This is a genomic window from Myxococcus sp. AB036A (assembly GCF_006547355.1).
GTDB lineage: Bacteria > Myxococcota > Myxococcia > Myxococcales > Myxococcaceae > Myxococcus > Myxococcus virescens.
Genome location: NZ_VHLC01000027.1, coordinates 1 through 89,036, shown reverse-complemented (window position 1 = coordinate 89,036; position 89,036 = coordinate 1). Strand labels below are relative to the sequence as shown.

83 protein-coding genes and 1 pseudogene are annotated in these 89,036 nt (G+C 69.5%); 43 read left to right on the top strand and 41 right to left on the bottom strand.

The window, feature by feature from the left end; all coding sequences use genetic code 11:
* Positions 1-239 (bottom strand): hypothetical protein (locus FL344_RS38520; RefSeq protein WP_194863103.1); only part of this gene is annotated, 239 nt, incomplete at its 3' end.
* A 26-nt stretch (positions 240-265) separates the two neighbouring features.
* On the opposite strand from FL344_RS38520, the gene FL344_RS14090 reads away from it, so the two are divergent.
* The 6 genes from FL344_RS14090 (at position 266) to larC (ending at position 6,240) form a co-directional block, all read left to right on the top strand.
* Positions 266-688 carry a chemotaxis protein CheW gene (locus FL344_RS14090; RefSeq protein WP_011556619.1) on the top strand — a complete coding sequence of 141 codons (423 nt, stop codon included), beginning with the start codon at positions 266-268 and terminating at the stop codon, positions 686-688.
* Positions 689-758: 70 nt separating this feature from the next.
* Positions 759-1,127 carry a response regulator gene (locus FL344_RS14085; protein WP_011556618.1) on the top strand — a complete coding sequence of 123 codons (369 nt, stop codon included), beginning with the start codon at positions 759-761 and terminating at the stop codon, positions 1,125-1,127.
* A gap of 53 nt (positions 1,128-1,180) precedes the next feature.
* The gene (locus FL344_RS14080) at positions 1,181-3,685 is read left to right on the top strand and encodes a chemotaxis protein CheA (protein WP_141618890.1); all 2,505 of its coding nucleotides are present in this window, start codon (positions 1,181-1,183) and stop codon (positions 3,683-3,685) included.
* The gene (locus FL344_RS14075) at positions 3,682-4,284 is read left to right on the top strand and encodes a chemotaxis protein CheC (protein WP_141618889.1); all 603 of its coding nucleotides are present in this window, start codon (positions 3,682-3,684) and stop codon (positions 4,282-4,284) included. The genes FL344_RS14080 and FL344_RS14075 overlap by 4 nt, the downstream gene beginning before the upstream one ends.
* 25 nt (positions 4,285-4,309) lie before the next feature.
* Positions 4,310-5,062 (top strand): nickel pincer cofactor biosynthesis protein LarB, encoded by a 753-nt coding sequence (gene larB / locus FL344_RS14070; protein ID WP_090488050.1) that lies wholly within the window; start codon positions 4,310-4,312, stop codon positions 5,060-5,062.
* Between the two features lie 5 nt (positions 5,063-5,067).
* Complete coding sequence (larC, locus tag FL344_RS14065) at positions 5,068-6,240, top strand: nickel pincer cofactor biosynthesis protein LarC (RefSeq protein WP_194863102.1); 1,173 nt, start codon at positions 5,068-5,070, stop codon at positions 6,238-6,240.
* Between the two features lie 88 nt (positions 6,241-6,328).
* Here the strand turns inward: larC and FL344_RS14060 are convergent, their stop codons facing one another.
* The 10 genes from FL344_RS14060 to FL344_RS14015 all read right to left on the bottom strand — a co-directional run bounded on the left by FL344_RS14060 (position 6,329) and on the right by FL344_RS14015 (position 20,253).
* Positions 6,329-7,717 carry an ATP-binding protein gene (locus FL344_RS14060; protein WP_141618887.1) on the bottom strand — a complete coding sequence of 463 codons (1,389 nt, stop codon included), beginning with the start codon at positions 7,715-7,717 and terminating at the stop codon, positions 6,329-6,331.
* 58 nt (positions 7,718-7,775) lie between these two features.
* The gene (locus FL344_RS14055; RefSeq protein ID WP_228565037.1) at positions 7,776-9,518 is read right to left on the bottom strand and encodes a DUF6311 domain-containing protein; all 1,743 of its coding nucleotides are present in this window, start codon (positions 9,516-9,518) and stop codon (positions 7,776-7,778) included.
* A 72-nt stretch (positions 9,519-9,590) separates the two neighbouring features.
* The gene (locus FL344_RS14050; protein WP_141618885.1) at positions 9,591-11,489 is read right to left on the bottom strand and encodes a hypothetical protein; all 1,899 of its coding nucleotides are present in this window, start codon (positions 11,487-11,489) and stop codon (positions 9,591-9,593) included.
* Between the two features lie 21 nt (positions 11,490-11,510).
* Positions 11,511-13,136: a hypothetical protein gene (locus FL344_RS14045; RefSeq protein WP_141618884.1), complete on the bottom strand. Its 1,626-nt coding sequence runs from the start codon at positions 13,134-13,136 to the stop codon at positions 11,511-11,513.
* 46 nt (positions 13,137-13,182) lie between these two features.
* Positions 13,183-15,045, bottom strand: a complete 1,863-nt coding sequence (locus FL344_RS14040) for a hypothetical protein (RefSeq protein WP_228565036.1) — start codon at positions 15,043-15,045, stop codon at positions 13,183-13,185.
* A gap of 11 nt (positions 15,046-15,056) precedes the next feature.
* Entirely contained in the window at positions 15,057-16,790 is a 1,734-nt protein-coding gene (locus FL344_RS14035; protein WP_141618882.1) for a caspase family protein, read from the bottom strand.
* Complete coding sequence (locus FL344_RS14030; RefSeq protein WP_194863101.1) at positions 16,787-17,545, bottom strand: hypothetical protein; 759 nt, start codon at positions 17,543-17,545, stop codon at positions 16,787-16,789. The genes FL344_RS14035 and FL344_RS14030 overlap by 4 nt, the downstream gene beginning before the upstream one ends.
* On the bottom strand, positions 17,542-18,234 hold the full coding sequence (locus FL344_RS14025; protein ID WP_026113866.1) for an RNA polymerase sigma factor: 693 nt from the start codon (positions 18,232-18,234) through the stop codon (positions 17,542-17,544). The genes FL344_RS14030 and FL344_RS14025 overlap by 4 nt, the downstream gene beginning before the upstream one ends.
* Before the next feature lie 842 nt (positions 18,235-19,076).
* A complete protein-coding gene (locus tag FL344_RS14020) occupies positions 19,077-19,736 on the bottom strand; it encodes a hypothetical protein (RefSeq protein ID WP_141618880.1) in 660 nt (219 codons plus the stop codon).
* 70 nt (positions 19,737-19,806) lie between these two features.
* Positions 19,807-20,253: a hypothetical protein gene (locus FL344_RS14015; RefSeq protein ID WP_141618879.1), complete on the bottom strand. Its 447-nt coding sequence runs from the start codon at positions 20,251-20,253 to the stop codon at positions 19,807-19,809.
* 257 nt (positions 20,254-20,510) lie between these two features.
* On the opposite strand from FL344_RS14015, the gene FL344_RS14010 reads away from it, so the two are divergent.
* Complete coding sequence (locus FL344_RS14010) at positions 20,511-21,236, top strand: helix-turn-helix transcriptional regulator (RefSeq protein ID WP_228565035.1); 726 nt, start codon at positions 20,511-20,513, stop codon at positions 21,234-21,236.
* A gap of 52 nt (positions 21,237-21,288) precedes the next feature.
* Here the strand turns inward: FL344_RS14010 and FL344_RS14005 are convergent, their stop codons facing one another.
* Positions 21,289-23,310, bottom strand: a complete 2,022-nt coding sequence (locus tag FL344_RS14005) for a lamin tail domain-containing protein (protein WP_228565034.1) — start codon at positions 23,308-23,310, stop codon at positions 21,289-21,291.
* Positions 23,311-23,526: 216 nt separating this feature from the next.
* Here FL344_RS14005 and FL344_RS14000 point away from each other — a divergent pair, with 216 nt between their 5' ends.
* From FL344_RS14000 to FL344_RS13980, 5 genes are all read left to right on the top strand, one after another.
* On the top strand, positions 23,527-24,024 hold the full coding sequence (locus tag FL344_RS14000) for a transcriptional regulator (protein WP_228565033.1): 498 nt from the start codon (positions 23,527-23,529) through the stop codon (positions 24,022-24,024).
* 92 nt (positions 24,025-24,116) lie between these two features.
* Positions 24,117-24,998 (top strand): nucleotide exchange factor GrpE, encoded by an 882-nt coding sequence (gene grpE, locus FL344_RS13995; protein ID WP_141618875.1) that lies wholly within the window; start codon positions 24,117-24,119, stop codon positions 24,996-24,998.
* Between the two features lie 5 nt (positions 24,999-25,003).
* Positions 25,004-26,827, top strand: coding sequence for a molecular chaperone DnaK (dnaK, locus tag FL344_RS13990; protein ID WP_141592208.1), 1,824 nt, complete (start codon positions 25,004-25,006; stop codon positions 26,825-26,827).
* A gap of 71 nt (positions 26,828-26,898) precedes the next feature.
* On the top strand, positions 26,899-27,195 hold the full coding sequence (locus tag FL344_RS13985; protein WP_090488079.1) for a hypothetical protein: 297 nt from the start codon (positions 26,899-26,901) through the stop codon (positions 27,193-27,195).
* A gap of 119 nt (positions 27,196-27,314) precedes the next feature.
* Positions 27,315-28,748 carry a serine/threonine-protein kinase gene (locus FL344_RS13980; RefSeq protein ID WP_228565032.1) on the top strand — a complete coding sequence of 478 codons (1,434 nt, stop codon included), beginning with the start codon at positions 27,315-27,317 and terminating at the stop codon, positions 28,746-28,748.
* Between the two features lie 58 nt (positions 28,749-28,806).
* Here the strand turns inward: FL344_RS13980 and FL344_RS13975 are convergent, their stop codons facing one another.
* On the bottom strand, positions 28,807-29,682 hold the full coding sequence (locus tag FL344_RS13975) for a YsnF/AvaK domain-containing protein (RefSeq protein WP_194863100.1): 876 nt from the start codon (positions 29,680-29,682) through the stop codon (positions 28,807-28,809).
* Between the two features lie 338 nt (positions 29,683-30,020).
* On the opposite strand from FL344_RS13975, the gene FL344_RS13970 reads away from it, so the two are divergent.
* The 9 genes from FL344_RS13970 to FL344_RS13930 all read left to right on the top strand — a co-directional run bounded on the left by FL344_RS13970 (position 30,021) and on the right by FL344_RS13930 (position 37,874).
* Entirely contained in the window at positions 30,021-30,407 is a 387-nt protein-coding gene (locus FL344_RS13970; RefSeq protein WP_228558206.1) for a hypothetical protein, read from the top strand.
* A 34-nt stretch (positions 30,408-30,441) separates the two neighbouring features.
* The gene (locus FL344_RS13965) at positions 30,442-31,161 is read left to right on the top strand and encodes a YsnF/AvaK domain-containing protein (RefSeq protein ID WP_228558205.1); all 720 of its coding nucleotides are present in this window, start codon (positions 30,442-30,444) and stop codon (positions 31,159-31,161) included.
* Between the two features lie 123 nt (positions 31,162-31,284).
* Positions 31,285-32,490: an ABC transporter substrate-binding protein gene (locus FL344_RS13960; RefSeq protein ID WP_141592204.1), complete on the top strand. Its 1,206-nt coding sequence runs from the start codon at positions 31,285-31,287 to the stop codon at positions 32,488-32,490.
* Positions 32,490-33,410, top strand: coding sequence for a branched-chain amino acid ABC transporter permease (locus FL344_RS13955; protein WP_011556589.1), 921 nt, complete (start codon positions 32,490-32,492; stop codon positions 33,408-33,410). Before FL344_RS13960 ends, FL344_RS13955 begins: the two co-directional genes overlap by 1 nt.
* Positions 33,410-34,474: a branched-chain amino acid ABC transporter permease gene (locus FL344_RS13950; RefSeq protein WP_090488091.1), complete on the top strand. Its 1,065-nt coding sequence runs from the start codon at positions 33,410-33,412 to the stop codon at positions 34,472-34,474. Before FL344_RS13955 ends, FL344_RS13950 begins: the two co-directional genes overlap by 1 nt.
* Positions 34,471-35,355, top strand: coding sequence for an ABC transporter ATP-binding protein (locus tag FL344_RS13945; RefSeq protein ID WP_011556587.1), 885 nt, complete (start codon positions 34,471-34,473; stop codon positions 35,353-35,355). The genes FL344_RS13950 and FL344_RS13945 overlap by 4 nt, the downstream gene beginning before the upstream one ends.
* Positions 35,352-36,107: an ABC transporter ATP-binding protein gene (locus tag FL344_RS13940; protein WP_090488093.1), complete on the top strand. Its 756-nt coding sequence runs from the start codon at positions 35,352-35,354 to the stop codon at positions 36,105-36,107. Before FL344_RS13945 ends, FL344_RS13940 begins: the two co-directional genes overlap by 4 nt.
* Positions 36,108-36,258: 151 nt before the next feature.
* Positions 36,259-37,005, top strand: a complete 747-nt coding sequence (locus FL344_RS13935; RefSeq protein ID WP_228558204.1) for a hypothetical protein — start codon at positions 36,259-36,261, stop codon at positions 37,003-37,005.
* A 101-nt stretch (positions 37,006-37,106) separates the two neighbouring features.
* Positions 37,107-37,874, top strand: coding sequence for a methyltransferase domain-containing protein (locus FL344_RS13930; protein WP_141618873.1), 768 nt, complete (start codon positions 37,107-37,109; stop codon positions 37,872-37,874).
* A 6-nt stretch (positions 37,875-37,880) separates the two neighbouring features.
* On the opposite strand, the gene FL344_RS13925 is transcribed toward FL344_RS13930, so the two are convergent.
* The 4 genes from FL344_RS13925 to proS form a co-directional block, all read right to left on the bottom strand.
* The gene (locus tag FL344_RS13925; RefSeq protein WP_141618872.1) at positions 37,881-39,941 is read right to left on the bottom strand and encodes a putative metal-binding motif-containing protein; all 2,061 of its coding nucleotides are present in this window, start codon (positions 39,939-39,941) and stop codon (positions 37,881-37,883) included.
* 53 nt (positions 39,942-39,994) lie between these two features.
* Positions 39,995-40,612 (bottom strand): YiiX family permuted papain-like enzyme, encoded by a 618-nt coding sequence (locus FL344_RS13920; protein ID WP_141618871.1) that lies wholly within the window; start codon positions 40,610-40,612, stop codon positions 39,995-39,997.
* A 79-nt stretch (positions 40,613-40,691) separates the two neighbouring features.
* Complete coding sequence (gene thpR, locus FL344_RS13915) at positions 40,692-41,249, bottom strand: RNA 2',3'-cyclic phosphodiesterase (RefSeq protein WP_141618870.1); 558 nt, start codon at positions 41,247-41,249, stop codon at positions 40,692-40,694.
* A gap of 180 nt (positions 41,250-41,429) precedes the next feature.
* Entirely contained in the window at positions 41,430-42,881 is a 1,452-nt protein-coding gene (proS, locus tag FL344_RS13910) for a proline--tRNA ligase (protein ID WP_228565031.1), read from the bottom strand.
* A gap of 159 nt (positions 42,882-43,040) precedes the next feature.
* On the opposite strand from proS, the gene FL344_RS13905 reads away from it, so the two are divergent.
* The 3 genes from FL344_RS13905 to FL344_RS13895 all read left to right on the top strand — a co-directional run bounded on the left by FL344_RS13905 (position 43,041) and on the right by FL344_RS13895 (position 45,123).
* On the top strand, positions 43,041-43,715 hold the full coding sequence (locus tag FL344_RS13905) for a DUF4336 domain-containing protein (RefSeq protein WP_090488104.1): 675 nt from the start codon (positions 43,041-43,043) through the stop codon (positions 43,713-43,715).
* On the top strand, positions 43,696-44,433 hold the full coding sequence (locus FL344_RS39745; protein ID WP_141592196.1) for a TetR/AcrR family transcriptional regulator: 738 nt from the start codon (positions 43,696-43,698) through the stop codon (positions 44,431-44,433). Before FL344_RS13905 ends, FL344_RS39745 begins: the two co-directional genes overlap by 20 nt.
* 72 nt (positions 44,434-44,505) lie before the next feature.
* Positions 44,506-45,123 (top strand): MXAN_6652 family MXYO-CTERM-anchored protein, encoded by a 618-nt coding sequence (locus FL344_RS13895; protein ID WP_141618868.1) that lies wholly within the window; start codon positions 44,506-44,508, stop codon positions 45,121-45,123.
* Between the two features lie 38 nt (positions 45,124-45,161).
* Here FL344_RS13895 and FL344_RS13890 read toward each other — a convergent pair whose 3' ends face one another.
* Positions 45,162-45,443 (bottom strand): hypothetical protein, encoded by a 282-nt coding sequence (locus tag FL344_RS13890; protein ID WP_228558201.1) that lies wholly within the window; start codon positions 45,441-45,443, stop codon positions 45,162-45,164.
* Positions 45,444-45,656: 213 nt separating this feature from the next.
* Here FL344_RS13890 and FL344_RS13885 point away from each other — a divergent pair, with 213 nt between their 5' ends.
* On the top strand, positions 45,657-46,511 hold the full coding sequence (locus FL344_RS13885; protein ID WP_141618866.1) for an endonuclease/exonuclease/phosphatase family protein: 855 nt from the start codon (positions 45,657-45,659) through the stop codon (positions 46,509-46,511).
* Between the two features lie 24 nt (positions 46,512-46,535).
* On the opposite strand, the gene FL344_RS13880 is transcribed toward FL344_RS13885, so the two are convergent.
* Both FL344_RS13880 and FL344_RS13875 read right to left on the bottom strand, forming a co-directional pair.
* Positions 46,536-47,087 carry a hypothetical protein gene (locus FL344_RS13880; protein WP_141618865.1) on the bottom strand — a complete coding sequence of 184 codons (552 nt, stop codon included), beginning with the start codon at positions 47,085-47,087 and terminating at the stop codon, positions 46,536-46,538.
* Positions 47,088-47,203: 116 nt separating this feature from the next.
* Positions 47,204-47,590: a hypothetical protein gene (locus tag FL344_RS13875; protein ID WP_163884335.1), complete on the bottom strand. Its 387-nt coding sequence runs from the start codon at positions 47,588-47,590 to the stop codon at positions 47,204-47,206.
* A gap of 292 nt (positions 47,591-47,882) precedes the next feature.
* Between FL344_RS13875 and FL344_RS13870 the strand changes: the two genes are divergently transcribed.
* Complete coding sequence (locus tag FL344_RS13870) at positions 47,883-48,524, top strand: YdcF family protein (protein WP_194863104.1); 642 nt, start codon at positions 47,883-47,885, stop codon at positions 48,522-48,524.
* Here the strand turns inward: FL344_RS13870 and FL344_RS13865 are convergent.
* Together FL344_RS13865 and FL344_RS13860 are read right to left on the bottom strand one after the other, a co-directional pair.
* Positions 48,505-50,043 carry a trypsin-like peptidase domain-containing protein gene (locus FL344_RS13865; RefSeq protein ID WP_228565029.1) on the bottom strand — a complete coding sequence of 513 codons (1,539 nt, stop codon included), beginning with the start codon at positions 50,041-50,043 and terminating at the stop codon, positions 48,505-48,507. The genes FL344_RS13870 and FL344_RS13865 overlap by 20 nt on opposite strands.
* Positions 50,044-50,159: 116 nt before the next feature.
* Positions 50,160-50,669 carry a MarR family winged helix-turn-helix transcriptional regulator gene (locus FL344_RS13860; RefSeq protein WP_141618863.1) on the bottom strand — a complete coding sequence of 170 codons (510 nt, stop codon included), beginning with the start codon at positions 50,667-50,669 and terminating at the stop codon, positions 50,160-50,162.
* A gap of 96 nt (positions 50,670-50,765) precedes the next feature.
* On the opposite strand from FL344_RS13860, the gene modA reads away from it, so the two are divergent.
* From modA to modC, 3 genes are read left to right on the top strand one after another with little or no spacing between them, the layout of a single operon-like run.
* Entirely contained in the window at positions 50,766-51,524 is a 759-nt protein-coding gene (modA, locus tag FL344_RS13855; protein WP_141618862.1) for a molybdate ABC transporter substrate-binding protein, read from the top strand.
* 20 nt (positions 51,525-51,544) lie between these two features.
* Positions 51,545-52,198, top strand: a complete 654-nt coding sequence (modB, locus tag FL344_RS13850) for a molybdate ABC transporter permease subunit (RefSeq protein WP_228565028.1) — start codon at positions 51,545-51,547, stop codon at positions 52,196-52,198.
* A complete protein-coding gene (gene modC, locus FL344_RS13845) occupies positions 52,195-53,265 on the top strand; it encodes a molybdenum ABC transporter ATP-binding protein (RefSeq protein WP_141618860.1) in 1,071 nt (356 codons plus the stop codon). The genes modB and modC overlap by 4 nt, the downstream gene beginning before the upstream one ends.
* A 574-nt stretch (positions 53,266-53,839) precedes the next feature.
* Here the strand turns inward: modC and FL344_RS39740 are convergent.
* A complete protein-coding gene (locus FL344_RS39740) occupies positions 53,840-53,962 on the bottom strand; it encodes a siderophore-interacting protein (protein WP_141618859.1) in 123 nt (40 codons plus the stop codon).
* Positions 53,963-54,377: 415 nt separating this feature from the next.
* Here FL344_RS39740 and FL344_RS13840 point away from each other — a divergent pair, with 415 nt between their 5' ends.
* The 8 genes from FL344_RS13840 (at position 54,378) to FL344_RS13805 (ending at position 63,274) form a co-directional block, all read left to right on the top strand.
* Complete coding sequence (locus FL344_RS13840; protein WP_228565027.1) at positions 54,378-55,322, top strand: HmuY family protein; 945 nt, start codon at positions 54,378-54,380, stop codon at positions 55,320-55,322.
* Complete coding sequence (locus FL344_RS13835) at positions 55,319-56,881, top strand: MXAN_6640 family putative metalloprotease (RefSeq protein WP_228565026.1); 1,563 nt, start codon at positions 55,319-55,321, stop codon at positions 56,879-56,881. Before FL344_RS13840 ends, FL344_RS13835 begins: the two co-directional genes overlap by 4 nt.
* 239 nt (positions 56,882-57,120) lie before the next feature.
* Complete coding sequence (locus FL344_RS13830) at positions 57,121-58,203, top strand: type III polyketide synthase (RefSeq protein WP_141618856.1); 1,083 nt, start codon at positions 57,121-57,123, stop codon at positions 58,201-58,203.
* On the top strand, positions 58,197-58,772 hold the full coding sequence (locus tag FL344_RS13825; RefSeq protein WP_141618855.1) for an isoprenylcysteine carboxyl methyltransferase family protein: 576 nt from the start codon (positions 58,197-58,199) through the stop codon (positions 58,770-58,772). Before FL344_RS13830 ends, FL344_RS13825 begins: the two co-directional genes overlap by 7 nt.
* Positions 58,765-59,046, top strand: a complete 282-nt coding sequence (locus FL344_RS13820) for an acyl carrier protein (protein WP_020478192.1) — start codon at positions 58,765-58,767, stop codon at positions 59,044-59,046. The genes FL344_RS13825 and FL344_RS13820 overlap by 8 nt, the downstream gene beginning before the upstream one ends.
* Positions 59,043-60,821: a fatty acyl-AMP ligase gene (locus tag FL344_RS13815; protein ID WP_141618854.1), complete on the top strand. Its 1,779-nt coding sequence runs from the start codon at positions 59,043-59,045 to the stop codon at positions 60,819-60,821. Before FL344_RS13820 ends, FL344_RS13815 begins: the two co-directional genes overlap by 4 nt.
* A gap of 81 nt (positions 60,822-60,902) precedes the next feature.
* Entirely contained in the window at positions 60,903-62,000 is a 1,098-nt protein-coding gene (locus FL344_RS13810; protein WP_141618853.1) for an NAD(P)/FAD-dependent oxidoreductase, read from the top strand.
* Between the two features lie 233 nt (positions 62,001-62,233).
* Complete coding sequence (locus FL344_RS13805) at positions 62,234-63,274, top strand: MBL fold metallo-hydrolase (protein ID WP_228565025.1); 1,041 nt, start codon at positions 62,234-62,236, stop codon at positions 63,272-63,274.
* A 1-nt stretch (position 63,275) separates the two neighbouring features.
* On the opposite strand, the gene FL344_RS13800 is transcribed toward FL344_RS13805, so the two are convergent.
* The 6 genes from FL344_RS13800 to FL344_RS13775 all read right to left on the bottom strand — a co-directional run bounded on the left by FL344_RS13800 (position 63,276) and on the right by FL344_RS13775 (position 69,881).
* Positions 63,276-64,631 (bottom strand): DoxX family membrane protein, encoded by a 1,356-nt coding sequence (locus FL344_RS13800; protein ID WP_141618851.1) that lies wholly within the window; start codon positions 64,629-64,631, stop codon positions 63,276-63,278.
* 118 nt (positions 64,632-64,749) lie between these two features.
* Positions 64,750-65,487, bottom strand: a complete 738-nt coding sequence (locus FL344_RS13795; protein WP_011556557.1) for an SDR family oxidoreductase — start codon at positions 65,485-65,487, stop codon at positions 64,750-64,752.
* A gap of 24 nt (positions 65,488-65,511) precedes the next feature.
* Positions 65,512-66,906 carry an FAD-binding oxidoreductase gene (locus FL344_RS13790; RefSeq protein WP_141618850.1) on the bottom strand — a complete coding sequence of 465 codons (1,395 nt, stop codon included), beginning with the start codon at positions 66,904-66,906 and terminating at the stop codon, positions 65,512-65,514.
* Positions 66,907-66,919: 13 nt separating this feature from the next.
* Positions 66,920-68,365 carry a UbiA family prenyltransferase gene (locus tag FL344_RS13785; protein WP_228565024.1) on the bottom strand — a complete coding sequence of 482 codons (1,446 nt, stop codon included), beginning with the start codon at positions 68,363-68,365 and terminating at the stop codon, positions 66,920-66,922.
* Between the two features lie 111 nt (positions 68,366-68,476).
* Positions 68,477-69,520 carry a class I SAM-dependent methyltransferase gene (locus FL344_RS13780; protein WP_141592175.1) on the bottom strand — a complete coding sequence of 348 codons (1,044 nt, stop codon included), beginning with the start codon at positions 69,518-69,520 and terminating at the stop codon, positions 68,477-68,479.
* A 10-nt stretch (positions 69,521-69,530) separates the two neighbouring features.
* Positions 69,531-69,881, bottom strand: coding sequence for an MXAN_6627.5 family MYXO-CTERM protein (locus FL344_RS13775; RefSeq protein ID WP_194858505.1), 351 nt, complete (start codon positions 69,879-69,881; stop codon positions 69,531-69,533).
* A gap of 114 nt (positions 69,882-69,995) precedes the next feature.
* Here FL344_RS13775 and FL344_RS13770 point away from each other — a divergent pair, with 114 nt between their 5' ends.
* Positions 69,996-71,315, top strand: coding sequence for a response regulator (locus FL344_RS13770; RefSeq protein ID WP_186817769.1), 1,320 nt, complete (start codon positions 69,996-69,998; stop codon positions 71,313-71,315).
* A 51-nt stretch (positions 71,316-71,366) separates the two neighbouring features.
* Here the strand turns inward: FL344_RS13770 and FL344_RS13765 are convergent, their stop codons facing one another.
* Positions 71,367-72,014 (bottom strand): hypothetical protein, encoded by a 648-nt coding sequence (locus FL344_RS13765; RefSeq protein ID WP_026113860.1) that lies wholly within the window; start codon positions 72,012-72,014, stop codon positions 71,367-71,369.
* 67 nt (positions 72,015-72,081) lie between these two features.
* Between FL344_RS13765 and FL344_RS13760 the strand changes: the two genes are divergently transcribed.
* The 3 genes from FL344_RS13760 to FL344_RS13750 all read left to right on the top strand — a co-directional run bounded on the left by FL344_RS13760 (position 72,082) and on the right by FL344_RS13750 (position 74,328).
* Positions 72,082-72,582, top strand: coding sequence for a hypothetical protein (locus FL344_RS13760; RefSeq protein WP_141618892.1), 501 nt, complete (start codon positions 72,082-72,084; stop codon positions 72,580-72,582).
* Positions 72,583-72,643: 61 nt separating this feature from the next.
* The gene (gene bcp / locus FL344_RS13755) at positions 72,644-73,516 is read left to right on the top strand and encodes a thioredoxin-dependent thiol peroxidase (protein WP_228565023.1); all 873 of its coding nucleotides are present in this window, start codon (positions 72,644-72,646) and stop codon (positions 73,514-73,516) included.
* A gap of 320 nt (positions 73,517-73,836) precedes the next feature.
* The gene (locus FL344_RS13750) at positions 73,837-74,328 is read left to right on the top strand and encodes a hypothetical protein (protein ID WP_141592172.1); all 492 of its coding nucleotides are present in this window, start codon (positions 73,837-73,839) and stop codon (positions 74,326-74,328) included.
* A gap of 91 nt (positions 74,329-74,419) precedes the next feature.
* Here the strand turns inward: FL344_RS13750 and nagZ are convergent, their stop codons facing one another.
* The 4 genes from nagZ to FL344_RS13730 all read right to left on the bottom strand — a co-directional run bounded on the left by nagZ (position 74,420) and on the right by FL344_RS13730 (position 78,587).
* A complete protein-coding gene (gene nagZ, locus FL344_RS13745; RefSeq protein ID WP_141618847.1) occupies positions 74,420-75,529 on the bottom strand; it encodes a beta-N-acetylhexosaminidase in 1,110 nt (369 codons plus the stop codon).
* A 100-nt stretch (positions 75,530-75,629) separates the two neighbouring features.
* Entirely contained in the window at positions 75,630-75,995 is a 366-nt protein-coding gene (locus FL344_RS13740; protein WP_141592170.1) for a two-component system response regulator, read from the bottom strand.
* A 2-nt stretch (positions 75,996-75,997) separates the two neighbouring features.
* A complete protein-coding gene (locus tag FL344_RS13735) occupies positions 75,998-77,497 on the bottom strand; it encodes an ATPase domain-containing protein (protein ID WP_141618846.1) in 1,500 nt (499 codons plus the stop codon).
* 160 nt (positions 77,498-77,657) lie between these two features.
* Positions 77,658-78,587: a DUF6209 family protein gene (locus FL344_RS13730; RefSeq protein WP_141618845.1), complete on the bottom strand. Its 930-nt coding sequence runs from the start codon at positions 78,585-78,587 to the stop codon at positions 77,658-77,660.
* A gap of 365 nt (positions 78,588-78,952) precedes the next feature.
* On the opposite strand from FL344_RS13730, the gene dbpA reads away from it, so the two are divergent.
* Complete coding sequence (gene dbpA / locus FL344_RS13725; RefSeq protein ID WP_141592167.1) at positions 78,953-80,338, top strand: ATP-dependent RNA helicase DbpA; 1,386 nt, start codon at positions 78,953-78,955, stop codon at positions 80,336-80,338.
* Between the two features lie 9 nt (positions 80,339-80,347).
* On the opposite strand, the gene FL344_RS13720 is transcribed toward dbpA, so the two are convergent.
* From FL344_RS13720 to FL344_RS13705, 4 genes are all read right to left on the bottom strand, one after another.
* Positions 80,348-81,433 carry a YcjF family protein gene (locus FL344_RS13720; protein WP_141592166.1) on the bottom strand — a complete coding sequence of 362 codons (1,086 nt, stop codon included), beginning with the start codon at positions 81,431-81,433 and terminating at the stop codon, positions 80,348-80,350.
* 211 nt (positions 81,434-81,644) lie between these two features.
* A complete protein-coding gene (locus tag FL344_RS13715; RefSeq protein WP_141618844.1) occupies positions 81,645-82,625 on the bottom strand; it encodes a sporulation-delaying protein SdpB family protein in 981 nt (326 codons plus the stop codon).
* Positions 82,619-83,197: an SdpA family antimicrobial peptide system protein gene (locus tag FL344_RS13710; RefSeq protein ID WP_228565022.1), complete on the bottom strand. Its 579-nt coding sequence runs from the start codon at positions 83,195-83,197 to the stop codon at positions 82,619-82,621. Before FL344_RS13710 ends, FL344_RS13715 begins: the two co-directional genes overlap by 7 nt.
* A 71-nt stretch (positions 83,198-83,268) precedes the next feature.
* Positions 83,269-83,895, bottom strand: a complete 627-nt coding sequence (locus tag FL344_RS13705) for a sporulation delaying protein family toxin (RefSeq protein ID WP_141618843.1) — start codon at positions 83,893-83,895, stop codon at positions 83,269-83,271.
* 333 nt (positions 83,896-84,228) lie between these two features.
* On the opposite strand from FL344_RS13705, the pseudogene FL344_RS13700 reads away from it, so the two are divergent.
* Positions 84,229-84,432 (top strand): annotated as a pseudogene (locus tag FL344_RS13700) (alcohol dehydrogenase catalytic domain-containing protein); the annotation flags it as partial.
* Between the two features lie 241 nt (positions 84,433-84,673).
* Here FL344_RS13700 and FL344_RS13695 read toward each other — a convergent pair.
* The 3 genes from FL344_RS13695 to FL344_RS13685 are packed head-to-tail and all read right to left on the bottom strand — an operon-like array spanning position 84,674 to position 88,690.
* On the bottom strand, positions 84,674-86,773 hold the full coding sequence (locus FL344_RS13695; RefSeq protein WP_141618842.1) for a BatA domain-containing protein: 2,100 nt from the start codon (positions 86,771-86,773) through the stop codon (positions 84,674-84,676).
* Entirely contained in the window at positions 86,770-87,648 is an 879-nt protein-coding gene (locus tag FL344_RS13690; protein ID WP_011556537.1) for a DUF58 domain-containing protein, read from the bottom strand. Before FL344_RS13690 ends, FL344_RS13695 begins: the two co-directional genes overlap by 4 nt.
* Before the next feature lie 13 nt (positions 87,649-87,661).
* The gene (locus tag FL344_RS13685; protein WP_141592162.1) at positions 87,662-88,690 is read right to left on the bottom strand and encodes a MoxR family ATPase; all 1,029 of its coding nucleotides are present in this window, start codon (positions 88,688-88,690) and stop codon (positions 87,662-87,664) included.
* Between the last annotated feature and the right edge of the window lie 346 nt (positions 88,691-89,036).

Genomic DNA, 89,036 nt, shown 5'->3' with positions numbered 1-89,036 from the left:
GGCCAGTGGCGCACGCGGCACACGGGTGTAGCGGCGGGGCGGGCCGTGGCACGGACGTCAGCGGCCGGAAAGAAGCCCGCACCGGGCAAGGCGGCGGCGGGCGGGAAGAAATCCGTGGCGAAGCCGGCCCCGGCGCGCGAAGGTCCCACCAGGCGGGCCGGCGCGAAGCAGACGTCCACGGCGAAGCGGGGCGCGGCGGGTTCGTCCCGGTCGAAGCGGTAGCGAATCGGGCCGGTCATTCCAGAGTGGATAGAACGTTACTCCTGTGCGGCACGTCATCTTCCGGGTGGAGAAGGAGCGTTACGGGTTGCCGCTCTCGGCGGTGCGGGAGGTCGTCGTGCCTCCCGAGCGCTTCACCCGTGTGCCGCGTGCGCCACTGGCCATTACAGGCGTAATGAATCTGCGCGGCAGGGTCGTGACAGTGGTAGAGCTGCGGCAGCTTCTGAGTCTTCCCGAGGGTCCTACCCCGCCCGGACGGGTGGTTCTACTGGACCGCGGGCGCAGAGACCTGGGACTGTTGGTAACAGACGTAGATGGCATCGAAGCGGTGGAGCGGGTGAGCACGGCGCCAGGAAAGATGACGCCTGCCATCCGGGGCGTCGCCAGGCTGGGTGGCCTGGGAGTGACTGTCCTGGACCCAGAAGGGTTGGACGCCGCGGTGGTTGCCTTGTTCACCCATTCCAAGTGAGTAGCCCCCTGGAAAGCGCGGATGCTAGTGTCCGCGCTCCTCTAGGTGATTCGGAGGCGGAGTTCTTCACATGGCTAAGCGGGTCCTGGTCGTCGACGATGCCATCTTCATGCGCAACATGATCAAGGACATCTTTGCGTCTGGGGGGTTCGAGGTCGTCGGTGAGGCGGCCAACGGCCTGGAGGCCGTGGAGAAGTACAAGGAGCTCAAGCCCGACCTCACGACGATGGACATCGTCATGCCCTTCAAGAGCGGCATCGAGGCCACGCGAGAGATCATCAAGGCGGACAGCAGCGCGGTGGTCATCATGTGCTCCGCGCTCGGGCAGGAGAGCCTGGTGATGGAGGCCATCGAGGCGGGCGCCTCGGACTTCATCGTCAAGCCGTTCCGGGCCGAGGACGTGCTGGCCGTGGTGAAGAAGGTCCTGGGCGAGACGTGAGCGGCTGCGCCCTGGCGCGGGCTGTCCACCCTTCCTGACACGAGGCCGGGTCCATGACGATGGACATGTCCCGCTACCTCGGGCTCTTCATCTCCGAGGCGACCGACCACCTGGAGGCGCTCGGGCGTGACCTCGTGGAGCTCGAGCGCGAGGGCTCGTCCAGCGCGGTGGATTCGATGTTCCGCCATGCCCACTCGGTCAAGGGCATGGCGTCGTCCATGGGCTTCGAGCCCATCGCCATCGTGGCGCACCGCGTAGAGGACCTCGTGGACGCCGTCCGTCAGGACCGCGGCCGCCTGGACCGCGACCTGGTGGACCTGCTGCTCACCGCCGCCGACACCATGCTCGCGCAGGTGCGCGCGGTGGCGGAGGGCAAGCAGCCGGATGATTCCGCGGCGCTCCTGACGCAGCTCAGCCAGCGCGTCACCACCATGACGGGCCAGGCCCCGGCCGCCACGCGCGTCGCGAAGGTGACGGCGCTGAAGCCGGAGGGCGGCGGCTCGGATGGCACGGGCTCGGATGGCCCCGGCGGAGGCTCGGGGTCTGGCTCGGATGGCTCGGGCACGGGTGGCGGAGCGGGCGGCTCAGGCGGAGCTGGCGGCTCAGGCACCGGTGGCGGCACGAGCGGCGCAGCAGGAAGTGGGTCGAGCGCTGCGGGCGGAGCTGGCGGCTCGGGCCCTACAGGCGCCGGTGCCAGCCCTGCCTCAACGCACGGTGGCGGAACTGCTGGCAGCGGCACCCGGAGCAGCGTCGACGGAGGCGCGGGCGCCGCGGGTGGCAGTGCCAGCCCAGGCGTGGCCAGCGGCACCGGTGTTGACGGTGCGGGGCCCGGCTTGGCCAGTCCCAATCTGATGAACGGCGGGCCCGGTCCCTCCGCCACCTCCAGCGCGCCGAATGGAGCGCACGGCACCAGCGCCCCATCATCCCCGGACGGAGCCACCGGAGGCGTGGTGGTGCCGCTGTCCACGCGCCGGGCCTCGGACGCGCCCGGCGCCGACGCCGGAACCGCGACCCCAACGCCCGACCTGGCCAACTCCCTGAAGGCCGCGGCCAGCGCGCCGCTCCCGGAAACGCTGGCCCAGCGCTGGGCGGTGCGGCTTCGCATCGCGCCCACCTGTCAGGTGCCCGGCGTGCGCGCCTTCCTCGTCCACAAGCGCCTCACCAACCTGGGCACGCTGGTGGAACTCCGGCCCGCGCTGGAGGAGCTGAAAGCCGGCCGCATCCCAGACGGCAACATTCAACTGGAGCTGGAGACCCCGGCGGGCGAAGCGGGCATCCACGCGGCGCTGAAGAACGTGGCCGAGGTGGAGGTCATCTCGGTGAAGCCCGCGGTGGCCGCGCCCGTGGTGCAGCCCACCCTGGTGCCTGTCCCCGACGGCGCCCGAGCGCCCTCGGACACGGCGTCGCGCACGGTGCGCGTGCGCACGGAGCTCCTCGACTACTTCCTCGACACCGTGGGTGAGCTGATGCTTGCCACGGCCCGCCTGCGTGAGGTGGGCAAGGTGCTGCCGGAGAACACACGCCCCGCGCTGGAAGAGGGCGTCTACCGGCTGCACACGTTGGTGAAGGACCTGCACGACAAGGTGATGACGGCGCGCATGACGCCGCTGTCCCTCATCACCGACCGGCTGCCTCGGGCAGCGCGAGACATCGCCCGTCGCAAGGAGCGCGAGGTCGACCTGGTCATCACCGGCGCGGAAATCGAGCTCGACCGGGCCATCCTCGAGGAGCTGTCGGACCCGCTGCTCCACCTGCTGCGCAACTGCATCGACCACGGCCTGGAGGCGCCCGAGGATCGCGCCGTCGCGAAGAAGGGCCCACGGGGCCGGGTGCTGGTGGCGGTGAAGCGCGCCAGGGACCGCGTCATCATCGAGCTGGAGGACGACGGCCGCGGCATGGACCCCGCGAAGCTGAAGAACGCCGCGGTGTCGCGAGGCCTGCTCTCGGCGGAGGCCGCGGCGCGCCTGACGGACCGCGAGGCCTTCATGCTGTCGTGCCTTCCGGGCGTCTCCACCGCCAAGGACATCACCGACATCTCCGGCCGCGGTGTGGGCATGGACGCGGTGAAGCGCGTGGTGGAGAACGTCGGAGGCACGCTCGAAATCGACAGCGAGCGAGGCCGGGGCACCCGCTTCACCCTGCGACTTCCACTGACGGTCGCGGTGGTGCACCTGCTGCTGGTGGAGGTGGGCGAGGAGGTCTTCGGCCTGCCCATCGCCAAGGTGGTGGGTGCGACGGAGGCGGACGGCGAGTCACTCAGCCGCAGCCGCGAGACGGCCCTGCTGCCCCATGGTAATTCGCTGCTGCCGGTCCATTCGTTGGATGCGCTGGTGGGCGTACCTGCCCCCCGGAGACTGGGAGCCCGGCCTTTCGTGGTGATGGACGGGGATTCCGGCCGGGTGGCCCTGGCGGTGGACCGCTTGTTGGGACAGGAGGAAGTGGTGCTCAAGCCGCTGTCGCGGCCCCTGGACTTGCTGCCCGGCCTGTCCGGCGTCACCATTCTGGGAAGTGGGCGTCCGGTGTTCATCCTGGACGTGCCGAGGTTACTGTCCGCGTGAGCCAGCCCCTGCACAGCGACGCGCAACTCGACGCACTGCGCGAGGTGGCCAACATTGGTTGTGGCCACGCGGCCAATGCGCTCTCCCGGTTGATGGGGGGACGCAAGGTGGACCTCTCCATTCCCCGCGTACTGCTGACAGGTCCCTCCGACGCCGCCGAGCTTCTGGGCGGAGCCGCGCCGGTGGTGTCGGGGTGGCTCGGCATCCAGGGCGGGCTGCGGGGTGCCCTGTTGCTGGTGCTGCCCCAGCAGGACGGAGCCGCGCTGGAGGCGCTGCTCCTGGAGGGACAGCCCGTGACTCATCAGGCCGAACGGGACAGCGTGATGGCGGAGACGGCGAACATCGTCGCCAGCGCCTGCCTGTCCGCCATGGGCCGGCTGACGGGCTGGAAGCTGGTGCCCACGGTGCCCACGGTGCGGCGAGGCCGCGCGCGGGACGTGGTGTCCGACGCGGTGGGGCAGGTGGAGGGCGACGCCAGCAGCGTGGTGGTGCTGGAGGCCCGCTTCCTCGCGACCGCGGCGCCTCCGGTGGGGGGACAGCTGCTGCTGGTGCTGGCGCGGGACAGCATCCGCGACCTGCTGGCGCGGCTGGGCGTGTAGCCCGTTTCGAGCTAGACGGGCGCCCATGGATGAGAAGGCGCTGAAACAGCTCCTGGGCAGTGTGAAGTCCGGCCGCGTCTCCGTGGACGACGCGGTGGGCAAGTTGAAGGACCTGCCCTTCGCGGAGCTGGGGTACGCGACGCTCGACACGCACCGCAACCTGCGCTTCGGCTTCCCGGAGGTGGTGCTGGGTGAGCCCAAGACGGTGGAGCAACTGCTGGGCATCGTCGGGGCGTTGGTGGAGCGCAAGCAGACGGTGCTGGTGACGCGGCTCCAGCCGGACAAGGCGGAGGCGCTGGTGGCGCGCTTCCCCAAGGGCGAGTACCACCCGGTGGCGCGCATCTTCCATCTCAAGCAGGGCAAGGTGCGCGCGGGCCGCGTGGCCGTGGTGACGGCGGGCACCAGCGACATCCCCGTGGCGGAAGAGGCGGCCACGACGGCCGAGGCCATGGGCGCGGAGGTGCGGCGCGTCTACGACGTGGGCGTGGCCGGCATCCACCGGCTGTTGCGGCGCCGCGAGGAAATCCAGGAGTGCCATGCCGCCGTGGTGGTGGCGGGCATGGAGGGCGCGTTGGCCAGCGCGCTGGGCGGACTGGTGGGGATTCCCGTGGTCGCGGTGCCCACGTCGGTGGGCTACGGCGCCAACTTCAAGGGTGTGTCCGCGCTGCTGGCCATGGTGAACTCGTGCGCCTCCAACGTGGCCACGGTGAACATCGACAACGGTTTTGGCGGTGGCTTCTACGCCGCCCTCATCTCCCGGACGAAGGGACGCAGGTGAGCACCATGCGACGCATCCTCTACCTGGAGCCGGTGGGTGGCATCGCCGGGGACATGTTCCTGGCGGCGGGCCTGGACCTGGGCATTTCCCCGGCGGAGCTGGAGCGCGCGCTGTCGGGCCTGCGCGTCCCGGGCTGGAAGCTGGCGGTGAGCCGCGCGGTGCGCCACGCCATCAGCGGCACGCACCTGGACGTCGTGCTGGATGCGCGCGAGGCCCATCCGCACCGCGCCTACGCGGACATCCGGCGCCTCATCGAGGAGGCGGACACGCTGCCCCCGCGCGCGAAGGAGCGGGCGCTGGCGGTGTTCCGCGCCATCGGCGAGGCGGAGGCGAAGGTCCACGGCGTGTCCATCGACGACATCCACTTCCATGAAGTGGGCGCGGTGGACTCCATCGTCGACATCTGTGGCGCGGCGGTGGTGCTGGAGCTGCTGGGCAACCCGGAGGTCCATGCGGCGCCGCCGCCGCTGGGCAGCGGCACCATCCGCGTGGCCCATGGCGCCATGCCCATTCCCGTGCCCGCGACGCTGGAGTTGCTGCGGGACGTGCCCGTGCGCTTCGAGGGCGTGGGGGAGCTGACGACGCCCACGGGCGCGGCGCTGCTCAAGGTGCTGGCGCACATCGGCCATCCGCCGGACTTCATCGTGGAGAAGGTGGGCTACGGCGTCGGAACGAAGGACTTCAAGGACCGGCCCAACGTGCTGCGCGCGTCGCTGGGCCGGCTGGAGCAGGCCCGCAACGAAGGGCTCTGGGTGGTGGAGGCCAACCTGGACGACGCCACGCCGCAGTTGCTGGGGCACCTGCTGGAGCGGTTGCTCGCGGTGGGCGCGATGGACGCGTGGGTGACGCCGGTGGTGATGAAGAAGAGCCGGCCGGGGCACCTGCTGAGCGCGCTGGTGGAGGGCGGCACGCGCGAAGCCATCGTGGACGTGGTGCTGCGCGAGTCCACCACGCTGGGCGTGCGCTACCACCGCGTGGAGCGTCAGGCGCTGGAGCGCGACTGGGTGGAGGTAGAGACGCCGTGGGGCAAGGTCCGCGTGAAGCGCGGGCTGCGCCAGGGTGTGGTGCTCAATGCCCACCCGGAGTTCGAGGACTGCCGCCAGGTGGCGGAGGCCGCGGGCGTCCCCGTGAAGCAGGTGATGGCCGCGGCGGTGGCGGCGCTCGGCCCCAAGGACTGAGCGCGGTGGGCTCCCTCTCCGAGGGCTTCGCGGACAGCTTCGTCAGGGGGCGATGAAGCCCCGGGCGCGGGCGCGTTGACCGCGGTGGTTACGCCGGCAAGCGCACCTGGATGCGGGTGCCGCTCTGCTCGGCGCGCACGCACAGGTCGCCGCCATGGCGCTCGACGATGCGCCGGCAGACGTCCAGGCCCATGCCCGCCGCATGGGGCTTCGTGCTGAAGAAGGGCTCGAAGATGCGCGGCAGCAAGTCCTTGGGAATGCCCGGCCCGTCGTCGGAGACCTCGACGACCACGTGCGCGGCATCCTTCCAGGTGCGCAGTCGCACGCGGCCTCCGCGCTCGCCCAGCGCCTCCAGCGCATTGAGCACCAACTGCGTCCACAGTTCGTCGAGCGCGACGCCTTCCGCCTTCACCCGGGGCAGGCGCGGGTCGTACTCACGCTCCACCGTGAGGTGCTCTCCGCGCAGCCGGTGGCCCAGCACCGCCAGCGCGTTCTCCAGTCCTTCGTGGATGTCCACGTCCTCACGCGGCACCGGGTCCATGAAGGCATAGGCCTTCACGCCTTCGACCAGTGCGGACACGCGCGCCGTTCCTCGCGTCACCTCCGCCATGAGCACGTCACAGCTCACCGCCACCACCAGCCACGCGAGCACGTCGCCCAGCAGCGCCCCGCCCACGCGCGTCGCCACCGACTCCAGCCACGCGACGTCCAGTCCGGAGGCCACCAGCGCGGGCGCCGCATCCCACGCATCCGCCACGCCGCGCGCCTCCAACCAGGAGCCCAGCGCTTCCTCGCGCTCGGCGCGGGCCAGGGGCTCCAGCGGCGGAGAGGTCCGCCCGCGCTCCGCCGCTTCCCGAGGCAGCGCCAGCAGGACGCTGCGCTGGGGCAGGGACAGGCCGTGGTCGCCCAGGGCCATGGCGCGCGCGGACACCGTGGCCATCAGCTCGCCCAGCCGCGCCGCGCTCCGCCGGGCCGCCGCGGCGGGGCTGCCCAGCTCGGCGCCCAGTTCGGCCGCCATGCGGCCCACGGGCAGCACTTCCGACTGAGGACGGACGTCTTGCGCCTGCTGCTGGGAGCGCTGCGAGGCCAGCTCCATCAGTCCCCGGCTGAGTCCGGGCGCCAGCCGCAGCAGCTCCCAGAAGGTGGCCGGCTCCATCCGGAACAGGCGCACGTCCGTCACCGCGTCACCGCTGTGGGGGTAGGGCGCGTTCAGGAAGAGGATGAGCTCGCCGAAGAGGTCGCCGGCCTCCAGCGTGAACGTGGGCACGCTCTCCGTGCCGGTGCGGCGGCTCCACTGCGTGTGGCCCTCCATGATGACGGACAGGCCATCCGCGGCGGCGCCTTGCTCGGCGATACGTGTGCCAGCGGGGAAGTGGAGTTGACGGCCATGGTCCGCCATCCAGCGGAGCTGTTCTCCGGTGAGCCGGGCGAACAGCGGAACCTGGCGCAACGCCGCGACGATGTCGTCACTTCCCATACGCCGGGATGCTGCCTGTCCCCGCCAGGGAGTCCATCGGATTCGGCGGGGCCCCGCGCTATCGCAAGGGTTGCCGCGTCAACGCCTGAGCGAAGGCGTCGTTCCGCTGCCCGGCCACGCACACCGGCAGCCCCTCCAGCATCCCGCAGCGCGCGCCCGCCCGGAGGAAGGCGCCCACCTGCTGACGCACCACGACGTACACCGTGTCCCCGTCCACGCCGCCAGGGCGCATGGTGGCGTTGCACTCCTCGGCGATCGACGGTGGGGTCCGAGTGACGTAGCCGCTGTTGAAGGTGAGGCCCAGCCGGTAGGCCATGTACCCCGTCGCGTTGACCAGCGGCTCGTTGTAGGGGCACACCCACTGCACCTGCGGCGGGAAGAGGGCCAGGTGCTGGTAGTGGCCCTTCAGCTCCGCCCACTCCGGGGCCTGGAGCCGACGGAAACCTTCCGGGCGACGGCGCAGCTCGCTCTTGTCCTGGCGCACATCGTAGGCCTGCACGGCGACCACCAGCGCGAGCACCGCCGTCCCCACCCAGGCGCGCTCTCGCCACTGCCGCAGCCACAGGAGGAGGGCGCCGCCCATCACCGCGTAGCACAGCGGCCAGATGAAGCGCCCGGACGCGCGGAACGCGGACGTCAGCCGCGAGAAGGGCTCGTACAGCCCGCCCAGGTCCACCACCACCTGGCCCGTCCACGTCACCCGGGACGACAGCGCGTAGACGGCCAGCAGCAGCACCGCCACCGCGAAGGGCAGTCCCCGCCGCCAGGGCAGGTCGCGCAGGGTGCGAAAGCGAAGCGCCGCACCCACGACGGAGAGCACCACGAGCAGCAGCGCCCCCGCGCCCACATAGCCGAAGCCTTCGCCCTGCCGCCGCGCCACGGGCAGCGAGGGCAGCAGTCGCGACCAGTCCGTGGGATTGAACAGCGTGGTCAGGTCGGCGGAGAACTGGCCGAAGCCTTCCGCGCCCAGGTTGCTGCCGACGAAGTAGCCGAAGAGGGCGAAGATGAGCACGTCCAGCACGACGATGCCCACCGAGGCCAGCAGCGCGCGTCCCCAACTGATGACGCGGCCCAGGGCCAGGCGCACGGTCAGCGCCATGGCCAGCGGCGCGAGCATGGCCACCAGGTACGGATGCGTGCCCGCGCCCACGGCGTTCAACGCGGCGGCCCACAGGAGGCTCCGCTTCGCCGCGTGGGCGTCCGGTGTGTCGCGCAGGTGCAGCCACATCATGGCCACCAGCAGCCAGTGCGAGCACAGCGTCAGGTGCCCCAGTCGCGCCGCCATGGGCGGAGCCAGGGCCAGCAGCAGACCGCCCAGCAACTGGTGCGTGGGGCGGGACGAAACGACGGACACCAGCTTCGCGCCGAACCAGCCCATGAGCGCGAAACCCAGCGCCAGCCAGAGGCCGTGGTACTGGAAGTCAGCGGGCAGCAGCGCGTTGAAGGGCTTGAACAGCACCGCCAGCAGGGGATTGCCGTCCGTGAGCGCCACGGAGGTGCCATGCGGGAAGAGCTGATTGGGCGAGCTCGTGAGCGGCAGGCCCCACGGGGCGTTGCGGTAGAACAGCCAGCCGAAACCGGAGGCCGCCCAGTCCTCGCGTATCATCCAGTCGATGCGCGTGGGCGGAATCGCCCGGCCACCGCCGAGCCAGAGGAACCACGCCAGTCCACCCAGCGCGGCGCCCCAGGGCGCCCACCGGCTCGCGGGTGAAGGAGAAGGCGCAAGGGTGGGGGCGGGCGGAGTCGGGGCGAGCGCCGGTGAAGCGGATTCCCTCGACGCCGGTGGACTCGGGATCGTCATGGCGGCCTTGGTGGAGGCCGGCACTGTAGGACCGCGCTTCCCGCACGGGCAAGCACCGTTCCGGGCCGCGCGCTACCGGCCAGCCTGGAGGTGGCAAGGCGTGACGCTGTCGTTGTTCCCGATGAAGCGCTCCTCCGGCGGCCCGGTGTAGACGCCGTCCGCGAGCATCGTGGCCCAGCACGAGGGGAGCCGGGCGTTGTCCGTGACGATGAACGCGTCGCGCACGTGCGCGAGTGCCTCCAGGTTCAGCGCCGTCATCGCCGGATTCCCCCGCACCTCCAGGGTGCCCAGGGTGTGGAGCGAGCCCAGGGTGCTCAGGTGCTCCAGCGCGTCATTGCCCTTGACGTACAGGCCGCGCATCCACGTCACTTGCTCAAAGCCAGACAGGTCCGTCAGCAGCGGGTTGAGGTTGACGAACAACGCGCCACCCATGCTCTGGAGCTTTGGCAGGTCCGCCGCGCGCAGCAGCCGTGGGTTCTCCGCCAGGGTGACGTCCCCATGCACCCGGAGCAGCGACGGCATCGGGCCCACCTGCTCCAGCGCTGCGTTGCCCGCCACGGCGAGCGCGCCTGTTTCGGAGAGGGCATCGAAGCGGAGGTCCAGGAGCCGGGCGTTGTTCATCACGATGATGCGGTCCTTCACCACCGTCAGGTGTTCCAGTCCGGTGAGGTGCGTGAGGGCCTTGTTGCTGGAGATGTCGAGCATGCCGCCGACCCTCGTCAGAGGTCCCAGCCCCTCCAGGGATTGAAGCATCGGGTTGCCCGAAATAGTGACGCTCCCTCCCACCTCCGTCAGACGGGACACCGGCAGCTTCTCCAACGCGGCGTTCGCGTGAACGGTGAGCGTGCCCGCCAGCACCTGGACGTGGGGGAACGCGTTGGGGCTCCACTGCACGCCGGTGTTCCACAGGGTGAGGTCGAAGTGGGGCGCCACGGCGGCCACGCCGCTCAGGGACGACAGGGCGGGGAGCGAGTAGAGCGTCAGGCTTTCGACGCGAACGGCTGGAAGCGCCTCCGGTGTCTGCGGTCCGACGCGCACCTCGTTGAGCGGGTTGCTGCCGCGGATGCTCAACGATCCCCCCACGTAGCGAAGCCCAGACAGCTCCACTCGCGTCAGCGCCGGGTTGTCGTGGATGAACAGCGGACCTTCCACCGATACGAGGCCGGGCAGCACCACCGTCGTGACATCCGTGTGCTCGATGGAGAGCTCACCGCGAATGATGGAGAGGGACTTCAACGCTTCCAGGTCGGCCGCGTTCTCCACCACGTACATCCCGTCATGGGTCCCCGACAACTGGCACACGAAGGCGGCCGCGAGAACCTCGGTGTCGTCGAGCACCTTGTCCAGGTTGGTGTCCACGCCTGCCTCCACCCGGGTGCCTCCAGTGGTGCAGTTCGGGCCCGCGGGCTCTGGCCGCTGGCGCAGCAGCGTCGCCGCGGGGTCCGCGCAGAAGCGGGCAGCCGCCCGGAGCTCGCTGTCATCGAGCACGCCGTTCCCATTGAGGTCCGCGCCTGCCTCCAGGAGCGCGTTGTCGTACCGGCAGACGAAGGGCTGGGGCAGCAGCGGGCGCACGCGGGCGAGGACAGGCGCCGGCTCCATGCAGCCGTGGACCTCGCGCGTCACCTCGTCATCCGAAAGGAGGCCGTTGCCATCCAGGTCCGCCCCCGCCAGGGTGAGCTGCCCGCCCAGCGCACAGGGCTCACCGGGAGGGAGCTGCCGCGTGCGCACCAGCACGCCTGGTGAGAGCGTGGCGCAGATGTACTCGATACCTGTCACCTCGTCGTCGTCGAGCACGCCGTCATCATCCCAGTCCAGCCCCGAGCGCACGGCCTTCCCACCGTGCTCGCAGTTCGGGCCGGAGGGCTCGTCGGTTACCCGGGTGCGCGCCTCGTGCTGCTCGACGAGCCGGCGCAGGTCGATGCCGTCACACCCGGCGGCCAGGACCAGCGCCAACATCCACGTCCATCGCATCGCCAGGCACCTTTCGGAGTGTCACTCGCCGCAGGTGGCGGTGTCGTCATTGCCGCTGATGAGGAGTTGCCCGGCGTCGCCCGTGTACACGGCGGACGCGAGCGCCGTCGCGAGGCATGAGGCGAGTTCGAGATTGTTCGTGACGTCGAAGGCCTGGCTGACCTGGTGCAGGTTGCTCAGGTCGAGCCGGGCGAGGCTCGTGTTGTCCGACACGCGAAGCGAAGCGAGTGTACTCAGGCCGCTCAGGCCCTCCAGGGTCGTCAAGGCGGGGTTTCCCATCACGCGCAGCTCGGACAGGTGACGGACCGGCGCGAGGCTGGAGAGCGCCTGCAGGGCCTCGTTTTCGCTGATGACGAGCGCGCCGCCGATGCTCCGCGGGGAGAGTCCTTCCAGGGAGCGCAGCGCCGGGTTCCCCGAGATGCGGACGTTGCCGCCGACATGGAAGAGGTTCGAGAAGGGAAGCGCTTGCAACGCGTTGTTGTCGGCGACGGTGAGCGAGCCCATGAGGTTGTCGACGTTGACGAGCACGGAATCCTCTTTGGGGTGGAACGCCAGGACATCATTGCCCACCACCAGCAGGCTCTCCCGAGGCGACACGCTCACGAGCCCGCTCAGGCTGCGCAGCCGGTCGTTGTTGCTCACGAGGACGCCCTGGCCCACGAACAGCCGTTGATGGTTGGCGCCGCCCGCTTGGAGCCTGTCCAGCGCGGAGTTGGCTGTCACATCGAGGTCGTCGCCCACGAAGCGCAGGACGGGCAGGTCCACCCAGGTCAGGAGTTGGTTGTTCCAGAGGCGCAGGGTGCGGTCCACCACCGCGAGCCCCGGCAGGCTCAGCTCGGTGATGGACGCGTCGTTGATCAGGAGCGACCCCTGGATGCGGGAGATGCGCTGGAGCGCGGCGAGGTCCGCGGGGGTCCGCACGGTGTAGTCGCCGTGGAGCGTGTGCAGGGCCTCGCAGACGAAGGCGGTCTTGTGGACCTCGGGCCCCAGGAGCGCGCCATCGTCATTCGAATCCACGCCCAGCCGGATGCCCGTGCCACCCTGGGGGCAGGTCGCTCCGGCGAACTCGGGCACGTAGACGACCATGAGCCGGGTCGGCTCCACGCAGACACTCTCCATGGCGCGGACCTCGTCTTCATCGAGGAGGCCATTGCCGTTCGCGTCAGGGCCGGCCTCCACCCAGGTGCGGCCCCAGCTACAGAGCCACGGCGGGACCGTCGCCGACGGCGGCTGATGCTGGCTTCGGTGAATCACAGGCGGGGAGACTGGCTCGGTGCAGCCGTACACTTCCCGGGTGACTTCGCCGTCTTCCAGGACATCGTTGCCATTCACGTCCTGGCCAGCGCGCGACACGTGGCCGCCGTGAGGGCACTGCTCACCGGGCGGCACGTCTTGCATGTGCACCAGCACTCCGGGCGTGGGCGTGGTGCAGACGTACTCGGTGCTCGTGACTTCGGCGTCGTCGAGCACCCCGTTGTCGTCCAGGTCCAGGCCCGCGAGAAAGACCCTGCCGCCGAGCGGGCAGCGGTCTCCGGCCGGCTCGGCGTCCACCCGCGTGCGTGCCTCGTGCTGAGTGACGAGCTTCCGCACGTCGATGCCGTCACAGCCCGCCGCCAGCAGTACCACCGCCATCCAGGTCCATCGCATGGGTGCTTCTCTCTTCCTCGTGACGGGAGTCGCCGCTGGGAGGCCTTCAATCGCAGGGGGTTGAGCTGTCGTTGCCGCGAATCTCCGGCGCGCCGCCCATGTTGACCCGTGCGGCGAGCGACACGGCCAGGCAGGTGGGGAGCCGGGGGTTCTCCGTGACGGTGAAGATGCTGGTGACGCTCTCCAGGGCATTCAGGTCCAGGCGCAGCAGGTTCTCATTGGAGAGCACAAACAGCTCCTCCACCGATTGGAGGAGGACGAGGTCCGACAGGTCGGTGAGGCTCGCGTTGTTCTCCAAGGTCAGCACCTTCAGCGAGAGCAGCCGGTCGAAGCCCATCAGCCGGGAGAGCTGTGGGTTGTTGCCGATGAACAGGAAGCCGCTGTTCTGCACCTTCTGGAGCCCCCACAGGTCCTTCAACACGGCGTTGGAATTGAACCGCATGCCGGAGGTGACGCGCTCCAGCTTGGGGAACGCCCCCGCGGCTTCCAGCGCGGGGTTGCGATCGAACTCGAGCGTCCCCACCTGGGTGAGTTCATTCATGCCTTCCACCGAGCGCAGATTGGTGTTGTCCCGCACGTGGAGGCCTCCGCCAATGGACGTCAGCGCTGGCATGCCCCACAACCCGGAGAGGACCTCGTTGTTTTCGATGACCAGGTCTCCCACGACCGTATGCAGCACTGTTCCGCTCAGGGTGCTCAGGGCGGAGTTCTCGATGATGTTCAGGGAGCCGCCCAGCCATTCGAGGTGCCGGAAGGGAAGGGTGGAGAGCTTCGCGTTGCCTTCCAGGGTGATGCTGCCGAGGAGCGCGGAGACGTATGTGAAGTAACCTCCTTCGAGGGCATCGTTGTCTCTCAGGACGATGTTGCTGCCAGGAAGGACCGCGCTCACGCCCACGAGCGTGGGAAGCAACGGATTGGACACCAGGCTGAAATCTCCCCAGACCCAGAGCGGAGCGCGGCTGCCGCTGCCCAGGGTCAGCGTGGTCAACGTGGGGTTTCTGGCGACGGTGAGCGGGCCGGCCACGAGGCGCAGCGAGGGCATCTCCAGACGCTCGAGCGGCGTGTCGACGATTTCGAGCGCGCCTTCGACCATCATCAAGTCCGGAAGGTGAACCTCCGTGGCGGACTCGGCGTCGAAGTAGAGGCTGCCGCGCACGCGGGAGATGCCCTCCAGCGCCACGAGGTCCACCGCGTTGCGCACGCGGTAATTGCCGTCCAGCGTGTGGAGGGGCTGGCACACGAACATGGATGACATCACCTCTTCGTCTTCGAACAGGCCGTCCGCGTCCGCGTCGGTGCCCACGTCCACCTGGGTGCTGGGCGTGGGACACGCGGTGCCCGCCGGTGCCGTTGCCTGACGCAGCCAGACCTCGGAGGGGAGCACGCAGAGGTTGGACGTCGCCCGGACCTCGGAGTCGTCCAGCACGCCGTTGCCATCCTGGTCCTGTCCCGCCTCCACCACGGCGCCGTTCTCCCCGCAGGGGAAGAGGAGCGGCTCCCGTGGCCGTACGCGGGTGACCACGGCCTCCGAGCTGGCGCAGCCGTAGACCTCGCGAGTGACCTCGCTGTCCTCCAACTCGTCATTGCCATTCGAGTCCTGGCCCGCGCGGTACACCCTGCCGCCCTCGGTGCAGTTCTCACCGGGGGGCTCTTCCTGCACGCGCATCAGCACGCCGGGGATGGAGGTGACACACGCGTATTGGGTGACGGTCACTTCGCCGTCGTCGAGCACGCCGTTGTCGTTCAGGTCCAGGCCCGTGCGGACGAAATGGCCACCGTGGACGCAGTTGGCGCCCGCGGGCTCGGGTTCCAGCCGGGTGAGCGGCGGGTGCTGCCGGACGAGCCGCTCCAACTCGATGCCGTCACACCCCGTGACGAGCACGAGCATCACCATCCACATGCGTTTCATGAGCAATTCTCTCAGCGTCGCAGCGCCAGCTCGAAGCCGAACGCGCGGTCCCAGTAATTGCGCTGGTCCAGGGTGACGCGGTCATAAGTGAGCGTGGCCGCCAGACGCAGCCGCACCCCCGCCAGCGCTCCCGTCACCCCCGCGGCGGTGTACATGGAGAGCACGGTGGGGTCGCCCATGCGCACCTGTCCGCGAGTGATTCCCAGAAAGCCCCAGCCCGCTCCCGCCTCCAGGAACAGCGGCACGCGCAGGCGGGCCGGTGCCTGTGCGCCCAGGAGGCCCAGGAGCGCACCCCGGTGGGTGCGGATGTCGTCGGTGGCCAGGGGCGTCAGGCCATAGGAGGCGCGCGCGCCGTAGTAGAGCGACGGCAGGGGCGCCTCGCGCCGCCACGTCACCGTGGGGCCGGTGGCCAGCGTGCTCAATCCGAGCGGTGCCTGCTGCCCCGTCCAACCCAGGTCCCAACCCCCCATTGTGTCGGGCCGCTGCGCCATGAACCGCGGGAAGGTGCCGCCCGCGCTCGGAGGAAACGCCTGGGATACGCCCACGGGCGCGAGCCCGGTGACCGCCACGTAGCGCTCGTAGAAATCCTTGTCGAGCGGCACCGCGAACAAGCCCTTGCGCAGGGCCTCCTCGGCGGGGCCTCGCTCCTGGAGCTCCCGGTCGCCCATGTCGATGATGCCGTTGGTGGACAGCTTGGCCAGGGTGATGCGGGCTTCCTGCGTGGGCGTGCGAATCCAATACACGTCGCGTTCGGGCAGGCGCAGCAGCACGTACTGGTCCTTGGATCGGCGCACGTCGGCCAGCCGCCGTCCGTCTGAATCCTCGACGGAGATGCGCGAGTGCTCGAGCCCTGCGGGCAGCGGAAGGCTGGGACCCTTCGGAGCGGGGCCCACCAGCGGACGCCGGGGCTCGCGGGTGGGGGCGAAGGCGTGGAGCGACAGGCGCGCGGGGAGGCCCTTCACGCCCTGGAGCGACGCGGTGACGAAGGCGCCCAGCTCGCTGTACTCCACCTTGCCGTCGCCGTTGATGTCCGCCGCGCCCATGAGGCCGGAGCGGGCCACGTGGCTGAAGACGCCCGCGCGGATGCGAGACCACTCGTGCGTCTCGCCGTCGTCGCTCTCCGCGAACACGGCGCCCACGGTGGGCCGGGTGGCGAGCTGCTCACGGGCCAGCATGCCGCGCAGCTCCGCGAGCACCGCCGCGTCTGTCTGACCGCCGCGGCTGCCCACGACGCCAGACGCGCGGCACGCGTCCACGATGAGGTGGACGTAGTTGGCGCCGAGCGGGTCCACCACGTCCGCGTAAAGGCTTGCTTTATCCAGACGTCCACCCGCGAGGGTGAAGTACGCGCGTCCGGCCTCGTCTGTATTCCCGTGGCCCACGTAGACGAGCAGCACGTCTGTCTGGCGTCCCAATTCGTGGTCCACCAGGTTGGCCGCGCGGAGGCGGGCGACCTCTCGCTTCACCTCGTCTGGCGTTGGGGGCCGGGCGCCCGCGAGCACCGGCCGGGCCGTGGCGCGTGTCGCCTCGTCCGGGTCCACCAGAAGCGTGGTCTCCACGCCCAGGCGTTGAAGCGTCTCCGCCCACAGCACGCCGTCATCATCCGCGAAACGCAACGACGGGAGCGACGGGTCGTCGCTCCCGTTATGGGCAATGACCAGGGCGCGGCGAACCACGGCTTCGGCCGAGGCACCACGGGCTAGCAGCAGTGCCGCGGCGCCGAGGAGCACTCCCAGCTTTTTCATGGAGCTTCCTCTACCCTCACTGACTGCTTGAGCACCACCGTGCCCTCTGTCTGTTCACCGCGCAGGGTCGACAGGGACTCGGCCGGGCTGCCTGCGAAGACAGCGACGACTTCGACGGTGCCCGCCGTCTCTGGCATGGGCACGGTCAGCTCGAGGGGGGCTTCCTTGCCCAGGCCTCCGGACAGGGGGAAGGGACCGGCCGTCACCTCCGCTTTCTTGGCGCCGCGGACCTGGACCGCGACGTGGGTGAAAGGCGCATGGCCACCGGCGGCGAAGGCCAGCATGGCACCGGCGCGGCAGGCATCTCCGGCGTGCAGCTCGCGCAGGGCCTGGCCCGGGGTGGCGCAGAAGACTCGCAGGGCGACGCCGGGCGGCGCGGTGCCTTCGCCGCGGGCGACGAACTCGCCGGGCGTCGTCGTGGCGGTGGGGATGAGCACCACCGCGAGGAAGACAGCGGCCAGCGCGCCGCCGAGCAGGGCCAGGGAGGGCCACCGGGACGGAGCCTGTTCCGGCGCGGCCGCGGCGAGGGCGGCCTCCAGGCCTCCGTCTGACAATGCTTGGAGCTCCACGGAGGAGGGGGTGTGGATGTCATTGCCCTCCAGGGCGCGGTGGGCCTGGGCCCAGCGCTCGTAGCGGGTACCGCAGCGCTGGCAGGCGTGGGCGTGGCGCAGCAGGCGAGCGGACTGGTGGGAGGACAGGTCTCCCAGCGACCACCGGGTCAGGCTGGCGTCGATATGTCTCTCGTACCACCTCATGAGGGCATGCTCCCTATTGCGCACAAGGCGAGCGAGGCCAGGAGGACTCCCAGCTCCATCCGCCCGGGCTCGGCCGATGCGTCCAGCCAGCCCGAGTCCTTCAAATGCTCGGTGAACTGCGTCCGCATCCGCCGCTCGCGCACCCGGACTTCGCCTCGGGTGAGCTGGAGCTGCTGGGCGGCGGATTCCTGCGAAAGTCCTTCCACGAAACGCAGCTGCGCCAGGGCGCGGCCTTCGTCCGTGAGTGTGTCGAGGAAGGCGCGGACCAGGTCGCGCACTTCGGTGCTGAGGGCCTCTTCTTCCGGCGTCCGGCCCTCGGTGGGCAGGTGGGGCAGCTCGGGCGCATCGTCCATGGGGACGGCCTCGCGGGACACGCGCCCCGACGCGCGCATCAGGTCGATGGCCGTCGAGCGCGCCACCGTGAGGAGGAAGCCCAGGTAGGGGCGAACCCCGTCATAGGCCTGCCGCATGTTGGGCCGGAAGGCCCGGACGAACGTCTCTTGATGGGCGGCGTCCAAATCCAGCGCGGACAACGCGGCGCTCCGCGTCCCCCCATCCGTGCCCACCGCGAACTTTCGCGAGAGGTAGCGGAGCACCTCCGGCGAATAGGCTCGGTACACCTGCGTGAGGACGGACGTCTCCCCTCGGCGGAAAGCCTCCAAGACGGACCGGTCGTTTCCAGGCAGCACGGTAACTCCGTCCCTCGTCGCGAGCCGGCTCGAGCCCAATGCCCGGCCGTCCGTCATCCCTTCAAAATGGGATACGGAACGGGGTCGCAAAATGGGTCGCGCCTATAACGCATGGGGCGCATTTTCATTGTGTCCGGTCGGGCGATTCCTGGCCGGGGAGGGGGAGAGGGCGGGCTGGGTGCATCACAACCCAGGATACTTGGTGACGGATGTCGCTACCGCTAGAGGCCGGAAGCACGGCATCGTTGTACCTGAAGTTCGGCGGCATCGTGGGCAACTAAAGTCAAAGGGTAGAGATGGAGATAGCGCGCCCGCGTAAGCTGCTAACCGATAATGGCCCCAAAGAACTTAAGCTTCACAGGAACCTGCTGTGCGTTCGGAGAAGCTGAGTAGTGTCGCGCGAGGCCGCGCTAGGTTCGGCGACTAATGGGCCTGGGGATTGCTGCGGTAGGCGCGCCTCTCATCGAGCTTAGGCAAGGATAGCGGCTCTGGAGGGGAAGCTGTATTGGGCGACGTTGTGAGCGTGTTTGAATTCAAGGTGTGCGACATTGGCTCGGGCTGGAGTTGTTGATATTTGTTTGACGTAAATGGGTTTTTGCATTTGGTGAGCATCATCCGCTTCGGTGGACAGGCCGCGCTCCTAACCCGAAGTTCATGCGGCAACTGGTGAGTCTGCCGGGCGCTGTGCCGCCGCTGGAAGTGGGGCTACCTGCGGTCCACGCCGGCGGTTGCGCTTCAATCTCAAGGGGCGACGGTAGACGCGCTCATGGACGCGATAGTCACGCGCAGCGCCCCCCTGGTGAGCCAGGATGTCTCTCGCGCGTCTTCCGTGCCCACTCCGCTCAGGGGGCCAGTTCCGCGCCTGCCCGTGCGAGGAATGCGACGGCCGCGACTCCGCCTGCCTGTTCCGGGCCCCCCTTGATTGCAGCCATGAACGGGCCGTCCCATCCGGCTGCGTCATCAATTAACCCCGCGCGAATGAAGTGCTGGAAGGACGTCTGGCTTGGATGGGACATCTCAAGCCGACACATGGAGCTGCGGCACTCCAGGGAAACGACGTGAGCCCCCTGGGGCAGATGGGTGCGGAGCCGCTCCACTCGCTGTGAGGCCTCGCGGCTCCAGGCGGGGTCAACCCCCTCGCTGAAGAAGCGCGCATCCAGCCGGGTGACCACCTCGTCCGCGGTCATTTCCGGCTCGGACGCCTCCATGGAGGGCTCCACGCTGGACGGGCTTGGGGGCTCGGGTATCTGTTCCTGCGCGGCTGGGCTGTTCACTGGGACTCTCACGGCCTGGGCCGCCTGGGCCTCACGCGCCACCCGAGCGGAATGAGCGACCGCCGTCTCAAGTTCACGGACCTGCGCCTTCAGCGCGCGCAATTCAGCGGCGCTCGGCCCGCCAGCCTCATGGCGATTCAGGTGCCCGTCATCCGCGAGCCAGAAGACACTGTAGGCCAGCCCTCCTCCGAGGAGAGCGGCGCCAATCATCACCGCATGTCTGGTCATGCCTCATCAACCGGAGTGCCCGCGCTTTCGCGGGCACTCCGCTCCGTCATGAATCGAGGTGTGTGACGCGTTACGGCGTGTGGTCCACCGCGACGAGCATCCCGCCCGGATCCACCTGACAGTTGAGGTACATGTACCCCCCGCTGGGCATGTAGCCATCCGTCAAGGTGATGATCTGCCGCGAGCCAAAGCCCGGAAGCCACTTGCGCGTGCCTCCCCAGGCAAGCGTGCCTTCCCGATTCACTCCCGCCACCGCGCACCCCACGTTGTTCGAGGAAGTGGCTCCGTAGGCGGTGACGAGCACCGTCTTGCTGCCTGCGCCATCAATCGTCAGGGCAAACTCGTAGCGCCTTTGCGTCGTACAATTGTTGTACATGGCGCTGCCGCTCATTCGGAAACACTCTCCATCTTCCCAGCTCACGGGCCTGCCACCGCTCGCGGGGAAGGAGCGGGCCATCACCGCGATGGGGAGGATGACGATAAGCGCTAGGGCACCCTGCTTGAGTTGTCTTTTCATGGGCATTTCTCCTGGAGTAAGGACTCCAGCGCGAATCTTTCGACTCGGCATGCTTGGCGCGCAACGCACTAAAGTTAGGGAGTTCCCCCATGCAGTGTGACGCAGGAGGTTCGGTGGTCGGCAGCTACCTTCGAAGTGCTCAAGTCCGCGCACTGCTTCGTCTCGTCAACGAAGCACATGAGCTGCCACCGGGGCCGTCAGCACGTCCCCGGCATCTCCTCGCCGGCCTGTGCAGAATCCTGGGAGCGGAGACGGGGGTGTTCGTCCTGGAACATGACTTCAGACCTGACAGGCACCGTGCGTTCACGCTCATCGCGATGGAAGGCTGGGATGGCTGCGCGTTGTCCGCGCTCAAGGGGCTTCAGGAGTCGGGCAGTGCCTCTAACCCAGCCATCCGCTCGCTGATGGAGCGCCCCCCGACGCCAGGTCATGTCGTCACCGCGAGGCGCGAAGAACTCGTCGAAGATCGTGATTGGTATGGCGCTCCCTATGTCGAGCATTACCTGCGCCCGATGGGCCTCGATGTCGCGGTGTACTCGTGCCTGTGGTCCCATTCACCGGGCGTGGTCCAGGGGATTGGCATCCACCGTGGACTGAGTGGGCGCGTCTTCGATGACGCAGACCGTGAGCTGATGCACGTATTCCACGTGGAATGCAGGGGAATGCTCAGCCCTCAGACTCCCATGGAGGATGCGGCCTTGGATCCCAGGCTCGCGCCGCGCGAACGGCAGACACTGGACTTGCTCCTATGGGGGCTCGGAGACAAGCAGATCGCGGCCCAGCTTGGAATCAGCCGCTTCACCGTGAATCAGTACACGAAGGCCATCTACCGGCGTTTCGGCGTTCAGTCGCGAACCGCGCTCATCGCGCGGCTGCTCGGCGGAGACGCACGGGGCCAGGGCACGACGACACGACTTCCAGAGCAGGTCGGCGAGGCGAAACAAAGACGCCGGGCGCCGACGCCCCGGGCGCGTGGTACCTGAACTTACAGGGGCGTAGAAACGCTGCGCCACGGCGTTCTCCGGGCAGTTTTCGTTAGAACGCCGTGCCGTTCACCCGCCGCCCAGGCGAAGCCTCAACACCGGGCGACAGCTGCGTATGCGGCACCCAAGTTCCCGTGGAGCTCCCGTCCGGGCTCCGGTTGTAGGAGATGCCCACCTCTGTGTCCTGATAACCCGCGCTGTCCTGCACACTGTTGTCCGGCCGCACCAGGAACACGGTGTCGCCGCTGCTGCCCGTGTTGACGCCCCGGTTGAAGTACAGCCCGCCTCCCGAGGCCGCCGTGGCGTTCGTCACGCCCGCGGGCACCGCCGTCGGACCCGAGTACACGACGTACGACTTGCCCGGCTGAATCATCGTCCCCGCCGGGAATACGTGCCGCGTGTCGTCTTCGCCCGCGTAGGAGCTGGCGTCGTGAATCTTCCAGCCGCCCAGGTCCACCGCCGTGGTGCCCGTGTTCACCAGCTCGACGAACTGCTGGTCATAATCCGGCGTCGTGGTGCCCGGCTTGTTGTGCGACTGCGGCAGGTACTCGTTGATGAACACCTTGTACTGCGTCCCGCCCGTCCCCGTTCCCCCGCCGCCTGCATTCCCGAAGTTGAAGCGGCTGATGATGGGGTAGTGGTCGGACGTGTTGTTCCGGTAGCCCGTGATGTTCGGCCGCAGCACCTGGGTCGAGTTGGGGACGTAGCTGGTCCACATCTCGTTGGTGACGAGCTGATGGTCGATGAACGTGCTGCGGCTCGCCGTGCTGCCAATGCCCGCCTCGGACAGGGCCTGGGTGGTGAACCGGTAGTTGGCCGAGTCGCTCACGAAGTTGCGGTACGGCGATTCATATTTCAGTCCGGTGCTGGGATTGGTCGCCATGGACACATCCACGTCGTCATTCCAGTCACCCACCACCATGGCCCGCTGGGTGGGCAGGCGAAGGTCCAGGTAGTCCTTGATCCACCCGGAGGCCGACAGGCGCCGCGCGTAGTCGTCGGCACCGGCGAGCGCCTTCATGTGGATGACCAACGCCGTCACGTCCACGCTGGCACCACCGCGCTGGATGCGCAGGTCCACGCGCAGCGGAGGTCGCCCGCCGAAGTCGTAGTCGTGGTTCAGCAGCACCACGTCCGCCCGCAGCACCTGCACCACGTCCGACTTGAACAGCACGCCCACCTTCTGCTCGTTGGCCGAGTAGTAGCTCGTTCCCGACGACACCCGCGAGCTGTCATCCGCCAGGAAGCCGTCGTAGCCCGGCAGCCGCGCCTTCAGCTCGTTGAACTGCGCCGTGCTGACAATCTCCGCCAGCCCCCAGAAGTCCACGCCCGCGTCGGCGATGACGGCCTGGGCATTGGCCAACTGCAACGGCTCGTCGTTGGGCCCATAGAGCGGGTCCCCGAACCACTCGATGTTCCAGTTCCCCACCGACAGCGGGAAGCTCCCATCCGGCCCGCCCCCGTCCGGCGTCTGCCCGGGACCCACCACTTCCAGCCCCAACTGGACCTCGGCCTCGGCGCCGTGGGCGTCATGGACCCGCAGGGTGATGGGATAGGTCCCCTGTCCCTGGGCCTGCCCCGTCAGCAATCCCTCGGGGCTCAGCGCGATGCCCGTGGGCAGCGAGCCCCCCACCAACTCCCACTGAAGGGGAGGGCGCCCGCCGGTGGCGACCAGGACGTGCTCGTAGCTGTCCCCCTCCGTGGCGGCGGGGAGCCCGTCGCTGGTGACCTCGGGGCGTGGATAGATTTTCAGCGCGTACGTGCGCACGTTCTCCAAGCCGTCCGCGTCCCGCACCGTCACGGTGATGGAGAAGTCACCGGCCTCGCTGCCCGGGCCCAGAAGCCGCCCCTCTCCCGTATAGAAGGAGAAGCCTGCCGGCGGCGGTGACACCGTGTAGCGCAGGGGCGGCTCGCCCCCGGACGCGGTGAACATGGCTTCGTAGGCAAGGCCCACCGTCGTCGGCGACAGCTCGACCGCGGGCAGACGGGGCGCTCCGGAGGTTCCACGTCCATCGGAGCAGGCGCACAGCAGGGTGAGGACGGCGAGCATCCCCGCCATTCGGAAAAACGGCATGTCGGCGGGCTCCAGCGCGGGCCTCGAGGAGTGGGGCACGCGACGCGCCCACTCTAGCCTCGACGGACGCCCGCATGCACGAGGCGCGTGGCACGAAAGGCAATGGCCGCCGACATCGTTCGTGTTTCAAGCGAGCGCTGGAAGGTTTTGCGCTCCGGGCAGCCGTGGAGTGGAATGGTTTTCGGGGGGATGACTGCCCCATGGAGGAGACAGCACATGGCCAGCAAGTGGGACAAGCAACTGATGGACTTCCTCAAGCGCACCGGTGACGAGCTCAAGCGCACCACCGATGACCTGCGCGGCGAGGCTGAGCGCCTCCTCAAGGAAGTGAAGGACCCTCAGAACCAGGCCAAGGTGAAGGAAGGCCTGGAGCAACTGCGCACCTGGGCTGCCAGCACCAGCAAGGTGGCGGCGGAGAAGATTGAAGTCGCTGTGCGTCAGGTCGAAGGCGCCGTCGAGCGCGCCTTCACGAACGAGGAGGGCGGCGAGCGGACCCCTCCCTCGCGCCCCGCCAAGGCGCCAGTCGAGCCCGCGGCGGAGGCCAAGGCCCCCAAGGCCAGCGCCTCCCGCCCCGCCGTGAAGAAGGCCGGGGGAAAGTCCATTGGCCGCAAGAAGCCCGCCGCCAAGGGCGCCGCCACGAAGACGGCGAAGAAGGCGGTTTCGGGTTCCAAGAAGACGATTGGACGGCCCAAGAAGCCCACCGCCGGAGCGTGAAGTTCCGCTGGGTGTGAAGCCCGCCTGCCTGGGGGCAGGCCGGTTTCCTTTGTCCTTCTCGCCATTTGGAAGGTCCCGCGGCGCGTGAGATAGTGCGCGCCGTGGCCGGCTCGAACGACAAGAGCAGAATCCAGACAGACATCGGGCAGGACGTCATTGACGCGGCGGTTCGCAGCGTCGAGCGTCACATGGACGAAGAGGACGAGGTGACCGTCATCGAGGTGGAGGCTTCAGGCCCGTCCACCGCGGTGAAGGCCGAAGCGTCCGCGTCCCCCGCCGACACCGCTTCTCCGCCGTCTGACGCCGAGGCGCCCCCGTCCGAGGACGTGGCGGCGCTCCGCCAGGAGGTGGAGTCCCTCAAGGCCCAGCTCGAGTTCAGCCAGGCCAAGGGGCGCGAGACGATGGAGCGCCTGCGCGAGGCCCACGAGCGTGCGAAGGAGGCGCAGGAGCGCACCGTGCGTCACGCCGCGGACCTGGAGAACTACCGCAAGCGCGCGCAGAAGGAGAAGGAGGAGGTCCAGCGCTTCGGCTCGGAGAAGCTGCTCAAGGACCTGCTCCCGGTGATGGACAACCTGGACCGCGCGATTGACGCCGCGGCCAAGTCGCCGGACCTGGACAGCTTCGAGAAGGGCGTGGCCATGACGCGCAAGTCCTTCGAGGACGCGCTGGGCCGCCACGGGGTGAAGGGCTTCAGCGCCAAGGGGCAGGTGTTCGACCCGCGCGTGCACGAGGCCATCCAGCAGGTGGAGACGGCGGACGTCCCCGCCGGCCACGTCGCCTACGAAGTCGTGCGCGGCTTCTACCTCAATGAACGGCTGGTGCGTCCGGCCATGGTCGTCGTCGCGCGTGCACCCGCCGAGCCTGTGGCCGCCGCGGAGCCGCCGGCCGTCGCCGAGCCCGCCACCGCCACGACCGACACCGAGGCGCCCGCCGCGCCCGCGCAGTCCGAGAACTCTTCCGGGGGGAGTCAGTAACCAACATGGGCAAGGTGATTGGAATCGACCTTGGGACGACCAACTCGTGCGTCGCCGTCATGGAGGGCGGCGAGCCGGTGGTCATCCCCAACAGCGAAGGCAGCCGAACCACGCCTTCCATGGTGGGCTTCACTGACTCCGGCGAGCGCCTGGTGGGGCAGATTGCCAAGCGGCAGGCCATCACCAACCCGGAGAACACCGTCTTCGCGGCGAAGCGCCTCATCGGCCGCAAGTTCGATTCGCCCGAAGGCAAGAAGGCCATTGGCGTGTCGCCCTTCAAGGTGGCCTCCAGCCCCAACGGCGACGCGTGGGTGGAGATTCGCGGCAAGGGCTACAGCCCGCCGGAGGTCTCCGCCATCGTCCTGATGAAGATGAAGCAGACGGCGGAGGACTATCTCGGTGAGCAGGTCTCCGAGGCGGTCATCACCGTCCCCGCCTACTTCAACGACAGCCAGCGTCAGGCCACGAAGGACGCCGGCCGCATCGCCGGGCTCAATGTCCTGCGCATCATCAACGAGCCCACCGCCGCGGCCCTGGCCTACGGCCTGGACAAGGTGCAGGAGGGTGGCACCGAGCGCATCGCCGTCTACGACCTGGGCGGCGGCACCTTCGATATCTCCATCCTGGAGCTGAACGCCGGCGTGTTCGAAGTGAAGAGCACCAACGGCGACACGTTCCTGGGCGGCGAGGACTTCGACCAGCGCCTCATCGACTACCTGGCCAAGCGCTTCGCGGAAGCCAACAACGGGCTGGACCTGCGCAAGGACCGCATGGCGCTGCAGCGCCTGAAGGAAGCCGCCGAGCGCGCCAAGCACGAGCTGTCCAGCGCGCCGGAGACGGAGGTGAACCTGCCGTTCATCACCGCGGATGCCTCCGGCCCCAAGCACCTCACGGAGACCGTGGACCGCGCCACCTTCGAGGCGCTGGTGACGGACCTCATCGACCGCACCATCGAGCCGTGCCGGATTGCCCTGAAGGACGCGGGCATTCCCGCGCAGCAGATCAACCAGGTGCTGCTGGTGGGTGGCATGACGCGCATGCCGCGCGTGCAGCAGAAGGTGAAGGAGTTCTTCGGCAGGGAGCCTCACAAGGGCATCAACCCGGACGAGGTCGTCGCCGTGGGCGCGGCCATCCAGGGCGGCGTGCTCAAGGGCGAGGTGAAGGACGTCCTCCTGCTGGACGTGACGCCGCTGTCGCTCGGTGTCGAGACGGCCGGCGGTGTCTTCACGAAAATCATCGACAAGAACACCACCATCCCCTGCAAGAAGAGCCAGGTGTTCTCCACCGCCGTGGACAACCAGCCGCTGGTGAGCGTGCACGTGCTCCAGGGCGAGCGTGAGATGGCGGCGGACAACAAGACGCTGGCGCGCTTCGAACTGGTGGGCATCCCCCCGGCGCCGCGCGGCGTGCCGCAAATCGAGGTGTCGTTCGACATCGACGCCAACGGCATCGTCCATGTCAGCGCCAAGGACCTGGGCACCGGCAAGGTCCAGCAGGTGCGCGTGGTGAGCAACTCCGGCCTGTCCGAGGCGGAAATCCAGGCGATGATTTCCGACGCCCAGTCGCACGCCTCCGACGACAAGAAGAAGAAGGAGCTGGCGGAGCTGCGCAACAACGCCGACGGCCTCATCTACACGACGGAGAAGAGCCTGGAGGAGTACGCGAGCCTCCTGTCGGAGAAGGACCGCGAGGAAATCAAGGCGGACCTGGAGCGCCTCAAGGAGGTGCTCAACACCTCCGACGTGGCGGTGCTCAAGGAATCCTTCCAGCGCCTGGAAGGCAGCGCCTACCGCATCGCGGACGCCATCTACACGGGCCAGGCGAGCTGAACGCTCGCAATCGCCTCCGCGCTCCAGCGTAGACTGCCTGCCGCGCAGTCAGTCCCCCCTGGAGCGCATCAATGGACGTCACCGAAGGCATCGTCATGTTCCTCATCACCGCCATGGTGGTGGGGGTGCCCCTCTTCGGGCTCACGCTTCGCTTCTCCCTCAAGCCCTTGGTGGAGGCCTTCATCCGTTTGAAGGAATCCCAGCACGGCGGCATGGAGGTGCGGCTGCTCCGCGAGCGCGTGGCGCACCTGGAGCGCGTGCTGGAGGTGCACGGGCTGATGGATGACCATCTGCCCCGGTCGCTCCGCTCCGGCACGCCCGAGCACCTTCCGGCCGTGGCGCCGTTGAAGGACCGGGAGCGCGTGTAGCCGTCCCGGCGGTTCCGGGTTTCCCGAAAAGGGCGTCCCGGGTGTTGAATGGGCCCGTGGATTTTCCCTCTTTAGAGGAAGAGGTCGTTTTTCTCCGGGGTCTGGTCTCCGTGCATCGGATGGCCGACGTCATCCTGGAGGACTGCCTGGAGCGGGGCCTGGACCTGAACTCCGGGCTCGACGTGTTTCTCACGCAGTGTGCCCGGCTGGTGCATGCGCGCGCGGGCTTCGTGTCCCTGCGAGGGACGCGAGGCCCGGTGCTGACGCGGGTGCTGGGCGAGCCCGGGGTGGACGTCCTGGCGGCGGCGCACTGGCAAGGTGTCCGCAAGCTGGATGACGGCCGGACGCTCTTCTGCACGCGGCTGGCCCTGGGCAGCCTGGAGCTGGGGGGCCTGGGGCTGGTGGTGGAGGGCGCCTTCGAAGGCGGCGGCGGGCTGGTGATGAAGCTGGTGGAGGCCATTGGCGAGCAGCTCGACAGCGCCGTGCTGGGCTTCCTCGCGCTGACGGACGGCAAGGGCGCGCTGGAGCGGTTGGACGCGCTCGCCGGGGAGCCGCCTACGGCCTCGCGGGGCCACATCGGCCGCTATGAGGTGGTGACGCCCCTGGGCACCGGGGGCATGGCGCAGGTGCTCGTGGCGCGGACCCGAGGCCCGGAGGGCCTGGGCCGGCTGGTGGCCCTCAAGCGCATCCTCCCGCACCTGTCCTCGGACCCTTCCATCGTCCAGCAGTTCCTGGACGAGGCTCGCATTGGCCTGCGGCTCTCCCACCCCAACCTGGTGCACTTCTACGACTTCGGCGAGGCGGAGGGCGCGTACTACATCGCCATGGAGTTGGTGCGCGGCGTGGACCTGGAGCGGCTCCTCCGCGCGGCCAAGGGCCCGCTGGAGACGGCGCACGCGGTGGCCGTGGTGTGCCAGGGCCTGGCGGGGCTGCATGCGGCGCACGTGCTGCAGGGCGAGGACGGCGCGCCGCTCGAGCTGGTGCACCGGGATTTGTCCCCGCACAACCTCATGGTGGGGTTCGACGGGCGGGTGAAGGTGCTGGACTTCGGCGTGGCCAAGGCCCGCGCCCAGCGCACGGTGACGCTGCCGGGCATCGTGAAGGGCAAGCCGCTGTACATGTCCCCCGAGCAGGCGCGCGGCATGAGGCTGGATGCGCGCAGCGACCTGTTCGCCATGGGGCTCGTCCTCTACCAGTCGCTCATCGGCGCGCGGGCCTTCGAGAAGCCCGACGAGCTGGCTACCATGCACGCCATCTGCGAAGAGGCCCTTCCGCCGCGGCCTTCGCACATCTCCCGGGCGCTCTGGGACGTGCTGGAGACGGCGCTGGCCAAGCGCCCCGAGGCGCGCTTCGGCAGCGCGCGGGAGATGGCGGACCGGCTGGCGGATGCCTGCCGTCCGGCGAATGACTCGGAGCTGGTGCGGCTCATGGGGAAGCATTTCCCCGACCGGCATCGCGAGTTCATGCGGTTGGACCGCCCTGTCTCCGCGGGAGGTCGGTCCCAGGAGGAAACGCCCATCATGCGACCGCGGCTCCGGAAGTCCTCACCCTGACGAAGCGGGGAGGAGCCCCGGCCCCTCCCGGGAGGAGCGAGGGGCCGGGAAGGCGCGCTCAGTACCCGCGCTTGAGCGGGTCGTCGGAGGGCGCGTTCAGCGTACGAGCCCGCTCGTCGCTGCCCTCGGTGCGGATGTCCACCTCTTCCCGGCGTACGTGCTCGGAGATGTGGCGCTCCTCATCCACCTCGTCCTTGTGGATGACGACCTCCTCGTCGACGACGGCGCGCTTCTGGACTTCGACTTCCTCGGCGCGCAGCGGGACGACGACGGTTTCCTCCTGGAACGAGGCATTCATCGCCGGGCGTTCCGGGCTCACGTCCCGGCGCTCCACGCGGACGCGCTCGCGGCGCACCGGCACGTCCATCTCCCGGTCCTCCTCCACCACGTCCTTGTGGACGCGGACCTCACCGGCCTGGACGTCCCGCTTGAGCACGTCCACCTCCTCCTTGTGCAGGGGGATGGTGATGTCCTCCTCGCGGCCGTGGATGTCCCGCGCACCCACCGGGGTGTCCGTGGCTTTCAGTCCTGCGGTGTCCGTGCCCAGACGTGTGTCGTAGCCCGTGTCGTAGGCGCCCTTGCGGCCCACCGTGTCCGTGGTGGCGTCCATGCCCGTGCTGGCGCGGGCCGCGGCCTGGTCGGCGCCCAGTCCCACCGCGCCCGGACCCACGCCCGCACCGCCACCCGTGCCGGCGACGGCGCCCGTGCGGTCCTCCCCCGTCAGCCGGCTCAGCATCTCCTTGCCGTGGCTGAGGATGATTTCCGAGCCGTCGATGCGACTGATTTCCGAGTACCGGACCAGGTAGTCCTTCGGGAAGAAGAGGCCCTTCTCGATGTGGAATTCGCCGTCGCCGACGGCGAAGACCTTGCCGAGCTTCTCACCGTCGATGCTGCGGACGACCATCCCTTCGTTGACGTCGCTGCGTTGGTACATGGCTGGCTCCTCGTGACCGGGGCGGGTGGACCTGCTGGTCACACCCTGGACCCCGGCGCTGGTGGATGCCCCGCGTGCGAGCGCGAGGCCCTGGGGTTTCCACCCCGGTCATCATGGAAGGTGTGAGCGTTCGGTCTCGGTGTCAGGGGCCGAGGACGCAGTGCCAGTTGGCTTGGCACCGTGCCTGCCCGCCCGAACGCCCGCCTGTCCTTTCGCCTGCCCTGGCGACACCGCGCCGGCGGCCGTGTGCCGGGGCTTCTCAGGGCGCGGCGACCCACCCCATCTTCAAGCGAGGTGCGTCCGGACCGCGTGCCGTGAGCACCCAACGGGAGACCGTCATGAGAAGCAGGCAGGGAACCTCGGAGCCGTGGCGCTGGAGTGACTCGTGGGTGGGCGGCGCGGCCGCGGGTGTGGGGGCGCACCTGGTGGTGCGTGGCATCCACCGGCTGCTCCGTCCGGACCTGCGAGGCCCCATGGTGGGCGTGGCCTGCGCCTCCGGGATGCTGGGCGCCCTGGTGGCGGGCCGGCTCGCGCGCCATCGGCTCCGGCCGCTTCCAGTCCTGGCCCTGGTGCCCACCCCGCCGCCCGCTGTCCGCGAGCCCGCGGCGCTGGAGACGGATACGGACCCGGAGCGCCCCAGCACCCCCCTGGAGCGGGTGCTCCGGCGCGGGCCGAATGGCCGGGAGCATCCCTGGAGCGAGCCCGGGTTGCCCACGCTGGCGTGAGCCACGAACCACACCACACGAGAGGAGTCCTCCGATGCGCACGGACGTACGGGAAGGGATGCGGGTCTTCACGGCGGATGGGAGCCGGTTGGGCACGGTGGTGGGATGTGGCGGGGAGACCTTCGCCATTGAAGGAGGGCTGCTGCGGCTGAAGTCCTTCACCGCGCGCTACGGCGATGTGGTGGACGTGCGCGGAGAGGACGTGCACCTGGGGCTGACGCGGGACGAGGTGTCACCGGAGCACGACAGCCCGGCGCAGGTGCGGTCAGGTCACCCCGAGTCCGTGCTCTCCGCCGAGTTCGCGACGCCCAGCGAACTCGTGGTTCCCCTGGCCCGCGAGGAGGCCCATCCTCACGTGGTGGTGCGCGAGGCGGGACAGGTGCGCATCCACAAGGTGGTGCGGACGGAGGTGCGGCACTTCTCCGTGCCCGTGCGCCGCGAGGAGCTGGTGGTGGAGCGGGTGTCCGAACAGACCGTGGACGCCGAGGGCCCGCCGGCGCCAGAGGCCGTGGCCTCCGCCCGGCCGGTGCTGGAGGGGCTGGTGCCCTTCGAGGCGGGCACCTTCGTCATCCCCCTGCGCGAGGAGCGGGTGGAGGTCACCCGGTCCGTGCATGTCTGGCAGGAGGTTGCGGTTTCCCGGTACACCGACGAGGTGCTCCGGCAGGTTCACGCCACCGTTCGGAAAGAGACGGCGGAGGTGGAGGAGCGGGGCGAGGTGCTCCACGACGGCCCGTTGGACGGGCTGCACTCCTGACTGACGCGCCGCACAGGGGGTGTGTGACGGGGGCTCGGGACGGCTGCACGCTTGACCCATGGAGAGGTGTCCCCTAGAAAACCAGGGCTTTGCCGTGTCAGTTTCCGAGAAGGGAAGCCCTGCATGCGACGACTTGCCCCGATGCTCCTCGCCGCGCTCGCCGTCATGGTGGCCGCTTGCGAGAAGAAGACGCAGCCAGCTCCTTCGGGTGAAGGAGGTACTCAGGCCGCGCAGGGGCAGGGGGCGGCGCCCGGGGGCGCTCCGGTGGACGCGAACACCATCCTGCTGGGGCAGGTGGGCTCGCTCACCGGTGGCCAGGCCACCTTCGGCATCTCCACGCGCAACGGCATCGAGCTGGCCCTCAAGGAGGCCAATGCCGCGGGCGGGGTGAAGGGCAAGAAGCTGTCCATCCGCGTCTACGACAATCAGAGCAAGCCCGAGGAGGCCGCCCAGGCCGCCACGCGCCTGATTACGCAGGACAAGGTCGTGCTCATCCTCGGTGACGTGGCGTCGTCCAACTCGCTGGCCATGGCGGAGAAGGCGCAGGCGGCGGGCGTGCCGATGATTACGCCGTCCTCCACCAACCCCACCGTCACCGACAAGGGTGACTACATCTTCCGCGTCTGCTTCATCGACCCGTTCCAGGGCTTCGTGATGGCGAAGTTCGCGCGGGAGAACCTGAAGCTGAACACGGTGGCGGTGCTCCAGGACAACAAGAGCGCGTACTCCATTGGCCTGGCGGACGTCTTCAGGCGCAAGTTCACGGAGATGGGCGGCAAGGTGACGGCCGTGGAGAGCTACAGCCAGGGCGACACGGATTACCGCGCCCAGCTCACCGCCATCCGCAAGTCGCAGCCGGAAGGCATCTACGTGCCGGGCTACTACAGCGAGGTGGGCATCATCGCCCGCCAGGCGCGCGAGGTGGGCCTCAAGGTTCCGCTGATGGGCGGCGACGGCTGGGACTCCGAGAAGCTCTTCGAGCTGGGCGGCAGCGCCATCGAGGGCAGCTACTTCTCCAACCACTACTCGCCGGACAACCCGGATCCGCGCGTGCAGAAGTTCATCGCGGACTACAAGGCCGCGTACGGCGCGGTGCCGGACGCGCTGGCCGCGCTGGGCTACGATTCGGCCCGCGTGGCGGTGGACGCCCTGGAGCGCGCCAAGGACCTGAGCGGCCCGTCCGTGCGTGACGCCATTGCCCAGACGAAGAACTTCCCGGGCGTGGCGGGCACCGTGACACTGGATGCTCAGCGCAACGCCGTGAAGTCCGCCGTCGTCCTCAAGGTCGAGGATGGCAAGACGCAGTACGTCACGACCATCAATCCCTAATGGCGCAGCTCCTCCAGCACCTCATCAACGGCCTGGCCGCCGGCACCATCTACGCGCTCGTCGCGCTGGGCTACACGATGGTGTACGGCGTCCTGAAGCTCATCAACTTCGCCCACGGCGACGTCATGATGGTCGGCGTCTACATGGGCTACGCCACCGCGTTCGCGCTCGGGCGCGACATGCGCAGCTCCCTGCTGGGCGTGGCCGTCGTGTTCGCGGTGGCCATGCTGGGCTGCGCGCTGCTCGGGTTCCTCATCGAGCGCTTCGCGTACCGCCCCCTGCGGGAGAAGCCGCGCCTCACCGCGCTCATCACCGCCATCGGCATCTCCTTCGCGCTGTCCTACGGCTTCCAACTGGACCTCGGCTTCCTGCCGGGCGCGGCGCCGCGGGCCTTCCCGGAGGTCATCGAGCCGGTGGAGTGGCTCGTCATCGGTGACCGGGACGTGGTGGTGTGGAACTGGCAGGTCATCAGCTTCGGCATCGCCGTGGCGCTGATGGTGGGCCTGCAGTACCTGGTGTTCCGCACGCGCTTCGGCCGGGCCATGCGCGCGGTGTCCTGGGACCACCGCGTGGCGGCGCTGATGGGCATCCCCACCGACCGCGTCATCGCGCTGACGTTCATGCTGAGCAGCGCGCTGGCGGCGGGCGCCGGCCTGCTCTACGCCATCAAGGACACGTCGGTGAGCCCGCTGATGGGCCTGTACGTGGGCCTCAAGGCCTTCGTGGCGGCGGTGATTGGTGGCATCGGCCACGTGCCGGGCGCCGTGGTGGGCGGCCTGGTGCTGGGGCTGGTGGAGGAGTTCGTGGTGGGCTACGCGGCCAGCACCTGGCGTGATGCGGTGGCCTTCGGCTTCCTCATCCTGGTGCTGCTGGTGAAGCCGGGCGGCCTCTTCGGCCGCGTCGCCGCGGAGAAGGTCTGATGGAGACTCCGGCGATTCCCGCCCCCGAGGCCCGCTCCGCCGTCCCCGCGTCGCTGCGCGGCCTGCTGCCCGTGTTGCTGGCGCTGCCGGTGCTGGCGCTGTTCCAGTGGCTGATGAGCGACGCGCCCTTCGCCTCCTACCTGCTGTCGGTGGTGGGGGTGAACATCATCCTCGCAGTCAGCCTCAACATCGTGAACGGGATGACGGGGCAGTTCTCCATCGGCCATGCGGGCTTCATGGCGGTGGGGGCCTACATCTCCGGCGTCCTGTCGCTGAACCTCAAGGACGTGGCGCTCTCCTTCCTGCCGGTGGCGGTCAGCGACCAGGTGTTCTTCGTCGCGTCGCTGCTGGTGGGCGGCCTGGCGGCGGCGCTGTGCGGCTTCCTGGTGGGCCTGCCCTCGCTGCGGCTGCGCGGGGACTACCTGGCCATCGTCACGCTGGGCTTCGGCGAAATCATCCGCGTGGTGGTGCAGAACACGGACGCGTTCGGCCGGGCGCTGGGCCTGTCCGGCATCCCCCAGACGTCGTCGCCGGCCATGGTGTACTTCTTCGTGTTCCTCACGGTGCTGGTGGCCCGGCGCATCACCGGCTCCAGCCACGGCCGCAGCCTGTGGGCCATCCGCGAGGACGAGGTGGCCGCCGAGGCCATGGGCGTGGACACCACGGGCTACAAGGTCCGCGCCTTCGTCATCTCGTCGTTCTTCGCGGGCATCGCCGGCGCGCTGTTCGCGCACTTCGTTCCCATCATCAACCCCGGCTCCTTCACCTTCGTGAAGTCGATGGAAATCGTCGTCATGGTGGTGCTGGGCGGCCTGGGCTCCACGACGGGCGCCATCGTCGCGGCCACGTTCCTCACGCTGCTGCCCGAAGGCATGCGCTCGCTGTTCACCCTGCTGGGGGCCGAAGGCAGCCTGGCGCAGAAGGTGGACCAGATTCGCATGCCCGTGTACGGCCTGCTGCTGGTGGCGCTGATGCTGGCGCGGCCCCAGGGCCTGTTCGGGACGAAGGAAATCTGGGACGTGCTGCCGCGGTGGATTCCGCGCAAGCGCAGGGGGCTGGCGTGAGCGCGGCCGTGCAGGAGACGAAGGCGGAGGCCGGAGCGCCATTGCTCCAGGCGGACGGGGTGAGCATCCAGTTCGGCGGCCTCAAGGCGCTGACGGACTTCAACCTCTCCGTGCGGCAGGGCGACCTGCAGGGGCTCATCGGCCCCAACGGCGCCGGCAAGTCCACGGCGTTCAACGTGCTGACCGGCGTGTACCAGCCCACCCAGGGCGAGGTCCGCGTGGGCGGGCAGCGGGTGAACGGGTGGCTGCCGCATCAAATCAACCACCTGGGGCTGGCGCGCACCTTCCAGAACATCCGCCTGTTCCGCGCGCTCACCGCGCTGGACAACGTGAAGGTGGCGTGCCGGGCGCAGGGCGCGCTGCACCCCGAAGGCGTGGGGTTGGGCGCGAAGATGAAGGGCGCCTTCATCAACTACCGCGACTGGTGGCGCGCGCTGCTGCTGACGCCGCGCTTCCAGCAGGAGGAGCGGGAGCTGACGCAGCAGGCGGAGCACCTGCTGGAGGTCATGGGCCTGTCGCACCGCCGCGACGAGGAGGCTCGCAACCTGCCTTACGGTGAGCAGCGCCGGCTGGAAATCGCGCGCGCGCTGGGCACGCAGCCCAAGGTGCTGCTGCTGGACGAGCCCGCGGCGGGCATGAACACCCGTGAGAAGGCGGACCTGATGGTGCTCATCCGCAAGCTCCGGGACGACTTCAAGCTGGGGGTGCTCGTCATCGAGCACGACATGAAGCTGGTCATGGGCATCTGCGAATGCATCACCGTGCTGGACCACGGCGAGACGATTGCCCGGGGCGCGCCGGCGCAGGTGCGCAGCGACCGGAAGGTCATCGAGGCGTACCTGGGCGACAGCTACCTGGAGAGCCAGGGAGGGGCGGCGTGAGCGACGCGCAGGTGAAGACGCTGGGGGAGCGCCAGGCCTTCCCGCCGCTGCTGTCGGTGGACGGCATCAAGGTGCACTACGGCGCCATCCAGGCGCTCAAGGGTGTGTCGCTGACGGTGGGCAAGGGCGAGGTGGTGGCCCTCATCGGCGCCAACGGCGCGGGCAAGACGAGCACCCTGCGCGCGGTGAGCGGCATGCTCAAGCCCAGCGCCGGACGCATCCAGTTCAACGGGCACGACACCACGGCCATGAAGGCGCACCAGTTGGTGCCGCGCGGCATGGCGCACGCGCCGGAAGGCCGGGGCGTGTTCCCCAACATGTCCGTCCAGGAGAACCTGGAGCTGGGCGCGTACCTGCGCACGGACACCTCCGGCATCCAGCAGGACCTGGAGAAGAGCTTCACGCTCTTCCCGGTGCTCAAGGAGCGTCGCAAGCAGATGGCCGGGACGCTGTCGGGCGGCGAGCAGCAGATGCTGGCCATTGCTCGCGCGCTGTTGAGCAAGCCGCAACTGCTGTTGTTGGATGAGCCTTCGCTGGGGCTGGCGCCGCAGGTGACGGAGGCCATCTTCCGCACCCTGCGCGAGGTGAATGCCACGGGCGTGAGCGTGCTGTTGGTGGAGCAGAACGCCCATCTGGCGCTCAACGCCGCGCACTACGGCTATGTGTTGGAGACGGGCGAGGTCGTGATGGCGGGGCCGGGCAAGGCGCTCCTGGAGAGCGCGGAGGTTCGGCGTGCGTATCTCGGCGAGTAGTGGAGGGTGCTACGTCCTCTCGCCGACGCTCCGGTAGAGTCCGGCGCGCAATGAAACTGGCTCCCCTCCCAAAGTCGGGTAGTCAGCAACCAGGAAGTTCGTCTAGCGTCCGTCGACGCACTGCGTTCAACCACACTCAGGAAGTGTGCCCATGTCCCCGTTGTCCCGCCTTGTCGCCAGCCTCGCCACCCTGTCGCTGATTGCCGCCGCGTGCGCCGGTCAGCAGAAGCCCGATAACCGGGAAGCCACCTCGACCATCGAGGAGGTCGCCAACGAGGGTGGAGAGGAGACCCCCGCCGTCGCGTTCAACGTCCTGGAGGCTCCCGAGGGCTTCACCGTGAAGCTGCCGGGGCCCCCGCCGCAGGCGCAGCGCAGCGAGGCCGCCCTGCCGAAGCGGACGGACAAGGCCACGCTCGTCACGTACGCGGCCAATGAGGGCGGTGTCAGCTACATCGTCAACGCGGTGGACTACCCGGAGGCGTTCGTCGCCACGGTGCCCGCCGAGGCGCTCATCAACGGCGGCATCCAGGGCATCGCCGGTCAGGTGGGTGGCGAGCTGAAGAGCTCCGAGGACATCACCCTGGATGGCTACCCGGGCAAGGCGTACATGCTGGCGTCGCCCAGCGGCGAGGTGAAGGGCCGCAGCTTCCTGGTGGGGCCGCGCGTCTACAACCTCATCACCGTCTACAACGCGGGCATCGGCGCGCCGGGCGCGGACGAGTTCCTCACCTCGCTCACGCTGGTGAACCCGCCGCCGAAGATTGAGCTCCCGGAGCCCGACGCGGGCACGGACGCCGGGACGGCCGATGCGGCCGACGGCACCGGGGCCGCCGTGGAGGGTGGCGAGGACGCCGGAAGCGCGCCGGACGCAGGCGCCCGTCGCCGCCGCGCCAAGTAAGACCGTTGTCCCGGGGACACGCTTCCTTTCTGGGGAGCGTGTCCCGCGATGCCGCGCTGAAGGACCCTGGGCGTTAGGCTCTCCCGTGACAGGAGGCCGCCATGTGGGATCCGGCGCAGTACTCGCGCTTTCGCGACGAGCGGAAGCGTCCCTTCTTCGATTTGCTGTCGCGGGTGGACGCGGCGTCACCCTCCCAGGTCGCGGACCTGGGGTGTGGCACCGGGGACCTCACGCGCGTGTTGGCCGAGCGCTGGCCGTCCGCCCAGGTGTCCGGTGTGGATGCGTCCTCGGAGATGATTGAGGCGGCCCGTCGCGGTGCGTCCGTGGGCTCGGTGCGCTTCGAGGTGGCGGACCTCGCGGACTGGGAGCCTCCCGCGCCGCTGGACGTGCTCGTGTCCAATGCGGCGTTGCACTGGCTGCCGGACCACGAGGTGTTGCTCGGGCGGTTGGTGGCGAAGCTGGCGCCCGGCGGGGTGCTGGCCTTCCAGGTACCGGCCAACTTCGATGCGCCTTCGCACCGGCGTGTCGACGAGGTGCGGGCCTTGCCGCGCTTCGCTTCTGTCCTGGCGCCCGTGCGGCGCAGACCGGTGGAGTCTCTGCCTGTGTACGCGTCCTGGCTGTTCGCCCTGGGGCTGACGGTGGAGGCCTGGGAGACGACGTACCTGCACGTGCTCCCGGGCGAGGACGCGGTGCTGGAGTGGCTGCTGGGGACGACGCTGCGGCCCGTGCTCGCGGCGCTCGGGGAGGAGGAGGCGCGCGCCTTCGTGGAGACGCTGCGCCCGTTGCTGCGCGAGTCCTATCCCGCGCAGCCGTATGGGACGCCGTTCCCGTTCACCCGCCGCTTCGTGGTGGCGCGGCGGGTGACGTGAGCCGGTTTACTGGGGCCAGTGGAGAATCTGGCCCGCGTTGCCCGCGACCCAGAGGTCCGCGGGACTGGTGCCGGCGATGTCGTTGAAGCGCAGGTTCGTGTTCTCGAAGGCGATCTGCCACCCCGTGCCGTCATACCGGTAGATGCGGCCGTTCTGCGCGGTCACGTAGACCGACTTCGAACCAAAGGCGATGACGGAGGTCAGTATCTCGTTGTGCGTGGTGGGGAAGGGCATCCGGCTCCAGGTGCTTCCGTCCCACTGGAGGACGGTGTTCTTCCCGCCCGTATGGTCACCGACGGCGAAGGCGAGCTTGTCGTTCACCACCCAGACGCCGCGAAGTCGGCCCAGGCCTGAGATTGTGGTCTCCACGTTCTCCGACTGCCACTGACTGGTGTTGGTGTTGAAACGGTAGATTCGAGGTCTGCTGGACCCGCCATCGAAGCCGCCGACCGCGAACAGCAATGACCGGGAACGCCCGTGGAGGTCGAAGAGCGGCCCGACAGTGGTGGTTCCGAATTTCAGCTCATTCGGCCCGGCCTCTCCGGTCCACGTGAAAGTCAGGCCTTGGTTCGCTGAGCCGGAGTTCTCAGTGACCCCATGAATCTCAAGGGTCCCTTCGCGGCGGAAGCCGACGAGCCCTCGGATCCATCGGGTCATGTCATGCGTCTGGGTGCAGGCATTCTGACTCCTGTCCAGGAAGGTGAGGCTTCCTCCCGACGAGCCGAGGTAGAGGCGGCCCTGGTTGGCCATGTCCGCCCAGACGGCGTTCCAGCCCCTGTTGCTGTCGCCGCAGTTGGTCGCGTCGGTCTGGAACGTGGATGAGGACGGCTTGAGTATCGCGGTCCCTCCCTGGTTCCCTGAGACAGTCACGTCGCCTGGAACTTCCGTGAAGATAGAGCGCCACTCCTGATCGCTCGCGCCCACGGTGCGGGCTGCCCAACTGGCACCGCCGCTCGGGCAGACCTCGGGGCCTTCGGGATTCCCGTCGCAGTTGTTGTCCAGGCCGTCGCACAGCTCCGGCGCGCCAGGGTAGGTGAACGGGTTGCCGTCGTTGCAGTCACCACCAGCCTGGACGTAGCCCGCGCCAGGCGAGACGCAGGACGACACGGCCGTGCCATCACCAAAGGTGTCTCCGTCGCTGTCCAGGAACCAGTCGTTGGGCGTCGTCGTGGCCTGGCAGGTGGTGGCGATGCCCGAGGCGTCGCAGACGTAGACGCCGGCGCACTGGGCGGCTGCGGTGCACGCCGTGCCGAGGTCGGTGAACGTCTCGTCAATCTGGTCGTTGCAGTTGTCGTCGACGCCGTTGCAGAGCTCCGTCGCACCTGGCCGGATGCTGGCGTTGTTGTCGTTGCAGTCGTCCGCGGGACCCGTGACATAGCCCTGCGGGATACCGGCGCAGAAGGCGACGCGAGCGGCGTTCCGGTCGCCGTGTCCGTCCTGGTCCACGTCAGGGTAGGCATACGCGGCCAGCGGCATGTTGCAGATGACCTCGCCGTTCCCATCGCAGGCACGGACGCCCTCACAACCTTCGCCCTCCGTGCAGCTCTGGCCCAGGCGCAGCTCCACCGTGTCCGACTGCCCGTTGCAGTTGTCGTCGACGTTGTTGCAGCGCTCCGTCGCTCCCGGGTGGATGTCCGGGTTGGTGTCATCGCAGTCCGTGCCGCCCGTGAGCACGGAGACATACCCGTCGCCGTCCGCATCCGTCGCCTGGAGGGACAGGGCCACCGGGACGGGGGTTCCTGGCGTCAGCGTCACGGACGTGGACCGCGTCACCACGGGGCTCGCGGCCTCACAGGTCTGCTCGAAGGCGCGCGCCTCCACCTGGATGGTCGAGCCCCAGCCGCCGGGCGCAATCACCGCGACCGTCAGCGAGCCTCCGGTGGGCCCGCCCTTGCCGGCGACGGTGGTGGAGAGCTCCTTGCCGCTGCCCTCGTCGCGTGCGTTCACCTGCACGCAGCCGGGCAGAAAGCCCGAGTAGTCCACCGTGACTTTGGCAGCGCCAGGGCTTTCGTCCTTTTTACAGCCGGCCAGCGCGAGGAGAGGGAGGAGCACCAGAACGCGTCGCATGCGGACACTCTATCGCGTCCGTGCCCCGCCGCTGCATCCTCGCGAATCGGCACCTACCTCGCGGACGGGAAGTCGGAGTGGACCACGTCCAGGCGTGCATCCGCGGCGATGCTGGCGGGCGTCACCAGCTCCAAATCCAGGGGAACCCGCTTCCCGTAACGTTCGCGGAGCTGCTGCTCCAGGCCCTTCACACGGAGCGAGTCCAGCCGTTCCATTTTCCCATACTCTACGCCTGCACCCTGGGCGTAGGCCTTGCGCACCAGCTCCGAGCAGTACATCGCGTCGTCCCCCCAGCCGAAGTGCCAGTCATACGGCTTGCCCAGGTGCGCCTTGGCCGCCGTCACCGCCTGCTGGCGCTGCGCATCGCTCAGTTCCCGAGGGCGTAGGACGAGGATGCCGCCCTTCACGCCCCGGGCCTTCCACTTCGAGAACCGGATTCGCTGCACCGGCTGCACGGCCTCCACGACCCACGCGCCCTGGTCGGTCACCTCCACCATGCCCACATGGGACAGGGGGCTCTGCGTGGCCTTCTGGATGGCCTGTGACTGCGAGGAGCGCGAGGTGTGCAGGACGATGTCTCCCGTCTGCAACCGGACCTCCAGTCCCTCATGCGGCGCCGCGACCGCGTTGTGGGCGCCGAACCACACCATCAGCATGACCATCCACCGCATTGACGAGTCCTTTCAGGTGCTTGGCTGCTTCCGGCGTGCGGAGAATGCAGCCGGGATGCCAGCCGTCACGAGGGTGCCGCTACCCCAGCGTGCGGGTGAGGGGCACCTCCAGTCGGGGCAGGTAATGGCCGCCCTTGCTCTCGAAAAGCACCAGTTGGTCCACACGCCCCTCGCCCAGTGACGTGTCCTTCAGCGCCTGGACGCATGCGAGGAGGGCGGCGTCTCCGCGCGGGTGCTTCGCGCGGGCCAGCGTGAGGTGCGCGGTGTACTCGCGGTGCTCGGGCTCGAAGCCGAGCGGCCGGAGCACCTGGGCGGTATCCGCCTGCAAGGCCTTCAGCGCGTCCGTGGAGCCGCACACATCCGCCCAGAGCACGCGTGGGTGGGCGGGCGCGCCAAAAGCGCCGCCACCGACGACAGACAGCACGAAGGGGGAGTGCCGAGCTCCAATCGGCGTCAGGGCATCGCGGATGGCGGGCAGGCGTGCGTCATCCACGTCCCCCAGGAACACGAGCGTGAGGTGGAGACCCTCCAGCTTCACCCAGCGGGCCTGGGGGGCCAGGGGGCGCAGCCGGTGCAACTCCTCGGTGGTGCGCGCTTCGATGGCGGGCCCCAGGGTGACGGCGGTGAACAGGCGCATGGCTCACGGCTCCTGACCTCATGAGCGAGACACAGTCCTTCGATTCCCGTCAGCATCGGAGCCGGTGGGTGTCGCCCTGCTCGTGACCGGTGCCACCAGGCGCGCTGCGGGGGCGCCCTCCGGTTCGAGCCGGCGGCGGGCGGTGTCGTGCCCTGCCGCCGGCCCTGACGTGACGGGGACTCAGTACGCCTTGGAGAACACGATGCGGCCCGGCGAAGGCTCGCCGGTGACGACGCACTTGCCCGGCTCCTGCTTGAGGTCGAAGGGACGGCAGCGCGTCGTCAGGCCCGTCTCCTCCTTGATGCGCGCCTCCACCTTGGGGTCCAGGTTCCAGTGCGCCAGCAGGAAGCCCTGGTCCGCCTTCTCCTTCAGCTCCTCGTAGGAGTTGACCTCGAAGGTGTGCGAGTCGCGGAAGGACTTCGCCTTGGTGAACAGGTCCTTCTGCATCGCGTCCAGCATGGCCTGGGCCTTGGACACGGCCTCGTCCAGCGACACGAACTCCTTCTGGCGCACGTCACGGCGGACCATGACGCAGGAGTTCTTGGCCAGGTCCTTGGGGCCCAGCTCGATGCGCAGACACGTGCCGATGAGCTCGTGCTCGTTGTACTTGAAGCCCGGGCTCTTGGTGTCGTCGTCGTCCAGCACCACGCCCAGGCCCGCCTTGCGCAGGTCCGCGGCCAGCGCGTTCGTCTTCTCCAGCACCTGCGCCTTCTCCGCGTCGGAGGCCTTGCCGAAGATGGGGATGATGACCACGTGCGTGGCCGCCAGCTTCGGCGGGACGATGAGGCCGGCGTCATCCGAGTGGGTCATGATGAGGCCGCCGATGAGGCGCGTGGACACGCCCCAGGACGTCTGCCACACGTGGTGCATCTTGCCGTCGCGGCCCTGGAACTGGGTGTCGAAGGCCTTGGCGAAGTTCTGTCCCAGGTTGTGGCTGGTGCCCGCCTGGAGCGCCTTCTTGTCCTGCATCATCGCTTCGATGCTGTAGGTGCGCAGCGCGCCGGCGAAGCGCTCGGACTCCGACTTCTGGCCGGTCAGCACCGGCATCGCCATGTAGTCCTCGGCGAAGGTCCGGTAGACCTCCAGCATCTGCCGGGTCTCCTTCTCCGCGTCCTCCTCCGTCTCGTGACAGGTGTGGCCTTCCTGCCAGAGGAACTCGGTGGTGCGCAGGAACAGGCGCGTGCGCATCTCCCAGCGCATCACGTTCGCCCACTGGTTCAGCAGCAGCGGGAGGTCCCGGTAGCTCTGGATCCACTTGGCGAAGCTGCGGTTGATGATGGTCTCACTGGTGGGCCGGATGACGTAGGGCTCCTCCAGCTTGGACCCACCCGCGTGGGTGACGACGGCCAGCTGCGGGTTGAAGCCCTCGACGTGCTCGGCTTCCTTCTTCAGGTAGCTCTCGGGGATGAGCAGCGGGAAGTAGGCGTTCTTGTGGCCCAGGTCCTTGAACTTCTTGTCCAGGACGCGCTGCATGTTCTCCCACAGCGCATAGCCATTGGGCCGGATGACCATGCAGCCCTTCACGTCCGAGTAGTCGGCGAGCTTCGCCTTCTGGACCAGGTCGACGTACCACTCGGAAAAGCCCTTCTCGCGGGGCGTGAGCTTCTCGGCCATGTGCGGAGCACCCTTCAAAAGTCGTGGAAAGAGGACGGTTGCCTACGCCGGGCCCACCCGGAAATCAACGGCCCCGTCGCCCGGACGGGCGCTGGGTCCCTTCCTGGACGGGATTGCGTTTTTCGACCAAAGGTCAGAATAATGAGCACCGGTTGAATCCGCATCCAGGAGGCAGTCATGTTTCGCCAGGTGGCCGACGACGTGCACGTGCTCGCGGTGGAGTTCCGCATCGGGGGAATGGACTTGGGGGGCCGGATGACGGCCGTCCGCCTGCCGGATGGGGGGCTGTGGCTCCACTCGCCCGTCCGCTTCAGTCCGGAGGCGCGGGCGGCGGTGGATGCGCTCGGGCCGGTGCGCTTCCTGGTGGCGCCCAACCTGATGCACCACCTGTACGTGCAGGACTGGGCGGCGGCCTATCCCGACGCGAAGGTGGCCGCGCCCGCGGCGCTGCGGCGCAAGCGGCCGGACCTGCGCATCGACCTGGAGCTGGGTGACACGGCCGAGGCCAGTTGGGCCGGCGTCCTGGACCAGGTGCTCGTCCAGGGGATGCCCAAGGTGGACGAGCTGCTCTTCTTCCACCGCCCCAGCCAGACGCTCTTCGTCACCGACCTGGCGTTCAACGTGCACCGGACGGGTTCGTGGTTCACCCGCATGTACCTGAAGCTGAGCGGCGCGTGGCAGCGGCTGGCGCCGTCCATGCTGGTCCGCTCCGTCATCAAGGACCGGGAGGCCGTGCGCGCGTCCCTGGCGCGGGCCCAGGCCTGGGACGTGGAGCGCGTGGTGGTGTGCCACGGCGACGTGGTGGAGCAGGGCGGCCGGGAGGCGGTGCGGAATGCCTTCGCCCGGTTCTAGCGGCGGTGGCCGCAAGACCGCGCCGGGCCGCCGTCGCGGCGCCGTGTCACCAGCCGCGTCCACCCCCGCACCGGCTCCCACCGCAGAGCCCTCCGAGCGCGAGGCACGCAAGGCGCGGCGTCAGGAGGGGCGCCGTCAGGCCATCCTCGTCGCCGCGCGGGCGGTGCTGGTCCGGGGCGGGGTGTTGGGACTGACCCTGGAGGCCGTCGCGGCGGAGGCGGACCTGAGCAAGCCTTCCCTGTTCTACTACTTCCGCTCCAAGGAGGACCTCGTGGGGGCGCTGGCGGTGGAGGGGCTGGAGCGCGAGGTGAAGGTGCTGGAGGCGGCGGTGACGGCCGCGGCCAGCGGCGTGGAGGCCCTGGCCGCGCTGGTTCGTGCCCGGGTGGATTTGTACGCGGAGGACCTGGACGGCTTTCGCGTCGTCTATCTGTGGCCGCAGTTGACGGGGCGGCAATCCGAGGCGCACCAATCGCGGGTGCTGGCGCTGAGTGGACATCTGAATGACGTGCTGGAGGCGCGGCTCCAGGCGGATGCGCGCGCGGGCCGGCTGGCCCCAGGGCTCCAGCCGCGTCGGCTGGCCAACCTGGCCTGGACCATGGCGCACGGGGTGCTTTCCCTGGGGGCCGGACTGGAGCACTCCGGTGTGGGAACGCGCTTCACCTTGTCTCAACTTCGTGACGAGGCCTGTGCGGTATTGCTGCGCAGTAGCGGCCGTTAGGGTGGCTGTGAAGGGTGGGAGGGTCGCGCTATGTAGAGAGCCTCCTTCCCGTCGTTCCTTTTTGGAGGCTTCATGCGGTCGTACCTTGCATCACTCGGAGTTGCCGGCGTTGTGTCGGCGTGCCTTGTCTCCGGTTCCGCGTTCGCCAATTCCATGGGCATCAGTGGCCGAAGCGGAAAGCAGGGCTCGAGCCTCACCTGTGCAGAGTGCCACACCGGCGGCAGCGCACCCACGGTGACCATCGAAGGGCCCACCACGCTGGCGCCGGGCGCCACCGGCAACTACACGCTCGTCGTCCGGGGCGGTCCGGCCGCCGGCGCGGGCTACAACGTGGCGGTGAGCGACAACGGCGGCACGCTCAACCCGGGCACGGGTTCGTACAAGCTGAGCGGGGAAGTCACCCACAAGAACATCCAGGCGTTCTCCGGCGGCGAGGCCCGCTTCGACTTCACCCTGGTGGCGCCGTCCACTCCCGGCACCGTCACCCTGTACGGTGCGGGCAACTCGGTGAACGAGAACGGCACCGACCAGGGAGACGCCTCCGCGGCCACCACGCTCAACGTCAACGTGGCGACTGGCGGCGGCGACGGTGGTGGTGATGACGGCGGTGGCTGCGCCGCCGCGGGCGGCATCCCGTTGCTGGGCGCGGCGCTGGTGCTGCTCGGCACCCGCCTGCGCCGCCGCCGCTAGGCCTCGTTGAAAGGAGGCCTCCGTGCGCGACAGCGCCGTCAGTGACCGGAGGCCACCGAGGCGGTGAACTCGTCGGGCAGGAAGGCGGAGAAGGACGGCACGCGTCGAACCTTCCGCCGGGAGTTGCCTGCCAGTCGCAGGATGGCCACGGACACCAGCCCCAGGCCCACGGCGCTGCGCAGGGGCGCCGGACGGCGTGACCGGCGCCGGGCGCGGTAGCGCAGGAGTCCCACGGGCAACAGGGCGGCGGGAATGGCCATCAGCGCCCACGAGCGCCAGCGGGACCGGCCAGACGAATCGGATGCCAGTGTCGTTTTCATGAAGAAACAGGTTGGGCGTGGGATGGAGCAGGGGGAAGGGCGGCCTGGACCGGACGCAGGTCGGCCCCTGGGTCGGGCCCCCCCGGTGGAGGGCGGACACGGCCTCGCCAGCCTGCTTACTGATGGCCCGCCAGGCCGGCTGCCTTCCGGACGAGCCTGGGGGGCAGGGAGACAGGTTCGCGGAGGGGGCTTAACATCGCGCCCCTTCCGCCCATGAGCGTTCGCCGCCTCCTCCCCCTCTTGTTCCTGATGGGGCCGCTCGCGTGTGCGACCGGCCCTGGCTACCTCGCCTCCACCGAGTCCGTCGCCGCCGTGCGGCGCGCCCCGGGAGAGCTGCGGGTGATGACCTTCAACATCCAGTCTGGCGCCCGCGGGTTGGAGCGCGTGGCGCACGTGATTCGCGCCGCGGTGCCGGACGTCGTCGCCTTGCAGGAGGTGGACGTGGGGTCCACCCGCGCGCGCGGCCTGGACCAGACGGAGGAGCTGTCGCGCCTCACCGGCCTGAAGTACCGCGCCCACTTCCGCACCACGGATTTGTTCGGCGGGGCCTACGGCATCGCCGTGCTGTCGCGCTTCCCGCTGGAGGCACTGGCGCAGTATCCGCTGCCGGGGCCGCGCGGCGCGGAGCCTCGCACCGTGGCGCATGCGGTGGTGGAGGTGGATGGGCGCGAGGTGAGCGTCTACCTTACGCACCTCATCCGCCAGCCCTTCAACAGCGACACCCGCGTGCGGCAGAGCGCCTACGTGGCGCGGCTGATGGCGCAGGATTCGCGGCCCAAGGTGTTGCTGGGGGACCTCAACGACGGACCGGACTCACGCTCCACGCGGCTGCTGCGGCGGGCCCTGCATGACGTCGCCGCGGCGACGGGGGGCACGTATCCGCTGCCGCTCTTCCTGCCCACGCTGCGCATCGACTACGTGCTGGCGTGTGATGCCTTCACGTCCGTGGCCAGCCGGGTGCTGCGCGTGGACGTGTCCGACCACTACCCCGTGGTGGCGGACCTGCGGCTGAAGCCGGAAGCCGCGCCCCTGGTTGCCGAGCGCGCGGCCACTGGCACCGCGCCTTGAACGAGGCGCGGGCCGGCGCGGGCATCAGCCGACGTTGAAGCGGTACAGCACTTCGTTGTCGTTGCGCGTGAAGCCCTTGAGCACCTGGTGCTCGAGGTTCTGCGCGCCCAGGTACGCCAGTCCGCCGGAGGCGAAGCCCATGACGGACAGCTCGAAGTAGGGGTGCGGCCGGGGAACGTGGGTGATGTGCAGGTCGGTGTGGCCCTGACCGGGGAGCACGTTGAGGTCGCCCTCGGTGAAGTAGCCCTTCCAGATGCCGGGGGTGAACAGCAGGAAGCGCCGGAAGTCACCCTGGCTGAACATCGCCTTGAGCTGGCCCTGGCCCAGGGCGTACTCGGCGGACTTCACGCCGAACTGCCAATATGCGCTCGGGTTGTTGTTGTAGAAGCGCGCCAGCAGTTCGTCGTTGAGCCGGAGGAACGCGTCCGCCGGCATGCGCGACACCGGCATCACGGGCTTGGAGAAGAAGGGCTCCTTCTTCGCGAAGTGGGTGAGGAACGCCTTCCAGGCCGCCTCCCCGTGGGTCTGCACCATCAACTGTTGCCGGGCCAGGAAAGCGACGCCTTTGACTTCCATTCACGCTCTCCGCGGGGGCGCGGACGCCCCTCGTTTGGGTTTGCAGGCCACAGTGTGCTGCAAATGTTTCATGAGACGAAGCGATGATGTGACAACCGCTCGCGTCCGCCCGTCCCTCAATCGAGCTGGAGTCCGCAGTCGCTACAGGCGCCTTCCAGCAGCGGCGCGGCGGTGCCACAGGCCGGGCAGGGCGGCTCGCCGTCCTCGGGGATGGGGGCCGCCGGCGCGGCGGTGCGTCCCATGGGCACCAGGCCTTCGCGCTCGATGCTGTCCATCCACCGTTGCTGGAGCAGGGCGGCCACGCGAGGGCCGTCCTCGGGGCGCACCAGCACCTGGAACTTCGGGCTGCATCCCGGCTTGCTGCAGGCCTCGCGATGCACGAGCGCCGGCACGTCCGCGCCCAGGCAGGCGTCCACCAGCCGCCGCGCGTCCATCAGCGCCATCTCCGCGCAGGGCACCAGCTCCACTTCCGACAGGGCCTTCGTTGCGTCTTCAGGAGTCATCACCCGGGGGATTGGAGCGCACCCCTGGGGCTACGTCCAGTCCGCCCGGGCCCGCGTGTCATGCCGCGCACGCGTCCGGTCACGACGCGCCGCGGCCGAGATGCGGTTCATTCCCCGGGCCTTCCCATGGCCCCTCGGGACATGCGCTCAGGCGACGCGCCAGCGCTGGAAATCCTCGCGACCCCGGCAGTTCTTGCTGGCCGCCGCGGCAACGCGCGCCGCTGTGTGGCCACCGGGCATCGGCGTGGATTGCGCGGTGGCGGAGGGGCGACTTCAGGCTAGCGTGCGGAGGGTGCTGCCCACGTCACTCACGCCGCGCACCGTGCGCCTCTTCCGGCTCCTGATGGTGGGTGCGGGCGTGCTGACGTGTGGCGTCTTCGGCCTCGCCTGGGTGGTGGACCGCTTCGGTCAACGCGAGCAGGCCGCGCCCGCGGACGTGCTGGTGGTGCTTGGCGCGCGCGTGTTGCCCGGGGGCGTGCCTTCCGGGGCGCTGCGCGCGCGCACCGAGCACGCGGCGGGGCTGTACCACCGCGGCGTGGCTCCCCGGCTCGTCTTCTCCGGCGGCGTGGGCGTGAATCCACCCTCCGAGGCACGCGCCATGCTGGCGCTGGCGACGCGGATGGGCGTTCCGGCGGAGGCGTGTGTCCTGGAGGAGGGAAGTCACTCCACCGACGACAACGCCCGGCTCACGGCCGAAGTGCTGCGCGGGCTGGGGGCTCGGCGCGTGGTGGTGGTGTCGGACCCGTATCACCTGCTGCGCGCGCGCAACTACTTCCGGCTGTATGGCTGGGAGGTGGCCACCAGTCCGGCGCTGGAGACGGAGCGCAACCTGGACACGTTCGACCGCATCTATTGGACGGTGCGCGAGGCCGTCGCGCTGTTGCTGCATCCCCGCGTGCTGCTGGCGCGCGCGCCTACTTCTCCGGCACCGTGAGCGCGCGCAGCTCCAGCGCGCCACCCGGCAGGGCCACGCGGAGCAGCACGGACTCGCCGGGCTTCGTCTTCCGCAGCGCCGTCACCACGTCCTTCGCGCCGCGCACGGGCTTGTTCTCGGCCTCCACCACCACCATGCCCGGCAGCAGGCCGGCGTGTTCGGCCATGGAGGCGGGGGCCACCTCCGTCACCAAGGCGCCGGAAGGCGGCAGCTCCTGGGACTCCGCCAGCGCCGGGTCCATGTCCATCAGGCTCAGCCCCACGCGATGCTCGGCGGGGCGCTGCGAGCCCCCGACGGCCGGCTCCTTCTCGGCGACGCCTTCCAGGTCGGGCCGCGTGCCCAGCGTCGCCTTCACGTCGCGCTTCTTCGCGTCCCGGTAGAGGGCGAGCGTGAGCTCTTCGCCTGGTGGTTTCTGCGCCACCAGTCGCGTGAGCGCGCCCGCCGAGTCGATGGGCTGCCCATCCGCGGCGACGATGATGTCGTCCGGCCGCAGCCCGGCTCGGGCCGCCGCTGTCTCCGCCGTGACGTCGGTGACGACCGCGCCCTCCTGCACCGGCGCGCCCAGCGCCTCGCCCAAATCGGGCGTCATGTCCTGCACCATCAGCCCCAGCCAGCCCCGGGTGACGGTGCCCTTCTTCTCCAACTGGGGCAGCAGCGATTTGACGAGGTTGCTGGGCACCGCGAAGCCAATGCCCGAGCCCTCGCCGGCGATGGCGGTGTTGATGCCCACCACCTCGCCATTCAGGTTGAACAGCGGACCGCCGGAGTTGCCCGGGTTGATGGCGGCGTCCGTCTGGAGGAAGTCGTCGAAGGGGCCCGCCGCGATGTCGCGCTCCCTCGCGGCGAGGATGCCCAGGCTGGTGCTGGACGTCAGGCCGAAGGGATTGCCAATGGCCAGCACCCAGTCCCCCACACGCAGTGCATCCGAGTCTCCCAGCCGCACCACCGGCAAGGGCTTGCCGCCGTCCAGGCGTTCGAGCTGGAGCACCGCCACGTCGGTGAGCGGGTCCGAGCCCAGCACGCGCGCCTCCAGGTCGCGCCCGTCGGCGAGCTGTACCTGAATCGCCTCCGCGTCCTCCACGAGGTGGTGGTTGGTCAGCACCAGCCCCCTGGCGTCGATGATGAAGCCGGAGCCGATGCCCTCACGCACCGGCGGCGCGAAGGGCGAGGGGGCCTCGAAGGGAGACAGCGGGTCCTCGGGGGCGTCGCCGAAAGGGGGACCGTCGAACGGCAAGCCTCCGAAAGGCGAGGGACCTTCACCTCCCCAGGGCGTGTCCTTCGGCTCGCCAGGCGTGGGCGCGCCCAGCCGCACCTCCACGTTGACGACGGCCGGACTCACGGACGCCACCAGGGGCGCGACGGAGGCGAGCGCCACGGCGCGTCCGGCGGGCAGCGGGGGAGGCGCGGTCGGCTTCGGTGCGGAGGTCGCCGTGGAGGGAGGCGGCTCCTCCGCGTCCTTCCGGCAGGCCACCAGGCCCAGCAGCACCCCTACCGCCACCCCGCGCGCGTGTGCCCTCATCGCCTTCCTCCCCTGTCGCAAGCTGCGACTGCCGCGCGACGCAGGGGGGCTGACCACCCGGGCATGAAGCCTGTCTGGCCGCTTGGGGGACTGGGGCCTCGCCGGGGGCCCGGCTGTCAGCCCGCGCGCTCACGCGGCGTGGGCGTGGCCGGGGCGCTCATGCGCTTCACCAGCTTCTCCAGGATGCGGAAGAGGGCCTTGCGGTCTCCCACGTCGAGGATGCCCAGGAACTGGTGCATGCCATGGACGACCACGCGGTTGAGCCGCTCCCAGGTCGACTGGCCTTCCTCCGTCAGGCGGCAGTGCACGACGCGGCGGTCGGTGGCGCTGCGCTCGCGCAGCAGGTGCCCCTGGCGCTCCAGCCGGTCCACCACACCCGTGACGGTCTTCTCCGTGACACCCAGCCGGCGCGCCAGCTCGCCCATGGTGAGCGGGCCGTCCTGACCCAACCAGAGGATGGCGTGAACCTGAGGTGGCGTAAACTGGAGCTGCTCGCACATGCTGGCGATGGGGTCACGGAGCGAACTGCGCCGGCCCAGCGCGAGGAGCAGGTTCTGGAGCTTCTCCAGATCCTCGGAAACGTCTTCATCCTCTTTGTGGAATTTCCGTGACACGGAGTATCCCATAGCGGCCCCGCATGGGCGGGTCAATCTGTTGTCCAGATGGGCACTGACCTGACGACAATGCAACGCGGGTTGTCCGGATATGCGAGGTGCTACGCCATGCGTCATCTGTTCCTGCTTTGTGCCGTCTCCATGCTGTTGTCGGGGGCATCTGCCCGAGCCGACACGGTGCTGGTGTTCGCGGCCGTGAGCACCTCGGACGCGCTCCAGGAGCTGGCGCCGGCCTTCACCCAGACCACGGGCCACGCGGTGGAGTTCTCCCTGGGGGCCTCGAGCGACCTCGCACGTCAGGCCGTGGCCGGAGCGCCCGCGGACGTCTTCCTCTCCGCCGACACGGCGCAGATGGACGCGGTGGAGAAGGCGGGCCTGGTCGCGCCCTCGACGCGCGTGGACCTGCTGTCCAACCGGCTGGTGGTGGTGGTTACGGTGGACGCGAAGTCGGCGCCGTCCTCACCCGCTGGGTTGCGTGGGTTGAAGCGGCTGTCGCTGGCGGACCCGGAGGCGGTGCCCGCGGGCGTGTATGCGAAGGCGTGGCTGGTGAAGGCGGGGCTCTGGAAGGCGCTGGCGCCGAATATCGTGCCGGCGCTCAATGTGCGCGCCGCGCTGGCGGCGGTGGAGACGGGGCGCGTGGACGCAGGCGTCGTGTATTCCACGGATGCGGCACATTCGAAGCGCGTGCGCGTCGCCTTCCAGGTGCCTGAGCAGGACGTGTCGCGCATCGTGTATCCGGCGGCGGCGCTGACGAAGGGCGCCGCACCGGAGGCCGGGCGGGCATTCGTGCGCTTCCTTCAGTCTGACACGGCTCGGAAGGTCTTCACACGCCACGGCTTCGGCGTTCCCAGCGCGCGGGCTCCCTGATGGAGGGCGTCGCGGCGTTGGTGTCCTTCACAATCTGGGTGGCGGCGCTGGCCACGCTGCTCATCCTGCCGCCGGGGCTCGCGGTGGCGTACGCGCTGGCGCGGTGGGAGGGCCCAGGCAAGGGCGTGGTGGAGACGGTGCTGACGCTGCCGCTGGTGCTGCCGCCCACGGCGGTGGGACTGGTGCTGCTGGAGTTGCTCGGGCGCAATGGCCCGTTGGGGCGCGTGCTGGACGCGTGGGGCATGGAGGTCGTCTTCACGCCCAAGGCCGTGGTGCTGGCGAGCGCGGTGATGGCGTTCCCGTTGCTGGTGCGCTCGGCGCGCTCGGGCTTCGAGGAGGTGGACCCGCGGTTGGTGGCGGTGGCGCGCACGCTGGGCGATTCGCGCACGCGCGCCTTCTTCCGGGTGACGTTGCCGCTGGCCTGGCGTGGTGTGCTGGTGGGCGCGCTGCTGGCGTTCTCCCGCGCGCTGGGGGAGTTCGGCGCCACGGTGCTGGTGGCGGGCAACATCCCAGGCCGTACGCAGACGCTGTCCCTGGCCATCTTCCAGCGCACGCAGTTGGGGCGGGACGCGGAGGCGCTGCGGCTGGCGGGCGTGGCGGCGCTGCTCGCCTTCGTGGCGGTGTTCGCGACCGAGGCGGTGACGCGGCGGCGTGGGCGGAGGGTGCGCGCGTGAGCCTGGAGCTGGACATCCGGTTGCCACTGGCGCGCTTCACGTTGGAGGTGGGCACGCGGCTGGATGGCGCGTCGGTGGCGGTGATGGGGCGCTCGGGCTCCGGGAAGACGTCGCTGCTGGAGGTGCTCGCGGGGCTGCGGCGCGGCGCCCGGGGGCGGGTGGTGCTGGATGGCCGCGTGTTGTTGGACAGCGTTGCGCGAAGCGACGTGCCGCCCGAACAGCGCCGCATGGGCTACGTGCCCCAGGATGCGCTGCTCTTTCCGCATCTCACGGCGGAGCAGAACGTTCGCTTTGGCGTGCGGCCGGGGCGGGCCTCTCGCGTGGACGAGGCCGTGGAGATTCTGGAGCTGGCGCCGCTGCTGCGCCGCTACCCGGCCACGCTGTCCGGGGGCGAGAAGCAGCGCGTGGCGTTGGCTCGCGCGCTGGCCACGGACCCGGCGTTGTTGTTGCTCGATGAGCCGCTCGCCGCGCTGGACGTGGCACTGAAGGAACGCGTGCTGCCGTACCTGCTGCGCGTGCGCGACGAGGCCCAGGTGCCGATGCTGTACGTGACGCATCAACTGGGCGAGGCGCGCGTGCTGGCGCGGGAGGCGCTGCTGTTGGACCAGGGGCAGGTCCGCGCGGCCGGGCCCGCGGCCGAGGTGCTGGGCGCGGCGGCGCGAGGCCTGCTCGCCGGTGAAGGGGAAGGGGAGGAGAACATCCTCGAAGGAGTCCTGGAGCGTCCGGACGACGGCGGGTTGCGGCTTCGGATGCAGGGTGGGTTGTCGTTGTGGGTGCCGGACTCGCCCGCGTTGGCGCCGGGCACGCGCGCGGCCTATGCCGTGCCGGCCGCGGACATCCTGCTGTCCATCCAACCGCTGACGGGCGTCTCCGCGCGCAACGTCATGACGGGCACGGTGGTGAACGTGGAGCCCGTGGCGACGGGGGAGGACGCGGCCACCGTGGAGGTGGCGGGCGTGCGCTGGGTGGTGTGGCTCACGTCCGCGTCGGTGCGTGAGCTGGGCGTGGTGCCCGGCGCGCGGGTGTCCCTGGCGGTGAAGACGTCCGCGTGCCGGCGGCTGCGCTGACTCATCGCGCAGCTCAGATGTGCTGAGAGACGGAACCGTCGCGACGTGTCGTCCGTGGGCCGCGCGAACGCCAGGCAGAGCAGAACGAGCGACAGCGGGACGGAGCGGTTCGTGCAAGGAGTGCATGCGCGGGGACGCCTCGTGAGCGCACGGCGCGCGCGGATGCCATCACCTCCGTGGTGGATTTCATGCTGAACGAACCGCGCGCTCCCCCGGAGTCCCCTCGCGCCGGGGGGAGCCGGAGTCACTCCCGTAGCTCGCTGTTCGGAAATGTCGGGGGTTTTGCGCCGCGAAATCTCCCGACATTTCCGAACAGCGAGCTGCCGAGGTGCGCCCCGGCCCTCGGGGCGGCTCGCCTCATGGCGCGCCTCAAAAGGGCTGGGCGATTGCGTCGCCGCGGTGGGCCAGCCCACCGGCTGCATCGCGCGGAGAAATGGCCGCCAGGAGGGGGGACTCTCTTGCCAGGCTGCGATGGACCGATCGCGCAGGTCGAGAGATTGCGTACCGCACATGGCAGGCGGTACCTCCTCGCGCTCACCAGTCTCCGCCTGCTCGCTTCATCCGCACGTTGCGATCAGAGGCCCCGCTTGCCGTCCCTCCAGTAAGCCTTGCTGCGCACGTCGCGCTTCGCGAAGCCGCGTCGGTCGAGCAGTTCCTGGCGCAGCATGACGACAGCTGCTGCCGGGGCCTTGGCCATGGAAGAAGACGACGACCTCGAGCGCTCCACGCGCTGGGTCCACCAGTGACGGCGTGTCGTGCCGGAAGGCCGTCGGGCCGACACGGAACTCCACTTCGTGGCCGGGCTCGGCGCGGACACCCTTGAGCGACTCGCCCTCGAAGCGCACGCGGCGCAGTCGAGGTGCCAGTGTCTCAACCGAAGTGACGCGGGTGGCCTTCGCGAACCACGGCACGAGGGTATTTGCGAGGACTGCGGACATTCCCGGCATGGGCGCTTCAGAAGGACGATGATTTCATGGGTCGAATATTGAATATGAGAATCGTTATCATTTATGGTGCCGCGCGTGGAGGCCGGAATGGCACTGCGCCGTGTGCGCCTTGTCCTGGCCATGGGTGGTCTCCGGCTCCGCACCATCCGAGGGAGAGGGCCGTTGATGAAGACTCACACCGAAGAAACGATGCACACGAAGGCCAGCAAGCAAGGCCTGTGGGTGCTGGCCGCCGTGGCGATGGCGCTGGCCCTGTTGGTGAATTGTGGTTCGTCTGATGAAGACCCCACCCCGGTGCCCGACGCCGGACAGGCGGACTCCGGGACGAACCCGACGCCGGACTCTGGAACGGAGCCCGAGCCGGACTCTGGAACGGAGCCCGAGCCGGACGCGGGCACGGAGCCTGAGCCGGATGCGGGCACGGAGCCTGAGCCGGACGCGGGCACGGAGCCGCTGTGCCAGAGCGACGTGCCTTGCAGCGAGCAGAGCATCGACCGGCTGAACCTGCTCACGACGCCGTCGACGACGGCGATGTTCGAGGAGGAGGCGCCAACGGGCGAGTTCCGTTCGTACATCGACGCCCGCGCGGGTGGTCTCACGGTGAACCAGTCCTACACCTACGCTCGCTTCACGCCCGAGGGCCTGGCCCGGGTCAACATCGACGACCAGACGTCGCTGGGCGACCACGGCTGGGACATCGCGTTCCGTCGCTACTACATCCGGCTGAACGGCGGCACGTCCGGCCCGTCCTGCATTGGCGTGGCGCGGCTGCCCACGGGCACCCGCTTCGAGACCGTGACGTCCGTGCCCGCGGACCTGACCTTCCAGTCCGACGCCTGGTACACCGACACGTGTGAGTTCATCCCGGACAACTCGGGGCTCGCCGGGCCGACGATGGCGCTGAGCAGCTTCTGGTCCTACCAGGGCTGCGTGAAGATGTCGGGGGATGTCTTCATCATCCGCCTGGCGGATGGGCGCCATGTGAAGTTCGAGGTGACGTCCTACTACGAGCTGGCCGTGCAGGAGCATTGCAACGCGACGAACGAGCTGCCGTCGGGGACGCCGAGCGGCTCGGGGCAGCTCCGCGTGAAGTGGGCCTTCCTGCCATGAAGCTCCGGGCGCTGCTCCTGCTCATCCCTTTCGGGTGTGGACCTGTCCAGCAGGCTTCGCGTGAACCGCACGAACGGCACGATTCGTTCGTGACGTGGGAAGCGGGACTGCAAGCGGGAGCGCGCCCCACCTCGCCCTCGGCGCTGCCTCCGCGCTTCGACGAGGGCGAGGCGGTGGAATCGGTCGTGTCCCCTGGGGGGCTCTTCCGCATCCACTTCTCCCGTTCCGGTTCCAACGCCGTGCCGGCGGCGGACGCGGACGGGAGTGGTGTTCCGGACGCGGTGGAGACCGTCGCGTCCGCGTATGACCGCGTCGCCGCCTTCTATGAAGGGCTGGGCTTCCGTCTGCCACCGGATGACGGCTGGGTGGGGAGCGACAACGGCGGTGACGGCCGCTTCGATGTGTACCTGGTGGATTTCAGTGGCATCGCGGACGGAGCCTTCCGGCTGGACGGCTGTCTGGAGGCGTCGTCCCGCTGCACCGGGCACATGCTCCAGGAGAACGACTTCGCGGGCTACAACTACCCGTCCCATGACGAGGCAGTGGACATCCTCGCCAGCCACGAGTTCTTCCACGCGGTGCAGGCGGCCTATCACCCGGGCCTGGGCAGCGTGGCATCGGAGGGCACCGCGGTCTGGGCCAGTGAGCGCTACCGGCCCGCGCTGGATGACTTGGAGCGATTCACCGCCGCGTACCTGTCGCGTCCGGACCGCACCCTGGTGCTGGACCCGGAAGGGCCGGCGGTGTCCTTCAGCTATGGCACGAGCATCTACTTCCAGTTCCTGGGCGAGCGCTTCGGGGATGGGGTGGTGCGCTCGCTGTGGGAGGAGAGCGTCGTGACGCCGTCGGTCCGCTGGCCGGTGCTGGTGGAGACGGCGCTACAGCGCGACTGGGGCGCTGACTTCGACACCGCCTTCGCGGAGTTCGCCCTGTGGAACCTGGCCACTGGACCGCGCCGGGCATGGGGCGCGGGTTATGAGAACGGTGAGGGCTATGCGCCGCTGACCGTCGCGCCACGCACGCTGCCAGTGACGGAGCCATCCGTGCGGGTGGCGGCCGCGTCAACGCGCTACTTCGAGGTGGAAGGGGGGACGTCTTCTGTCACCGCCTCCTTCGAGCCCACCGAGGGCGAGGACTCTCCCGCCATCCACCTGCTGGTGGCCGCGGTGACGCCGACGCAGGTGCTGCGCGTCGCACGCGCGGACGGCGTGGGGACCCTGTCCGCTCACGTGGACGCCGAGGACGCCACACACGTCATCGTCGCCGTGGTGGACGGACGGCGCGACGGCCTGGGCCGGTATGGGCGGCTGTGCATCTCCGGGGAGGACTCCGGCGCGCCCTGCGCCACCGTGCCACCGCCTGACCCGGACGGTGGGGACGACCTGGACGGGGGCGTCGACGCAGGTCCAGGAGGAGACCTGGACGGTGGTGTCGACGCGGGTGTGCCAGGTGAGCCCCGGCCTCCGCCTCCGCGTGACGAGGGTGGCTGTTCGTCGGCACCGGGAGGCCTGACGTGGGCGCTGCTCCTGTTGCTGGCGGCGGCCTTCATCCGGCGTTGAGCAAGGTTCGTTCAGCGCTTGTGTATGGCGCGGGACGGATTTCTTCGACGCCACCGCCCAGGGGGTTCCCAGCACGTGTTGTTGATGCGTCGGCCGCGACGGCCGTGTGCGTCATCCGCGTGACAGTCGGACATGCGAGGTGCGTGCGGGAGACGGAAGCGGGAACATCCCGTATCGCGTTGGACGCTGTCTCCGATTAAGCGTCAACTCTCCACCGACGCGAATGACCCGGGAACGCCATGCTCAGTGCCTCAGGCCAGGACCGCTCGCCCTTCATCTGTGCCATGGGGCGGGCACTCCCGCCGCACTACGCCAGTCAGGAGCAGCTCATCGCCGCGTTCCGCGAGCTGTGGGCCACGCGCCACTTCAACCTGGAGCGGCTGGAGGACCTGCACCGCGCCGTCCAGGTGGGAGGACGGCATCTGGCGTTGCCCCTGGAGGCTTATCCGCCGCTGCTGACATTCCAACAGCGCAATGACGCCTGGATTCGCTCGGCCACGGAGCTGGGCGAAACGGTGGTGCGCAAGGCCCTGGACGCGGCGGAGCTCACGCCCGGGGAGGTGGACCACGTCTTCTTCGTCACCGTGACGGGCATCGCCACGCCGAGCATCGACGCGCGGTTGGCCAACCGCATGCGCTTCCGGGAGGACTTCAAGCGCACGCCGCTCTTCGGTCTGGGATGCGTGGCGGGCGCGGCGGGTGTGGCCCGGGCGGCGGACTACCTGCGCGGCTTTCCGGAGCACACAGCGCTCGTCATCGCCGTGGAGTTGTGTTCGCTCACGTTGCAGCGCGAGGACCTGTCCATTCCGAACATCATCGCGTCCGGCCTCTTCGGCGACGGCGCGGCGTGCGCGGTGCTCCGAGGCGCGGCGGCCCCGGGGGCGCGAGGGCCGCGGGTGGTGGCGTCGCGCTCCGTGTTCTACCCGGACACCGAGCGCATCATGGGCTGGGACGTGGTGGACACCGGCTTCAAGGTGGTGCTGTCCGCGAAGGTGCCGGGGCTCGTGAAGGACCACATCCGAGGCAACGTGGATGGCTTCCTCGCGCAGCATGGACTGAAGCGCGGGGACATCCGGCACTGGGTGGCGCACACCGGTGGGCCCAAGGTGCTGGAGGCCTTCGAGGAGGCGCTGGAGCTGGCGCCCTCGGCGCTGGAGCGCTCGTGGGCCTCCCTGCGTGAGGTGGGCAATCTCTCCTCCGCGTCGGTGCTCTTCGTGCTCGGAGAGACGCTGGAGTCCGTCCGCGCGCAGCCGGGGGAGTGGGGCGTGATGATGGCCATGGGGCCGGGCTTCGGCGCGGAGATGGTGCTGCTGCGATGGTGACCTCCACGCACGCCCTCTTCCTGGGCTTCATGGCCGCGCTCGTCGTGGAGCGGCTGGTGGAGCTGGTGCTCTCCAAGCGCAACGCCGCCCGGGCCTTCGCGCGCGGCGGAGTGGAGACGGGGCAGCGGCACTACCGCTTCATGGTGGTGTTCCACACGCTGTTCCTGGTGGCGTGCGTGGCGGAGGTGTTCCTGCTGCGGCGCGGCTTCCCGGGCGCGTGGGGCTGGGCGGCGCTGGCGGGCGCGGTGCTGGCGCAGGGGCTGCGGTACTGGGCCATCGCCACGTTGGGCGACCGGTGGAACTCGCGCATCATCGTGGTACCGGGGCTGGCGCCGGTGACGGGCGGGCCCTATCGCTTCCTGCGCCATCCCAACTATGTCGCGGTGGTGTTGGAACTGGCGTGCGTGCCGCTCATCCACGGTGCATGGTGGACGGCGCTGGTCTTCTCAGTGGGCAATGCGGCGCTGCTCTACGTGCGAATCCGCGCGGAAGAGGCGGCGCTGGGTGATGTGTACGCGCAGGCGTTCTCCCATCGCCCTCGTTTCATTCCGGAGGTGCCACGTGGCTGAACGCGAACTGGAGGTCATGACGGAGATTCATCGCATCGTCACCGAGGAGCTGGAGTGGAAGGGCGCGGTGGAGCCCTCGCAGGACCTGGTGCGTGACCTCCAGTTGGACAGCCTGGGCCTCACGGTGCTGGCGGTGGGGCTGGAGAACCGCTTCCGCATCCGCCTGTCCGAAGAGGACGCGCAGGGCGTGCGCACGGTGGGCGACCTGGCGAAGCTGGTGGCGCAGCGGGTCGCGGCTCCGGTGGAACCCAGGCCGGAGGAGGCCCTGCCGTGAAGGATGCTGGCTCGCGACTGGTGGGCCCTGCGTTGCCTCCACCCAGGCATCTGACGGTGAACGCGGCGCTCGCGGACACCGGGCGCACGTCGCCGCTGGGGCTCACCTTCGTGGACGCGGCCGAGCGCGAGGTGGCCATGCCCTGGGCGGACGTGTACCGCCGGGCGAAGCGCACCGCCGCGGGGCTGGCCCGGCTGGGCGTGAGCGAGGGTGACCGGGTGGCGTTGCTGCTGCCCACGTCGCCGGCCTTCATGGACGCCTTCTTCGGCACGTTGCTCGCGGGCGCGGTGCCGGTGCCGCTGTACCCGCCGGTGCGGCTGGGGCGACTGGAGGAGTACCACCGCGCGACCTCGCGGATGCTCCACGTGACGGGCTCGGTGATGGTCTTGACGGACGCTCGCGTGCGCCTGCTGCTGGGGCCCAGCGTGGAGCGCGCGCGCCCCCGGCTGGGGTGTTACACGGTGGACGAGGTGTCCCGGGGGGATGACGTGCTGGAGGTTCCGGTGCGGCCGGACGCGCTGGGGCTCATCCAGTTCTCGTCCGGTTCCACGGTGGATCCGAAGCCGGTGACGCTGACGCACGAAGCCCTGCTGGCGCAGGTCGCGGCGCTGGAGATGGCGATGCCGCTGGGGGCGGGGGTTCCCCGGGTGGGCGTGAGCTGGTTGCCGCTGTACCACGACATGGGGCTCATCGGCTGTCTGCTGTCCGCGCTGTACTACCCGGGAAGCCTGGTGCTGATTCCCCCCGAGGCCTTCCTCGCACGGCCCGCGTTGTGGCTCCGCGCGCTGTCTCGCCACCGGGGCTACATCTCTCCCGCGCCCAACTTCGCCTATGGCCTGTGTTTGAAGCGGGTGAAGGACGCGGAGCTGGACGGGGTGGACCTGTCGTCGTGGCGGCACGCGCTCAACGGCGCGGAGCCGGTGTCCGTGGACACGCTGCGCCGCTTCTCGGTGCGTTTCGAGCGGTGGGGCTTCTCCGCGCGGGCGTTGCGGCCGGTGTACGGGCTGTCCGAGGCGTCGCTCGCCGTCACCTTCCCGCCGGAAGGGCGGGGGCCGCGCGCGCTGGGCGTGGACGCGGGGCTGCTGGCCCGGGAAGGCCGGGTGGCGGAGGGCTCGCGTGAGTTGGTGAGCGTGGGCATGCCCGTGGCGGGCTTCGAGGTGGAGGTGCGCGGCGAGACGGGCGAGGCGCTCGCGGAGCGGTGCGTGGGCCGGGTCTTCGCGCGGGGGCCGTCCCTGATGGCCGGCTACTTCGCGGATGCGCAGGCCACGGACCGGACGCTGACGCGGGACGGATGGCTGGACACGGGCGACCTGGGCTTCATCGCGGAGGGCGAGCTGTTCCTCACGGGCCGGGCGAAGGACGTGGTCATCATCCGAGGCGCGAACCACGCGCCGCAGGCGTTCGAGGAGCCGCTGCAGAGCGTGGCGGGCGTGCGCGCGGGCTGCGCGGTGGCGCTGGGCTTCACGCCCGAAGGGGGCGAGGACGAGGCGCTGCTCATCCTCGCGGAGCGTTCGGGGCAGGAGGCGGATGACGTGGTCGAGGAGCGCATCCGCGCGGCGGTGGTGGAGACCACGGGCGTGCGGCCTCACACCGTGCGGATGCTCGTGCCAGGCACGTTGCCGCGCACGTCCAGCGGCAAGCTGCGCCGCGCCGAGGCGCTGCGCCGCTACCTGGCCGAGGAGCTGGCGCCGCCGAAGAAGGTTGGCGCGGTGGGGCTGGCGGTGGAGATGGCTCGGAGCGCGTTGGCGATGGTCCGCGCGGAGAGCGACACGTGAGGTCTCAGGCCGTGGGGCCGTGCACGGCGTCAGCGTGAGACAGGCCATCATGGGGATGGGAGTCCCGGAGGAGTCCACGCCGTGAAGCGGTATGACGTCGCCGTGGTGGGCGGAGGACCCGCGGGGCTGGCGGTGGCCATCACCACCACGCTGCGGGGGCTGAACACCGTGGTGCTGGAGCGCGGCACCGCGCCGGTGGATAAGGCCTGTGGCGAAGGGCTGCTGCCTCCCGGCATGGCGGTGCTGGAGCGGTTGGGCGTCCTGCCTCTGCTGGATGACCAGGGCAGCCATCCCTTCGTGGGCATCCGCTACGTCCAGGAGGATGGCAGCACGGCGGAGGGCCTGTTCCCTGGCAAGGGCGCGCTGGGCGTGCGGCGCGTGGCGCTGGCCACGGCGCTGGTGTCGCGGGCGCGAACGGTGGGCGTGGAGCTGCGCGAGCGCACGCAGGTGCTGTCCCACCAGCGGGATGGCAAGGGCGTGGTGCTGCAGACGGCTGAAGGCCCGGTGGAGGCCGCCATGCTGGTGGCCGCGGATGGGCTGGCTTCACCGCTGCGCCGCGCGGAAGGTCTGGAGGTGGAGCCGACGGGACCGCGCCGTTTCGGCCTGCGACGACACTTCCAGGTCGCGCCGTGGACGCCCTATGTGGAGATCCACTTCGCGCATGGCGTGGAGGCCTACGTGACGCCCACGGGCGCGCGGCGCGTGGGCCTGGCCTTCCTCTGGGAGGACGGCGGGGTGGAAGGGCGGGTGAGCTTCGAGACGCTGCTGGCCTGCTTCCCCAAACTGTCGGAGCGGCTCTCTGGCTCGGAGCCGGACTCCCAGCCCCGCGGCGCGGGACCGCTGGCCCGGGTGGCCCGAGCGCGCATCGCCGACCGCTTCGCGCTGGTGGGAGACGCGGCGGGCTACGTGGACGCCATCACCGGAGAGGGCCTGTCGTTGGCCTTCGTGTGCGCGGAGTCGCTGGGGAACCTGCTACCGGAGGCGCTCGTCCATGGCGCCACGCGCGAGGCGCTGATGCCCTACGAGCAGTGTTTCCAGCGGGTCTTCCGCAAGTACTCCCGGTCGACAGGCGCGCTGCTCATGCTGGCGCGACGGCCCTGGCTTCGCCGTCCCGTGGTGCGGCTGCTGGGGAAGACGCCCTGGCTGTTCGAGCGCATCCTGCACGCCGTCGTGACGTGAGCGCGGGGCTGAGGGGCGCGGAGGCGTTGGCGTTCTCCTCCGCCTGTCGCCGGAGCGTGACACCCGCTGTGCAGAGGCGTCTCCAGAAGTGTGTTGCCGGTTGCCGGACGGGCGCAAACCCGGTCCACTGTCACGCCGAGACATGGACGTCGAGCCCGGGCCGCGCGGGCGTCTTCCCAGTCCTGTCTGGATGGAGCACCGCACCCATGTCCCTGGACCGTTCTTCCCGGCCCATGACGAAACTCCTGTCGCTGGTGCTGCTGCTGCTGTCGGCACCGTGGCTTGGGGGCTGCCTCTTCGCGGGCCCCCGTCACCAGGGTCCGGTGACGGCGCACTTCGACGGTGAGCACTTCCAGAACCTGGAGCCCATCAAGCGCCTGAGTCCAGACGAGGTCTTCAAGGCGCTGCGCAAGGGGCCTCGCGGCCCGTGGCGGGACTACGAGGAGTTCGCTCCAGGCAAGCCGCCTCCGGAGCGCGTGGGGCTGGGACAGCTCCGGGTGACGTTCATCAACCACGCCACCGTGCTCGTCCAGGCGGACGGGCTCAACATGCTGACGGACCCCATCTATTCGGACCGTCCGAGCCCGGTGCCCTTCATCGGCCCCAAGCGCGTGCGGCCTCCGGGCATCCGTTTCGAGGACCTGCCGCCCATCGACGTGGTGGTGGTGAGTCACAACCACTACGACCACATGGACTTGCCGACGCTGCGGCGCCTGGAGGAGGCGCACCATCCGCGCTTCATCGTGGGCCTGGGCAACAAGGCGCTACTGGACGGCGAGGGCTTCCGGCACGTGGTGGAGCTGGACTGGTGGCAGTCCACGGAGGTGGCGCCGGGCCGCGCGGTGACGGCGGTGCCGGCGCAGCACCGCTCCAACCGCGGGCTCACCGACAGCGCGGCGACGCTCTGGGCGGGCTACGTCCTCGCCACATCCGGCGGGCCGGTGTTCTTCGCTGGCGACACGGGCTTCGGTCCCCACTTCGCGATGATGGCCGAGCGCTTCGGTCCCATGCGGCTGTCCGTGCTGCCCATTGGCGCCTACCGGCCCACCGCCTTCCGCCCGGTCCACATGGGGCCGGTGGAAGCCCTCCAGGCGCACAAGGTGCTGCGCTCGGCCACGTCGGTGGCCATGCACTACGGCACCTTCGCGCTCGCGTTGGATGGGCAGGACGAGGCGAAGTACCACCTGCTGTGGCTGCTGGCGCGCGAGCCCGTCCGGCCGCGCTTCTGGGCCCTGGGCTTCGGCGAGGGCCGCGACGTGCCCGCACTGGACTGAGTCAGCGGTTGAAGGGGGCCTCCTGAATCCAGTTGAAGCCCCGGTTGAGCAAGAGGAACTTGGACTCATCCACCCGCGTGAGGCGGACCTCGATGGCGGCCTCCTGGAGCGTGCCCTGGAGGACGAGCTGGTTCGCGTCCGAGCGTGTGTAGGCGAGCACGAACTTCTTCGCGGAGTCGTCCTGGCCGTCGATGAGGGTGAGCGTCTTCTTCGGTGCGTCCTCCTCCAGGCCGAAGGACTTCACGGTGTCGTCCATGCGCTTGATGTTCATCCGGCCGAAGCGGCTGACGGCCACCGCCTTCCACCGCCGGGCGTCTCCGGGCGTGGCATCCAGGCGCTGCCCGTCCAGGGTGAAGGAGTCGACCGTGTAGTAGCCGTAGAACGGGGGACGCGGCGCGGAGTCCCCGTACTTGCGGATGAACTCCAGCCGCGAGCTCCCAAACCCGTAGGCGATGCCGCCCACCACCAGGACCTTCATCACGAGCCCGGCGCCACTCAGCCAGCGCGAAGGTGGGAACGGCGGCTGGAGCGGGCGAGGCTGCGTGGCGCGGTTGAGCACCAGCACGTTGAGCAGCCGCCGGGCATCGGGCAGCACCAGGAACAGCGACATCAGCAGCAGGTGGGACGAATAGAGTTTGACGGGGACGTCGTAGAAGAAGTTGAGCGCCACCACGTTGACCATGACGCCCGCGACGACGAGCGCGCCCAGTGTCGTTGTGCGCCGGAAGAGCAGCAGGCAGCCGCCCAGGAACTCCGCGCCGCCCGTGAAGACATTGTAGCCCGTCGAGTAGCCCATGAAGTTCCACAGCAGCCCCATGGGGGAGAAGTCTCCCAGCGGCTGTGCCAGCCGCTCCGGACTGGGGAAGGGGAACTGGGACTTGAAGAGCTTGGCCAGCCCGTAGGACAGCATGCTCATCGCGAGCACGTACCGGACGTTCGCGTGTAGCACGTCGTGGGCCTTCACGTACTCGGTGCGGCGCCGGTCGATGACGGACCAGACGCCCGTCACCGCCACGGCGATGACGAAGTTCATCAGCACCTGCACGTAGTTGAACGTGGTGTCGCCGCTGCCGTTGGGCATCACGGTGATGTCCGTGGACAGCCGCAGCACGTGCTTGCCGACCCAGGGCACCGCAGCCTTCCAGAGCCCGTCCTGGAACCCGTGGATGGACTCGCCCAGGACTGGGATGAGGTCCAAGGGGAACGGGAAGTAATAGATGCCCAGGTAGGCGAAGGCGAAGCGGAATGCCAGCCGCCGCGCGAGACTCCAAGCTTCGGGCGCAGAAGGTGTCACGCTCGCTTCGGACGCTGCGGGCTGGGGCTCGGGGACCGAGGACAGTGGGGCCGTGGCGCTCATGGTGGGCTGGCCCGACAGTCTATCCGGAGTATCCCAGGTGCTTTCCAGTCGCCCCCGTCGCGGCGGAGGTGTTCCCCTGGCGGGCCTTGTCTCACCGCCAGGGGGCGGCCAGGTCTGCTCAGAGCTTCATGCGCTTGAACACGGTCTCCGGAATCGTCCGGATGATGAGCATGATGAGCGCCCAGATGCCGGGCACGTAGACTTCGTTCTTCCGCGAGTCCGCGGCGCTCAAGAGTCCGCGCGCCACCTTCTCCGGCGAGGCGAACAGCTTGTTCTTCGGCAGGTGCGCCGTCATCGGCGTGTCGACGAAGCCCGGCTTCACTGTCACCACCGCGACGTTGGACTTCGCCAGCCGGTTGCGCAGGCCCTGGAGGAAGACGTTGAGCGCGCCCTTCGACGCGCCGTACACGTAGTTGCTCTGCCGGCCGCGGTCACCCGCCACCGACGAAATCACCACCAGCGTGCCGGCCTTCTGCGCCTCGAAGCGGTTGGCCAGCACTGTGAGCAGCGACACCGCGCTCAGGAAGTTGGTGCGCAGCACCGCCTCCGTCGCCGCCCACGAGCGCTGCGCCTCCGCCTGGTCACCCAGCACGCCGTGCGCCAGCACCACGCCGTCCAGCCCGTCCAGCGCCGTGTACGCGGCCTCCACCAGCGCCTCGTGGGTGTCGAAGTCGTTCAGGTCCACCACCTGCGACGCGACCTTCGCCGCGCCGCGCGTGGCGGCGTCCTTCGTCACCGCGTCGAGGTTCGCCGCGTTGCGGCCAGTGAGGTACAGCGAGGCCCCGCGCGCGGCCAGGAGCCGCACCGTCGCCTGGGCAATGGCGCTGGTGGCGCCGAGGACGAGCACTTTCTTCATGGGGAGCGAATCTCGGAAAGAAGGTCAGCGGATGGCAAGCAGGGACCGAGGCGGCGGGGATGCCGTCTCGCCTCGCTCCGCGGCCAGGGAAAAGGGCAGGGACACCGGGTTCACCCGCCGCCAGAACGACGAGGAGAACGACGGGTCCACGTACTGCATGAAGCGCTCACGCTGCGGGAAGTACGCCGCGAAGTTCTCCGGGCTCATCCGCGCGTCCTTCGCCGGGTACACCGCGCCGCCCGCCTGCCGCGTCAGCCGGTCCAAATCCTCCACCAGCTTCCACGTCTTCTCACCGCGGTTGGCGAAGTCCATGGCCAGCGTCACGCCCTCGCGAGGGAAGGACAGCCACCCCGGAGAGGGAATGTCACCGAACGTCTTCAGCACCGACAGGAAGCTGGGCAGTCCGCCGCGCGAGCTGCGCTCCAGGATTTCCTTCAGCGCGTCCCGCGCGGTGGCGTAGGGCACTACGCATTGGAACTGGAGGAAGCCGCGCCGGCCATAGATGCGGTTCCACGCGTAGATGGCGTCCAGCGGGTAGAAGAACGGGTCATAGTGCGTCAGCCGCTGCTTCGGCTTGCCGTTCTGCCGGTGGTAGTAGAGCCAGTTGAAGGCGGACACCGACAGCCGGTTGAGGCAGAAGGCCGGCATGTCCATGGGCACCGCCAGCCCCACGCCGTGCGACAGGTGGCTCCTGGCCAGCGGCAGCCCGTCGAACTGCGGCGGCGCGAAGTTGCCCCGGTACAGGAGCCCCCGGCCCAGCTTCTTGCCCCGGGCCAGGCAGTCCACCCACGCCATGGTGAACTCGTAGTCCTTCTCCGACGCGCGGGCCACGTCGAGGAACCCATCCAGGTTTCCGAAGGGCACCGTCTCCTGGAGCACGTACGGGTTGCTGATGGGCTTGAGTTGCACCTCGGCCCACGTGACGAGCCCGGTGAGGCCCAGGCCGCCAATCGTCGCGCCGTACCAGTCCGGATTCTCATCCGGCGCGCACACCCGGCGGCTGCCGTCCGAGCGCAGCAGTTCGAAGCGGCGCACGTAGCGGCCGAAGGTGCCACCCCGGTGGTGGTTCTTCCCGTGCACGTCGTTGGCGATGGCGCCGCCCACCGTCACGAACTTGGTGCCCGGTGTCACCGGCAGGAACCAGCCGCGCGGCGCGGCCAGGCGCAGAATCGTGTCCAGCGACACGCCCGCCTCGCAGCGGACCACGCCCGTGGCCGGGTCGAAGGCGATGAAGCGGTCCATCCCCGTGGTGAGCAGCAGCGTGCCTTCCGCGTTGAGGCACGAGTCGCCGTAGCTGCGCCCCAGGCCATGCGGCAGCAGGCTGCCGTCCTTCCTGGGCAGCGCGTCCGTGCGCCACACCAGGGCGTGCGTCTGTTGTTCGACTTGGGGGTAACGCCCCCAGGACTCCCGTGACTTCATCGCGCCAGACCTCTCACGTGGCGGCCCATAGCACCAACGCGCACACGAGGCCTACCGCGTAGCTCACCCGGTCCCTCAGGGCGAAGACGAGCGGGTCCTCGTTCACCAGCCCGCGGTGGGCCAGCAGCCACACCCGGCCCACCCAGTACAGCATCACCGGGCAGATGAGCCACAGCCGCTCCGGGTGGGCGTACAGCGCCGTCACTTCATCGGAGGTGATGTAGAGCGCCAGCACCAGCACGGACACCTGCCCCGAGGCCGCGCCCAGGCTGGCGAGCTGCTCGTAGTCCTGGGCCAGGTAGCCACGGCCGTGCGCGGACGTCTCGTTGGACAGTCGCAACCGGCGTACCTCGCTCAGTCGCTTCACCAGCGCGAGCGAGAGGAAGATGAACATGCTGAACATCATCAGCCAACTGGACGTGGGCACGTTGACCGCCAGCGCGCCGCCGAAGATGCGCACCGTGTACAGCCCGGCCAGCACCAGCACGTCCAGCATCACCACCTGCTTCAGCCGCAGCGAATAGGCCAGCGTCAGCACGTAGTAGGCGCCCAGCAGGGCGGCGAAGGCGGGCGGCAGCAGCAGGCACACCGCGGCGCCAGCCAGCAGCAGCACGGGGGCCAGCATGACGCCGGTGCTCACGGGGAGCGTGCACGCCGCGAAGGGGCGCTTCTTCTTCGTCGGGTGGCGCCGGTCGGAGTCCAGGTCCAGCAGGTCATTCAGCACGTACACGCTGGATGCGCACAGGCTGAAGGCCGCGAAGCCCAGCAGCGCCTGCAACAGCTTGTCCGGCTCGGTGGCCTTGTGGGCGGCCAGCAGCGGAACGAAGACGAGCGCGTTCTTCGCCCACTGGTGCACGCGCAGCGCCTTCACCCAGGTGCGGAGGCGGGTGGCTGGGCGCTCGAAGATGCGGTGGACGTCGCGGCCCAGGCCCTGTGCTTGTTTCAGCACCCCGGCTGGCGCGTGGACCACGATGATGCGGCGGCATTCACGCCATAAGGGCAGGTCCACTGCGTCATTGCCCGCGTAGTCGAAGGTGCCCAGCAACTCCTTCAGCTTCGCCAGCTTGCGTGCGCCGGACAGGTTCACTGTCGCTTCGCTGGCGACGACGTCGGAGAAGAGGCCCAGGTGCGCGGCCACGGCTTCGGCGATGCGCCGGTCCGCCGCGGTGGCCAGCACCAGCCGGCGGCCTCGGGTTTTCTCCTCGTGCAGGTACGCCAGGAGCTCTTCGTGGTAGGGCAGGCTGGCCGCGTCCAGGGCCGCGCGCCTGGCCACCTCTGCCTTGAAGAAGGCCTTGCCCTTGAGCACCCAGAAGGGGGCCAGCAGCAGCAGCCAGGGGGCACGCTTGAAGAGGACCAGCAGGTTCTCATGCAGCGTATCCGTGCGCACCAGCGTTCCGTCGAGGTCGACGGCGAGCGGTACGTCCGGAGAGTCCTCGGGAATGGGCGTTTGGGGAAGCATGGGCAACGATGTGACGGAGGCCATCGGAGGGCGGGCAGGGTAGCGCAGACGCCCTTCGCGTGGAAAAGCCATATCAGGGGAAGCCTGCTAGAACTGCAGTCGGGTGGACGCTCAGTCCAGTCGGGCCACCAGGAGCGTCTGCAAGGGCAGGTGCCGGATGGGGCGGCTGGTCTCGATGCGGAAGCCCGCGTCGTCCAGGAAGCCTTCCACCTCGGCGGGCGTATAGGCGGCCGCGCCGGACGTGAGGAAGTAGTGCAAGCCAATCAACGGCGCCGCACTGGTGGGCGTGTCGGCGTTCTCGCGCAGATACTCCAGCACCGCCAGCGTCCCCCGGGGCGCCAGTGAGGCGCGCACCCGTCGCAGCAGGGCCACGTTCTGTGCGGGGGACAGGTGGTGCATCACCTGGAAGAGCATCACCCCGTCGTACGGGCCGCCCAGCTCCGCGGTGAGGATGTCGCCTTCGCGGTGGGTGACGAGGTGACTCAGCCCCGCCGAGGCGATGATTTCCCGGCCCACGCGGGCGCTGCCTTCCAAATCCAACACCGTGGCCTTCAAGCCCCGGTTGCGCAGGCACAGCTCGGCGGCGAACCAGCCGTGCGCGCCGCCCAGGTCCAACACCTGCTTCGCACCGCGGGGCAGGGGGATGGCCGCCACGACTTCCGGAGCCGCCAGCCGCGCCATCTGGTGCATGGCGTGGATGTAGTCGCGCCAGCGCGCGTCGTCGGGCGCGAAGCCATGGATGTCCACCGCCTGGCCGGTGCGCACCACGCCCTCCAGCCCGTTCCACCAATCCCACTGCGCGTAGTTGAACTCCAGGAAGGCGCCCACGTAGCGGGGCGAGCGTGGGTCCAACCATCGCCTGGCGCGAGGGGCCAGCCGGTAGCGTCCACCGCGCTGACGCTCCACGGCCTCGCACGCGATGAGGGCCTCCAGCAGCGTGCGAGTGCCCTCCTGGGACAGCTTCAGCCGTGCCGCCAGCGTCTCCGCCGACGCGGGCCCGTCCGTCAGGGCTTCATAGACGCCCAGCCGCACGCCGGCCATCAGCGTCCGCGACGCCATCATCCCGAAGAAGGCATGGGCCACCGGCTGTGGGGCCAGGTTGAACCAGTCCGCCACGCGCTCCAGCAGGTTGTCCGCTTTGAGCCCCAGCCTCATGCGTGTGCTCCTAACGCCTGCGCCTGTAGCCGCCCACAGCGGCCAGGCCGACGATGAGGAGCGCGGCCTGGCCACCCAGCACGCAGCCTTGCTGGTCTGCCTGGCGCACGCCAGTGTAGCGGCAGCGCCCGTCATCGCAGGAGAAGCGGGGGGAGCAATCCCGGGTGCTACGGCAGGACGTATTCACCCTGCCTGTACTGTCGTCCCCCTCGGGGTTGTCCCGGTCCGCGCCGCCCTCTCCCACGGAAGCGTCGGGGAGGCCCGCGTCGAACCCCCCGTCGGACTGGGCCATGGCCCCGAGGGGCAGCAGGAGGGGAAGGCAGGCCAGCAGGTGACGCAGGTGGGAGCGGAAGGGGGACATCGAGGGCGTCACCCTAGCCGCATGGAGGGTCGGATGCATCTTCCGCGGTGGCTGGAGCACCCGGGGGCAGATTGTCTGACCCTTCCCTTCGCATCTGGTACGGTACGCCCCGCGATGGCACCCCGAATCCTCGTCGTCGATGACAATCAGGAGCTGTTGTCCCTCCTCACGCAGCTCTTCGAGGAGGCGGGCTACGAGGTCATTGGTGCGAGCCGCGGCAAGCAGGCAGTGGAGCTGGCCAAGGCCCAGCCCCCGGCGGCGGCCGTGCTCGACATCCTGCTGCCCGACATGATGGGGTACCACCTCGCGGACGCGCTGCGTAAGGACAACCCCCAGCTCCCGCTCCTCTTCATCACCGGCGTCTTCAAGGGTGGCAAGCACGCCGTCGAGTCGCGCACCAAGTACCAGGCCGCCGGCTACTTCGAGAAACCCTTCGAGGCTCAGAAGCTGCTCGAGGCGATGACGAAGGTGCTGCCTCCGGAGAAGCCCGCCGCGGCGGCCGCGTCGCTCCAGGACGCCTTCGAGGTGGAGCTGGACATCGACGTGGAGGAGGAAGGCCCGCAGGACGCCATGGAGCTGACCGGCCGCATCAAGGTGACGGGCGGCGGCAACATCACGGCGGAGATTCGCGGCGCCAACCTCACGGCCAGCCCCATGCAGAAGGTGCCGGCCACGCAGGTGCGCCCGCCCACGCCAGGCCGTCCGCCGGACCCGCCGCCCGCGGGCGCGCCGGGCAGCCGCCGCGGTGAAATCCGCGACAACCTGCCTTCGCTCCTCACCGCCTTCTACCTCTCCCGCGAGACGGGCGAGCTGGGCGTGCAGAAGGGCAAGGTGAAGAAGGTCGTCTACTTCGAGAAGGGCACGCCGGTGTTCGCCCTCTCCAACCTGCTCGCGGACCGCTTCGGCCAGTTCCTCGTTCGCGTGGGGAAGATCAAGCCGGAGCAGCTCCAGGACGCGTCGGCGGTGGCCGCGCAGTCCAACCGCCGCACCGGTGACGTGCTGGTGGAGCGCGGGCTGCTCAAGGACACCGAGCGCCTCTACTACGTGGGCCAGCAGGTGAAGGCCGTCATCTACTCGCTCTTCGCGTGGGATGAAGGCTCGTACGTGCTGAGCTTCCGGGAGAAGGCGAGCGCGGAGTCCATCAAGCTGGACGTGCACCCGGCCAACCTCATCGTCCGGGGCATCAAGAAGCTCTACAAGCCGGAGCGCCTGCGGCGCCTGCTCCAGCCGGAGGACCGCCTCATCCCCGCCGTGGCCCCGGCCTACCAGCTCAACGAAGTGGAGTTGGAGCGGTGGGAGGCGGAGCTGCTGCCGAAAATCGATGGCAACCGCACCGTGGCGGAGCTGCTGGCCTTCGCCAACCGCCCCGAGCACGTCGTCTACGGCTTCCTGGTGGCGATGATGTCGCTGGGCATCCTGGACAAGCGCGGGTAGCCGCCGCGCCGTCCGTCCCCGCCGTCATGGGCGGGGACGCCGCGCCGGGGCTCAGCCGCCGACCAGCCGCGAGCCAATCCAGAACAGGCCCAGCGCGCCAGAGCCCACGGCCACCACGCGCTGCACCCAGCGGGTGATTTGCGCGTTCAGCCGGGCGATGCCCTCCGCGAAAATCAGCCCCACCACGCCCATGCCGATGAGGATGCCCAGCGCGAAGCCGGGCAGGTACATCCACGCGGCCGCGCTCATGCTGCCACCCACCAGCAGGGGAGGCAGCGCCAGCAGCAGCGAGCGCACGCCGCTGACGGCCATCAGCGCGCCAGCGGTGGTGCTCACCGTGTGCACGTGCTGATGCGGCTCCTGGGTGTGGCCGGGCAGGTGCGGGTGTCCGTGGTCCAGGCTGCTGGGGAAAAGCAGGGCGGCCACCGCGAGGGCCACCAGTACGGCGCCGCCGAAAATCTCGGCCCAGCGCTCGAAGGTTTCTGAAAGGCCCACGCCCGCCAGGATGCAGAGCGCGGCGATGCCGCCCAGCATGACGGCGTGTCCCAGCGCGAACCGTACGGCGGTGGCGATGGCGGCGCGGCGCCGGCCTCCCCCCAGGGTTCCGAGGGTGGCCATGGCGGCGCAGTGGTCCGGGCCCACGGCGTGGAGCATGCCTTGGGACAGGCCAAGCAGGAAGGCGAGGAGAATGGGCTGCACGACGCGGCACCCTAGCCGTGCTTCAATCGGGAGGCCAGCAGGAGAGGAGAACCGACCCTTCATGAGGATGATCACCCGACGGCTGTCCGCCGTCATGCCGCTCGCGCTCTGTCTGCTTCTGTCGCCTGGCTGCGACAAGGGACCCGATCAGCTCCGGGACGCAGAGAAGTCCTACCGCGACCTGATTGACCGCCGCGTGTCCCCTCTGGACCCGGCATGGGACCCCGTCATCAACGCCTTCGAGGCGATTCCCAAGGACTCCAAGGTCCGCCCGGAAGCGGAGCAGCGGATCGCCGCCATCCGTCGCTTGCGGGGAAAGCTGCCGCCGCGTCCCCTGGCCACGCCGGGCGCCACGGGCCCCGGGACGTCGGACGTGGATACCAAGCGCGCCGCGTGTGAGGCCCTGGCGATCCGGCTGGGCCAGACGCCGGAGGGCGCGGACCGGGAGCCCTTGCACCAGGCCCTGACGGACTGCCGGACGGAGCTGGTCCGGCTGGAGGCCCACAGCCATCCGCCCGGGGAGCATGGTCATGACCATGGCGGTGAGCCGGGGCACCCCGCGCACTAGCGGGACGCTGTCGCTGGGCGTTGAGTGGCGCGGGCTTTGTGGTTAATGAGCCCGCATGCCCATGCCCCAAGCAGGTGACCAGGCCCCCGCCTTCCAACTCGCCGACCAGGATGGAAACCCGGTTTCGCTCGCGCAGTTCGCGGGCCGGAGTGTCGTCCTCTACTTCTACCCGAAGGACGACACCCCCGGATGCACCGTGGAGGCGTGTGGCTTCCGTGACGAGCACTCGGCGCTGGAGGCCGCGGGCGCGGTGGTGCTGGGCGTGTCCGCGGACAGCACCGCGAGCCACCGGAAGTTCGCGACCAAGTACAACCTGCCCTTCCCGCTGCTGGCCGACGTGGACCACACGGTGTCCGAGGCCTACGGCGTCTGGGGGGAGAAGTCGCTCTATGGCCGCAAGTTCCTGGGCATCACCCGGGCCACGTTCCTCATCGGCCCGGATGGCGTGCTGAAGCAGGTGTGGCCCAAGGTGAAGGTGAACGGCCACGTCGCCGAGGTGCTGGCCGCGCTGAAGGGCGAAGCTCCGGCGGCGGACAGTGCTGTGAAGAAGCCCGCCGCGAAGAAGGCGCCCACGGGGAAGAAGGTGGCCGCCGCGAAGAAGGCTCCGGCGGGCAAGACTGTCTCGGGGAAGTCCGCCGCGACCAGCAAGGCGACGGCGAAGAAGGCGGCTCCGGCCGCCAAGGCACCCCGTGCGGCGAAGAAGGCCGCGACCGCGAAGAAAGCCCCTGTGGCGAAGAAGTCCGCGGCTGCGAAGAAGCCCGCGGCCGGGAAGAAGCCGGCGCCCGCGAAGAAGCCCGCGGCTGCGAAGAAGGCCTCGGCCGGGAAGAAGCCGACGCCAGTGAAGAAGCCCGCGGCTGCGAAGAAGGCCTCGGCCGGGAAGAAGCCGGCTCCCGCGAAGAAGTCCGCGGCGGCGAAGAAGGCCTCCAGGAAGTAGCGCTCTGGGCCTGGGCGGCCCTGGGAGGACGTCGGTTCAGACGTCTTCCAGCAAGCAATCCGCCACGGAGACCGGCGGCTCCGGGCGAGGAATCAGCCCGCGACCTCGAAGTGGGCTTCCTCGACGAAGAAGAAGCCCTCAGCGGGGCGGGCGCCGGGAGCGCCGAAGATGGCTGCTCCCGGCCGCTGCTGGGGCTATATGTGGGGTTCGGGCAGTCCGTCGTCATGCGGACATGGAGTCACCCCGTGGTCTCCATGCCCGGCGTGCCCCATCTTCGGGAAGTACGAGCAACCAGATTGAAGGGACTCGGAGGAGTCGACATGCGCGAGCGGAATATTCGGCGGTGGGGTTCGGCGGCGGCATTGGTGGCGGGTGCGGTTCTGGCCGTGGGCTGCCGGGGGCTTCCGGAGACCGGTGGCAGTCAGCCGGATGAGCCACGGGGCAGCCTCGTCGCCCAGCGCGGTGACCAGCCCGATTCGATGAAGAACATCGAGGGTGGCAACACCAACAAGCCGCTGCCGCCTTGGACGCTGCCGGCGAACCGGGGCTACAACGGCACCATCGACCAGATTGGCTCCAGCATCGACCCGCGCACGCCGAAGAACGACGGCACCCAGGGTCGCTCCATCCAGGACGACGCCGGGAAGATGATGAATGACCGGTACCACGCGGAGGGCGGCGCCGCGTACTCGCCCGCGGCCCATGGCTTGGGTGGTGAGGACGGCGCCACGCTGGGCGGCAAGCGCGGCGGTCACTACAGCGGCTACAGCCCGCTGGGCTGGCAGGACCGCAGCGGCCCCTACCGCCGCTGAAGTCACACGGGGGCGGGCTGCTCGTGCCGCCCCTTCCAGCCGCTCCCGGTGCAGGGCGCCGGGAGCGCGTGGCACCCCGGCCCCTTCGCCTTCAGCGAGAGGCCAGCATCACCTCGGTCGGGTCGCGGCCGGTGAAGGTGCTGACGAGCCCCTCGGCCAGCGCGTGATGCTCCGAGCTCCCCAGCAGGGCGAGCCGGTCCTCCGCCGGGTGCGCGAAGCGGGCACTGAGCGCGTCCAGCCGCCGGTGCGCCTGCGCGATTCGCTCCCGTGACACGCGACCGGACTCCACTGCCTTCACCAGGGCTTCGATGGCGCGGCGCTGCACGTCCGCGTTGTGGCACACCAGGAACAGGTCCACGCCCGCGAGCGTGCCCTGCACCGTGGCCTCCTCCACGGAGTAGTGGCCGGCAATGGCCTTCATCTCCAGGTCGTCGCTGACGAGCACCCCGTCAAAGCCCAGCTCCTCGCGCAGCACCCCCTGGAGCACGCGCGGACTCATGGTGGCGGGCACTCCCGGGTCCAGCGCGTCGAAGAGGACGTGCGCCGTCATCAGGGACGCCAGTCCCGCCTGGGCGAAGGCGCGGAAAGGCACCAACTCCACGCTGCGCAGCCGCTCCAGGTCGTGCGGCAGCCGCGGCAACGTCAGGTGGCTGTCGGTGGTGGTGTCGCCGTGGCCGGGGAAGTGCTTGCCACACGAAGCCACGCCGCCCGCCTCCAGTCCCCGCGCGAGCGCTACGCCCAGCCGCGCCACTTCCTCCGCCTCGCGGCTGAAGCTGCGGTCGCCAATGACGGGGTTGGCCGGGTTGGTGTCCACGTCCAGCACCGGCGCGAAGTCCCAGTCGAAGCCCAGCGCGCGCAGCTCATACGCCAGCAGCCGGCCCACGCGCTCCACCTGGGCCGCGTCGCCGCGCTGCCCCAGCTCTCGCATGGGCGGCAGCGCGGTGAAGGGCGCGCCGCGAAGCCGGGCCACGCGGCCGCCCTCCTGGTCCACCGACAGGATGAAGGGCCGGCCTGCGCGTGTTTTCAACGCGTGGCACAACGCGGCCGTGTCCGCGGCGCTGCCCACGTTGCGCTTGAAGAGGATGGCGCCGTAGATGCCGTCATCCATCAGCGCGGCCAGCTCGCTGTCGATGTGAGTGCCGGGAAAGCCCACCATGAAGAGGCGGGCACAGTCGCGGTAGAGGCTGGAGGAGGTCGTCACGGCGCGCAGTCTGGCAGAAGCCGGGGGCTGGGCGCTCGGGGGGAACGCGGTTCTCCTGGAAGCGTCGGCTGCCTGTCAGGCCCCAGGGCGGTGAGGCGCGCTACTGGAGGATGGCGCCCTGGGCGAAGCGCTTCACCAGCACCAGCAGCTCGTCCAGGGAAAAGGGCTTGGGCAGGAAGGCCGCGCAACGCAGGTGCTTCCAGTAGTCCGGCGGGCTGGCGCTCATCATGACGACGGGGATGTCACGCAGCAGGGGATTGCGCTCCATGGCCTCCAGCAGGGCTGGGCCGTTCATCACCGGCATCATGTAATCGAGCAGCACCAGGCAGGGGTGCTCCTCGGCCATCCGCTCCAAGGCCTCCTTCCCATTGAGCGCGATGGCGGTCCGGTAGCCTTCGTCGCTCAGGAGGTCGCGCATGGCCTCGACGATGCCGAACTCGTCATCGACGATGAGGATGGGACCCATGCTTAAGGCTCCTGGCGCCCGCCGCCGGGATGCCGGGGCTCGGACCACGTGGTCGACCGTGGCAGGCCGGTCATCATCGCCTCGACATCCGTGAAGGCACCCATCACCTCCATCCCCTTCGGGCTGATGCACAGCTCGCGCAGGGCGTTGTCGTGCGGGCTGTTGCGCAGCTTCAGCACCGTGACGAAGCGGCGCAGCCGGGAGTCCAGCTCGACCTGGCGGAGGAAGAGGATGTTCTCCGCCACCATGGAGATGCCCTTCATGGGAAAGGCCACCTCCGGACCGAACGCGGTCACCGATTCGACGGAGTAGAGCAGCGTCACGCCGCGCATGCGGCACTCATTGACCAGCGCGGCCAGGAAGCGCGACACGCGGGACTGCCGGACGGCCGCCCTGCGGAGCGCGTCGTAGCCGTCCAGGAAGAGCCGGCGCACGCCGCGGGTCCGGATGATGTCCAGCAACTGAACGCCCAGCTTGTCCAGCAGGTTCTCCGTGGGCGGCCGGAAGCTGACCTCGAAGTCGCCCCGGTCGATGAGCGGCTTGAGGTCGAGCCCGATGCCCGCCGCCTGCACCACCATGCGCTCCGGGGAGTCATAGAAGGCGAAGTAGTGGACGCGCTCGCCCTTCCGGGCGCCTTCCGCGAGGAAGTTCAGTCCCAGCAGCGTCTTGCCGCTGCCCGACGGCCCCAGGAGGATGGTCGTCGAGCCCTGGGCCACGCCCCCGGTCAGCATCGCGTCCATCCCGGGGATGCCAAACGCGCACCTCGCGTCCTGCGGCGGCCCCGGCGGCGGCCCGGACTCCGCGAGCGTCTCCAGGCGGGGATAGATGATGATGCCGTCCTGGGTGATGTCGAAGCTGTGCTTGCCCAGCAGATAGGGGCTGCCCCGGAATTTGCGCACGAACAGCTCGCGCACGGCACGCGCGCCGAACATGCGCTGCCGGAGCAGCATCAACCCATCCACCATGGTGTGCTCGGCGCGCAGGCCTTGTCCGCGGCCGGTGGTGAGGATCAACGTCGTGCAGCCCATGAGGCCCGTCACCACCTGGAGGCCGTGGATGAACTTCTTGATGGCCTGCTGCGACGGCGCCACCTCCTCCGCGGCCACCAGCCCGTCCAACACGAGCAACGTGGCCTGGTGGTTCTTCGTCTCCTTGCGGATGAGCTCCGCCAGCGCGTCCAGCCCCCCCTGCTCCAGCACCGTGAAGGCGCTCAGATAGGTGATGGCGTTGGGCAGCAGCGTGGGGTCGAAGTAGGACAGCGAGGAGAGGTTGCCGACCAGCTCCGTGTGCGACTCCGCCAGCAGCGTCAGGTAGAGCACGCGCCCGCCGTGGCGCTTCGCGTGGTGGAAGCACACCTGGTTGGCGAAGATGGTCTTCCCCGAGCCCGGAAGGCCCATCAGCATGTAGGTGCGGGCCTTGCGGAAGCCTCCGTGCAGCACGGTGTCGAGGCCTGGAATGCCCGTGGAAATCCGCTCCGCCACGCGTGGAGTGCCTTCGGTCATTTCGCGTTCCCTTTCCTGGGCCCGGCCCGGGTGTGGCCCCGCTGGAATGATGGGAGCAGTGCGCTCGCCTTCTCAGGGGAACACTTCTTGCCACAGCGCCTCTTCCGGAATGCCGCTGAATCGCGCGGGCCCCAGCGGCATTCAACAGAGGTGGACCGTCTCAGAAGCTCCGCAGCACGGTCCGCGCGGTGCCGCCCGTGGGGCCAGCGCCGCTCGCGATGCGATACCAGCTCACGCCATCCGTTGAATAGCGGAACCCGAATGCATAGGCGCTCCACGGCGTATACGCGAGCGGTTCCGCGGCGAGGTTCCAGCGGTACCGGTAGTTGTTGCCCACCCGCCCCTGATAGGCCAGCCATCGGTGCTGCGTGGCGGCACCGTCCACGCTGAACTCCACCTGCGCTTGGATGAGCTCCGGACGCGCGGTGGCGGCATCCGTCACGCCGGGCACGTACACGTCCGCGTCCACGAACTTGCAGGCGCGCTCCATGACATAGCTGTCGATGACGATGGGGTCCGCCAGCCCGTCGCGGTGCTCGCAGTCACGCGCGAAGCTGCCGCCCCAGTCACCGGCCCACACCACGGCGGAGGGCGACTGCGCCTCCACGGGGAAGACGTAGTTCTGGCCGTAGTTGCTGTCGTACTTCGGCGTGCAGGTGCGGCCAGAGGTGAAGAACCATGTCTCCACGCTCGTGGCGTCCGAGGGCACCGTCACCTCGAAGGGCTTGTTCACGAACGAGGTGCTGCCCGTGGCCTGCTTCACGCTGCCGCTGAAGAGCTGGCCGCTGGGAAGGAAGCGGACATAGGCCAGCGTGTCCCACGCCTGCTGGCCGGCGTAGGTGCTGTGGTGACAGTCCGTCATCCGGTACAGGTCGTAGTCGACGACGAGCGTGCCGCCGCGGACGATGGCGCCGTGCTGCGAGTGCGTCCAGCCGTTGAGGAAGCGCACCGTGGCGGTGGGCGTGGTGAGCGGCGCCTGCTGTGACGCCGTGGCGCTGGCAGACGTCTCCTCCTGCTGCTGAGGCGCTCCGCCACAGGCCGCCATCAGCGGCACCGCGAGGGCCAGATGCTTCCAGGCAGACGTCTTCATGTGGGGTTCTCCAGAAATTGGGATACCGCCACTTAACAGGACTTCCTGGCGCATGTGCTGCCGGTCGCTCGCCCTGTCAGGGAGCGTGCGGTTTCACGGTGGACGGCTCCTTCATGCCGCCACCGGCGGTGGCGAACACAAGGGTGGACAGCCTGGCCGGTCCGATGCGGCGGGAGGGCATGGCGGCTCCAGGCGGGGGTGGTGATTTCAGGTAAAGCTTGATTTTTCGCGGAAGCTGCGCCGGGCAATCCGGCGCGGGCGGCCGGGAGAGGTCGGCGGCTTCACTTGTCCTGCCTTCGCTGGGTGTGACATGGGGCCTGCAGAACCCGAGGCTCCTTCCGTGCCTCCGCTCATCGAGGCCCCGAATGGACTTTTCCGCGCTTGCGCTATCTCCCCCGCTGCTCCAGGTCCTGGAGGAGCTCGACTTCAAGACGGCCACGCCCATCCAGGCGCAGAGCATCCCGGTGCTGCTCCAGGGCAGGGACCTGGTCGGCCAGGCGCAGACGGGCAGCGGCAAGACGGCGGCCTTCGCGCTGCCGCTGCTCCAGAAGGTCCAGTTGCAGCACCGCAAGGTGCAGGCGCTGGTGCTGTGTCCGACGCGAGAGCTGTGCGCGCAGGTGGCGGGCGAGATTCGCAGGTTGGGGCGGCGGCTGCCCGGGCTCCAGGTGCTGGTGCTCGCGGGAGGCCAGCCCATCCGCCCGCAGTTGGAAGCACTGGAGAAGGGCGCGCACCTGGCGGTGGGAACGCCGGGCCGGGTGATGGATGTGCTGGACCGCGAGGCACTGGAGACGCGGCAGTTGTCCACGGTGGTGCTGGACGAGGCGGACCGGATGCTCGACATGGGCTTCCGCGAGGACATGGAGCGCATCCTCGGGGCCATGCCGCCGCGGCGGCAGACGGTGCTCTTCTCCGCCACCTTCCCGCCGGACATCGAGGCGCTCAGCCGCGCCTTCCAGCGTCAACCCGTCCGCGTCACGGTGGAGACCACCACGGCGGGGCCCGACATCCAGCAGGTGCGCTACGACTGCGAGCCGGAGGAGAAGCAGGCCCTGTTGCTGCGCATCCTCCGGCACTACCAGCCGGCGTCCGCCATCGTCTTCTGCAACCTCAAGGCAACGGTGGTGGAGTTGAAGAAGTCGCTCTCCGCTTCGGGTGTCAGCGTGGACGGGCTCCAGGGGGACTTGGAGCAGTTCGAGCGCGACCGGGTGATGGCGAAGTTCCGCAACCAGAGCACGCGGGTGCTCATCGCCACGGATGTGGCGGGACGCGGCATCGACGTGGAGGCGCTGGATGCCGTCATCAACTTCGACCTGCCCATGCAGGCCGAGCCCTACGTGCACCGCATCGGACGCACCGGACGGGCGGGGCGCGCGGGCCTGGCCGTCTCCATCGTCACGCCTCGGGATGGCCGCAAGGTGGACGACATCGAGCTGGCCACCGGCGTGAAGCTGGAGCGCGGGGACGTGGAGTCACTGCCCTCGGCGGACCCTCGCAACGCGGTGTCCCTGGAGTCGACGTGGGACACGCTCTACATCTCCGCCGGACGCAAGGACAAGATGCGGCCCGGCGACATCCTGGGCGCGCTCACGGGCGAGGCGGGCGGACTCAACGCAACCGACGTGGGCAAGATTGAAATCCAGGACCACGTGGCCTACGTCGCCGTCGCCCGGCGCGTGTCGCGGGTGGCCTTCCAGCGGCTGAGCGAGGGCCGCATCAAGGGCCGCCGTTACAAAATCGAGCGCGTGAAGTAGCCCTGGCGTCTACGCGGCGCCGCGCAGGGACATCTCCTCGCGGAAGGCCTGGATGACTTCTTCTTCCGTGGGCAGCTCGCCACAGCGCTTCTCCATCAACTTGGAGAGGACGGCGACGTAGGCCTCGCCGAACAGCGTGGTGAGCGCGGTGGCGGTGGTGGCGGAGATGAGCGCGCCAATCGCCGTGCCCGGGCCGGGGACGAGCTTCAGCAGGCCGGATACGATGGACTGGCCGGTGAAGGTGGCGCCCAGGCCGGTGATGCTCGCGCCCACCAGCGTGGAGAGGAAGGCCTCCGTCATCGGGAGGCCGAAGACGCTACTCACCCCCGCCAGCATTCCGACCTGCGTGGGGACGAGCAGGGCGGCGTCGGCGAAAGGGATGGGGACGGCTCCAATGAGGCCGGCGGCGGCCGCGGCGCTGGCGACGATGCCGTGCGCGCGCTTGCGCTTCTGGCTGATGCTCACGCGCTGGGCGGCGGCGAAGGCGTTGCGCTGGGCTTCGGGGACCAGCTCCATGGTGAGCTCGACGAGCTCCACCAGGCCCTTGGGCTGGAGCGTATGGCCCTCGTCGTCCGTCTCCTGGAGCGCGCGCACGCGCATGACGTTACGGGACATGGGCAGCAGCTTCTGCACCTCCGCGCGGAAGCCCTGGTCGCTGCGCGCCTTGGTGACGACGACCACCACCGGCATGTGCCGCGCGAGCATCTCCGCCGCCTTCAGGTCACCGTCCTCCACGCGGCGCGAGTCCTCGCTGATGCACAACCAGGCGCAGTGCAGGTGGCGCGTGGCGTCCGCGTCCTTCGCGCGCGCGGCCACCAGCTCCTCCAGCAGCTTCAGCGTCTCTTGAAAGGCGCCCAGCTCCAGGCCGCGGGTGTCGAGGATGCTGACGGGGATGCCGTCCTTCGTGTACTCGCGCGTCTCCTTCGTGACGGGGCGGCCCTGGCCGGTGTCCGCGATGCGGCCGTGGAACACCGCGTTGACCAGCGTGCTCTTGCCCACGCCGCTGCGGCCCGCGATGACGATGTTGACCCGGCCGCGCTTGCGGAAGGCCTCTTCGACCTGCTTGCGGATCTCCTCCGCCAGATGGATGTCCATGGGCTGCCGCTGCCTCCGCTGGTGAGCCCTCCCGCGTTGACGGGAGGGGGCTTCAGCGTAGCGGAAAGGTCGCGCGGGTCGACGATGGACCCACGCGGGGCCTCATGCCTGCTCTGCGGCAGGCGAGCAGGAGAGCGCCCGCCCCATGCTCGCCAAGGCGCGGAAGCCGCCGCCCCGGCGGGGGCCGGGACGGCGGCGTCGATGGGCGCTCTCAGGTGACTTCGGTGGTGGGCACCGCCTGCGCCGCCACCGGCTCCATGGCTGGCGCGGGGGCGGGCTGGGGGCGCGGTTGCCGCAGCCAGGCGTGGAGGCGCTCGAAGCGGAAGGTCTCATCGTGGGGGCGCAGCAGGAGGATGAGCGCGCCGAACATGATGGCCACGAAGCTGATGAGCCCGTGGAACACGGCGATGCCCAGGTGGAAGGCGATACCCAGCGGCAACAGCACCCGCCGGAGGGACGGGCTCAGCAGCGGCCCCATCGCGAGTCCCAGCTCCAGCAGGAGGACGGACCAGGTGAGCAGCGCCACCACGGGGCTGCTGAGCACCGGGAGCATCAGGCGAGCCAGCCAGGCGGGGGCGCCAATCAGGGGGTCCAGCAACCAGTAGTACAGCGCGGTGCCGTCCACCCACTCCGCCACCTTGAACTTGCCCACGGAGGCATGGAAGTAGATGCCCGCGACCTGGAGACGGAGCATCACCCAGGCGGACCGGGCGATGAGCCGCTTCGGCTCGTCGTTCAGGCCGGCTTCGGAAGGCGCGCTCCAATGCCAGCGCCGGTCGTCCGTCAGCGTCAGGGGCAGCATCAGCAGCGCCAGGATGGCGGCAATCTGGTCACCGCCGTCCGTCAGCGTCGCGGACCAGTGCAGGCTGACGGCCACCCACCAATGCACGAGCCCCGTGAGGCGCGGGCGCCAGCCGGAAGCGACGACCACGAGCAGCAGCACCGCCGTCCAGCGCGCGACCTCCAGCCAGCCAGCGGGGAGCACGCAGAAGAGGGATGCCGCCCGGAGGCCATCGCAGAGAGGCGTGTCGGAGATGCCCGATACGGGATGGAACATCGTCGTGGAGTGGCTGAAGGCGAGGGTGCCCGCCGTCGCCAGCGCGATGAGTGTTCGCGCCAGGCCGTAGACGTTGGTCCACGGAGAAGGCCCCGCCACCCAGGCGCGCGCGCGGTTGCCAAGCTCGGTCAGCATTCGACGTTCAACCTCAGGACCTTCGAGGGAAGGGTGATGGGCTTGTCCTGATGGGTGCGGCTCCAGGCCCACGGGATGGTCCGCTGGAAGACGAGCCCCAGCTCGCCGCACATCGTGGGGCGGGGGCTCTTGTTGCGGAGCGTCTTCGCCACCGGGGCGCGCTCGAGGCAGGCGCTGGGGGCTTCGTTGCAGGCCACCTGTTCGAGCGCGGCGGCATCGTTGGTCAAGATGCCCAGCTCCACGCTCTGGGCCCTCGAGACACGGTCGATGCCGAAGGCATTCTGGAGCTGGAAGTTGGGGGCATTGCTCGCCCAGACCCATTGACCTTCCGGCGTGCGGAGGTAGGGCAGCGTCCGGTCCTCACGTGGGTCTCGCGTGAAGAAGGCCCACCCCTCCGGGAGAATCAGCTTCATGTCGAAGTGCTTCTCGAAGGGGAGGTGGATGGGGTTGTAGGGCAACGACGCGTGCACGGCGTACATCGTGACGCTGGCCCAGCCGAGGATGAGGCCCAATGCCAGCAGGCCCAGGCGGCGGGGCGAGGAGGTTCGGGGGGAGTGGGAAGACGCGGTCACAGCCGTGCTCGTGAAAGGGAGGGAAGAAGGGGAGCGCCCACCGGTGAGGGCGGCGGGCACTCCCCAGGGGACTACTCGGCGGGAGCGAACTTCTTCACCAGCATGTCCACCCACACATCGCGCTTGAGCCGGCTGGCCTCGGACTCCATGACCGGCGTCATGTCGAACTGGGTGATGAAGAGGAACACGAGGAGGATCACCGCGGCGGCGGTTTCGATGTAGACGGTCAGACCGGCCTGCACGTGCTCCATGGAGCCGATGCCCACGCCGCCTTCCTGGTCCGCGGTCTTGCTCAGCTCATTCACGGCGGACATCACCAGGGTGCGCGTGTCGGTCAGCAGCTGGTCGACGACCAGGTGGTTGCCGCTGCGCAGGTCCTTGTTGAAGCGCTCGAAGAACGCGGCGTCCAACTGAGCCATCTTGGCGATGACTGACTCGGCGGCCTGTTCGCGCTTCGCCAGGGTGTCATCGCCCAGCCGCTCCTTGATTTCCGGACGCTGCCAGATGTCATCGAAGTGGTGGGCGTCCGGGCCCAGGCCAAAGGCCATGCCCTTGAAGAGGCTCTGGCCGGACTGCGCCGGGTTCTGGGCGACGCGGACCGCGGCGCCGTTGTCCGAGGGGCCGCAGCCCACGCCGAAGGTGCTCAACGAGATGAGGGCCGTTGCGGCCGAGGTCAATTTCAGGGTGGAGCGCTTCAAGGTGTTCTCCTGAGTGCAAGGGGGCTTGTCCGCGACATCCCCGGAAGCCGGAGAACGTCACGTACAAGTCAAGATTTTCAGAGAAACTGAAATTATCTTCAATCCCAAGAATTCCTTAAGGTCGTGCATTCGTGAATCAGTTTCTTGAATGTGTAAAATTACTCGTATGGCTGGTTTTGGCGGATGCCAGCACTCGCTGAGGCCTGGCTCCCGCTCATCCCGGCGCCGAGGTCGTCAGGCAGGGCAAGGGGGGCATCCAGACTGGCGCCAGCGCTGGCTTGCCACCTCTGTGTGGGGTCCTCACTCCTTGACCCACAAAGGAGCGGCACACCCATGCGCGCACTCAGTTACGAAGGCCCCTATCGGGTTCGGGTGAAGGACAAGCCGGACCCCCGCATCGAGCACCCGCAGGACGCGGTGCTCCGGGTCACGAAGACGGCCATCTGTGGCTCGGACCTGCACCTGTTGCACGGCCTCATCCCCGACACGCGGGTGGGCTGTACGTTCGGCCACGAGTTCGCAGGCGTCATGGACGAGGAGGACGTCCTCTTCCTCAGCGACATCTTCCCCACGGGCTACATGGGCGCGGAGATGGGCGGCATCCAGCCCGGGGACACGGTGGTGGTGTTCGGCGCGGCACTGGATGATGTTGCTGCTGGCGGACCGGGTGGACGTGGCCGAGCACAAGCTGCGGAGGGGCCTTCCACGTCTCGCGGCGGGTGCGGCGGTCGTCCTCGTCGGCGGCGTCGTGATGCGCCGGCTCCGGGCCGGGTGACGGCTACTTGCGCAGCAGCGTGCCTTCGAAGAGGAACGCCAGACACGCGGCCAGGATGAGCCAGGTCCACAGCGGCACCGTCGGCTTGTCCGCGTCACCCGTGGAGGCCTTCACCGTCTCTTCTCCGAAGTAGGCGGTGAGGGTGTCCGTCGGCACACGTCCCAGGTCGCTCTCGGAAGGGTCGAGCACGGCGGCGAAGGACAGGTCCGGCTGCACCTTCCCGTCCGCGCCCAGCACCGAGTACACGCCCGGCTCCGTCACAGGCCCGGCCACCAGCGCGCCTTCCGGCTGCTCCTTCACGCTGACCTCGGTGCCGTCCGGCGCGCGCACCGAGGACACCTTCTGGGCCCCCTCCGGGCGCAGCGTGGCGCTTTCGCCCACGCGCACGCGCACCTCCTCGCGCTCGTCCAGGGAGCCGGTGAGGTACGCGGCGAAGCGCTGCATCAGCGGCAGGAAGGAGGTGCGGATGGAGAAGTCGCTCCAGTCGCGGTCCACCGTGCTGGTGAGCAGCGCCACGCGCCCCTTGCCCTTGCGCGCCACGGCCACCGCCGGCGCGCCGTCCTCATACGTGGCCAGCACCTGACTGGCGCCGCCAGCGCCCGGGGAGTCCGCCTCCAGCAGCATGTACTTGTAGAAGCGCGCCCCCACGAGCCCTTCCTCCGCCTGCCCCGTGAAGGGCGAGAAGAGGACGTGCTCCACGGAGACCTGCGCCAGCCGCGCGCTCTTGGTGTCCGCGTCCGGGTCGTCGCGCTCGGCGCTGGTGCGCACCAGGCGCAGCGGACGCGGCAGCACCGGGCCCAGCCGCTGGTTGTACGCCTCCGGGTTCACCCGGTCGCCCATGCTGATGAAGAGGCCGCCGCCGTTCTCCACGGAGGCCGCCAGCTTCTGCGCCTCGTCGGCGCTCGGCGCGGGCACGTTGAGCAGCAGGACCAGGTCGTAGGCGGAGAAGTCCTCGCGCAGGCCCACTTCCGCGTCGCGCGTGGCCACCTCCACCGGCGAGCCCGGCGCGGTGAGGGCCGCGTCCACGAAGAAGGCTTCATCCCGGTATCGCGTCGCGTGGGGCGAGCCATTCACCACCAGCGCCTTCAGCGCGCGGGGCACCGGCAGCACGAACGAACGCCGGTCATCCTCCACCAGCGCGTCCGGCGCCAGCGTCACCTGTCCCAGCACCGTGCCGCCCTGCGGGAAGCGCACGGTGAGCGTCTTCTGCGTCGTGCCGCCCGGGGGGATGTCCACGAAGCCCTTGGCCAGCGTGGACTTGCCCACGCGCACCGCGGCCTCCAGGTCCTTCACCGGCTCCACGCCGAAGTTGCGCACCGTGAAGGTGAACTGGAACGTGCGCGGGCCGGCCTGGAGCGCGGGCTCCACCTTGAGGTCGACGATGGCGCGGTTGTTCAGCACCTCGTGGCCCTCGGCCGCGTCGCGCAGCACCACCTCCGGCTTCACGGGCGCGCCCGTGGGGCCCTTCACCGTGGGCGGCGGCGCCTCCAGGCGGAAGGCCGCGGCCGTCATGTCGGAGACCAGCACCAGCCGCTTGGCCGGCATGGGGTTCTCCTCCAGCGCGCGGGCCGCCATGTCCAGACAGCGCGACAGGTCCGCGGTGCCGTGGGTGGCCTTCGCTTCATCCACCAGCGAGCGCAGGCGGCCGCGGTCGAAGCCCGGCGGCGGCGGCGCGGCGGGGGATTGCGTGCACACCAGCACGGTGGCGGGCTCTTCGGGCAGCAGGTCCTTCAGCGCGTCGCGGGCCTCGTCGCGGGCGCGCTCGAAGAGCGGCGTGCCGTCCGACCAGCGCATGGACAGCGACGCGTCCAGGATGATGGCCGTGGCCGCGGGGCCCTTCACCACCTGCGCGGCGGCCGCGTCACGCGTCAGCTCCGGGCGCGCCAGGGCAATGGGGATGGCCAGCAGGATGAGCGTGCGCAGCGCGTACAGCAGCAGGCGCTTGAGCTTGAGGCGGCTGGCGGTGCGCTTCTGGCTGCGCATCACGAAGGCCAGCGGCCCGAAGGGGTGCGGCCGGGGACGGCGCCGGTCGAACAGGTGCACCAGCAGGGGGATGAGGGCGCCCAGCGCGCCCAGCAGCATCCACGGATTGCCGAAGGTCACCGGCGCCTCCCGCGCCGCGACAGGTACCGCAGCAGCACGTCATCCAGCTTGTCGTCCGTGCGCACCAGGTCGTAGTCCACGTCCGCCTCGGCGCACGCGGCCTTCACGTTCGCCAGGAAGGCGTTGAACTCCTCCAGGTAGCTCTCCTTGATTTCGCGCGGGTTCACCTCGATGCGCCCCTGGCCCTCCATGTCGATGAAGAGCGTGGGGTCGTCGAAGGGGAACGTCAGCTCCGCCGGGTCCACCAGGTGGAACACGGACACGTCGTTCTTCCGCTGGCGCAGCGCGAGAATGCGGCGCAGGGCGTCCTGGTTCTCATCCAGCAGGTCCGACAGGACGATGACGCTGGAGCGCCGGGGCAGTACCTCCGCCAGGTGGTCCGCCGCGCTGCCCAGGTCCGTGGTGCCGGTGGGCTCGGTGTGCTCCAGCGTGTCCAGCAGCACGTTGAGGTGCCCGGCCGATGCGCGCGGCGGCACGTCCTTCCACTTGCCGCCCGCCATCAGCGCCAAGCCCGCCGCGTCCTGCTGGCGCACCAGCAGGTAGCACAGCGCGCCCGCCAGCGTGGTGGCCACGTCCAGCTTGCTCAGCGCGCCGCTGCGGTAGCCCATGGAGGCGGACGCATCCACCACCATGACGGCGCGCAGGTTCGTCTCATGCTCGAAGCGCTTGACGTAGTACTTGTCGAACTTGCCGTAGGCCTTCCAGTCCAGGTGGCGGAGCTCGTCGCCGGGGGCGTACTCCTTGTGCTCCGCGAACTCCACGCTCTGCCCCTGATGCGGGCTCTTGTGGAGGCCGGACAACACACCCTCCATCACCGCGCGGGCGCGCAGCTTCACTCCCTGGAGGCGGGCCAGCGTCTGGGCGTCGAGCAGCATGGCGCGGGCCTGGCTAGCCCTTCACCACCGTGAGGAGCTGGTCGATGAGCTTCACGGAGGTGATGCCCTCGCTCTCCGCGGTGAAGTTGGGCAGCACGCGGTGGCGCAGCACGGGACGGGCCAGGGCGCGCACGTCCTCGACGGTGGCGACGAAGCGGCCGTGGAGGATGGCGCGCGCCTTGGAGGCCACCACCAGGTACTGGCTGGCGCGGGGGCCCGCGCCCCAGGACGCGTTCTTCGCGATGAAGTCCAGCGCGCCCGGCTCCTTGGGCCGCGTGTGGCGGACCAGCTCCACGGCGTAGCGCACCACGTGGTCCGGCACCGGTACGCGGCGCACCAGCTCTTGAAGCGCGAGGATGCGCTCGGGCGACAGAATCTTCTCCAGCTTCGGCTGCGGACCGCCGGTGGTGCTCTTGACGATTTGCACCTCTTCGTCGGCGGTGGGGTAGCCCACGTCCACCAGGAACATGAAGCGGTCGAGCTGGGCCTCGGGCAGCGGATAGGTGCCCTCCTGCTCGATGGGGTTCTGCGTGGCGAAGACGAGGAAGGGCAGCTCCAGCGGGTACGTGCGGCCACCGGCGGTGATGCGGTACTCCTGCATGGCTTGCAGCAGCGCGGCCTGCGTCTTCGGCGGGGTGCGGTTCACCTCGTCCGCCAGGATGATGTTCGCGAACAGCGGACCCTGGAGGAAGCGGAAGGTGCGCCGGCCGGTGGTGCGGTCCTCTTCCAGGATGTCCGTGCCGGTGATGTCCGACGGCATCAGGTCCGGCGTGAACTGGATGCGGTTGAAGGACAGGTTGAGGACGTCCGCCAGCGTGGAGATGAGCAGCGTCTTGGCGAGGCCCGGCACACCCACGAAGAGGCAGTGGCCGCGGCTGAAGAGGGAGATGAGGAGGTGCTCCACCACCTCGCGCTGACCGACGACGCGCTTTTCAATCTGGGCGACGATTTCGTTGCGAGCCTGGGCGAGCTCCTCGACGGCACGGAGGTCGTCGCTCGAGGCGTCGGGCACGGGCAGAGAGTCGGGGGCGGCGCTTTCCATGGAAGGGTTCTCTTAATTCGTGGGCGGCGCTGGGACCAAAGGATTCCGCCACCCCTGTGCCAAGGCGTGCGCTGCCAACCGTTCGGGGGGAGACCTATTCCGCTGCCGCACACCCCGGCACGCTGGGGCACATGGGCGCGCTGATCGCCTGGATGCCCCCCTGCCATGTGACAGTGCCCCTGGGCTGGGGGGGAATGCCGGGGGCTGGACACGCTGCTTAGGTTCCCAGGGCCTCGCTTCCGGTGGACGGGAGCAGGCTCCTTGGAGCGTGTCATGGGGCCATTTCGGCGTGGTGGGCGTGGCAACCTCTGGACGGGGCTTCTTCCAGTCGCCCTGCTGTGGGTGG

Excerpts from the sequence above, each read along its gene's own strand:
- FL344_RS14050 (WP_141618885.1), bottom strand. The coding sequence starts at position 11,489 with ATGCGATGGACGTGGATGTTGGCGCTGGTCCTGGCCGCCGGGTGTGAC.
- FL344_RS13795 (WP_011556557.1), bottom strand. The coding sequence starts at position 65,487 with ATGAAGAAAGTGCTCGTCCTCGGCGCCACCAGCGCCATTGCCCAGGCG.
- FL344_RS13960 (WP_141592204.1), top strand. The coding sequence starts at position 31,285 with ATGCGACGACTTGCCCCGATGCTCCTCGCCGCGCTCGCCGTCATGGTG.
- FL344_RS13780 (WP_141592175.1), bottom strand. The coding sequence starts at position 69,520 with ATGAGGCTGGGGCTCAAAGCGGACAACCTGCTGGAGCGCGTGGCGGAC.
- dnaK (WP_141592208.1), top strand. The coding sequence starts at position 25,004 with ATGGGCAAGGTGATTGGAATCGACCTTGGGACGACCAACTCGTGCGTC.
- FL344_RS14030 (WP_194863101.1), bottom strand. The coding sequence starts at position 17,545 with ATGAGGTGGTACGAGAGACATATCGACGCCAGCCTGACCCGGTGGTCG.
- FL344_RS13720 (WP_141592166.1), bottom strand. The coding sequence starts at position 81,433 with ATGGACATCCATCTGGCGGAGGAGATCCGCAAGCAGGTCGAAGAGGCC.
- FL344_RS13685 (WP_141592162.1), bottom strand. The coding sequence starts at position 88,690 with ATGGAAAGCGCCGCCCCCGACTCTCTGCCCGTGCCCGACGCCTCGAGC.
- FL344_RS13980 (WP_228565032.1), top strand. The coding sequence starts at position 27,315 with ATGGCCGACGTCATCCTGGAGGACTGCCTGGAGCGGGGCCTGGACCTG.
- FL344_RS13730 (WP_141618845.1), bottom strand. The coding sequence starts at position 78,587 with ATGAAGACGTCTGCCTGGAAGCATCTGGCCCTCGCGGTGCCGCTGATG.
- FL344_RS13965 (WP_228558205.1), top strand. The coding sequence starts at position 30,442 with ATGCGCACGGACGTACGGGAAGGGATGCGGGTCTTCACGGCGGATGGG.
- FL344_RS13770 (WP_186817769.1), top strand. The coding sequence starts at position 69,996 with ATGGCACCCCGAATCCTCGTCGTCGATGACAATCAGGAGCTGTTGTCC.
- FL344_RS14005 (WP_228565034.1), bottom strand. The coding sequence starts at position 23,310 with ATGCCGTTTTTCCGAATGGCGGGGATGCTCGCCGTCCTCACCCTGCTG.
- FL344_RS13880 (WP_141618865.1), bottom strand. The coding sequence starts at position 47,087 with ATGGAAGTCAAAGGCGTCGCTTTCCTGGCCCGGCAACAGTTGATGGTG.
- FL344_RS14045 (WP_141618884.1), bottom strand. The coding sequence starts at position 13,136 with ATGCGATGGACCTGGATGGCGGTGGTACTGCTGGCGGCGGGCTGTGAC.
- FL344_RS13860 (WP_141618863.1), bottom strand. The coding sequence starts at position 50,669 with ATGGGATACTCCGTGTCACGGAAATTCCACAAAGAGGATGAAGACGTT.
- FL344_RS13690 (WP_011556537.1), bottom strand. The coding sequence starts at position 87,648 with ATGCTGCTCGACGCCCAGACGCTGGCCCGCCTCCAGGGAGTGAAGCTG.
- FL344_RS13975 (WP_194863100.1), bottom strand. The coding sequence starts at position 29,682 with ATGTACCAACGCAGCGACGTCAACGAAGGGATGGTCGTCCGCAGCATC.
- FL344_RS14060 (WP_141618887.1), bottom strand. The coding sequence starts at position 7,717 with ATGGGAAGTGACGACATCGTCGCGGCGTTGCGCCAGGTTCCGCTGTTC.
- FL344_RS13955 (WP_011556589.1), top strand. The coding sequence starts at position 32,490 with ATGGCGCAGCTCCTCCAGCACCTCATCAACGGCCTGGCCGCCGGCACC.
- FL344_RS13790 (WP_141618850.1), bottom strand. The coding sequence starts at position 66,906 with ATGAAGTCACGGGAGTCCTGGGGGCGTTACCCCCAAGTCGAACAACAG.
- FL344_RS14020 (WP_141618880.1), bottom strand. The coding sequence starts at position 19,736 with ATGACCAGACATGCGGTGATGATTGGCGCCGCTCTCCTCGGAGGAGGG.
- FL344_RS13760 (WP_141618892.1), top strand. The coding sequence starts at position 72,082 with ATGATCACCCGACGGCTGTCCGCCGTCATGCCGCTCGCGCTCTGTCTG.
- FL344_RS13890 (WP_228558201.1), bottom strand. The coding sequence starts at position 45,443 with ATGAAAACGACACTGGCATCCGATTCGTCTGGCCGGTCCCGCTGGCGC.
- FL344_RS14000 (WP_228565033.1), top strand. The coding sequence starts at position 23,527 with ATGGCCAGCAAGTGGGACAAGCAACTGATGGACTTCCTCAAGCGCACC.
- FL344_RS14015 (WP_141618879.1), bottom strand. The coding sequence starts at position 20,253 with ATGAAAAGACAACTCAAGCAGGGTGCCCTAGCGCTTATCGTCATCCTC.
- bcp (WP_228565023.1), top strand. The coding sequence starts at position 72,644 with ATGCCCCAAGCAGGTGACCAGGCCCCCGCCTTCCAACTCGCCGACCAG.
- modA (WP_141618862.1), top strand. The coding sequence starts at position 50,766 with ATGCGTCATCTGTTCCTGCTTTGTGCCGTCTCCATGCTGTTGTCGGGG.
- FL344_RS14040 (WP_228565036.1), bottom strand. The coding sequence starts at position 15,045 with ATGAAACGCATGTGGATGGTGATGCTCGTGCTCGTCACGGGGTGTGAC.
- FL344_RS13930 (WP_141618873.1), top strand. The coding sequence starts at position 37,107 with ATGTGGGATCCGGCGCAGTACTCGCGCTTTCGCGACGAGCGGAAGCGT.
- FL344_RS13825 (WP_141618855.1), top strand. The coding sequence starts at position 58,197 with ATGGTGACCTCCACGCACGCCCTCTTCCTGGGCTTCATGGCCGCGCTC.
- FL344_RS13715 (WP_141618844.1), bottom strand. The coding sequence starts at position 82,625 with ATGCTGACCGAGCTTGGCAACCGCGCGCGCGCCTGGGTGGCGGGGCCT.
- FL344_RS13895 (WP_141618868.1), top strand. The coding sequence starts at position 44,506 with ATGCGGTCGTACCTTGCATCACTCGGAGTTGCCGGCGTTGTGTCGGCG.
- thpR (WP_141618870.1), bottom strand. The coding sequence starts at position 41,249 with ATGCGCCTGTTCACCGCCGTCACCCTGGGGCCCGCCATCGAAGCGCGC.
- FL344_RS13775 (WP_194858505.1), bottom strand. The coding sequence starts at position 69,881 with ATGTCCCCCTTCCGCTCCCACCTGCGTCACCTGCTGGCCTGCCTTCCC.
- FL344_RS13835 (WP_228565026.1), top strand. The coding sequence starts at position 55,319 with ATGAAGCTCCGGGCGCTGCTCCTGCTCATCCCTTTCGGGTGTGGACCT.
- FL344_RS13800 (WP_141618851.1), bottom strand. The coding sequence starts at position 64,631 with ATGAGCGCCACGGCCCCACTGTCCTCGGTCCCCGAGCCCCAGCCCGCA.
- FL344_RS13805 (WP_228565025.1), top strand. The coding sequence starts at position 62,234 with ATGACGAAACTCCTGTCGCTGGTGCTGCTGCTGCTGTCGGCACCGTGG.
- FL344_RS13970 (WP_228558206.1), top strand. The coding sequence starts at position 30,021 with ATGAGAAGCAGGCAGGGAACCTCGGAGCCGTGGCGCTGGAGTGACTCG.
- dbpA (WP_141592167.1), top strand. The coding sequence starts at position 78,953 with ATGGACTTTTCCGCGCTTGCGCTATCTCCCCCGCTGCTCCAGGTCCTG.
- FL344_RS14055 (WP_228565037.1), bottom strand. The coding sequence starts at position 9,518 with ATGACGATCCCGAGTCCACCGGCGTCGAGGGAATCCGCTTCACCGGCG.
- FL344_RS39740 (WP_141618859.1), bottom strand. The coding sequence starts at position 53,962 with ATGGCCAAGGCCCCGGCAGCAGCTGTCGTCATGCTGCGCCAGGAACTG.
- FL344_RS13735 (WP_141618846.1), bottom strand. The coding sequence starts at position 77,497 with ATGACCGAAGGCACTCCACGCGTGGCGGAGCGGATTTCCACGGGCATT.
- FL344_RS13905 (WP_090488104.1), top strand. The coding sequence starts at position 43,041 with ATGTTTCGCCAGGTGGCCGACGACGTGCACGTGCTCGCGGTGGAGTTC.
- FL344_RS14080 (WP_141618890.1), top strand. The coding sequence starts at position 1,181 with ATGACGATGGACATGTCCCGCTACCTCGGGCTCTTCATCTCCGAGGCG.
- FL344_RS13750 (WP_141592172.1), top strand. The coding sequence starts at position 73,837 with ATGCGCGAGCGGAATATTCGGCGGTGGGGTTCGGCGGCGGCATTGGTG.
- FL344_RS13950 (WP_090488091.1), top strand. The coding sequence starts at position 33,410 with ATGGAGACTCCGGCGATTCCCGCCCCCGAGGCCCGCTCCGCCGTCCCC.
- FL344_RS13985 (WP_090488079.1), top strand. The coding sequence starts at position 26,899 with ATGGACGTCACCGAAGGCATCGTCATGTTCCTCATCACCGCCATGGTG.
- FL344_RS13830 (WP_141618856.1), top strand. The coding sequence starts at position 57,121 with ATGCTCAGTGCCTCAGGCCAGGACCGCTCGCCCTTCATCTGTGCCATG.
- FL344_RS13740 (WP_141592170.1), bottom strand. The coding sequence starts at position 75,995 with ATGGGTCCCATCCTCATCGTCGATGACGAGTTCGGCATCGTCGAGGCC.
- FL344_RS14035 (WP_141618882.1), bottom strand. The coding sequence starts at position 16,790 with ATGAAAAAGCTGGGAGTGCTCCTCGGCGCCGCGGCACTGCTGCTAGCC.
- FL344_RS14085 (WP_011556618.1), top strand. The coding sequence starts at position 759 with ATGGCTAAGCGGGTCCTGGTCGTCGACGATGCCATCTTCATGCGCAAC.
- FL344_RS39745 (WP_141592196.1), top strand. The coding sequence starts at position 43,696 with ATGCCTTCGCCCGGTTCTAGCGGCGGTGGCCGCAAGACCGCGCCGGGC.
- FL344_RS13840 (WP_228565027.1), top strand. The coding sequence starts at position 54,378 with ATGAAGACTCACACCGAAGAAACGATGCACACGAAGGCCAGCAAGCAA.
- larC (WP_194863102.1), top strand. The coding sequence starts at position 5,068 with ATGCGACGCATCCTCTACCTGGAGCCGGTGGGTGGCATCGCCGGGGAC.
- FL344_RS13785 (WP_228565024.1), bottom strand. The coding sequence starts at position 68,365 with ATGCTTCCCCAAACGCCCATTCCCGAGGACTCTCCGGACGTACCGCTC.
- FL344_RS13865 (WP_228565029.1), bottom strand. The coding sequence starts at position 50,043 with ATGAGGGCACACGCGCGCGGGGTGGCGGTAGGGGTGCTGCTGGGCCTG.
- FL344_RS13885 (WP_141618866.1), top strand. The coding sequence starts at position 45,657 with ATGAGCGTTCGCCGCCTCCTCCCCCTCTTGTTCCTGATGGGGCCGCTC.
- FL344_RS13935 (WP_228558204.1), top strand. The coding sequence starts at position 36,259 with ATGTCCCCGTTGTCCCGCCTTGTCGCCAGCCTCGCCACCCTGTCGCTG.
- FL344_RS13875 (WP_163884335.1), bottom strand. The coding sequence starts at position 47,590 with ATGACTCCTGAAGACGCAACGAAGGCCCTGTCGGAAGTGGAGCTGGTG.
- FL344_RS13925 (WP_141618872.1), bottom strand. The coding sequence starts at position 39,941 with ATGCGACGCGTTCTGGTGCTCCTCCCTCTCCTCGCGCTGGCCGGCTGT.
- larB (WP_090488050.1), top strand. The coding sequence starts at position 4,310 with ATGGATGAGAAGGCGCTGAAACAGCTCCTGGGCAGTGTGAAGTCCGGC.
- FL344_RS13920 (WP_141618871.1), bottom strand. The coding sequence starts at position 40,612 with ATGCGGTGGATGGTCATGCTGATGGTGTGGTTCGGCGCCCACAACGCG.